Consider the following 114,109-nt stretch of genomic DNA (forward strand, 5'->3'; position numbering starts at 1 on the left):
GCGAGGCGCTCGACGCGTGGCGCGACGCGGGCGACCGCGGCGTGCTCGAACTCCCGACCGGCGCGGGAAAGACCGTGATTGCGATCCGCGCGATCGTCGACCTCGGCGTCCCGACGATGGTCGTGGTCCCCACCGTCGACCTCCTCGATCAGTGGCAGCGGGAACTGGAGGCGGAGTTCGACGTGCCGATCGGTCGATTTGGAGGCGGTGAACAGCGCCGCGAAGCCGTCACGGTGTCGACGTACGACTCCGCGTACCTGAAGGCGGACGACGTGGGCGACGCCTTCGAGTTCGTCGTCTTCGACGAGGTCCATCACCTCGGCGGCGAGGGGTACCGCGACGTCGCGCGCCTGCTCGCTGCGCCCGCTCGGCTCGGACTCACCGCGACGTTCGAACGCCCCGACGACGCCCACGAGGCCGTCGCGGAACTGATCGGCGACCGCGTGTACGGACTCGACGCCGACGACCTCGCCGGCGAGCACCTCGCCCCCTACGACATCCGCCGGATTGAAGTCGATCTGACGCCCGAGGAACGCGAGCGATACGACGAGAAACAGGGTACGTTCGTCGAGTACGTGCGCGACGCCGGCATCACGTTCACGAGCGGGAGCGACTACCAAGAACTCGTCAAACGGTCCGGGAACGACCCTGCCGCCCGCGAGGCGCTGTTGGCGAAGCAGGACGCCCGCGAGATTATGATGAACGCGACCCGGAAGGTAGAGCGGCTCGCGGCGATTCTCGACCGTCACCGCAACGACCGCGTGATCGTGTTCACCGCTCACACCGACCTCGTCTACCGACTCTCCGAGCGCTTCCTCCTCCCGGCGATCACCGCCGAGACGAGCGCGGCGGAGCGCCGAGAGACCCTAGAACGGTTCCGTGACGGGACGTACGGTCGCGTCGTCGCCGCCAACGTGCTCGACGAGGGCGTCGACGTGCCCGCCGCGAACGTCGCCGTCGTCCTCTCCGGGTCGGGCAGCGAGCGGGAGTTTACGCAGCGACTCGGGCGCGTCCTGCGGCCGAAAGACGACGGCGGACGGGCGATCCTCTACGAGGTCGTCAGCGCCGAGACCGCAGAAGAGCGGGTGGCGAGCCGGCGACGGTGACGGCAAAAGCGGCAGCGAGTGTGAATCCCCCCTTTTTGCGGTCCCAACCGGCCGGCTACGCGACGAACTCTGATAACGGTATCGGGGGCAGTTTTTAGCCACTCGGGAGAGTTCCACGTCGTATGCGAACAGACACCACGGTCCGAGACGTGATGCATCGCGAGTTCCTCGGCGCGAGCGAGTCGGATTCGCTCGCGGCGGCGGCCGAACTCATGGTCGCGGAGGAGACCGACTGTCTCGTTGTCGTGCGAGGCGGCGAGCCGGTCGGCCGGCTCGCGTGCCGCGACGCGCTCGGTGCGTTGCTCGAAGCGGGAGCGGCAGACGGCGATCGCGACGCGGCCGAAACCCGGACGGTCGGCTCCGTGATGGGGCCGCCGCTTCCGACCGTCGCGCCCGACGACGCGCTCTCGGCCGTCGAGGAGCGGCTCGTCACCGAGGGCGTCGACCGGGTCGTGGCGGTCGAGGGCGGCGAAGCGATCGGCGTCGTCACCGCCGCCGACGCTATCGCCGCGAGCGCGTCGCGAAACGGTGGTCCACAGGGGAGCACTGTCAGCGACCGACCGACGAACGGGTCACGGCAGACGGCCAGAGACGCGCGAGCACGGTCGCCGGACGCGGACGTCGGGACGGACAACGCCGTCGACAGACCGGCCGCGAACGCCGACGAATCCGCGACACAGGGCGTCTGCGAGGCCTGTGGCGCGCTCGTTCCGAATCTCGTCACCGCCAACGGGCAGGCGGTCTGTCCGGAGTGTCGCGAGGCGTGAACGGACCCGTCGCGACCGAACTGCGGTCCCACGGCCGGATCGGGCCTGTCGCGACCGAACTGCGCCCTCCCGCGGTTCGGCAGCGATAGCCTCAACACGCGCCGCGCCGAACCACGATCGGATGCCCGACAGCGACCGGGTCCGGATCGCTCCCGCGACCGCCGACGACATCGACGCGGTGACCGACCTCTGGGTCGCGCTCGCCGCGGGACAGCGTCGCTACGGAGCGACCCTGCGCTCGGAGGCGAACCGGAACGCGGTCCGAGAGTGGGTCGCGCGCTCCGCGGTCACGGGAGAGCTGCTCGTCGCGCGCGACGAGGACGAACTCGTCGGCTTCGTCGGGTTCAAACTCGCGAGCGACGGCTATGAGCGCGACCGGGCGCGAGGGACAGTGAGCAACCTGTTCGTCGTCTCCGGACGGCGCGGCGAAGGGATCGGATCCGAGCTGCTGGACGCGGCCGAGCGCGCGTTGCGCGAGGCGGGCGCGGATGCGGTCGCGCTGGAGGCGCTCGCGGACAACGACCGCGCCCGGGAGTTCTACGCCGACCGGGGGTACGAGCCGCACCGGATCGAGCTGACGAAGCCGCTCGCCGAAAGCGACACGCACTCATAGGTGGACCGAATACGCCAGCCTGCGCCAGGGGAGCATGGGTGGTTCATGCACTCGACTTGTAATCGAGACTTCCGGGGTTCAACTCCCTGCCCTGGCTTGCTGCCTTCTCGACACCGACCGGCGGCTCAAAGCGCCTGCAGGTCGGCCAGACACGCGTCGAGGTCCTTCGTCGACGTGGCGAGCGAGAACTGGTCGACTCGCGCGAGGTCGGATGCGTGCTCCCAGAGGTCGTCGGCTTCGATCCCGTGGAGGACGACCGCGTTGGGCGTGGGGCTCACGACCCGCATTGCGACGAGCGGCGACTCGCCGCGGGTGACCCCAGTAAACACCAGCGCGCGGTTCGTCGACTGGCCGTACAGGCGGTAGAACTCCTCGCTCGACAGCCGCGTGATCGCCTCGATGGAGTTGATGACCGTGTGCCCGTTCACGTGGTCTTTCTCGCCGCGCACCACCTCCGTCGCCCCCATCGCGTCGTAGAACGTGTCGAGCGACACGGCCGTCGAATACTCGCGGAGGTCGTGGACGATGTCGCTTTCGAACCCCGCCGAGAGCACTCGGGCATACTGGCGGAGTCGCCCGCCGCCGCGCCGCTCGTCGATGTCGAGGAGGCCGTCGACAGTGCGCCGGACGACGCCGATGCCGGGACTCTCGCGGCGGCCGCTCTCGTAGTCGGAGATAACCGACGAGGAAACGTCGAGCTGTTCAGCGAGTTCGGTCTGCGAGACATCGAAGTCAGTTCGCCACTTCCGGAGCGTCGCTCCGGGATCGTCGCTGAGCGTGATTTCGCCGGCTATCCGGCGGGAGAGTTCTTCGCGTGCATCGCTCATTAGTCCATCTGACGACCGAACGGCGCAAAAGGCTACCGAAAGGAGGGGTCTAGGTCTCCAGTCCGGCAGACAGAGACACCGAGCGGACGACGCCGAACTCACTCAACGTACAGCGAATAGATGATGACGGCGAATCCGACGGCGGTCAACAGGCTGTTGACCGCGATTCCAACGGCGAGGTCGGTCCCGATTATCTGGTGGGATACCCCGCCGACGAGCGCGCCGACGGTGACGATGCCGAACCCGATACCGAGCGCGCGTAGCGATCGGTCACCGGTCCGTCCGTACGCACGGAGCGCGTAGTAGGTGATGCTGCCACCGAGCACGAGGATGGCGGTCTTTGCGACGATGATGAGCAGGTCGATGTGCGTTGTCATGTTTCCTCGCGTAGCTCCGACCACAGGTCGGCCAAGCGTTCGTCCCGAGTGCGCTCCGGGCGCGTGAACGACACGTCGAACTCGCGCTCCCCGTCGCCGGTGTCGGTCTCGGCGTCGCTGTCCTCGCCGGCGTCCGAGACGGAGACTGTCACGCTCTCGAACGCGACCGAGTACCGCGTCGTGTGCTGCCCGTCGCGGCGAATGTCGGTCGACTCTTCGAGCAGCGACGCCTCCGTGAGCCGCTCTAGTTTGCGGTAGGTCGTCGACAGCGGAATATCGCACTCCTCGGAGAGTTCGCTCGCGGTCTTCGGCTCGGAAAGCGCCGTGACGATCCGCCGCGAGGGGTCGTCGGCCAGCGCGTCGAGCACCTCGTCGACCGACGGAGAGGCCCGCTCGCGCGGCGGGGTCCGCACCATGTGTCCCCTTCGACGCCCGCGAATCTTAAACCCTCGACGTTCGCCGTCGGGCGACCGCCGGGACACACACGCCCCGTTTTTGTGAGTGGGTGGCGTATCCCGATTCTATGGACTCGTGGAAGCGTCGCGTCGTCGGGTACGCCGTCTTCGTCTTCGCTGTCTTGTTCATCACCGCCTTCGCGTATCGGTGGGGAATGCGAGTGTACGAGAACGATCCGCGCACGCTCATCGAGGCGCTCCGATTCTCCGTCGAGATGTTCTCGACGACCGGGTTCGGGGGCGATGCTCCGTGGGAGAGCCAACAAATGAACGCGTTCATCGCCGTGATGGACCTCGTCGGGATGGTGCTCCTCATCGGCGCGCTACCCGTCGTCGTGACGCCGCTCCTCGAAGCGGCGTTCTCGACGACCGTCCCCCGCGAGATCGGCGACGATCTCGGAAACCACGTCATAGTCTGTGCGGACACCTCGCGGTCGGACGCGCTGCTCGACGAGTTCGCCTCCGAGTCGATCCCGTACGTCGTCGTCGAGCCCGACCCCGACCGCGCGGTGGCGCTGTACGAGGAAGACCACAACGTGATCCGCGCCGATCCGGAGTCCACCGAGGGACTCCGACGCGCGAACCTGACGACCGCGCGAGCGCTGGTCACCGACCTTTCCGATCAGGTCGACGCGAGCGTCGTTCTCGCCGCCAAAGAGATCTCGCCAGACATCCGCGTCATCAGCGTCGTCGAGAACCGTGACCGCGAGCGGTACCACCAACTCGCCGGCGCTGACGAGGTGCTTTCCCCCCGTGCGCTACTCGGCGAGAGCCTCGCCTCGAAGGTGACGACCGCGGTGCACACCGACCTCGACGAGGCGGTCCTGATCGGCGATTCGCTTCGGCTCGCGGAGGTGTCGATCCACCACGGAAGCGAACTCGCCGGGACGACGCTCACCAACAGCGGGATCGGGGCACGAACCGGCGTCAACGTGATCGGGGCGTGGTTCAACGGCGAGTTCGAAGCCGCGCCGCCGCCAGACGCGACACTATCTTCGGGAACCGTGCTATTGGTCTCCGGGCGAGAAGATCAACTCGAACGGCTCGTCGACCTGAGCAACTCACCGACCCGCCGATTTGGCGCTGGCGAGACCGTCATCATCGGCTACGGACAGGTGGGACGCACCGTCACGTCCACCCTAACTGATGCCTCCATTCCGGTAACGGTCGTCGACGAGGCGGACGCCGAGGGCGTCGACGTGGTCGGCGACGCGACCGATCCGGAGACGCTCGCGGCAGCCGGCATCGAAGATGCGCAGACGGTCGTGCTCGCGCTCCCCGACGACACGGTGGCGGAGTTCACGACGCTCGTGGCCCGCGATCTGGCACCCAACGTTGAGATTCTCGCGCGGGTCGAAGAGAGCGAGAGTGTCCCCAAGATGCACCGCGCGGGTGCCGATTACGTGCTCGCGCTCGCGACGGTAACCGGTCGGCTGTGCGCCTCGCACGTCCTCGAAGGACGCGACGTGCTCTCGCTCGACAAACACATCGAGGTGATCCAGAGCGCGGCACCGAGGTTGACCGGACGGACCGTCGCCGAGGCGAACGTCCGCGAGGCGACCGGCTGCACCGTCATCGCGATCGAGCGGGACGCCGAGACGATCACCGACATCGGCCCGGACACGCGAATCGAGCCCGGTGACGAGGTTGTCGTCGTCGGGACCGACGACGGGATTCGCGAGTTCGAGCGGCGGTTCGCGTGATCGCGTGTCCCGCGACGCTCGGACCCCGTCCCGCCCGGTTCGGTCCGGAGCGAGTCGAACGCTTCAAGTATTCGCTGGCTGTTCACCTCTGTATGAAAGACCAAGGACGCTCCACACGCAAGCGAACTGGCGGCCGACTCAAACACGCCGCGAACAAGAAGCGCCACCAGCTCGGCCGCGAGCCCGCCGAGACGACCGTCGGCGAGACCCGAGTCCAGTACATCGACTCCCGCGGCACTGAGAAGAAGGTCCGCGCGCTCTCGACAAACGTCGCGCAGGTTGCCGACGACGGCACGGTCAACGAAGCCGAAATCGAGAACGTCGTCGAGAATCCCTCGAACGTCAACTACGCCCGCCGGAACATCGTCACGAAGGGAGCGATCATCGAGACATCTGCCGGTCGCGCTCGCGTCACGTCGCGCCCCGGCCAGACCGGACAGGTCAACGCCGTCCTCATCGAGTAGCGATATCCGACGAACGCGCCGCCGTTTCTGAACGTATTTATTCGTGAACGACGACCACCGACGCGTGTATCTTGGCGTCGACGAAGCCGGCAAGGGACCCGTGCTCGGGCCGATGGTGGCCGCGGCGGTGCTCGCCGATCCCGGGGATCTGCCTGCGGACGTAGACGACTCGAAACGGCTCTCGCCCGAGCGGCGCGAGACGCTCGACACCGAGATCGCGGCACTCGACGAGGTCGCGATCGGCGTCGCCTTCGTCGACCCGGCCGAAATCGATCGTCCCGACACGGATATGAACACGCTCACTGTCAGGGGGCAGGCTCGGGCGGTACGGATCGCGCTGTCCGGATCTGTCGCGGCCGACTGCGACGAGCCGGTGCGAGTCGTCGCCGACGCGGGCGACACGAACGAAGGGCGATTCGAGCGGCGGCTCCGCGAGTTCGTCGACGCGGACGGCGGCGACGTGGACCCCGACGACGCGAATCCTATTCCGCCCGTGGACGTGACTGCTGCGCACGGAGCCGACGAAGACGACCCGATGGTCGCCGCCGCGAGCGTCGTCGCGAAGGTCGCCCGCGACGAACGAATGGCCGCGATCGACGCTGCGTACGACGAATACGGCGACCTCGGAAGCGGCTACCCGAGCGACCCAGCGACACGGGCGTTCCTGCGCGAGTACGTCGCGGACCACGGCGACGTGCCAGACTGCGCCCGGCGGTCGTGGGCGACGTGCGAGGACGCGTTGGCCGCCGCCGAACAGTCAGCGCTCGACGAGTTCTGAGGCGATCGGGGGTTCACACCAGCCCGGACGCCAACCCGCCGACCGCGCCGACGAACGTGTCCCAGACCGAGAATCCGGTGGCCATCGAGAGCACGGTGTCGGCTCCGAAAAAGGCGAAAAGCAGCGCGGATCCGAGATGCGCGAGCCGCATGTCGAACCTCCCGGCGAAGGTCGAAAACAGGTACGCGTTCGCGAGGCTCACCGGGATGATGGCGAACATCTCGCCGACCCAGATCGCGGAGGTCGCGCCGTACTGCACCGCGAGCCCGATGGTGACGAGTTGGGTCTTGTCGCCGAACTCGCCGGTCGCGGTCAGCAGGAAGATGGGGAAGAAGCCGCCGAACGACCCCGAGTAGCGGTCGAAACGTCCGGGAAGCGAGAGATCGTCGAACGCCGCGAGCCCCCCGTCGGTCCGCTCGGCGTCACCGAACCCCGAGCTGGGTGCGGGCGCGGACCGGTACAGCAGGAACGCGAAGGCGAAAAACAGAGTCGCGGTCACCGCGTCGAGCGCGAGCGGCGGCAGCGCGGCCTGGAGCGCCCGTCCGAACGCGATCTCGACGGCGGTCCACCCGGCGAACGCGGAGCCGGCAGCCGCGACGACGACCTTCGGGTCGTACCGCGTCGCGAGCCCGGCGATCATCAGCTGGACCTTCTCGCCCGGGAGCACCGCCAGTTGGGCCGCAAAGGCGATCACGACGATCTCCGCGTACCCCGTCATGCGCCTCCCGCCTCCACGCCGTCGTCGACGCCGCCGGTCTCCGTGGGCCGGGCGACGTGAACGCACTCGGCGACCGCCTCGGGCAGGTCGTGTTCGGTCTCGTCGTCGGTCCGGACCGTCACCATCCCGAACGACGTGACATCGACGACCTCGACGGTCGTCTCCGGCGTGATGCCGGCATCGAAGAGGAACTCCAGAACGTCCCGATCGCGGTCGCTCACGCGGGTGACCGCCACCCGCGACCCCGGTTCGAGCGACGCGAGCACCGCGGTCCCGGTCGTCTCCGGCGTCGACAGATCCTCGGGCGGGATCGGGTCGCCGTGGGGGTCGACCGACGGGTAATCGAGCGCGCGTTCCACGCGGCGGGTGAACTCCTCGCTGACGTGGTGTTCGAGCGCATCCGCCTCGTCGTGGACCTCGCTCGGCTCGTATCCCAACTGCTCGGAGAGGAACGCCTCGATGAGTCGGTGGCGGCGGACGACTTCGAGTGCGGCGACCTCGCCCGCCGGCGTCAGCTCCGAGCCCGCGTACTTCTCGCGGGTGAGGAGCCCACGGCCTTCGAGCGTTTCGAGCATGCTCGTCACGGTCGCCGGGGCCTTCCCGAGCGCCTCCGCGATCGCGGAGGTGGCGACCGGCGGCCCCGTCCGGGACTCGATCCGGTATATCGTCTTGAGATAATCTTCGACGGTGTCGGTGGGCATAGACGGTTTAGATTAGTCTAAAATAATAGTTTGTCGGATCGGCAGCCCATCCGTATCGGCACCGAAACCAACTCGGCGCGAACCCGACGCAGACGCTCGCGCTTGGATCAGTGCGACGAAGAGCGCGACGTGCGGATCGGTACGGCGGGACGTGCGGTACGCGAATCGGTCCGAACGAGGTGGTGCGCGGAACGACAGTGCGGACTGCCGCGCGCGAACGAACAGAAGAGTCTCGGCCGGCGTCAGCGGATGGTAAGTAGCCGGCGGAGGATATCGCCGTAGGCGGGGCGGGTGATCAACACGCCGATCAGCACGCCGAGGATGGTGAAGATCGCGAACCCGGAGAGGTCGCCGAGCGAGAGCACTATGAGCGGCGACATGGCGACGATGGTCGTCGCGGCGGCCGCGCCGATCACCCAGAACGCGCGACGGAACCGGGAGTCGAATACCGTCCGGGAGTTCACCTCGCCCTCGCTCATCACCTCGTCGGCGATGATGACGAGGTCGTCGACGCCGGTCCCAACCACGGCGATGAACCCGGCTATCACGGCGAGTTCAAGCGGGTAGCTCACCAGCGCGGCGAAGCCGAGAAGCGCGTACACTTCGGCGAGCGCGGTCACGATCATCGGCAACGCCACCGCGGGCTCGCGGTAGCGGAGGAACACCATACCCGCGACCGCCAAGACCGCAAGGATCCCAGTCACAAGCGAATAGTTCTTGTAGTTTTCACCCTGTGCGGCCGAGATGGTGCTCGAAGTCCCCTGTCCGCTGATGTCGAGTTCGGCGGGGAGGGCACCGGCCCGCAAGTTGACCGAGATGGTCTCCGCGGTGGCGAAGTCGCCGGTCGTCAGCTGAAAGCTCCCGGTGTCCGCCCACGCGCCGCTTGCCATGCTGTCCGCGAGATCCGGATCCATCCCGAAGGAGTTCACCACCTCACCGTCGACGGTGAGGAGGAGACACGGGTTGTCGTTCCCAATTTCGCCCGTCTCCGAGTTGTACTCACAGCGGTCCTGCTGTGACTGATACGCCGACTGGAATCCCCGGTCGGTAACCGCCTGCTGGAAGCCCTGTGCCGGCGACTGGTCGCCGTCGGCGGCGGTGTTTCGGACCGTGACCGGCACGTACGACTGCGTCGTCCCCTCGCGCTGCGTGGCCGTGCCGATGTTCTCGAAGTCGTCTTGGATCAGGACGGCCTCTTGGACGGCGGTACCGTTATCAGACGGGTACGCGATGTCTATCTGGACCGTTCCCCGCTCTTGGAGCAGCGAGACGACGTTCTCTCGACCCTCGCCGGGCACCTCGACGAGCATGAAGTACCGCCCGGAGATCGACTGGACCTGCTGAACGCTCCCGCCCGAGAGACCCGCCTCGTTGATCTTCCCTTGGATGATCTCTTGAGCGAGATCGCGCGTCTCGGGAGTCACGCCCGCTCTAACGTCCTCGTATCCGTATCCCGCCGCGTCCATCGCGGCGCGGAACTGCTCTTCGCTCACCGAGGAGTCGGTGACCTCGACCTGTCGGGCGTCGTCCTCGACGTACGTTCCCACGTTGCGAGCGCCGGTGTCATCAAGTTCGGCGGCAACTGCTTCCTCGACTTCTACGGGTGTGTCGCCTCCGAAGTCGACGCCGGTCGCCGTGTAGCCCACGAGCGGCGCTCGGACGCGTGTGCCGCCGGCTAGGTCGAGCCCGTACTGGAGGTTCGTGATTCCCTGTTGGGCCTCGCTTGCGTTCTCGCCCGGCGCGGTCTGCGGGCCGAACTGCGGCGCGAAAAGCGCAACCGTCGCCCCGAGTACGACGACGACCAGAAGCAGGATGCGCCAGTTCTTCTTGATCGGTTCGAGCATTAGCGGCTCACCCCCTCAAACTTGTACCAGCGGAGCAGCGAGACGTTGAGCAGGTACGTGTTCATGAGGTCGGCACAGAGCCCGACCGCGAGGATGATCCCGATGTTCCGGAGGAGGTCGACGCCGAAGGCGGCCGCGACGATCGCCATGACGATCATCGCGGCCATCGACGTGAGCGTCATCGTCACGCCGGTCCGCATCGCGCGGCTCACCGACTCGTAGAAGTCGCCGGTCCGGCGCAACACGGAGTTGTTCAACAGGATGTCCGAGTCGACGCTGTAACCGATGATCATCAAAAGCGCCGCGATCGTCCCGAGGGTCATCTGTATCCCGAGCAGGTTCATCACCGCGATCGGGATCACGAGGTCCGAGAACGCGGAGGCGACGACCGCGATCGACGGGACGAACGTCCGGAACAGCGCGAACACGAGCACGCTCATCCCGAGGAACGCCAGCCCGACACCGAAGATGGCGGTGCGCGCGGTGTCGCTGGCGAAGCTCGGCGATACCTGATCGACCGCCTCGGTCGTCAATCCCGCCTCGTCCGCCTGCGTCGACAGGTCGTTCGCGAGCCCCTCGGGGTCGTCGTCTGCCGCCCGGAAGGTGACGACGTACACGTCGTCCGCGGGGATCGACCGGACCGAGTCCGGCTGTCGCTCGAATGCGGTTTCGATTTGCTGTTCCACGTTATCGCCGTCGTCGGCGATGCGGAGCTCCACGCCGCCCGTGAACTCCAACCCGAGGTCCGCCGGCGCACCGGTGACGAGATACCACCCGCCGATGATCGCGAGGGCGAGAACGAGGACCGCGAGCGGGACCGCCACGAGCTGCCGGTTAGAGTACTCGGTGTAGTTTATTTCCGGTACCTCGATCGCTACCATAGTCACCGATTCCCGCGCGGGTTCGAATAAGCCTTCTCACTCGGGTGCGCGCGATCCGGGTCGCTCACGCAGGTGACGGGAGGTATGGGCTCATGGCAGGTATCGAACGCTCACGACGCCGGGCTCCGACCGGATCTCGACGCGGTTCACGCCCAGCCGGGCGGCGCGCGCGAGCGTTCCCTCGCGGTCCGCCAGCACGTCGTCGACGGCGTCTCGCGTGTCCTCCTCGGGCGGCGTCAGCACGTGGACTTCACCGACGCCGGCTCGGGGCTCGCGGGCCAGTTCGCCGGTCGACGTCTCCGCCGCCAGCTCGCGCTCGTGGACCGTCGGCGGCTCTTCGCTTTCCCTCATCGAGAGGCTCCGCCGCTCGGCCACCTCGATCACCTGATAGGTCACCTCCATCGGCGGGTCCGGCGCGACGGTCGCTTCGATCGCGTCGCCCTCGTCGAGCCCGGGATTCGAACTCAGCGTGTGGACTTGTCCATCGTGGACGTCTTTCAGCACCGCCGAGTCGGCCTCGACGTGCGTGACGAGGAACGTGCTCTCCTTGCCGGCGGCCTCGTCGGCGTCGTCGCTGCGATCCGACTCTCCTTCGCGTGCCGTCTCATCGGTCATCGCCCGTCCGTACGCCGCCGAGGCCCTTCGGGGTTTCGAGCCGCAGAAGCGGATCGATCGCTACTCCGAGTCTATATCAGTCCCGCCGGCCGCGTCTGGCCGCGACTCGCCGCGGAGCCGGAAGTGGAGCGCAAACACGAGGGCAGCGGCCGCGAGCGGCGGGATGACCGCGGCCGGCCGAGGCAGCGCGTATAGCGCGCCCAACACGGCCGACTCTGTCGGCTCGCGCAGATCGGCCGGTGCGGAGATGATCATCCCGACGTACAGCGAGGCTAAAAAACAGAACCCGCCGTAGGCAAGGTTGCGGTCGTAGTCGTCACGGACCGCGACGCCTCGCCGGTGTCGACGCGCGACGAAGAGCAGCGGAGCGAGAAGCGGCGCGACCGCGGCGAATCCGGCGACCACGAACAGCGACCGCGTGAACAGGAACGTCCCGCTCTCGACGCCGACGGTCTCGCCCATCCACACGACGAGCCCGAGCGTGACGACGAGCGCGATGAACCCGGCCGACAGCGCTCCGACGACCCCGTATAGACGCATGGTCCACGAGTCGGTGTGACGGATCGCGTAGGGGATCGCGCCGAACACGCCGCGGTAGCTGTCTGCCATCGCCCGCGCTACGGGCGACGACGAATTAAACCCCTCGTCGTCGCGCGCGGTCAATCGCCGCGGCACAGACGCGTCGCGTCCACAACGTGTCCACGTCGACGCCGACAATTTATACTCGACCGCGCAGAATCGATCCGACGTGGGACTGTACGACAGGTATCTCGCGGTCCGTCACCGCCTCCACGACGGCGATCCACCCTCGCACGTCGCGATCGTCATCACCGAGCGCGACCTGCTCGCCGACGGCGCGTTCGACACCCTCGCCGACGCGCTCCGGTGGGCCTTCGAGTACGGCGCGACGCGCGTCACCGTCTCGGTGTCCGTGCTCGACGAGTCCGTCGTGCCCGCGCTCACGCGTGAGCTTCGGCGACTCGACACCCCCGAGCCGCTCGTCGTTCGGGGGCCGACCGAGGCCGACCGCGACGGCTCGGGGGCAACGCACGCCGACGACGCCGACGACCGAGACACCGACGACGACCCCCCGATCCGGGCGACCGTGGGGCTCGGCGGAAAGGCCGAATTCGCCGGCGCGGTTCGCGAACTCGCCGAAGACGTCGCCGACGGCACCGTCGACCCGGACTCGATCGACGCCGACGACATCTCCGACCGGCTCGTGTTCCCCGAAGAGCCCGACCTCCTCATCAAGACCGGCGCGGAGCGGCTCTCCGACTTCGCGATCTGGCAGTCGGTGTACGCGGAGCTATACTTCACCGACGTGAACTGGCGGGACTTCAGGCGGCGCGACTACCTCCGGGCGGTCTTGGACTACCAAGACCGACAGCGGCGGTTCGGCCGGTGAGATCGTAGCGGTCCGGTCGCACACACTCTACTACGCCGGTCCGACCGCCGCGTTTCATCGGGAGATCGGCGTTACCACACGAACTGGAACAGCAGCGTGAACGTCACGAGCGCGCCGATCGTCGAGAGGAGCGGCACGACGTTCTGCATCAGCACGACACGCGCGCTGGTGCTCGGATTGAACAGATCCGACGCAGAGGGGATGTCTGACGGGTCGCCCTCGCCGATGTCCGTTGTCTCGTCGGCCGCGAGCGCGCCCACGGAGACGGTCGGTTCCTTCTCGCCGCTGATCCCCTGCCGGACCGTGACGGTCCGGGTCGCGCGCCCCCAGCCGAGGCCGACGATGGACATCGTCGCGATGATGACGAACGACGCCGGGATCCCCACCGCAGAGAGGGTGATGACGATCCCCGAGGAGACGCAGGCGACGACGATCGCGGCGGTCAAGGGCAGGTCGGTGATGTCGTTCCCGAGCGTGTCGAGCGTCCGCCGAGCGATCGTGAACGCGCCGACCGCGACCGCCGCGCTCCCGAGGAGAATCATCGGCCCCATCTCCACGCCGTCGAGCGCGACGAGCGGCGCGATGGCGTTGGCGATGTTCGACGTGCCCGACGAGAAGGCCATCAGGCAGCCGATAGCGATGACGACCGCGCCGCCGACGAGTTCGCGGCGGGTCGTGTTCGGTCCCGGTACGGGACGCGGAATCAGCCCGGATCGGTCGAACTCGAACAGCGCGCCCTCCGTGCTCTCGATCGCGACCCACTCGTCGATCGTCGGGTAGAAGTAGCGTCCGACGACGCCGGAGACCCAGAACCCAATTATCGGGGCGACGATCCACCAGATCGCGATCTCGCCCATCACCGCGAGATCGAGCGTCCCGGTCGCCAGCCCGAGCCCGGCGATCGCGCCCACCGCCGTCATCGACGTCGACGCCGGAACGCCGGCGAAGTTTCCGACGAACAGCGCGCCGCCGATGAAAAACAGGACGACGATGCTCGTTTCGAGCGTGAAGACGTTCGCGCCTGTCACGAGGTCCTCGCCAAGCGTCGTCACGACGCGCTGTCCGAGCGTCCCCGCGCCGACGAAAAAGAACACCGACATCAGCGCGGCCGCACCCGCCTTCGAGATCACGTTCGCGCCGACCGCCGGCCCGAACGCCGGTCCGGTCGTCGCCCCGCCGATGTTGTACCCGACGAACGCCGCGACCACCAACCCGATAAGAAGCAGAACCTCGACCATATACACGAACACACGATCCACGGTGGGTTAAGCGAACAGGTTCGCGCGTTCCGTTCGACGAGTACGACGCGAGCCCAGACGCGTCACGTTCGAGGTGTGGCACGACCCCGGACGCGACGTGCGGGCCAGTCAGGCGATCTTCATCATCCGCGTTTCAAATTTGCCGACGCGAACGCGGACCCACCCGGCCAGTTCGGCGTCGAGATCGGGATCGTCGGTGTCGACGCGGAGCGCGCGCACGTCGTCGAGCTTCGACCGGGAGGCGACGATCTGAACCTCACAGCGTTCGATGACGGCGGGCGACAGCTGCGGATTTCCCCGGCCGAAGACGAATCCCTGCCCGCCGATTGGCGAGACGACGATGACGTTCTCGTCGCCGAGCGCGGCAAGGATCTCGGACTCCGCCGCGTCACGCGAGACGACCTCGCCGTCGCGCCACACGTCGACGCCGATCGGCGACGGCTCAAACCCGAGCTCGGCCTTGATCGCGCCGACAGTCGACCCCGGGCCGAGGACAAAGGTGACCCCCTCGCCGTCGCGGGCGCGGATGTCGTCTGCGACGCCCTCGGCCAGCGATTCGACGGTCCCGCTCGCAGTCTGTTTCGACGACTGGAGGTCGTCTGCGACGGGGACGGATGCAACCGCTCGGAGTTCCGGGTGGACCTCGCCAGCGCGGTAGGCGTCCTCGTCGATATCCATCACCTCGCGGCGCTCCGTCCGTGAGAACGTCGCCGCGATCTCCGCGGCGTCCTCCGGCGAGACCGCGAACACCGACGAGTACACCTTCACCCCGGCCGGGACGCCGAGCATCGGGACCTCGGTGCCGTCGAGCGCGGTCGCCACGTCTGTCGCTGTGCCGTCACCGCCGACGAAGATGACGAGATCGACTGTGTTGGAACCTCCAGCGCTCGCGAACGCGCGCACGACTTGGGCGGTGTGGTCGGCGGTCGTCTCGGTCGGTTCCGGCGCGTCGCCGTCGAACGGATCGACGATCCGGACGGGCTCGAAGCCGGCCTCGCGGACCAGCGTTTCGCCCATCGGATCGGCGGCGGTCGAGACGCGTGCCTCGGGTGCAATCGCTGCGAGACGGTCGAGCGTCCGGCGCGCGCGGTCCGGCGCTCGCGGCGTCGCGCCGCGCTCGACCGCCTCCTCGACCTTCCCGTCGGTGCCCTTGAGCCCGACGCGACCGCCCATGCCGGCGATCGGGTTCATCACGAATCCGACGTGCATACCTGATTCTTCGACGGCGAGAACTTAAGCGGGGCGCGTCGGCCACGGCGATCGGAGTCTCCCACTACCGACGCCGGTGGGGGTGGCGGATAGCGAAGATCAATACTTAAGACGCCCCCAGAACAACCCCGACTCATGCTACTCGAAGCCGCCGTGACCGAACCGCTGCCGATCGACGCGACTGCGACCGCCGTGCTCGTCGCGAGTCTCGTCGTCACCGCCGCGTGGCTCGTGTACCTCTTCCGATAACCTCGTCGACGGCGTCACAGTCGGGCGATTCCCGACGATCGCCCCATCACGCCGAATCGACGAGCGTCGACCGCGTTCTGATCCACTCGGCTGCCCGCTCGGCCTCCTCGGCGCTCGCCGCCGTTATCTTCACGCGGACGCTCTCGCCGGGATACGACCCCACGCTCACGTCGAACTCCTCTTGCAGCGCCGTGAACCGCTCCAACAGCGCGCTCTCCGGCTCGTCGACGTCGACGACGACCGTGTGTGTGGGCGTCCCCTCAAACTCGTCGGCGACGGACTCGAACATCGCCTTCATCTCTCGGGGGACACCCGGGAGGACGTACACTGCCTCGACGACGGCACCGGGCGCGACGCCCGCCTCGTTTTCGAGCGGTCGGCAGTCAGCGGGAAGGTGCGTCGTCTCGGCGGTGAGGTCGCCAGCGCTGTATCCTTGCTCTTCGAGCCACGCAGCCGCCTCCTCGTTCTCGACCACGTCGCGACCGAAGGCGGCCGCGACAGCCTCCATGGTCACGTCGTCGTGCGTCGGCCCGAGGCCGCCGGTAACGATCACTGCGTCGTACTCGGCGTGATACTCGTTGACGACTCTCGCTATCTCGCCGATCTCGTCCGGGACGACGGTCACTCGGCGAACGCGCACGCCCCGAGCGTCGAGTCGGTCGCAGAGCCACGTCGCGTTCGTGTTTTCGGTGTCGCCGACGAGGAGTTCGTCCCCGACGGTGACGATTGCAGCGTCCATACCCGACCAAGACGGGCGGAATAGAAAAGCACACGGCCGGGAGCGACGCGCCGACGTGTACGGAGACAATAGGCGCGCGAGCGCGACGCGACCGCTCTTTCCCACCTACTTCTCGTCGTCGTACTCGCCGAGGCCCATCTCTCGGCGGCGCTCGCGGAGGGCTTCGAGCTGCCGGCGGAAGTAGACCGTTCCGACGATCGCGGCGAGGATCGCGACGGCGAGGATCACGCCGAAGACGAGCAGATCCGTCTCGCGGTACGACTGGACGACGACGGATCCGCTCGTCACGTCGTCCCAGACGACGCGGTCGCGGTCGCCCACCGTTTCGACCTCGTAGTCGCGCGGCGAGACGTGGCCCACGACCGGGAACTCTGTGCTGAAGCCCGGCGGCAGCGTCACCGCGTACGACCCCTCGACGTAGGTGAGCGTGGTGAACCGCCGCGGCGATCCAGTCGCCGAAAACGCCACCTGTCCGCCACCCAGCCCGTCGTCGAACCGGATCCACGTCTCGTCCGGCGTCCGCTCAACCTCGCCGCCCGCGGCGCGGAACTCTGTGCCGTTCAACACCTCGCCGTCGGTTGTTCGGTAGCGGAACGCCTCGAACTCCAGCGGCTGGTCGCCCGCGTAGGGCGTCTGCCGATACAGCCGAAGTTCCTCCACGCCGGAGACGTTGTAGACAGCCGTGTACTGTGTCCCCGTCGAGAGGTTGAACGCGGCGTCGCGATCGGTCGCGAACTCGTATTCGCTCGGCGGTTCGGTGTCGAGGGTCGCGTTCGCGACGTCGCCGCCGTCGTTGACGTAAGTGAGACAGCCGGCGCTGACAGCGAGAAGCGCGACGACGGCAACCGCGAGGGCGAAGCGTCGGTTCACGAGGTCAGGTCACCTCAGACGACACACCGCATCTCCGCCGGGAGGTACGAGCCGATGGCGGCGAGCAGTCCCGGCGGGTCCGTGTTCTCGGTGCAGACGATGCTCTGCTCTAAGAGGCCGAGCCGTTCGACCGTGACGATGTCCTGAGCGTGGCCCGCACGGTTCACCGTCGCGCGGACCTCGCCGCGGGTCGCCGAGTTGACGTTCACGCGGCCGTTCTCGCGCTGCCAGTCGTACAGGCGGTCGCGCTCGGCGTCGGCGAGTCGGTTCGGTTCCGCGTCCGGATCTCCGATGTCGCCGCCGTAGACGAACCGCATCGGGAGGTGCTGGACTAGCCCGAACCGCTCGACGACCTGCTCCGGCGACCCGACGCCGAGACCGAGTTCAGCGGCGGGAACGACGACCTCTTCGCCGGCGTCGAGCACGAACCCGTTTTCGTCCCACGATTCGAGGGTCCCCACGTACGTCTCGCCCGCGGTCAGTCCCTCGTCGTGGGCGACGATCTCTCCCCACGTCTCCGCGAGGACGTTGCGGGCGACCTCGGCGTCGTCGCCGGTGAGATCCACCTGCACGAACCCGTCGTCGCGGACGCCGATCTGCCAGTCGACGTGGAGATCTCCGACATCGTTGGCGACGAGCGACCCCATGCCGTCGAGCGCGCGGTCACGGGCGTCGCCCGCGACGTAGCACTTGGTTGCGAGGACGACCATCAGCCGGTCACGTCCACGTTGAGTTCCTCGCGGAGTTCTTCGAGGCGTCGGTCCATTGCCTCGCGGAGCCGATCGTTATCCATCGCCTCGACGGGGGAGCCGCACTCGGGACACTCGAAGCCGAAGTCCATCGCCTCGCCGAACTCGAAGCGGATCGAACACACCTCACAGAGGTAGAACTCGTGGGTGCGCTCGTACTCCTCGCGCTCCTCCAAGGCGTCGAGCAGCCGGTACATCTCTTCTTGGAGGTTCTCCGGGATATTGTCGTAGTGGAACGTCCAGAGGTACGTGAGCCAGCCGGAGTCCTCGTCGCGCACGCGGCGGTAGGTCGCGAGGTCGTTCTCGTACAGGATGAACAGCGCGCGGCGGACATCGTTGAGTTCGAGTCCCAACTCCTCGGCCAACTCCTCGTCGGTGACCTCGCCGTCGGGCGGCGCGGCCGCGACCGGCATCCCCGTCGGCCCCACCAGCTCGTGGAGGTACTTCTGGATGACGGGGTCGTTCAGTAGATCCTCAAAAGCCATTGCGATAAACTGGTGGCGGAACGGGATTAAAACCTCCGAAAGCCCCACGATCCGTCAGCGAGACCGTCGTCGCCGGCTCCGAATAGACATCTCCGAATCCACTGCGCTGTTCCGATTCCATCGCCCGCTCCGGCAAAGCTTTAGGTCGGGTGTGTCACCACTCGTGCATATGGCTTCGCGACGCGACGGAACGCGGGACCGACGTGGACGCCGAGCGGTCGGAACGCTCGCGTACCTCTCGCTACCCGTACTCCTCGTCGCGCTCCCGCTCGTCCCGCTCGCCGCCCTGATCGGACCCGGAGGGTTGGGGGTCGCCGGTCCGGGTGCTGTCGGCGGCCTCGTAGCGGCAATCGTCGTCGGCCTCGGCGGCTCCGCGCTCCTCGGACCGGTCCTCGTCGACCGCCGGATTGCGGGGCTGCCCGAGGCTGAACTCGACGACCGCCCCGCAGACTTCGTCGCCGACCGGGTGTCGGCGATCGCCGACGAGGTCGGCGTCGACGCTCCCGCGGTCACCGTCGTCCGCGCCGACGCCGCCAACGTCGCCGTCGCGGACGGCTACCGAGGTTCCCGGCTCGTCGTCTCCACGCGGCTGCTCTCGCTGCCGGAGGCCGACCGCGACGCCGCCCTCAGACACGCACTCGTCCGGCTCCGAACCCGGGACCCGCTGCTCGTGACCGCGGTCCTCCCCGCCGTGGCCGTCGTCGAGACGATCGCGCTGCTCGCGACGCTCCTCGTGGGCCGCCGCGACGAACGGACGACCGGCGACCGTCGAGTCAATCGGATCCACGGATACGAGCCTGACCGCGATCGGGTTCCGTCGTGGGCGTACACGGTCGCCGGGATCCTCTGCTGGGTGCTGCTTTTCCCCGCGTGGGTCCCCGCGACCGTCGGCGACAGGCTCACCGTCGCCGGTGGACGCCGGCACGCCGACGCCGCGGTGGCGCGCGCCGGCACCGACGAGCGGACCGGACTCGGCAATGCGGTCTCCTTCGCCAGCGACGCTGCGGGCGCGGCCGACTGGCCGCCCCTCCTCGACCGGCTCTCGTTCGTCTCGATGGCCGACAGCGAGACCGGTCGCGTCCGGGGGACGAGCCGACAGGAGGCCCGGATCAGGCTCGCACAACTCCGCTCGAAGCGGGCGCTCTGACCGGCGGTACCGAATCGGGTACTCTGACCGGCGGTGCCGTCGCGAGCACTCCGATCGACGGCGTCGAAGCGGCGATCGGATCAGGGACGTGTGGGGACGTCGAGTCGGAGGAGCGTCCCCGTCTCGTCGGTGTGCACGGTGAACCCGCCTCCCGCCTTGTTCACGACCCAGTACATCAGCCAGATCCCGAGTCGGTCGGCGTGGGTCAGTGAGGTCTCCCCCTGTTCGAGGACCCGCGTCTCGTGGTCGGGGATCCCCGGCCCGTCGTCTTCGATCTCGACGCGTATCCAACCGCTTCGCAGCCGCTCGACACGTACCTCCACCCACGGGGACGACGAGTCGTTGTGTTTGACGGCGTTCTCCGCGCCCTCTTCGATCGCGGTGAACAGTCCGACGACGGTCACGGTGATCGGATCGTCGTCGGGTAGCGACAACTCGACAGACGCGTCGGGATAGCGGCTGTGGATCCGGTTTCGGAGTTCGATCAGCCGCTCACGCAGATCCACGGGGGCTTTGTCCGTGTCCGCGAGCGTCTCGTCGATCTTCTGGACTGCGCGGGCGATCCCCATCAGGTCGGCCGACGTTTCGGAGATGATGTCGAGCGATTCGCGTTGTGACTCGTCGTCGATGTCCGTCCGCAAGAGGTCTGCGTACCCCTCGATCAGGTTCATCTTGTTCCGGAGGTTGTGGTTGAGCACCCGACCCATCACTTCGAGGCGGCGCTCGCGGATCTTCCGGTCGGTGATGTCCGACTGGAATCCCACGTAGTGTGTCACCGAACCGGACTCATCGCGGATCGGCGCGACAGAAAGCCGGTTCCAGAACTTCTGCCCGTTCGCGCGGTAGTTCAGGATGTCGACGGCGACCGGACGCTCGGCGTCGATCGCCTCCCGCAGCGTCGCTTGGGTTTCGACAGCGGTATCTTCTCCCTGCAGGAACCGACAGTCCTTCCCGAGCATCTCCGGGCCGTAGCCGGTGAGCTTCTCGAATCCGTCGTTACAGTACACGAGCGGGTTCGACTCCGGCTGTGCGGTCGTGAGGGTGATACCGACGGGGGCTTCGTCCATCGCCCGCTCTTTGACGTGAAGGGTCTCCACCGTCTCGGACAGCCGGCGTGAGGTGGTCCGTCGCTGGACCAGATTGCCGATCCGAGTGACGAGGGCGCGTCGGCGCACCGGCAGCTCGATCACGTCGTCGACGTGGTCCCAAGCGCCCGTCGGGACGGTTCCGGACCGCTCGCTCACGAGGAGCACGAACGGCACGAAGATAGGGTCTACGGCCGATCGGCGCGTCGCGATGGCGTCGCCGACGCGGTCGAATCCCGCACCGTCGAGGACGCAGCAGTCGAACTCGCGGCCGAGCGCTGCCGGCTCGGTAGCAGTGTCGATTCGGTACCGCTCGCCGAGCGCGTCGGCGACCAAGTCTCGGTCGCGGCCGGGGCGCATGAGCAACAGGACGCGCGGGGTGTCGTCCGGCTCCGAGAGATTCGAGTCGCCTGTCACCGCGTTGAATGCCGTGTCCCGAGAGCGCGAGGTTCTGTCTGGTTCGGACGATTCGTCTAGGTCTGTAGACCCGTCTGGTTCGGGCTCTTTGGCCGTGTCCGACGGATCGGTTGACACCCCGGAATCAGAGCCCATTTCCAATCGTCAGTGGGTCCGCGGTCACTAAGGGTTATGCATTTATATATCCCCTCGCGCTGTGTTGTGACAGTATGACACCGTCGCTATCCGACCGGCTGTCGACCGGAGTCACCGGTCTCGACGAGGTCCTCTCGGGCGGGCTGATACCGGAGCGGAGCTACATGGTGCGGGGGAGGGCGGGAAGCGGGAAGACTATCCTCAGCCTGCACTTCCTAGAGGCGGGACTCGACGCCGGGGAGACGGGGCTGTTCATCAACCTCGAAGAGGACGTGGACGACCTGAAGGCGAACGCGGAGTCGCTCGGGTTCGACACGGACGCGATCGAGTTTCTCGACTTGAGTCCGAGCGCCGACGTGTTCACGGACGACCAGTCGTACGAGGTGTTCGCGCCAGAGGAGGTCGAACGAGAGCCGCTCACCGAACAGATCGTCGAAGGCGTGAGAGAAATCGAGCCAGACCGGGTCGTGGTCGACCCGCTGACGCAGCTCCGTTTCCTGCTGTCCGACGACTACCAGTTCCGCAAGCAGGTCGTGGGCTTCATGCGCTTTCTGAAGGAACAAGCCGCCACGGTGGTGTTTACCGTGCAGAACACCGACGCGCTGCCGACCGACGACCTCGAGTTCATTACTGACGGAACGATCCACTTGGGCGCGGCGGAATACGGCAAGACGATCGACGTGCCAAAATTCCGCGGAGCGGCGACACAGAGTGGTGACCACGCCTACCGAATCACGGATGCGGGAATCGAGGTGTATCCGGCGCTCCAGCCCGGCGACCACACGGGCGAGTACGAGTTCGAACAGATCTCTTCCGGCGTCTCGGAGATCGACGAGCTGCTCAACGGCGGGATCGAACGGGGGACCGTCAGCATCGTCAGCGGTCCGACCGGCGTGGGCAAGACGACCCTGAGCACGCAGTTCATGAAGGAGGCGGCCGATCGCGGAGAGCGCTCCGTCATCTACCTGTTCGAGGAGACCGAAGAGACGTTTCTCAAACGATCGCGGGCGGTGAGCATCCCCGTCGATGAGATGATCGAGAAGGGGTCCCTACAGGTGAACGAAGTGGAGGCGTTAGAGCGGTCGCCGCAGGAGTTCGCGCGGATGGTCCGCGAAGAGGTCGAAGACCGCGGCGCGGACATCGTGATGGTCGATGGGATCGCTGGCTATCGGCTGACGCTGCGCGGCGCGGACGGGATAATGATCCAGCAGATGCACGCGCTGGGGCGCTATCTCAAGAACATGGGCGTGACGGCGATCTTCGTCGACGAGACGCGAAACATCACGGGCGAGTTTCAGGCGACAGTCGAGAACATCAGCTACCTCGCCGACAACATCGTCTTCCTCCGCCATCTGGAGGTGCAAGGCGAGATGCGGAAGGCGATCGGCGTGTTGAAAAAACGGACGAGCGACTTCGAACGGACGATCCGCGAGTTCCGGATCACGGAACACGGGGTCACGGTCGGCGAACCGATGTCGGGGATGAGAGGCATTTTGAGCGGCATGCCGGAACTCGTCGATACCCGACGGAACCGATCGGACGACGAGGGCGACGCCGACTGCGAGTAGGTCGGAACGGGCTACCTAGAGCCGCGAGTTTCGTCACCGGAATCGATCGTCTCGTCGGCCTCGCCCGCGTCACGCGTCTCGTCCGCGGCGCGCGTTTCATCGGTGCCGGCGTCGACGACCGTCTTCCCGGTCGCCTCGGGGACGACCCGGCGGTCGGCGTCCGTCCACTCGCGCTCCAACTCCGCCCCGTCGAACAGCCGATCGAGGAAGACGGCGAGGCCGGCGACCTCGGAGTGCGGCTGGTTCGTCACGCCGACGTTGTAGTCGGCACGCTCGTACAGCGCCCACGGAACCTTCTCGCCGCCGACGACGACGAGGAGATTCTGTGGTGCCGACGCGCCGTCCCCGGCCGATTCGATCGCGGTGTCGAGTCCGACCGACTCGCGGATCTCCGATTCCACGTCCTGCACGCGCTCGCCGTACATCGTGAGGTGGACGACGACCCCCTCGAAGTTCCGGACGATCGCCTTCTGGTCCCCGCGGAGTTCCACGTCGAACGGCCCGCCGAACCGGTCCGTGATGTCGCGTACGGTCTCCGCGGACTGGCCGGCATTATCGGGGAATACCACCCGTTCCGCGCCGAGCGCCCGGGCCGTGAGACCCACGTGCGTCGTCATGCGGTCGTCGCGCCCCGGCCGGTGACCGTACCGGAGGACGACGACATCACGCGCCTCGTGCATACCGGAGCGTGCGCAGCGATCGGTGTGGTCCTTTCGATGCGGTCGCGGGCGAACTCCTGTGCGCGATGCGCCAGAATACATCACGATCGTGGATCGTTCACCGGACCGAAGGCGGGAGGTGACCACGTAACTGAAAGATTCATGGGGGAGGCGGTCGCCCGGTGAGGTATGACGAGCGTCAAGGAGTTCCGCGTCGACGCGTCCGCGACCGCCGACGCCACCGGGCGGGGTCGGTTCGTCTTCACCGACGCCTACTCGGTGTTCGACTGGGGGCAGATGCCCGACGCGATCCCGGACAAGGGCGCGAGCCTCTGTGCGATGGGCGCGGACAACTTCGAGCGACTGGAAGACGAGGGGATCGCGACACACTACCGCGGAGTCGTCGATCCGTGCGAGATCGACGAGACCGCCGGCGACGGAACGGACGACGACGATCCGGTCAGCGGCGGAACGACCGACGAGGAGGCGACTGGCGACGCCGAGCCCCCGATCGTTCCGCTCGCGGAGGCGAGCGCACCGCCGACGCAGATGGCGATCGAGTTGACGCAGGTGCCGGACCTCCCCTACGAGGGGCCCGCGGCGGGCTACGACTACGACGCGTTCCACGCGGCGGGCGGCGACAACTACCTCGTGCCGCTCGAAGTGGTGTTTCGGAACCGCGTGCCGATCGGTTCCAGTCTGCGGACGCGCACGGAACCGGGCGACTTCGGGCTCGACGCGATCGCCGAGGACGGCGACTGGCCCGACGAGCCGGTCGACCTGCCGGAGCCCGTGGTCGAGTTCTCCACAAAGTACGAACAGCAGGACCGCTACTTGGCCCGCGCGGAGGCCGACCGGATCGCCGGTGCGGCCGACATCGAGGCCTTGGAGTCGCTCGCGCGCGACGTGAACCGCGTCGTCACCGAGCGCGCCGAGGCGGCCGGGTTCGTCCACGAGGACGGAAAGATCGAGTGTCTGTACGCGGACGGAGAACTTCGCGTCGCCGACGTGGTCGGCACGTTCGACGAGAACCGCTTTTCGTACGACGGGCGCGGCATCTCGAAGGAGGTCGTCCGCCAGTGGTACAAGGCGAACGATCCGGCGTGGGTCGACGCTGTAAAAGAGGCGAAGGCCGCGGTCGACGGCCGTGAGACAGATGACTGGCGTGAGATCTGCGAGGAGACGCCCGACCCGCTCCCCGACGAGGTTGTCGACGCGGTCTCGACGATGTACGCGGCCGGAACGAACGCCTACACCGACCGCGAGTGGTTCGACGTGCCCGACCTCGAGACAGCGCTCGACGCGGTCGACGGCTTATAAAAGCGCGATGTTGACATCGGGGAGAATCATTTATGACCAATTGCTGTCGCGGTGAAGACCTTCAAAGCCCCAGCCGCGACGGCTTGCGTCGCCAAGCGTCGCCCTCGCGGCTGCCCCTTTGAGTCCCACCCGCTCGCACAACGCGGCAGCCTCACGCCTCCCCAACCTCACGCCTCCCCAGCCTCGCGGCTCGCTGCTCGCGGTTTCACCGCTCGCAGTCGAGGTGTTCGCTTCGCTCACACCTCGCTCGCCGCGTCCCTCGCGCGGTGCTCCTCTCGGTCGCCAAAGGCGACCGCTCAGAGGCACGCGCCACCGCACCAATTTATAAATGATATGCGCTATCTCTCACCAGTGTGAGCGAATCGGGGCGATAACCGTGTCACCGACGCGCCCAGTCCAACAGCCGGGCGTAGAAGGGGTCTGAGGCGAGCGCGTCCGCGTCGCCGACGATCGTGAGCTGCTTTTTCGCCCGTGTGAGCGCGACGTTCACCCGGCGGTGGTCGTCGAATATCGGCCCGTCGAGGCCGCCGCTCGCGACGAGCGAGAGGACGATGACTTCTTTCGAAGAGCCCTGGAAGCGGTCGACGGTGTCGACGGTCACGTCGGTCCGACGACCGATCTCCGCGACCTGCGCGCGGAACGGGGCGATCACGCCGATGTCGTCCGGCTCGACGCCGGCGGCGACGTAGGCGTCGACGATTTCGGCGACGCGCTCCGCCTCACGGACGTTCCGGTTCCCGTCGCGCTCGCCGTCGGGGTCGACGAAGCTCACGCCGCCCGCGAGTCCTTCGGGGAGGTCGGCGGGATCGACGCCGAGGTCTGCGAGCGTCTGCGCGGCAACCTCGGGGGTCGCCGGACGAAGCGCACCGTCGTAGAACTCCGACGACGCGAACGCTTGGATGCGCTGGCTCATTCGGTACTGGCGGTCGAGCATGACGCTCGCGTCGGGGTACGTCTCGATGAGGCGCTGAAAGAGGGAGGTCTGGAGGTCGTTTTCCGCGCGTACAACGGGGGGAAGCTGTTCGTGGTCGCCCACGAGTACGAACCGGTCGGCGCGGTTGATCGCGGTGTGAGTGCCCGGTTCCGTGAGCTGCGAGGCCTCGTCGACGAGGGCCACGTCGAACTCGCACTCGCGCATGACGCGGGAGCCGCAGGCCGCGGTGGTGGCGGCGACGACCGGCGCGTTCCGAAGCTCGGCGGCCTTCGCGTTCGGGTCGCCGCGCTGGACGAGCCGCACGTCCTGCATGTCACCGCGGACGCCGGTCTCGGACCCCATCCGCAGCACGTCGTCGAACCCCTGATCCCGCAGGGCCTCCAGCGCGTTGTCGACGGCGCGGTTCGTGAACGCCGACAGCAACACGCGGTTCCCCTCGGCGACCAAGGCCCGGATCGTCCGGGCGATGGTATACGTCTTCCCGGTGCCGGGCGGCCCGTGGATCAGCGCCATATCCTCGGCGTCGACGGCGAGTTCGACTGCCTCGTTCTGTGCGTCGTTGTTGTCGATGTAGGCGTCGGGGGCGTCTGCCGGGCGGTCGGCGACGTCCCGAAACGCCGGCTCGCGCCGCCCGAACAGCACGTCCTTGCGCGCGTCGCTCCCTTTTAAGATCGCGTCGTGAAGCGCGGTGAGCGAGCGGTCGACGGAGATCTCGGAGGGGTAGACGTCGAGCCGCCGGAGCTCGACCGGCTCGTCGGTCTCAACGACGACCTCGTCGCCGTCGAGGACCGTGATCCGGCCGAGCTCGGCGTGCCCGCCGATCGGGTCGCCGTCGCTCGCGAGCGCCACGTCGCCCTCGCGGAGTTTGGAGACGGCGTCGTCGGGCTTGCGGGCGCGGAGCTCCCAGCGCGCGTCGTCGATCTCGGTCTGCGAGACCGGCTCCAGATCGATGAGGGCACGGTCGTCCGCGGCGCGCTCCGCGGGCGACTGCTCCCAGAGCTTCCGGTATTCGGCGTGGGTCTCGCGGCGCTCCTCTTCGAGGGCGACGTAGAAGCGATCGAAGTAGTCGCGCTCCTCGTCGGGGATCGCCGTTCCGATCTGGCCGGCCTTCGACTCCTGATCGAGCCGGCCGGAGACGACCATACAAGCGTCCTGCTCGAAGCAGTAGCTGCAGTTCGCGTCAGCCTCGTAGCCCGTCGGCACGGTGGGACGCTCCCCGGGGTCGTTGAGCGCGCGCCACTCCATCGCGGCGAGCGCGTTGCGCTCGCGGACGACGAATTCCAAGAATCCGCGGCCGACCGTGAACTCCTTGGCCGGCGCGAGGTCGCCGCTCTCTTCGTTGCGGTCGAGGGCGGTGTTTTTCGTGTACAGCAGGGTGCCGATGTCGGGGTCGACACCGCGTTCGTCCAGCATGAGCGCGTAACAGGCCGCCTGTACCTTGTCGTGGAACCGGGGCTCTCGCTTGGTGTTTTTCCCGGTCTTCAGTTCGACCGGTGTCCCGCGCCGGAGCGCGTCGGCCCTGCCCTTCAGGCCGAATGTGGGCGAGATGAGGGTGAACTCCGACCGCCACGAGTCCTCGTCGTCGAGGGTGCCCTGCGCGAGCCATTCCTCTATCGCGGCGGCGTTGCGCCGGACCTCGTCTTCGACTTCCGCGGGTTCGTATCCCAGTAGCCCGAGTTCGAGGCCGGCCTCCGCGACGCGCTCGTCGACCGACGCGTCGAGGTCCATCCCGCGCAGCAGGTCGCCGAACACTTCGTGGACGACGGTTCCCTTGACCACGGGGTAGTTGAGCGGGATTCCGGAGAGCTTGTTCAGGTAGTACATCCGCGGACACTGCACCCACGAGCGGATCCCGGTCACGTCGACGAGGAAGTCGGGTTCGAGCACGACCCACGAGTCCCCGGTGGTCGCGTACCCCGTCTCGCCGCCGAACTCGTCCTCTTCGGCGTCGGTGACCAGCAGGTCCATGCCCGGCTCGGCGTGTTCGGCCGTTTCCGTCCACTTCCCCCACAGCGTCACGTCGACGGGGTCGCCCGCGCCGCGGTCGGGGCGGATCCGGACCTCGCGGAGGTCGCGCTCGCCGTACGACGTCGACACCGTCCGCGTCTCTCCGACGGAGCCGATCGGTCCCCGAACGTTCACGCCCGTCATCCGCGGCGGCACCGAAAAACGCTGTCGGTGGGAACGATGCGACTGGCGCGGGTCGGGTACCGACGCCACCGACGCGGAGCCAACGACGCCACCGACGTGCGCCCTGCGGTGAGTGACGCAACGCCCTTAGTAGCGCCGGAACAGCGCCCTCAGTAGTGCCACGGGTAGTCGCGGAACGCGGGCTCACGCTTCTCTAAGAAGGCGTCTCTGCCCTCTTGGGCCTCGTCTGTCATGTACGCCAGCCGGGTCGCCTCGCCGGCGAACACCTGCTGGCCGACCATGCCGTCGTCGGTCATGTTGAACGAGTACTTTAACATTCGCATCGCGGTCGGCGACTTCTTCGTCATCTCGTCGGCCCACTCGATCGCGACTTCCTCCAGTTCCTCGTGGGGGATCACTTCGTTCACCATCCCCATCTCTTCGGCCTCCTCGGCCGAGTAAGTCTTCCCGCGGAAGAATACCTCGCGGGCCTTCTTCTGGCCGATCTGCTTCGCAAGATACGCCGAGCCGAACCCGCCGTCGAAGGAAGCCACGTCGGGGTCCGTCTGGAGGAACTTCGCGTGCTCGTCGCTCGCGAGTGTGAGGTCGCAGATCACATGCAGCGAGTGGCCGCCGCCGACCGCCCATCCGGGCACGACCGCAACGACAGGCTTCGGCATAAAGCGGATTAATCGCTGCACCTCCAGAATGTGGAGCCGACCGGCGCGGGCCTCCTTGACGAGCGGGTCGTCTTCGTCCCCAGCCTCGTCGCCGTCGCGGTACTCGTAGCCGGAGCCGCCCCGAACCGACTGGTCGCCGCCCGAACAGAACGCCCAGCCGCCGTCCTCAGAAGAGGGACCATTCCCGGTGAGCAGAACGCAGCCGATGTCCGCCTGCTTGCGCGCGTGATCGAGCGCGGCGTACAGCTCGTCGACGGTGCCGGGGCGGAAGGCGTTGCGGACCTCGGGACGGTCGAACGCGATCCGGACGACGGGCACGTCGACGCCGCGGTGGTAGGTGATGTCCTCGAACTCGTCCGTGACCTGTTCCCACGCGTCGGGATCGAATAGCTCTGAGACCATATCCTCCCGTCGGCCGCCGGTGTGATAAACGACGGCGGGTCGGCGCGCTCGCGCCACCGATCGTACAAGTATTGCAGTTACCAAAGACGAGTGTTCGAAAGTATTCAGTCTAGAAAACCGCAGAACAGAGCTTACTAACGCTTTTTTGACGAATTAGAGAATTTTAAATTCGTCACCGAAATCTGTGATTGTTGCTGGTGACGCGAGGGTGTTGACCGCGGAGTCGATACTGCATGTATGTACGACGAACACGCGTCGCCCTCTCGCCGGTCCGTGCTCGCGGCCGCGGGCGGGGCGGCAACTGTCGGCGTCGCCGGATGTCTCGGCGGCGGAGGCGGTAGCGGGTTAGACGATCTGACGGTCGCGCACATGCCGATCTATCCCGATCTCCAGTGGTACGTGATGGAGGGCGAGGGGTACTTTTCCGCGATCGACGCCGAGGTCACGGGCGAGGAGTTCACCGACGGCCCGGCGATCGTGCAGGCGTTCGGCAGCGGTGACATCGACATCGCGATGTTCGGGATCGTGCCGGCGATGATCGTCATCGACCGCGGCATCTCCGCGCAGGTGACCGCGGCGAACATCCGCGAACCGATGGGGATCATGGCCGAGTCGTCGTTCCACGAGACGTTCGAATCCGAGGGTGCAGACGCCTTCGCGACGTGGCGAGAAGAGCGGGGTCGCCCGTTCCGCTTCGGCACGTTCCCGCAAGGGAGCGTCCCCGACGTGTTGCTTCGGTACTGGCTGCAAGAGGTCGGAGTCGATCCGGCGTCGAACAGCGATGTCGAGATTATCGAGATCAACGGGGCAAGTGCGGTCTGGCAGGCGATCGCCAACGATGAGATCGACGGCACGTCGATCATGGAACCCGTGCCGACGATCGCCGAGGCAGAGGGCTCATCCGTCACGATGCTAAGGACCGCGGCGGAGATCCTCCCCGGCCAGCCGGCCGCGGTCACGTTGATGAGCGACGCGGTCCGCGACTCGCCGCTCGCCGCGCAGTTCCTCGAACAGCACGTCCGCGCCACGGAGTTCATCGACGCGAACCCCGACGCGACCGCTCAACACGTCGAGGAGGGGATCGGGATGCCCGCGGATCGAGCCAGACGCGCGCTCGACTCGCCGCTGTCGAACTTTATCACCGATCCCAACGAGATCACCGACGCGACGCAGGTATTCTCTGAGTTCGCGGCCGGTAACGGCCAGATAGACGAACAGCTCTCTACCGACCAAATATTCGATCTCGACATCTACGACTCGCTCTGATGGCGACAGACACCGGCGGAGAGTTCGACGGGACTCCGGACGACGTGAGCGGCACGGGACTGCGCGCCGATCTCGGCCTCGACGACACGCGGCGGCTCCGACGTGGTCTCGGCGGGGTCGTCGGATTCGTCCTGTTGTGGCACCTGGTCTCGCTCGCGACGTCGCCGATCGTGTTGCCGTCGCCGTCTGCGGTCGCGGCGGCGTTCGCCGAGGAACTCGCCTCCGGGACGATGACCACCGCATTGTTTTCGAGCGTCCGTCACTGGCTTCCCGGGACGATCGTCGGAACGGGACTCGGCGTGGGAGCCGGCGTTGCGTTCGGCTGGAGTCGCGTACTCGACGACGTGACGGCCCCGCTGGTCCGCGCGCTCAGACCCGTGCCGCCGCTCGCGCTCATCGGGTTCGCGATAGCGTGGTTCGGCCTCAACCACGCCGGCGCGGCCTTCATCATCGCCGTGGGGGCGTTCTGGATCAACTTCTACGCCGCGTACGGTGCCGTCGAGGGCGTCTCCGAGGACCTCCTCGACGTGGGGCGAACCCTCGGCGTGCGCGGCGACCTCGACATCATTCGGTCGATCGTCCTCCCGGCGTCGCTACCGGGGATCACGACCGGGATCCGCACCGGGCTCGGGCGCTGCTGGATGCTCGTTGTCGCCGCAGAGATATTCGGCGTTCCGGGCGTCGGTCGCGAGATACTGCGCGCGAGCAACAATCTCCTCGTCGACACGTCGATCGCGTACATCCTCGTGTTGAGCGTGATGTACCTCGTTGTCGACGTGGCGTTCCGCGCGGTCCAACGGCGGGTGTTAGCATGGCAGGCGTGAACGGCAGCAGGGACGCGGCCTCGAAAACGAAGGAGAGTCGCGGGAGGGAGACCGGAGTCGTCGTCGACGGCGTCGGCAAGACGTACGGCGGTTCCGGCTCCGGTGAATCCGCCTCGGTCCGCGCGCTCGACGATGTCTCGTTCGCCGTCGAGCGGGGCGAATTCGTCTGTCTCGTCGGTCCCTCTGGCTGTGGGAAGACGACGCTGTTCCGAATTATCGCCGGGCTCATCGACGCGACTGACGGGACGGTTCGACTCGGCGGGATGCCCGTCACGGGGCCGACGACCGACATGGGCGTGGTCTTCCAAGAGTATCACCTGTTTCCGTGGCTCACGGTCGAAGAGAACATCCGGTTCGGCCTCGACCGCACCGACCGCTCCATGGCCGACAAGGACGATCGGGTGACAGAGATGCTCGAACTCGTCGGGCTCACCGACTTCCGCGACGCCTACCCGAAGACGCTTTCCGGCGGGATGAAACAGCGCGTCGCCATCGCGCGAGCGCTCGCCGTCGATCCGGAGTTGTTGTTGATGGACGAGCCGTTCGGCGCGGTCGACGCGCAGACTCGGGAGATGCTTCAGCGCGAACTCCTCGACGTGTGGCAGTCGACCGGCAAGACCGTGCTCTTCGTTACTCACGACGTTTCCGAGGCGGTAACGCTAGCAGATCGGATCGTGGTGATGGCCGCCGAACCGGGACGCGTCCGTGACGTGGTCGATGTCGACGTCGACCGCCCCCGCGAACGCGGTGATCCGGCCTTCGGCAAGCACGTCGCCCACGTCAGAGACCTGATCGGGGCTGGCGAGTAGCCGTCGGTCGGTCGCTGGCCCCTACGTTCGTTTCGTCCGCTGTGCTTCTAGCCCGACACCTGTCCGCTCAGTCGTCGTCGGTGTCGCCTCTCATCGCGCGTTCCAATTCGTCCATTCGGGACCGGATCACCGACAGTGTCGCGTCAGCGTCGGCGTATCCCTCCTCGTAGTCGTCCAGCGCGGACGCGGCCTCGTCGAGGAACTGCTCGACCGCCGTCTCGATCGGTTCGTCGCTCATGATTCCGGTATCGGTCCCCGATGGGTTATACCTCCCGACCGAGAAAGCAGTCACTCGGTGTGATTGTATAGAACACACATTCCTATCAATGGATCCATGGACGGACCCGGAGGTGGTCGGTGATGGCGGCGCGGACCCTCATACAGACGACGGTCGTCCTGCTGCTCGTCGATCGGATCGGGCGAGAAGTCGACGGCCTCGAATCACGACTGTCGAAGCGAGGCTCAACGAGTGAGTGCTCGACGTTCAAACAGCGGTCCAGTGCGGCGATTCTGCCGCCGAGGGAACACCCAATCTGAGTACTCTATCTCCGATTCACGCGATCGAAGTCGTCGGTTCTCCGTGCGTCGGCTGAATCGGTTATTAGAACACGACATAATTGTGTTATCCACACACAAGCCTTTTAGGCACGCACTGCGTACTCGGTATAAGACAATGCCAGACTCCCTATCGGAACAGCTCCAGAGCGACATGCAGTGTGAAGGGCTTTTGGAGTGTTTTCACGGGCTCAAGCCGCTCGATCGGGAGTGTTTTTCCGTCCTCGTCGAGAGCGGCGAGCCCATGACTATCGACGCCGTCGCCGAGGAAGTCGACCGCGAGCGCTCGACCGCGTATCGATCGGTCCAGCGGCTCCTCCAGACCGGCTTCATCACCAAAGAACAGATCAACTACGACCAGGGCGGCTACTATCACGTCTACTCGCCGACCGACCCTGAAAAGATCACGAGCGAGATGCAGCGCATGCTCAACGACTGGTACGCGAAGATGGGCCAACTCATCCAGGAGTTCGAAGAGAAGTACGATCAAACCGAGTCGCCGCAGGCGACGAGCTAACGCGGAAAAACGGGCTCGTTCTGAAATTCCTCCACAAACGCGGGGGCCGAATGCAGGAGTTGGGACTGTCAGAGAGCGAAAATGCGGGAGAAGTGGGCCGGCACGAATTTGAATCGTGGTTACGGCCACCCGAAGGCCGAAGGATACCAAGCTACCCCACCGGCCCGCACTCGTGGGAAGGCCGTTGGACGGTTTAATCTTTCCGAAAGCCAAGACGAGCGACGGCCACACTCGAAGACACAAGTCGCGCGCGCTCGCTCAGATGTCGAAATACCGGTCCGCGTGTGCTCGACAGCCGGGATTGAACGCGACGCCACAGCGAGGGCAGGCGTCGTCCGTGTCGAGGTACGCTCGGACCGACAGCCTCGCTCGGCAGCGTCCGCACAACACTGCGGGCTCGTCGAACCGATCGCGAGGCCACGGTTCGGCCGTGTGGTCCGTCGCCGCGTCGTGACACGCGTCACAGGGGTAGTACGTCCCACAGCAACCGAACCGGAGCGCGACAACGTCGACGGCCGAGTTCCAGTGCGCACACCGCGTCTCGTGGTCGACCGCGACGCCTCGAAGGGGAACGGCGAACCGATCGTCCGTGTCGGGCGCGGTCGTCGTCCGGCGCTCTCGGTCGCCGTCGGCGACTGCGTCGCCGCCGTCACCTTCGCTATCAGTACGACTCGTATCCATCGGTGTCGAGCCAGTTGTGCGCGACGGCGATCGTATCGTCGGCGTGGAGCAGTTTCGGGCCGACCCGGACCCGACGCTCCGCGGCGGCCGCGATCGACTTGGATTCCTCGTCGGTGAAGTCTCGGTGATCAGAGAGCACGAACACGGGATCAGTCGGGGGCTCGACGTCGACGAGCGGATCGCCGTCCTCGTGGAGTTGGACGACCGTCACCTCGGCGTCGGATCCGTCACTCGCCGTCCCGCCGCCCGCGATCCGGTCGAGCGTGGCGTCGAGCCCCATCCGTCGAAGTTCGACGCCGGGAGAGACGTCGGCGGGCATGTGACCGATCGCGTCCGGCTTCGCGGCGAGCGCGTCCCGAACGCGAGCGGCGACGTTTCGCTCGTCGGGGTGGAGGTGCCGGAGCGTGTCGGCGTCGAAGGTGACAGTGAATTCGTCGGCGACAACGAGGTGGACTCGAACCGACTCCCGGATGTCGTGCGAGAGGAAGACGCCGGTCGAGACACACCGACACAACAGGTCGAGCCGTCCCGCGCCGGGGATATCGGACAGCGAGATCGCGTCCGGGTCGGTCGGGACCTCGTGGCCGACGACGACGAACTGGCGCATACGCGGGGGTCGACCCCGACGCTGATAAGCGGTCCGACCCGACTGCCCGCATGAGCCTCACCGGAGTATGTCAGATCTGCGAGGCAGAAGTCGCGAAACACGGTTGTCCGGGCTGCGGAAGCGCCGTCTGCGACGATCACTGGCGCGCCGATATCGGAGTCTGCACCGCATGTGCGGCGGGGCGACAGCAGTAGATCTACCGATACCGATTCAATCGCTTCTTGAGGCGCTTCGCCGAGTCGCCGGCGGCTCCGACGTACGTCGCCTCGTCGTCCGGGCGACTCGACTCCTCGCCGGCAAAGATGATCCCGCGAGACGAATTTACCAACCCGACATCGACGGGTGCGTCCGGTCGGGCGGCGAGGCCGTGGTCGACCGCGGCCTCCGCGTCGCCGCCCTGTGTCCCGACGCCGGGGACGAGAAACGGGATCTCGGGGACGATCTTGCGCACCTCCGCGAGTTCCTCGGGAGCAGTCGCGCCGACCACGAGCCCGACGTTGTCGTTCGCGTTCCACACGTCCGCGAGGGCCGCGACGCGCTCGTAGAGCGGCTCGCCGGAGGCGAGTTCGAGGTCCTGAAGGTCTTCGCCGCCGGGGTTCGACGTGCGGCAGAGCACGAATACGCCCTTGTCGGCGCGGTCGAGGAACGGCTGCAGCGAGTCGCGGCCGAGATACGGGTTCACCGTGATCGCGTCCGCGTCGTCGAGCGCCTCGGCGTAGCGCCGGGTCGTGTTGCCGATGTCGGCGCGCTTGGCGTCCAAGAGGACCGGAACGCCTTTTCCGTGGGCGTAGGCTATGGTCTCTTCGAGCGCACGCCAGCCGTCGGCGTCCTCGTAGAACGCCGCGTTCGGCTTGTAGCAGGCGGCGTGCTCGTGGGTCGCGTCGATGATCCGGCGGTTGAACGCCCACCGCGGGAGGTCGGCGTCGGCGACGAACTCGGGGAGTCGGTTCGGGTCGGGATCGAGCCCGACCGAAACGACGCTGTCGACGGCCGCGATCCGGTCCGCGAGCGACTCGAAGAAGCTCATGCCCGGTGGTGCGAGCGGGGAGCCGCTAAGCGTTGCGTTCCACGCGCCGCACGGTGGAGCAGGGTCGCGATCGGACTGGCAGCCGCAACGCCGAAACCGGTGGCCGACCACGACCGGATATGAGCTTCGCCGACTGCTTCGAGCGGGCCGCCGTCCGCGACGTGACCGCGGAGGCGATACGGGCGGCGGTCGCGGACCATCGAGCGAACAGAAGAGAAGGCGGCAACCAGACGGGACGCGGCGACGGAACCGAGGCCAACGGGGACTCTCCGTCGGACGAAACCGAGGCCAACGGGGACTCTCCGTCGGACGATCACGAGCCCGGTCCGGCGCGTGTAGTCGCCGACGCCGACGTGCTCGCGGCGGACCTCCTCGTCGGCGGGAGCGTGCGAGACGCGCTCGATCGGTTGCGGGCGCACTCGTGGACGACGCTCGTCGCGAGCGATCCACTGCTCGACGACGCGGCGGCGGTGATCGCCGACCTCGCGGATGCCGGCCTCGCGCGCGACTGGCGAGAGGCGGTCGAATCGTGGCGCGAGCCGGTCGCGCATCCCGCGGGCGACCACCCGGCGCTGGCGTCGGCCTATCACGGCGGGGCGATGCACGTCCTGAGCCTCGATTCGTCGCTCACGGGACCGCGCGCCGCGGCGGGGCTGCGCGACCGAATGCCGGTGAGCGTCAGGGAGCCGCGCGCGTTCGCGACCGTCTTCGCTCCCGATCGACTCTATCCCGAGGTCGTCGGCGGAGAGTATCCCGGCCCCGATCGCGACCCGCGGTCGCTCGAACCGGTAGGGTGAAACGAGCCCGCGCCCGAGCGTGCCCATGAGCGACACGGACTCCTCGTCGGCGCTCCGCGAGGGCGACGCCCCCGGACTGTCGGCCGACCTCGACGCGGTCCGCGAGGCCCTCGTGGAGTGGTACGAGGCAGACCACCGCGAGTTCCCGTGGCGGCGCACAGAGGACCCCTACGCGATCCTCGTCAGCGAGGTGATGAGCCAGCAGACGCAGCTCGACCGCGTCGTTCCGGCGTGGGAGGACTTCCTCGAACGGTGGCCGACGGCCGCCGACCTCGTCGACGCCGACCGCGCCGACGTGGTCGCGTTCTGGTCTGGCCACTCGCTCGGCTACAACAACCGCGCGACGTATCTCCACGAGGCCGCAGAGCAGGTCGAAACCGAGTACGACGGCTCGTTCCCCGAGTCGCCCGGGGAGCTACAGGAGCTGATGGGCGTCGGCCCGTACACCGCCAACGCGGTCGCCTCCTTCGCGTTCAACGCCGGCGACGCGGTCGTCGACACCAACGTGAAGCGGGTGCTTCACCGCGCGTTCGCCGTGCCGGACGACGACGCTGCGTTCGAGCGGGTCGCAGACGGGTTGATGCCCGCCGACGTATCTCGGGTGTGGAACAACGCGATCATGGAACTCGGCGGCGTCGCCTGCGGGAAGAAACCGCGGTGCGACGAGGAGGGATGCCCGTGGCGCGAGTGGTGTCACGCCTACCAGACCGGCGACTTCACCGCGCCCGACGTGCCCACGCAGCCGAGTTTCGACGGGAGCCGCCGGCAGTTCCGTGGTCGAATCGTTCGTGCTCTTTCGAACCACGATGAACTCACACTCGATGAGCTTGGGCCTAAGATTCGTGTAGACTATTCACCGGATGGGGAACACGGTCGAGAGTGGTTGGAAGGACTTCTGACTGATCTGGCCGAGGATGGCCTTCTCGATGTCGAAGGATCAGATGACAGGACGGTAGCGAAGCTCAGTGAGTAATAGAGTCTACTGGCTCTGTTGAAATCCTATTCTTCAGACATAAACTATTCTGAAACAGCCAGTCACTGAAGAGTGCGTATTGAGCGATATTGGTCAACGGACGTGTTGTGACCACACTCGTCGGGCGCGTCCATCGAATACTGCTATAACGAGCCCAAGAGAGCAAAAGAATCCGAGCCCTCCAACGGATAACCAGAGTCGGTAGAGTGTAGTGACGAGGAATAAATAGACGGCCAAACCGAGAGAGACGGATGTCAACAAGGCGAACGTCACTGCTTTCCAACTGGGAGATTCGTCACGGAAGTACCTGTACGCATTTGTCGTAAGCACAACGAGAGAGGCCCAGCCTGCCGCAAGCACGGTAAACCAAAGAAGACCGATGAGGATGAGAACTGAACCAACTGTCCCCTGAAACCCGAAACCTACAATGGTTCCGCAAAGCAGGAAAAGATAGAAACCTACTACGAATTCTTCAAGAGCACTGATTGACGATTCAGCCATACTGACTTCATTTAATCATTACTACATAATTGCTGGGGATGAAAGATTCATACTACTGTTTTCGAACTACCCCTCCTGAATCAATTAATAGGTGAATTCCCTGTACTGAGCGGTTGAGAGGGCAAAACCATCAACTGATGAGGAGTTCAACAAAGCTAGTCTACTGCAGTGGATCTCGCCTCCAAGCATCCCTACGTCGATAGCCTGCTGTCAAGGCCGGAACTGCGTGGATGTAGTGTGTTTTAATTCGGTCTGTCTCCTACGCTGCTGGGATGACTGCCCGCGTCTATTACCATCATCCCGAAGATACTCACTATTCTCTCGCGTACGTCACTCAAGACAGGGATGAGATAACGACGTCCGGGCAAGATGCGATCATTGAGCGCTACGATCTCGACGAGGAGTTCTTCGTGCTGTATACGAACCGAGGGGCGAGCGGTACGGTCGAGGACCTTGACTACGAGTTCGAAGACGTACTCGACGAGATGTCACCGCAGGACCGGACGATCACGGTGCGGTTGCTTCAGATATTCGAGGAGATCGTCGAGGAAAAAGAGCTGGAAGAGGAAGCGAAGCTCGAAATTTACAAGCAGATCGAATTAGAGCGGATTCCCGACGCTATCGCACGCGTCCATTGGACCGGTACCGCCGTCGATGTCGCAGGGCAGCTTATGTCTACGCTGATTCTGAAACACGCGCTACCCAACGCGAATCACCGGACATCGATCAGTATGGCTCAGTGGTACCTAGAGAGCATCGAAACCGGGTTCTCGTTTCCTGACTTTGCGACCGAAGCGTACGACTGGAAGACGTGGGTCAACGAGTACATTATCGAATCGAAGCGGCTTCTCACGGTTCGGCGGAACACGACGGCGTTCTCGTTACTCTCTGAGTGGGGGTGTGACACCGTCGTACGGAAGAACGGCATCGAGATCGTTCTTGCAGAGTACGATCTCGATTTTACTCGCTCAGAAGCGTACGCGCACTATGGGGCTGTGCACACTGAACTCTGTACGGACTTCCTCACCGAATCCGTCACCCGTGCTGGACACGACGAACTCCTCAGTACCGAAGGTATTGGCAATGCGGAGTTCGTCTCGTTCCTCGAAAAGGCAGAATAACCGCGTTAGTCCTGAAGGTCCGCGACGGTGCTCCCAAGCTCCCGGGCATATTCGCTCTCGCTTACGTCATACCGCTCTTCTAGAGAGCGGAGTTGTTCTTGGAAGGTCATCGTTGGAGCCTCCAGATGGGCCTATTCTAACTGAGGCGGTTCTCGCATAAGAACCTTTCCCGACTGCCGAGGATCGGGTTCAGAATATCAAAACGGCCGAATCGACAGTTCACGTTCACCTTGACTGGGAACCGTTCTTACCGAGCGTTTGCGGAAATCCATAATGCGGGCGATCCGGACTACGAAACCGTAGCGAACGCCCTCATGCCGGCTGGAGAGACCAGAATCTGGAACAACGCGATTATGGAACTAGGTGGCGCGCCTGTGGGAAACAACCACGGTGTGACGAGGCTAGTTGTCCCTTGCGCGAGTGGTGTCACGCCTACCAGACCGGTGACTTCACCGCGCCCGATGTGCCCACCCAGCCGGGCTTCAAGGGAAGCCGTCGGCAGTTCCGCGGGCGGATCGTTCGCGTCCTCGGTGAACATGACGATCTGGAACTGGACACCTCGGCCATCGGATCCGCATGGACTACGCTCCCGACGGTGAGCACGGGCGAGAGTGGCTTCGAGGACTACTCACGGATCTGGCCGACGTCGGACTGATCAAGGTCGAAGAACGCAGCGGAGAGACGGTCGTCCGGCTCCGATAGCGGTCGCGTACCGCACGGTCGCATTCGACGGCAGCGACACGAATAGGGCGTGACCGCGCGCGTGTCGATCCAGCGTACCTGAGGACTACATTTCGCTATTGTGACCTCTGATCTCATGGCTTCGTCTCCCGATTTTCGGGTCGCATTGATGCGATCGTCGGCGACGTGTTTTTGTACGTCGGGCGTGCGAACTACGCTAACACAATGCCACGCGAACAGTACCAGACGAAGTTGGAGGAACTCCGCGACGACGTGCTTTACATGAGCGAGGTCGTCGCCGAGCGGCTCCGGATGGGTCTCGACGCCCTCGAACAGCGGGACGACGAACTGGGGGACGAAGTCATCACGGGCGACGCCGAGATCAACGACCTCTATCTCGAACTCGAAGGGGCGTGTACGGACCTGATCGCGCTCCAGCAGCCGGTCGCGGGCGACCTGCGATTCATCGCCGCCTCGTTCAAGATCATCACGGATCTCGAACGGATCGCCGATCTGGCGACGAATCTCGGCGAGTACGCGAAGGCGGCCGAGCGAGAGGTGTTCCCGGACGTCGATGTCCAACGCATCGGTGACGACACGCTCGACATGCTTAACGAGGCGATGGCCGCGTACGCGGATTCGGATCCTGACCGCTGCTACGCGGTCGCCAACGCCGACGACGAACTCGACGCCGCCTGCGAAGCTGCAAGCGACCTAGTTGTCCGCGATCTCATCGAGCGCGACGACCTCCGAGCAGCCGGCGACGGTGACAGCGACGACGACACCGAGGCCACGATGCAGAACGTCTCTCGACTCCTGTTGACGATCCGTGATCTCGAACGCGTCGGCGACCACGCGGTCAACATCGCCGCGCGCTCGCTGTACATGATCGAGAACGACGACGAACTGCTGTACTGACTACTGACGGCGTAGACGAGCGCGCAGTGTTGTGATCGGCTCTCCCCGACGACACTCGGCTCCCTGTGCCCGACGGCCCGGCTCGACCCGACGGCTACATATTTCGCGCCGCGTTGGGTCGCGTATGACGGTTCACACCACGGAGATCGAGGTCCGTTTTCGCGACATCGACGCGCTCGGCCACGTCAACAACGCCGTGTACGCGACGTACATCGAGCAGGCCCGGACGGCGTACTTTCGCGACGTGCTCGACGCCGACCTCTCGCGGGCGTCGACGGTCCTTGCCTCGACATCGTTCGACTTTCGGCGGTCAGTCGAACTGACCGACAAGACGGTGACCGTGAAAAGCGTCGTCGACGAGATCGGCCGAACCAGCGTCTCGATGAGCTACGAGATTCGGATCGGGAGCGACGACGGCGACCTCGCCGCGGAAGCGGAGGCGACGATCGTCAGCCTCGATCCGGAGACCGGGGAGCCGACGCCCGTCCCCGAACCGATGCGGGCGAAAATGACGGCGTATCACGACCTCTGATACCACTTCACCATCACCAGCACGATTCGCTACCAGTTTTCTGTCACCCCCACGACACCCATCTTCTTGCCGTCGGACACCGATTAATCTCGTATGTCCATTCGACTGTACGCGCTCGACGGATGTCCGTGGTGTGAGAAGGCGGCCGACGCGCTCGACGCCGCGGGCGTCGAGTACGAGACCGAGTGGGTCGACGCGCTGCACTCCGACCGCGACGAGGTCAAGCGGGTCAGCGGCCAGCGCGGCGTCCCCGTCATCATCGACGAGGAGCGCGGCGTCACCATGTCTGAAAGCGCGAACATCGTCGAGTACGTCGAGAAGAGCCTCGCATGACGATCTACACCGGCCGCGGCGACGAAGGAGAGACGGACCTCAGAGATATGAGCCGCGTCTCGAAGGCTAGCCTCCGGATCGAGGCGTACGGAACCGTCGACGAGGCGAACGCGCTGATCGGTACGGTGCGCCCGACCGGCCACGACGACCTCGACGACCTGCTGGAGACGGTGCAAAACCACCTCCACGTGGTGCAAGCCGACCTCGCGAACCCCGATCCGGACCCCGACGACCCGGCAGTGACGAGCGACCTCGTCGAGACACTCGAAGACCGGATCGACGCGTTCGACGAGGAGTTGGAACCGCTGCGGTCGTTTATCCTCCCCGGCGGCGGCGAGGTCGGCGCTCGGCTCCACCACGCGCGGACCGTGACCCGGCGTGCCGAGCGCCGGACGGTCGAACTCGCCCGATCAGAGCCCATAAACGAGACGGTCGTCACCTACCTCAATCGTCTTTCAGATCTTCTGTTTACCCTCGGGCGGGTCGCCAACGCTCGCGACGGCGAGCCCGAGGAGTCGCCGTCGTACTGAGCGGCCGTTCGCCGGCTGAGCCGCCGCACGTCGATCATCACTGCGAGCGGACACCGTCCACGCGAGCGTCTCGCTCCCGTGTCGCTCGCCACAAGGGCTTTATCTGTCCTTCGCTAAAGGGCAGATATGAGCAAGCACTTCGAAGACGCACGATACTACCTCGGTCGCGCGGCCGAACACGCGAAGGCGGGCGTGAAAGAGGAGCTGGAGCCGGTCGAAGCGCGGGTGAAGGAGCTGGTGGGACGAGAGGAGGACGAACCGGAGCCCGAGCCGTCGCGGCTCGACCGGATCCAAGCCGACCTCAAGGAGTTGGAGGAGCGTGCAGAGGGTGAAGCCCGCGAAGCAGTGGCGTCGGCGCGCGAGCGCGTGAAAGAGTACCGCGGCCACGACGCGGCGGCAGACGAGTAGGCCTGTTTTCTGCGGGTGGGTCTCGGCGAGCCGTCCCGCTCACGAGGCGTGACTCCGGTATAAAGTAACCCTTAAGTCGCGAGGTCGGATACCTCGACACGAGCGGGTTGGTGGTCTAGCCAGGTTATGACGGCTCCTTCACACGGAGCAGGTCGGCGGTTCGAATCCGCCCCAACCCATACGTAGTACGCACGGACTGTAACCGTACGATTTCTTCCGCTTCAAGCTCGCTAGTGCCCGAATCGCAATTTCGGGCCGCGTTTTCGGGGGGTCGGAAACTTCCTAACTCAACCGGTCGTCGTATGCTGGTCGCCTCCGTCCGGGAATCCGGTTATATGACTCGGATCGATGCATAAGTATCTGGTGCCGTCGCGGACCTCCGCGCGCGCCGGTCAAGACGCTCACTCTGAAGAGATCTGACTGTTCGGCACCGGCTACCTCGAAAGCGAACGCGGCAGGGGAATCAGTCAGAGACCGCCGATACTGAGGAGCACCCCGAGCAAGACGAGGACGACGACGGAGATTGCTCCAGCGGCGAGCGGCGTGTTCTCCATCGCCTTCTCGTAGAACGGCATCGCTTCGTACTCCTCGTGGAACGCGTCTCGGTTCTCGTCGTCGTAGAAGTACTTCGTCTTGAACGCGAAGCGCTCGGTCACCGCGCACCCGGTACAGACGGGCGTTCCTTCCAGACGCTCTGTTCTGATGTGCGAGTCACAGTTGACGCTCCCGCAGTTCGCACAGTACGTGTAGTCGTTATCGGTGCCAGCTGTATCGCAGTGAACGCACCGGTGAATCCCGTCCTCACTCGTCACGCGTGACGGCCCCGCGATAAAGTACTCGTACGGGTACGTGTACTCTCCCAGGTCGGTCGTGTGCCGAACCTGCGGGAGGTACACCGGCTCGATCGATTGGACTGAGACGTCGGACCGCTTCGGCTCGCACGTCTTCGTGTACGTGACGTTGTTGTCTCCCGTGTAGGAGACCGTCACCGTGTGGCGTTTTCTGACCCGGTCGACGGCCCAGTCCTTGTACTCGGTCTGCGTCTGCCCGAACCGTCGCTCTTCGACCGCGTCGAACTGATCTTCGAACCGGTCCGCGTCGAGCTCGACGGTCGCGTGGAGGTTCTCTGTCACGAGGTTCGAGACGTCACCGGTCGCGGTCTCCGGGTGGCCGCGTTCGGCGTGGACGACGAACCGGGACCGGTCGTTGACGCGGTGAATCACGCCGACCGACGTCTCGAACACCGCGTTCGTGTCCGCGGTCACGGCGACGACCGGTCGGAACGTGACGCGAGAGTGCGGCGCGGGGAGGTCCGCCGACTCGATGTTGTCGATGTCTTGGAACGCTTCCTCGACGGGTGCCGTCACCGACGTCGCCGGGTCGAACGGTCGAAGCGTCTCGTCACACAGAATCTCAATCCGACCGTTGTACAGGTCCAGCCCGATGTCGTCCGCGATCTCGCGCAGGTCCTCGCCGTCGATCAGCTCGATCGGGTACGGGTCGTCGTTCCGCCGGAGCCGCTCGGCGTACTCGACGGCCGGGCCGGTGAACCGACCGGTTGTCGCCACCATCCCGCGCTTCGGCCCGTCGAACTCGAACGTCGCAATCGCCGAGTGTAGCTTCTGGACCACCGGCCGCCCGACCGTCTCCGTGTGCTTACACTCGACGACGACGCCGCGCCGCGTCCCGTCAACGACCTCTTCCATCAGGACATCGCGGCCCTCGTCGGCCGTGCGTTCCGCCTGCCGGACGTTCTCGTACCCGAGGTTCCGGAACACGTCCTCCATCACATCCTCGAACTCGAATCCGGAGAGGTCATCGAGGACAGGCATTACGCGTGTGCCAATTGTGTCAGTCGCGCGGCAATAGCTCTATTGAAACTCTCCAAGTAAGCAACGGCCCGACGAACACGCGCCGAAGGTCTATCACGAAATCCCTTGGTCGCCTTCTGATTGATATATCTCCGTAAATCGGGAGATCAGAGACTTCTTCGAACCATCGCCATCACGTCTCACCCGACCTCGTCATACCGCTTAGCAGAATATACAGTCAGGTTGCCTCCTTCGACAGGACCCTCCGTCTGGTACGTGAGGTGGCGAGTACCGATTCTCAAGGTCACGGGCATAGCGGAAGGAACACGCGGCGTAATATCTCGAAGTCGGGCGACGGGAATCGTGAGCGTCTCGACTGAGTTACCGACACTTTCCGGCTGACGAACAGCGTGAGAATAAGAGAACGCGTCTTGACTCTTCTTGCCTTCCGCAGCGAACTCAACGAACTGAGTTACCGGGTCGAACTGTACCTGTACTTCTGGCCCGATCAAGTCGGCGACTTTGATATCGCGGTCAAACACCCTATTCGGGAGCGAGCACTCACAACACTCTCCCGTCGAAAGACGGTTGTACACGCGGTGAGCCAACTGTTCTGCTAGTACAGGGAATCGGTACGTAAGTCCAGCAGATCGCATAGCGATCTTGGACTTCGGCGTCTCTGGGGGAAAGGAAACACTCACCTCCTCGGTAGCTCCCGCACGTATGAAGTAGTCAAGACCTTCGAGTTCCGCCCAGTACGACCCTGTTACCCCGTCGGTAGAACGTATTGCGGTATCCGTTGGGAGTGAGTAATCGAGATACGCGACCTTGTCCTCCGAACACGCTCGTAAACGAATCTTCTCTTCGTCAATATCGATGCGGCATTCACCGTCCTTCCTGATAGCCAATACGAGCCGAACGATCTCTCGAAGCGCGTCTGCGGAACATTCGAGCGGCATTACCGGGTCTCGATGGTAAGTTAACGCGTCGGGAATGGTCGGACCGTTCAATGCGAGATTGTGAACCACTTCTAACAGCTCGTTTTGCGTCGTGTCGATGTCGACCCCTGCTTTCGGCGACGGGACCGTGTCCACGATAGTATACAGGTTGTACAACAGCACCGACATTTGGACGTAAAACGCCTTCACCTGCGGTTTGTCGCTGTCCGTTGCGAGATCGAACCTGTTTTCCGCCATTCGAAAGACGGGTTCTATTTTCGCACGCTGATTGTACTGGAAATTGATCTTCGTGATCAGTTTATCCTGTTTTGTTTTTTCCTCCGGGATCTCCATGTCGGTGTAGAAAGCCCGGACGGGTTCAGGTGTCCGCCTGTTCGTCAGCGCCTGAGTACCCGATGAGCTTGACAGCCGGTGTCAAGTCAGCGTACCCGGCGTTCTTCTGAACAGTTGTGCCACCGGGTTCGAGGTCAGCGCGAAGGCGTGCGTAGTCAGAGTTCTCCCCCACAGAATCGCTATCATCTTGTGCGCAGATCACCCACTCGTTCGGAACGAACGCCCGGCAGGCCTTGACGTCTTCACGCCCGTCAAATCCGCGGTCAAGCATGAACCGCTTCACCTCAACCATCTCCGTGAGAGACCGTAGGAAATTCTTCAGAACTCGTGCGCGCTGTGATTCGGATTTGAGCAGTCGTAATCCGAACGAGAAATCGAGGTCCGGGTCGGTGAACGCGAGCGATGCGAATCGCCACCGACCGTCCTCCGTTTTGAATGCCTGATCGTCTGTCTCGATCCCGGGATTCTGAACATCAGTTAGATCGTACGACACCATGACTGGTTCAGACACCACGCCCGAACCGAGCACGTACTTCAGCAGCGCTTGGTTAACATCATCGAACATCTCACTCACTTTCCACCGGTGAAGCCCCTCTAGGTGCGTCCAGATCGTTGACCCGCTAAGCGCCGGATGAAGATCAAACGCATGGTGCGCGGTTCGTTCGTAATCGGTGATGCTCTCCCCGTGACGTGCGGCGTACGCGAACACCCCGAGCAAGCTCCGTAACTCACGCGACTTGTTCTCCTCGCGGTGAAGCGAGAGGTTCTCAACGACGATCTGGATCAAGTCTTCGACGAGGTTGTACAACGCCAATTGCCGCGCTCCGTCCGAGAAGTCAGTCGCTGCCGGCCCGGCATCGTAATCGAGCTGATACCGTTCCAGCACAGTCTGTGGGATTGGGACCCCATTCCAGAACAGCGCGTGTACCGCAACGAAGCACGCATCGCGCACCGTCTGGAATCCAGCAGTTGTCTTCAGGGTTTTCGCGGCTTTACGATACGTTGACTGTTCACGTGACCCGCGTAACCCGAACTGTTCGAGCTGTGCGGTCGAATACTGCCCGATGTAATCAGCGAGATCCTCGTACGTGTCGAGACCACGCGCCAGTTGAATCAGTAACGCGCGCAACTTGTAGAGTTCAACCCTCTCCGTCGGAGCTCCGACCGTTTGTAACGCAAGCTCGGTCACGTCACACAATGCTTCATCGAAAATCGCATCCACGGATCCTTCCCGATCTGACCAATCGCTGTTGGTGTCACCCCTGTTTTCTTTTGCGAGTACAACGAGCAACGGTTCCAGTAGCTCAACCTCTTTGCGGCCGTTTACGGTCGAAATCGAGACGTCTTTTGTCGCTTCTGAATTAAACGACGCAAACTCACTGACCACCTCTTGTCGTGAGTGCCGTGTTTCCTCGGCAAACTCATCTTGGTGTGTGCCCATTTCCCTACAATACTAAATCTCGAAACCACTCACGGATAAACCCTCGTCGTGAGAATTCATTCAATCCGATAATCAGTACTTCCCATGTACACGAACACACTGCCCCTAACATATCCCGCTTACAGGCCTGTAACTACCATTCACTCAATTTAAATACACGAAGTACCGGGCTTATCCCGAAAAATGAGTAGTTAAAGGCACTGAAAACTCCAATTCCGATTATATCCATGTGAGTTGGGAAACGACCTCGCTCAGGGAGTCGGGTCTGGAACCAGAGCAACCGGATCCCCGGGGATTGGCGGCTACGGCTCGAACGATACACCGACTCCGTCAGCGATCGCTTCAAGATCCGACTTCCGGAAGCTAGAGTCGTCAGCCGCTTCCGGTGACTCTGCGACACCGACGTGCGCCCGGATCAGTCGGCGCATCTGCGATTTTGACGGTCGCCCTGCCGCGCCGACATCGATTCCGAGTGCCTCGCAAATTGCTCGCAGCTCTTCCTTCGTGAACGACGCCTTGACTTCCCGTTCGAACCTCCCTGTCGCCGCTCGAATCTCGTTTCTAAGTTCCTGGACGGTCAGACTCATGACTCTCCACACTTCTCACACCCCCTCAAAGTTCCTACTCAGTTGCGATGGCCTCTACAAGGGGGTTGAAAGGGGCCTTACTACAGAGAGCTGAGGGGGCCCTACCGCAAGGAGGCCCCTACTACGGAAGAACTGCGTAAAACAGTCACCATCAAATTCTGTACAGGTGGTTACAGCGGAGTTTCGTCGACATCGCCATCGTCATCGTATGCGTCCGTCACACCCGCTGGTTCGTTTTCAAGGCGGTCGTGCGCCGTTTTCCACTCCTTCGTCGCTTCGGGGCTATCGGCACCGTGTTCGGTGTGGCGTTCCCGGACGTTCAACAGGACCGGCGTGTTCATCGCGTCTCCGGCCACGACGGCTTGCCCGGGCGTGAGGCCGGGGAGTTCATCGAGTACGTCTTCGCCGGCGCTCTCGACCGACGTGCGGATCGCCTGTTGGTCGTTCGGGTTCTGTATCTGCATGATGATCTGCGTGCCGCACTGTGACAACACGTCGGGGTCGATTTTTGACGGGCGTTGACTGATGATACCGACCCCGAACCCGAACTTCCGGCCTTCCGAGAGGATCCGGCGGAGGATCCCGAGACTCCGAGCGTCCCCGTCCGGGGCGAACCGGTGGCCCTCCTCGAACAGCGAGAAAACAGGGTGGTCGATCGCGTCGTCCTCACCGCGCGTCGCTGCTTCCCGTGCCTCGTACAGTTTCCGGAGCAACGCTGCGGCGAGCATCTGCTGGTCGGACTGAGACAGTCGATTGAGTTTGAGGACCGTTACTTGCCCGGGCGCGACGAGGTCTGTGAGTTCGTCACGCGCTGCCGGAACGAACAAATCCCGATTCAGCGACTTGTTCAACCGCCACGCGAGCGCATCGACCGTCCCGCTGCGCTCTCCTTCAACGTCCTCGCATTTGTTGATGATGTCCTGTGGCGTGATGTGGTTGCTCTCACCCGTGAGGTCTCGCCAGGCTTCGTTGAGTACGTACCGCATCCGGTCGCTCGGCCCGTCAAGCAACGCGAGCAAGTCGCTGTACGTGAGATCCGGGATCGGGATCGTGATCTCGTCTGGCGTGATGATCTCCACCTCGGGCCGGTACCCGTCGTCGCCTTCGAACACGTGGCTGTGTTCGTCGCGCCGCATCTCGGGGAGCGTGTCGTACTCCGCGTGCGGGTCGAACACCAGCATCGCGGCGCGCGACGCCGGCCGCATCATCTCCTCGATCAGAACGCTCGCAGTGTAGGATTTCCCGCTCCCGGTCGATGCGAGGATCGCCAGGTGCGTCGCCGCGAACTTATCGATCGGGATGTGTATGTTCGCGGCCCCGTGCGGTCGATTCAACAGCCATCCGAGGTGCGCCGTGCCGCTTCCGGAGTCCCAATCCGCGCTCGGCAGCACGGCCTCCAAGTACGCGTCGGCAGCGAGCTGGAGTCGCGTCCCCGGCTGCGGTTGGATACGCGGGTTCGTGAACGTCGAGATTTGCTCGTCGAAGTACCCGATCGTTCGCGCCGTGAACCGGCTGAGTTCCGTGTCCTCAGTCGGGACACCGAGGGCACCGGCGACCTCATCCGGATCCACGTCCGGGTTCGCTAGGAACTCGCCCGGTAACCCGCGTTCCTGTGTCGTGTTCGTCACCCGAGCGAGGATCGCTTCCTGCTCACCGGCGACCGTCGCGTTGTACGCGACGAATTCCCCGGTGCGAAGCCCTTTGTCACCGGGGGCGATGAACTCGAACTCCGACGGGTCGTCTCCGGGGCACGCGACCGTCCCGACAGGCGTCCCAGTGAGCGCTGGAACGTCACGCGTAGCCGGCGGACTCGGGAGGCCGTGTTCGTCGCTCGTCATCGAAGCACCCCGCGGCTCTCGCTGGACTGCCAGCGGACTTTCTTCTCGACGACATCTAACACGGCGTCGGCGTCCGTGAGCCGCCGCAGGCGGTCCACGATGGCTAACCCGACTTCCGGGCCGAACTGGTCGGCCGTGGCGATCAGTCGCTCGTAGTACTCCAAGTTCAGCGTCCCGTCGTGCGTATGGAACTGCCGGAACCCGTCGTCCGAAAGCGCGTACACGAAGTCGTCGATGTCCAGCGTCCACCGCGGCATCGACTGCGACACCGCGGTGAACGACTGCTGATCGCCGCCCACCTCGCCGTTCGAGTGCTGGTGCGGGTCGGCGTCGAGTTCGGCCGTGCCGAGGAGCGCGATCCCGAGCATCGTCTGCTTCTCGTTCACGTACCCCGGGACGAACATCTCCTGGTCCGGGGCGGAAAGCCGCGGCCCGTCCCGTCCCTGATCGGGGTCAACAAGTCGCGTGTCGTACACGACGCCGACCACGGCGTACGGAGTGCCGCGAACAGTTTCCGTGGCGTACACGGGCTGGCCGAACTCGTACTCGTCGCGTGACGGCGGGTCCTCCCGCTCGCCGTCTCGAAACGCCTGCGCGACGTAGTCCATCTGCGTGTTGGAGTGTACGATACTGCCTAACGCCGTGTCGGTCGGTGCGATCGCCGGCGTCGAATCGTCCGCGTTCGGTTGTTGTGTCATGAGTTGTGTGATGTGTTATCGGCGGCGACGTTCCTTCGAGAGGGCTTTCGCGTCCCACTCGATCGGTAAGTCGTGTTCCTCGGCGAACTCCTGTACGAGCGCCAGGAACCGGTTTTTCGCCCCGGTGTCAAGCACCGCGTTGGCGTCGGCCTGCTGGAGTATCTCTGGGTACCCGCGCCCGACGCCGGCTTCCGCGCGCACGACATCGAACACGTACTCCGCCCGGTCGTCCCGCAGCACCCACCCCGGAAGCTCGACGCGATCGAGGGCGTCCCCGCCCGGAACGTTGAGGTACGAGAACAACACGTCGTCCCAGAACTCGTAGTCCTCGCCGCGGTACTGCGTCGTTAACGCGTCAACCGCGCCGTCCTGCCGATTGCTGAATAACTGCGACCGGTCACCCCAGTGGTCGATGAACGGGTCCAAGATCCGGGAGTCCGCGACGAACGGCCGGTCGCCCAACGCGTCCGGATACCGCCGGCGCAGCAGTTTCGCCAGGTTCGTGCTGCCGCTCCCGGCCGTGTACCCGACGACTGGGACGCCGTGGTGTTCCGACGCCGCCAACACCATCGACATCGGCTCACGGTAATACTCGTCCCGGATGTCCGGCGCGAACGTGTTAGCGAACGACGGGACAAGCGGCCCGTCGTATAACACGACCGGCGGCGGCGTCACGTCAGCGAACCGCTCGATACAATCGATGATCGTCCGCGCCTCCTCGCGGTACCGTTCGTGCGCCGGTGCCTGCCCGTCCACGTACCGCCGCCCGTCATCGCGGTCCTCCGTCAAGTCCGCAGGAACGAGCAGTCTCATCGTGACGTCCTCCTCGTAATCGCGGGACGGTGAGTGTCCGTTCCGGCACCACGCGGTCTGTACCAGGCCGAGCGGGACGGTGAACTCGCGCGTCGGCCCGATCTCCGACCCGTCCGCCGCCACCGTCGACACGCCCGCTAACACGTCGGCCGCGAACTCGTTCACCGCTTCGTGATTATCCCACGGCACCGACGCGTCGAACGGCACGACCGGGCCCGACACCGCGTCCCATTCGCGTGTCGGGACCGCGCCCGGGTACGAGTCGCGGTCGTCACCGACCGCGTCACGAACCGCCGCTTGCGACTCCGTCACCGCGTCACGGAGCCGGTCACGGTACACTTCGACGACGCGCGTGTCGTCGTGCGTGAACCGGTGAATCTCCGCCTTGTTCGCTTCCAGTTGCTCGGCGACGCGTTCAGGGTACAACGGCATTACTGAGACACCACCCGCGTCACCTCGTCAGTCTCATCCTTTTCGAGCACGACCGCGCGTTCCGTCATCGCCTCAAACGTCCGGTCGTGACTCACCACAGTCAACTGCCCGAGCCCCTCCAACGACTCCAACTGATTCACGAGGTTCTGCTTCTTCTCCGTGTCCAGGTTCGCCGTCGGCTCGTCGAGGAACGCCATCCCGACGCTCGCCAACCGTTCGAGAATCGCTAACCGGACCGCGAGCGCAGCCGCCATCTTCTCCCCGCCGGACAGCGAATCGAACGGCTTGTCCTGCCCCTTCACGCGGACACGGAGGTTGTACGTCTTATCCCACACCAACGTCTCCGTCGGATTCCCGCGGAGCTGCTGAAACACCTCATTCGCGCGGTGCCCGATCTCCGTCGTGATCAACTCACGCAAATCCGCCGCCCCCTGCTGTAACGTGTTCCGCGACCACCCGGCAAACCGCTTGTCACGTTCCAGCTCAGTAATCTCCGCTTCGAGCGCTTCCTTTTCCGACTGCTTTTCGTACAGATCGTCCAGCTCGCTCCTGGCCTCACTCAAATTCCCTTCAACGGTCTCTCGCTTCCCTGTGAGCTGATTTTTCTCAGCCTCGAACGCATCAATATCGGTATCCAGGGCCTCGAACCGTTCCTCGTTGAACTCCGATTCCAACTCGTTGATCTCCTCTCGGACATCCCCTACGCTGGATCGGAGGTCTGCTAACTCGGACTCCGCTCGCTCGACCGACTCTTCTCGCTCGTCGCGTTTACTCGCCTCTTCCTCGTGAGCAATGTACGTTTCATACCCTTCCTTCGTCTCTGCCAACGTCTCCTTAACCGCGTCAAGCTCTGAATCAAGATCACCGTACGACGCAATCTCCTCATCGAGCTCCGCGACTTCAGCCTCTAACTCTTCGATACGCTCCTGAATCGACTCTAACTCAGATTCAGCGGACTTGTTATCCTCGTACCGTGTCTTCGCTGCCGTGTAGTCCGCCTCAACACCATCGAGTTCTTCGAGGCGACGCTGCTTCTCAGGAAGGTCTTCAGTGCGAACTTCGAGCTCGGACTGCTCGCTCCGCAGCTCCTTGATTGTCGATTCAAGATTACTGATTTCCTCATTCAAATCGTCAATCTCGGATTCGTGTTCAGGGATTTCCGATACCGCGTCGGCTGCGGCTTCAGCGTCATCGGTCTCGTCGGCGAGTTCGCTGAGCCGCGAGTTGATCCGCGGGAATTCCGATGACTCGATCTCCTCGATCCGCTCCGTGTTCTGCTCGATCATCGAATTGCGGTGATCCGCCGTGATCGGCCGATCGCACGTCGGACACGGCACGTCCGACGCGTCATCCACGTCGATTTCCCTCAACTCCTCGTTCTGCGCTTCCAGCTCCTCCACCTCCTTTTGTAGCGACTCCCGTTCAACGGACAACTCACGGCGCTCTTCGCGCAGAGTTTCGAGTTTCTCGGCCTCGTCACGCTGCGCCTCAGCAGCCACAATCTGATCTTCGACTTCCTCGATTTCGCCCTCGAGATCCGAGATCTCCGCTTCGAGCTCGCCGATCTCCTCATCGATTTCACCGACCCGCTCTGCGTCGTCCTCAAGCTCCTCGACCTCCGTCTCTAACTCTCGGTACTCCTCGACGTCCGGTTCGAGTTCTTCAAGCCGCTCTTTCGCCTGCTCTGCCGTTTCAACCGCCTTCTCTTTCTGCTCGGTCTCGGTGCGCTTCTGTTTAATCTCGCTTTTGAGCTCGTCGCGCTCATCGACCAACTCCTCGCGCTCGTCGATTTCCTCTTCCAATCGTTCTCGCTTCTTCTCTGCCTCGCGGTGCGCCTCGTACTCTTCTTCGACGTCGGACAGCGTTTCGACGGCAGCCTCGGCGTCCGCCAGCGCTTCTTCGGCTTGTTTGAGTTCTCGCTCTGCTACGGGGATCTTCGTGTCCTCAAGCGATTCCAACTCACCTCGCTTCTTATCGAGCGCATCTTCGACTTCCTTAACCGCCGAGTGTTCCACCTGTAGCACCGCCACGCGGTGTTCTATCGTCGCAATTTGGGTTTCATACCCTCGCAGCTCGTCCTCCAATTCTTCGACTTTCGATTCGACGTCCGGCAAGTCATTCAATTCCCCGCGGAGTTCACTGACTTGCTCTTCTTTCGCACTGATTTCCTCGTCGAATTCACCCTCTAAGCCGCTCAACGACTTATACGCCTCTCGGTACCGTTCAATGTCGAACAACGGGTCGAACGTGTCCACCCGGTCCGTCTCACTTTGCGTGAAATCAGCGAGGAAATTCGTCTGCGGTACCCCGACGCTCCGCTCCCACACTTCCGATAAATCGTCCGCGTCATCCACACCGAGTTTTTCCGCGACCCAGTCTTTGATCGCCGACCCGGTGTCCAGTCCGAGCGCGTCCCCGTTCGCATCGAGCACGTCGAACTTGTACCGCCCGGCCCAGCGCCGCACCGTGTACACCTCGCCCGTCTCAACGACCCGGAACGTCACTTCGACGTGCCCAGACGCCTCACCGTCCCGCACGAGGCGGTCCTGGTTATCGAACGGGTGCGTGTCGAACAACGCGAACCCGATCGCTTCCTGTACCGTGCTTTTCCCCGACCCGTTCACCCCGACGATCGCCGTGACGCCGTCGCCGAGCTCGATCGTCGTCCGGTCCGCGTAACTCTTGAAATCCTCCAACGTCACCGACTCGATAACGACCGTCACTCCGCTTCACCTCCGTCAACGGCGGCCACCTCATCCGTCTCCCCTGACTCGCCGACGCCGTCAGGGAACAACTCCCGACGGCGCTCTCGCAAGTACGACGCCGCTTCACCGACACCGGCGTCATCCTCGGTGACGAGTCCTTCCAGTTCGTCCAGCGTTGCCGCGACGTCGTCCCCGGCAGCGCTGTACCGCGACTCCTCAGCGAGCGTCGTGAACACGCGTTCCTGTAACGCGTCCGTGTTCACCGTCCCGTCAGCCGCGAACGCCTCGTCACGATCGATATCGCCGAGCAGCTCCTGAATCGCTTTCCGCTCCGTGTTATCCGTCGGCTGCACGTACAGCGCCTCCAGCTCTTCTCCCGCGACCTCTCGCAACGCATCGACGTCGAACGCGACGTGATCGAGCAACAGCGTCCCCGTCAACCGCAAGTTCACGATCGGATCACGACGCGACCCGTCACCCGCCTGGAACTCGGCGTTACTACACACCCGTTCGACCATTCCTTGCTCGTCACGCACCGTGTCCTCAAACGCCGCGCGGAGGTCGTCGAACGTCCGGTACCCCGACACGTCGAACTCGACCGTCACGTACGGCCGTCGCTTCGATACGCGGTGTTCCGCCGACCAGTCATCCCCGTCCACCACGTAGTACCCGTGCGCGTCGTCCCACCGCCCCTCCTGTACCGAGAACGCTTCCAAACTTCCCGGGTTATACACGTTCTCCACCTCGTACCGCTTGTGAATATGCCCGAGCGCCACGTAATCCACCGCGTCCATCAGCGGCGTCAACGACGCGACAGACACCGTCGCACCCAGGTCCGGCACCGCGTCATCGACACCGAAGTGCGCTAACACGACCGTCGCCGCCGGCTCACCCTCAGACGCGTTCACGGCTTCGATCCCATCCACGACCGCCGGAATCTGTCGTTCCATGTACGCACCACGGTACTGGACGCCGAACACGCGAACCGTCCCCTCGTCCGTCTCCAAATCGACGTACCCCCCGCCACCATGCCGTGGAGACTCCACGTCAGTCGGAACGAACGACGCGCGGTCATCGGCAAAATCAGCCGACAGCAACGTGATAAGTCCCTTGTTGTTCAAGTACTGTAACCACGTCAAGTCCCGTCGGCGACTCATGTTCTGATCGTGATTCCCCGGACTCACGATCACCGGTACCTCGACGTCCGCAAGAACGTCTTCCACCGATGCGAGCGTCTCCGGCCGCACATCCCGACTGTCGAACAAGTCGCCCGGGAGCAACACCGCGTCGGCATCCTCAGCCGAAACTTGCGACAGCGCGTACTGGAACGAGAGTTTCGCATCAGTCGCCCGTTGCGACACACCGTACTGCTGCTGACCGAGGTGAATATCCGCCAAATGGAGGAATCTCGTCACACACACATCACTTCCCGGCGGGGTTATAAACCTACACTCAGCACGGTGAAAGTAAAACAGGCACCTCAGTCAAGGTACATAGAAACTGACGAAGTCAAATCACAGACCACGCCCAGTCAGTATATATTGACTCTATCTGAGGTTCAGCATGGATAATTCGTTATTTGAGTTGTCCTGTCTTTACTATTCTCAAAGGGATCGGGTGAGTTCAGCTTTCATCTACAATCGTGGTGATCTCGTCCAATGCACCTTCGATGTCCAAACGTTTGGATGCGTAATTCGAATTCAGGAGTTCTTCTGGCAGGTATCGGTCGTGTTTATCGATGATTTTGTTTTCTACAGTTGCAGCTAGTTTACTTGGTTCAGGAGGCTGCGTTGTCGCAATCTCACAGAGAACATTGAACAGTTCTGATGGCAGACAGTCTCTGACCTGTAGCGTCATTCCAGACTTTGAGGCCTTGTAACCTTTCTCTGAGAGAAGTATATGTGTCGTATTCACGACACGATCTCCTGCCCACACGAATAGCACCGTGTGGTCTCCCTGTCGAATCAAATTTGCATCCTGGAGATCGAGCCGTTCAAAATGAACTCGGCCTTCTTCAAGCAGATCCACTCCCTTCGCGTCTAAATAACTTGGAACCTCCGTGCTGGTGTACGTAGTAAACATTTCCTCACGAATACGAGAATGAACGAGCGCTCCTTCACCTCCAAACTTCGGCACCTTTCCACCAGGAGCTGATTGCAAAAACGCTATTTGTTTCTTCTGATCAACTGATTCTACTTCCCAACGTTGTCCACCAAATATCAGCAGCTTACCTTCTACCAAGGGACTCGTGATTGGGAGTGTCCCGATCGTTTTCTCATTGGCGACAAGCCGGTACTCGTCCGGACTCCAGAACGCGGCGTAGAAATCATAGTGTCGGGTGAGTTTCTCGCCGGTCAGACCCATTATGAGATCCCCGTCCCCAGCTTGATTGAGTAGCTCCTCGTCTGCGAGACCTCGCAGTAATGATTTGAACTGAGGAACTGTGATCTTATCAAATGGCCCAGTTTGACATAAGAGACGGTAGGCCGTCTTCGTTTTGATTCCACCGTGTTCAGCGATCAGCGAGAGAAGTTGTTGAATCAGCGTTGAGAGTTCGAGCGCATCAAGATTCGGTGGCTCGTACCACTTCTCAAGTAGTAAATTAACCATCGCAATGGTTTGAACGAGTTCTGGGCGTAGCGTATCCTCAAGCGGTGTCGAGTCGCTAATTTCTGGCTCTTGAATGTACGCCCGTAGGACCGCTGGATTGTCTCCCCGCCCAGATCGCCCGAGTCGTTGCCGCAGACTCGAAACCGACGGGGGTGAACCGACCTGACCGATACTGTCCATCCATCCGATATCAATTCCTAATTCGAGCGTGCTGGTACAGATAACCGTTGCAGGAGCCTTCGAATTCTTCAACAGACGTTCGCTTTCCTCTCGGATCTCTTTCGATAGACTCCCATGGTGGGCAGCAAACTCGTTCGGAACGCCTCTGTCCTCTGAAATTCGCTTCAGCAGATCGGTGTAGAGTTCGACATCCATTCGGCGATTTGCGAAGACAAGATTGTCTTGTCCACGAATGGTTGTGAAAATGTGTTCAGCGATATCCACAACTGTCCCAGAGGGATCTTCCCCGTTTTCCTCGTTATTGCCGTTGTTCTTGTTCTCGTACCCTTTTACTAGAAGGCGGATCTCTTGGCGATCACCAACAGGGTCAATAACCTCAACTTCGGATCCTGATTTTGGACGAAGGAACTCCGCAGTCATCTCGTGATCCCCAATCGTAGCAGAAAGCGCAACACGCGGTGTCCACCCGCCTATCGCCCCCTCAATTCGGTGTAGAAGGGACTGTAACTGTTTGCCTCGTGGCGTCCCAATGAACGCGTGGACTTCATCTACAACGAGATAAGCGGTATTTTGTAACGCTTGGTGGAACACCGATGGTCGACGAAGAAACAACGCCTCCACCGACTCTGGAGTGATGAGCAGAATCCCGTCCGGTTCCTCTAACGCTTTGTTTTTTCTACTCGATGATACGTCACCATGCCACCGGTGAACGGGTAGATCACAAGCACCACACAGCTCTTCGAGACGGTCATACTGGTCATTGATGAGTGCCTTCAACGGGGAGAGGTACACGACATCGAACCCCGGTTCGGGATCTTCAGACGATTCTCGACGATCCGTAATGTGAGACAGAATCGGTAAGAACGCCGCTTCTGTTTTTCCTGATGCGGTTGGGGCCGACAGAATGACGTCCAAGCTGCCGTCTAAAACAACGGGGATCGCTTGTTCTTGGATTGGGCGAAGTGCCTCCCAGCCTTGCTTCCAAACCCATCGTTGTATCGACTCGTGAAGTAGCTCAAAAGACTGCGTCTGGCGGGAATCATCCTCATCGTCACTAGAGTTTGAACCCGGCAAGATCATCACCCTTGTCGTCCCCAGTGGACTCTGATTCCTCAGTTTGAGACGTGTCAATACCTTCTGATTCAACCTCGATTTCACCGATCAACTCATCCCACGAAACCGCAGGATTCTGCTCTAAGATAGCGAGGAAGCTGAGGAACTCTTTGATCGTATTGCGGGGTGTCTGGAAGTACGCAGCCCCGATCTGCTCATTACAATGCTGCATAAACGCTTCTAGTGCTTCGTCCGGGATAACGTAGTTCTCAGGATCCCCTCCTGCGTGGATGTGACGAAGCTTTTGGAGAAGCACGAACATATCCTCCTGTGTGAGGCTGGAAAGGCGGATAACTGGCCCACTCATATCCACTAGTTCATCCGAAGCGAACGTGCTTTCAGCCAGCCGCGTTTTCAATGCGTCATAACTGTACAGCCCTCGTTTGGTATCAGTGAGGAAGTCTGGCGTTCCCGCAAACAGAAAGCCAAGACCGACCGTTTGGCCTTGGAGCCCATCGTTCACGATAGATAGAAGCTTTTCGTAGTTGCTTTTCCGCGCCCCTGTGTGAGACAGTTTGTATAGATTCACCATCTCGTCGAGATTGATCAACAGTCCCTCATAACCCGCCAAGTCAACGAATCGCGCCAACAGCTTCGTCATCTCATACCAGTTCGAATCATCAATAATCGGAACGCGTTCATCCAGAACGTTTCGCGCTTCCGTTTTCGTGTCGTACTCACCACGCAACCACCGTAACGCAGCGTGTTGCAACTCATCATCATTCTCCTGATACCCTTCCCAGTACAGGGTGACGATGTCCGTGAACGCATACCCAGCAACAAGTTCTGAGAGTTCGTCTAACCGGTCCCGAATGACTTCCTCAGTCGGGACGTCTTGACTACTCGCGTCACGATTGGCCTCCGCAATAAAGCGTTCAACAATACTTCGAAGTGCACCACCGTCCGGTGTAGCACGAGTCGAAAGATTTCGAGCTAACTGTTGGTAAAGCGCACGCCCATGCCCTGACGTTGATCGGAAACGTCGATCCGGTGTTAGATCTGCGTGTGCCGTGACAAGCCGTTTCTCCAACGCGATTGACCGCATCAAGTTGAGGAAAAACGTCTTCCCCGACCCATATTCCCCAATGACGAACCGAACTGCGGACCCTCCGTCCGCAATCCGATCAAGGTCTTCAGTTACGGCCTTCACCTCTTTCGCACGGCCGACCTGAATGTGTTGCAGACCACGTCGAGGGACGAGACCCGCTTGGAGAGACTGAATGATTGCATCACGGTCACGTGGCCGGATCGTTGTCGCTTCCAAGTCTGACGTGTCTTCACTCATCCTAAGATCTCCTCGGAGACGTCTTTATTGACTGTTATTTCGTCTGTGCCTTCAATGACGGGTGTTTCGACCAGTTCGAATGCATAGTCGTTTATCACTTCTACTGCCGCCCCGAGGAATAACCCGTGTTCACGAGCCAGCTCTTCAACTTCCTCGCGCTCCCACTGCTGCTTCTGAGAAAGGCTGACGAGGAATCGGCGGTGATCCTCATCTAAGTCCTCATATTCGTCATCTGTAGTACTCGACTTTGGATCAGCAGGCTGATTCTCTACTGGCTGAGACTCCTGCTGCGCATCGTTTTTCTCTGTCTCGTCCTCATCATCCTCGAATATATCTGCAAGGAATGTGCTCACCTCTTGACTTTCTTCGAGAGTTTTCCTCACCCGATCCTGATCTAACTCGATCTCCGAACTCGGTGACTCCTCTTCGACCCTCGGTTCTGGAATTTCATAATCTTCACCGGTGGTCTCTGGCTGTTGAATGGTCACAGGCTCGTCATCTGCTTCCGATGAACTCGTCTGAAGCTGATGAACGTGCGTGTGAACTACGCCTTCATCTAATCCCAACATCGGATAGACCTTCGACAACTCCTGAATCTCGTCCGAGTCAATATTCCCGTCGGAGCACGCAAGAGCGGTTAGAAACTTCGCAATCCGCGGTTTTTGTTCATCTGGAAGATCCGCAGCACGCTGCCGGACACCGTGCAGAGTCGGAGAATCAAGAACGAGCCACCGCCTGTGAGCCTCCAGCCGTAATCGGTCAGATTCACTTAATTCGAGGAACGATCCAAGGTTTTCTGCGAGGTACGCCGTTTGCTCAGGTGCTACCTCATCATTAGCTAATACAACGTTGACTGCAAGCTTCTGAATCAGTCTGATATCGTCTGAAACCGCAGACGTCTCAGCGTGAGCCTCGGGTGGCAGTCGGTATATTACAGCGGGATCACCCCACCCGCGGGAGGGAGCAGAAAACCGGGTGTCAGGCTCCACACCAAACCCGATCTTCTCAAGCAAATTCGCCAGTCGACGCAGATCACGCTTCCGAACGTCTTCACCTGACTCGACAGGCCAATATTCAAGCAACAGATCGAGATTCGTCTCGACCATCTCAGATCCACCCAACTCGTTTTCAATCGCCCGGATACAGTTGGTCAGCGCCTCAGATTGCTGATCATCGAGAAGCGATTCGGGAAGGAATGATAGTGCCTCTAGGCTGTCTCGATCATCGTTTTTCCCGACGTGTCGAGAGTACGAGTCTAACTCATCACAACACTCGTTGGCTAACTCTTGCATGGCTTCTAGCGGCTCCGAAAGCGCAGAAATATCCGGCAAACCGTCGATCTCGACATCCCCCAAGCCCGGCAATGAACGACTGGCAGCTCGATAGCTAACAGCGAGTGGCGCACTATTGGCATCATCAATCAATCCTTGCTCAAAGCGTTCCTCATACTTTGCGAGGAAGAGCGACTTGAACTTCTTCTCGCACCGTTGACCTGGGGTCCGCAGATACGTGTCCGGGGATTGCTTGAACCACTCAAACGCAACCTCGGGATCAAGAGATCCTTCCTCGGCAATCTGCCGACCGATTTTCACTCGGACACCCAATGGAATCTCTCGTCCCCGGCTCGTTTGAGAATTCTTCGTAAGAGACTCAGGGTCGTATTTAGCTCGCACCGCATTCAAAAACCGCGTTGCGTACCCCGGGAAGGAACTCTCATCACCATATACTTCCAGCAATTCCTCCACCTCTGCGAGGATGCGTGGAATTTCAGAACGTGCCTGACTCGAATGCTGTGCATCAAAGAGCACCCGTCGTTCGAGACCATAAAAAAACAGGAACACATACCCGATATCAATGTCGGGATCACGCCGACCACTTGCCAACCACTCAAGATACGTCGCTCGACAACCCGAATCAATACCCGAATACGACGGCCAATACGACATTCGAATCCCTTCTGGATCTGACTCACTGGCATCAACATCAAGCGTCGGATCGATCAAACACGCATCCGTCCCGTGAAACCCATCAACCGAACTCAACTCAGTGCCGACGTACACCATCCCTCCCGGAATCTCGTACCCGTCAATTGAGACGTTTTCTCCTGGTGGGACCCATGCTTTCGAAGATTGATCGACCATCTCTTCTTCATTGAGTTGCGACCCAACCGAAACCTCTCCCTCATCACCAACCGAAAGTTCCATAGTGAAATCAGCTGAGGTATCTCCATGTCGACGTTCCGCCTCCGACGAATCATCACTCGCTATCTCATTCTTCTTTGAGGACACTTCAGTATATTTCGCTCTAAATTTCCTCTCGTCCATCAGTAAGTACCTCACCCCTTCGACAAATCCAATGAGACCCGGAATCAGCGTCCAACAGAACAAAAGATAGAGAACACCCAACCCGTATGACCGCAAGTAGAATCGATGAGCACCGAACGAACCAAAGAAAATAGCGAGCAGAGCCACTACTGTTTTCGACTTCGATGCCATCTTTCAGACCCTCCTCAAATCAAGAATCATCATACGCACCCAGCTTTTCCCATGATTAGTCATACCACAGTGATTACTATTACCATATAAACAGTTGGTTTCGTTCAATCAACTCATTCATCTATTAAAATACGTCAGAACTCTAGTTTGATCCCGTCATAAAACTTCAGCTTCGACTGATCACGTCCGCCACAGTCTCTGTCTCAATGGAGACAGCATCGGGCTCACCCTCATACAACCCAATTGCTTCAAGCTTCTCAACCACTTGTCGAATGAAATCGGTCGGATCCCCAGCTTGATTAGTGGGTACAATGATCACCCCAGTTCCAAGTAGAACCGCCGCGACATCCTCATCTGAAGAGATATACACGAGCCCTGGGAACTGTTCTGGCTCGTACCGGATATTCTCCAATCCAAGTCCAATAGCAATCGCATTGAGATTCAACTCCGCACCAAGCCGAGCCACGCATACCGTCTGCTCCTGATCAATCCCTTCCAACACCTCGGGCAACACACCAATATCGCCACTCGAATACCCCGTTTGGAGCGCTTCAAGCAACTCTCCCACGACTTCACGATCACTCATAAACTGATTCACAAATAGAGGACTATTGAAACTAATGGTACCTAAACATGTTCTCGGCGACGACGAAGACAGCCACAGTCTCGCTGACCTCACCTACCACTCAATGGCCACACCCTTGACGCGAATACCCACCCGCAAAGACAAGCGCGACCTCTTCATGATCACTCAAAACCCCGAAGATATCGACAGCGATATCCTCAAACAAACCAACACCAACATCTTCCTCGGCCTCCGTGAAGAAGTCATCACCAAAGTCCCTTCCATCCCTCGCGGCTACGAACAAGACCTCCAAAAATACGGCAAAGGCCAAGCCGTCATCAAAGCCCCCGACGTCGAAGCCGTTGAAGTCAAAGGACTCTCCTACTGCCTCACCCAACACAGTAGCTGAGAAGCCACCTACAGTATTCCACACAAGCATCCGTACTCGTTGCTACACACCGGTATTTCTCACAGAAGATTGGAAAGAGAAGCTAGTGCTACGGTATTCACTTATCGAGTCGTCTCATCGTCTCTCGCAGAGATTCTGAATCAAGACCGACTTGCGGCGGCGATTTTTTCTCCAACAGATCTCACGAGCGACTGATTGGAAGTCGTTCGCGTTTTCCTCCGTCTCAACGGTTGACGGCTTACAGTGGTCGTGTCACAAGCACCAAACGGAACGCTCAAGAAACAGCACAGAGTAGGTTTGAGTGATCTGTGCGTCCATTTCGTGCTGGCGAAGCTGCCTACGAACGATCCATCGCAATTGATGCGAGCACTATCGGTGACATCACGATCACCGTTGCTGTGAGTGCGGATCGTACCGCTGAGTTGGCGATTCTGGACAGCATTTACGCCGCGGCCGAGGGATATCCGTTCTTCCCGTTTCGAGACAAATCACATGATTTGACGTACGAAGATAGCGTTGGGTTCTTCGAGACGGTCGTTCAGAATAACAGTCAGTATCTGAACGCGACTGCTCATCTCGGCCGGGACGGGTCTGATCCGGAACGTATTGAAGCAGCCCAATCTGCTGTTCTCGCTGAACAGGTGGGAGTCGAAGATTCGCTCGTGATTCTTGACGGTAACGAGGACAAGGCAGAACGGTTTGGGCGTGCAATCACGGGGATCTCAGGCCGGTGCCCACCGATGGCGACCTGTATCCAGTCAGAACTGTATTACCCCACCTCCCTACTCGCCGACCTCTGTGCGAGTCATCTTGCATACCAGATCGACCATCCCCGCCATTGCTCTGAGGTGACGCCACCTGCCCCAGTAACCAAAGAGGAATTCAACCATCTTTGGGGACCCGCATACAATGAGATAGTGAATTCCTCGTCTCCTGTGTACACAGAGCCAATTGAGCAACGAAGGGCCGAAACCGTTCCAACTCGGATGAGTTGTTGGTTCGAGGGTGTGATGGGCGGCGGCGAACCAGTTCAGTTCGAGTCCTCTGTCCGGCCAATTGTGCAGTATGCCCGAAGAGAAGGCTATGAAGAACTCGCTACCCGTCTCTCTGAGGTATAGAAATCAGGTGCGTTTCCTGTGCCCACGTCCGTCTTCGACGCCTATTGGCTTGCGCCGCCAGGCTTGCGGGCCATGGTCACACAGGCTCCACGCAGCACCTCTGCGCTCATCTCTAGATACTATACGCCAGCATATAGAACTTTGGATGGCGACCGAGGACGTTCTTGGAGTGGATATCACCCTGGGAACTTTCTCTCTCCGCTGAACACACGACCGTATGGAATCGGGAAAGAAATCGTTAGAAGAACTAACGACAGCAGGGGTGTTCCACGTTCCGGAGTACCAGCGGTACTACTCGTGGACGGAACCGGAGTGGGACGACCTCTGGACTGACCTCTACACGCTTCCGCCGGACAAACAGCACTACTTCGGGACGATCATCATCCAGAAAACGGACGAAACGGAAAGCGGCGGGAGTACCGGAGGGTACGGCTCTTCCAGAGAGAAACCGATCAACCTCCTCATCGATGGCCAACAGCGCCTCACCTCACTTGCACTGCTGGTACGCTCAATGACGGAGTGTCTGGAAGAGATCGCACCGGAGACGGATCACGAGGCCGAGATACTCGGTGACGTCGAAGAAATGCGCGAGACGCTTCTCGTGGAGGACAACATCTACCAGCTCCAATTACTTGACGAGGAGGACAACAAGTATCTCGAATGGCTGATTACCGGGCACGACGTTCACGAACCGGAGCGCCCGTCCCAGCGGAAGATGATCGAGGCGAAGGAATACTTCGACGAGCAACTCGATGATCTCACTGCGTCCCCTGATGTTAATCCCGTAGACGTCGCCACCGAACTCAAGCAACTCTGGGAGACCATCCTCGAACTCGAACTGATGGTGTACGTCGTTGACGCAGCCAACCCCGAGAAGGCAACGCTCATCTTCGACAACGTCAACGACCGCGGCCGGTCCCTCTCAACGTTCGACAAGACGAAGTCATTCCTGATGCGGATGGCCTATCTCGCCGCGGCCGACGAAGGTGAGGCCCAAGCGACCATTCGCCGCATTCGGCAGTCCTTCGGGGAAATGTATAATGACCACCAGACAATGCTGGAGTCACCGTACGTCACCGACATCAGCGACGATGCGGTCCAGCGGTATCACTTCATCTCGTACTTCGACTGGTCAAACTCCGACGAGTACAGCGATCCGGCCTTCCTCACCGAACTGAAAGAACACGTCCGCACGCTCCGAAGGGAAAACCCTCAAGCGTGCTTGGAATACATCCGCGACTACACCAACAGCTTGGAGCGCGGATTCGACGCGTTAGCGAAAGTTCTTGACTGTACCGGCGACGACGAAGTTTCGACCCTCATTCATCGGATACATCGCCTGCGTCATGCGACGAAGTTCTACCCGTTGCTGCTTAAAGCGTGGCCGAACCTTGATGAAGACGAGAGACTGGAGCTCCTGAACGCGATTGAAACGTACATCTTCCGCGTCTACTCTATTGGGAACCATCGAAGCCACACTGGTGAGTCCAGCCTCTACGTCCGTACACGGAACCTCAGCAAGGACAGCCCTGCCGATGTCTGGGTAAGCAAAGTCGTCTCCCTGATGAACCGATACGAGGACGACTCGCAATTCCGACGATCATTGTCCGCTGCTGACCTCTACTCGAAAGCGAGCTCGCAAGATCTCCGGTATCTCTTCTACTTCTACAACGAACATCGAGCTGACGAGAAGGGTGAACGTGGGGGACCGACGCTCTCGGAAGCAATGAGCAACGAATACACGGTCGAACACATCTGGCCACAGAGTCCTGACGAACTCCCCATCCAGGATGCCGACGACTATCCGAGTCCCGAAGCGCGGTATGATGCATATGTTCACCGTCTCGGGAACCTCACGTTGGCGAGCAGACCATGGAACTCGAAGTGGGGAAATGCTGCGTTCGAGACAAAGCGCGACGACGGGTACGTAGAGTCGAAGCTCTGGGTGCAGTGGGACATCCAGGACAACTATGACGAGTGGTCCGTCGAAAATATCGAGGACCGCGAAGAGGCGATAATCGAGTTTGTTCTCAAAGAGTGGGCGACGCCTAAGACACGTCTTGGCGGTGTTGAAGAACCTGCAGACGCTATCGACCGGCTTACGACGGAAGAACAGTACGTCCTCAAGGCACTCCGCCAGAACACCGGCGGCGCGGTCCGTCGTGTCATCCACGGAGAAGTATGCGAAATCCCCGATTCACCGTTCACAGAACCAAATTCGAACGGTACAGAACGAAACGAGGTGGGTTCGATTCTGAGTCGCCTCCAGAACGTTGGCCTCGCTGAGCAGAACAAGCATACCTGGTCACCCACCGACGAGGCGCTTACCGTGGAGGCCCCTGACACGTGATACACGTCCAGCAACTGCTGCAAATAGAACATTGTTCCGACGGACCGTTAGGAGCCGTTTTGATTGGTTGATGTACTCGTTCACGGCTTTGTTGAAATCCTCCGAAGATGACATATTCGAACCAGCTTCCGGTCAGCACAGATAAGGTATTTACTGAGCAGGAGAGAGTTGTACCCGCTTAAACCAGAATTGGCAGACAGCCTCTACAAGTGACTCAAACTTGTCCGGGGTGGTTGACTTCGGCATGTATGCGTTGGCGTTGGCATCGTAACATCGTTTGATATCGTTTCTCTCCGCAGAACTCGTGAGTATAATCACTGGAAGACGCTTGATCTGTAGGGATGTTTGATTGTATCGGGGAAATTACATATTTTCCCAGGAGATTCAAATCTACGAGTGCGGGATCGGGGAGCAAGCTCGTTTCGTCGTGTGCTCGCTTGTGTAAGAAGTCAACCGCGTCATCTCCGTTGGTGATTATGTGGAGTGTTGTCTCGATATCGATGTTCACTGTCTTGAACGCTTCTTGTGTCAGACGAATGTCGCCGGGGTTGTCCCCTACAAGGAGGATTTTTAACTTCATCGTCAGATGATCGGTCGATAGAACGGTCTATCATAGAACAGTTCACAAGGTGATTGATTTCAAGACTGAAGAGCCGAATCACCTGCTCAGTATATCTGTAGAGTATGAGCGTAGGCCAATGGTTGTCTGAGTTTGCGTTGGGCCGATAGCCACTCTATCTTCGATGGCGAACCTTACTGTCTCACGACTCCCCGTGCGTCGATGAGATGGGATAATCCTTCGTTGAATCGAGTGTCCTGCGTGCTGGCGTCAATATCCGATTTGCAGGCGGCGATTAGCCGGTTAAGCCCTTGTCCACGCTTGGAGAAGTGGGTGCGATAGTCACGTAGCGTTGGACCGTCATGCGAGATCGCGTACGGTTGATCTGAGTTGAGTACGTCCTTGGGGATTGCCTCCTTAGCGGCGCGAAACTGATTCCTGGCTTGGTCTAATTTCCCTTGCTCGTGCTTTCGAGCTCCTGTTTCGATGAACTCACCCGTATCGAGATACGCTTGAACCGTGGTACTGAGTTGGTTCTGAATCTGTACTTGAGTGGTGATGTGGGCTGCTACCTGTTCTATTTCAGGGAGTAGAGATCCTGCAGATACCTCCTCCACTGCTCGTTCCCCGGCTTTTCTGGCTTCATCATTACTTGTCTCGATTACATCGGAATCAAGGACATCCGGTGGCGCTTGCTCCGGACGGGCGCCGTCATGCAGCGCAGGAAACTCGATTGTTGCGAGATCATGCTGTGTTGATGCGGCGTACTGGAGAACATCGTTGAGAGATTGGTAATACGTCAGTACTGCTTCAAGCCGAGCCACGCGTGTTGCGGGACGTGACTGGGATGGGGGAGAAGCAATCCCAGGAATAACGCTGAGTACGTTGGCGACATTTCGCTGTTTCTCGGCGATCCAGACACTCTGTGTTACTGTCGCATCATGAAGAACCTCAGTGATCGTCTCGATCGTGCCCTCCACCGTCAGCGTGAGGCCCGACATTAGAAGTGGGTCCCGCAGATCAGTCACCTCGATTCGCTCGGCAAGCGTTGTCGCGCTCTCCTCAGCATCTGTCAGGCGTGAATGAGCATTGCTTGACGTGGGAAGTTGGTTTCTAAATACGAAACCTGTCCCAGCAACTGGTAGAATTCCTTTTAGAACGTCTCTCCGGCCTAAATCACGCTCGTCAACCCACTCTTGGACGGTTTCTCGATCGGGGGTCTCGTCCATCCCTGTAAATTGTCAACCGCACGAGAAGGGTTTAAATTCATCGCTGATCGTGTATTGAATATGACTGAAGCCGACCCCGCTCGGCTCGCGGATTCGAAAGCTCGCATTCAGACTGGCCTCCGATCTCACGCAGTCGCTTCCACGCCCTCCCAGCGGACTGTCCAACTTGCTGACCGACTCGCCGTCGTTCACTCCGAACTTGGCGACACAGAACTGGCAGCAGTCATAGAGGACCAGCAGCTATCCGAAGCTGTCGGGGACATCAACACAGACAGACTCCACGGCATCCGGAAAGTTACGGAAGTGATCGAAGAAGACCTCGCAATCGATATTGGGCACAGCAAATTCGCACGGATCGCAGGCATCGCATCGACATTCACTTCCATGGGCTCATTTGCTCTTGCAGGTCACAGCCTTCTGCTCTCCGCCACTGCACTCGATACCGCCCACGAAGAAGCTGGTTCGGTTTCTGCCATTAAGACGCCGCAGTTCTTCGATTTTTATCGATCACTGGCCATTTTCATCGCAGAAGGAATGCTCTTCACGACCCCATTGAATTTCAAGACCGCATGGAGAGGAACACGATTTTTCAATAACCTAGTGCTCTACCGGTTCAGGGCCGTACACAATGGCCTCTATAAACTGCTGTTGAGCGAAGTCCATTACGCAATCCGCGGTATCGTCCCGGCAGCGCTACGGGATCCTGAAGCGTTCGCCACGTATCTCAGCTCCATGGTGATGCAGACTGTCGAGTTTATCCAGGAGGTCAAGGACATCAATCCCCTCACTTTCCTCGACACAGCGAAATCAATCGGACGTGAGTTCGAAACCTTCGTCGAGAACACGTACGATGTGACCACAAGCGATGTCGATATTACTGCGATAGCAGAGGAAGCTCTCTCCGAATTCACGACCACCTCCGATTCCAGAACCATGTACACCCCGACTCAGGGATTCTAACGATCAGCAGAATGCTGGCTCGGAAACATGGTACTGTGTGGATCCAACATTGCGGCAGTTCCCTCTCACAGTAGAGTACTGTGTGGTTAGTGTGAACTTTAGATACCACCAGCAAGGCTCTGTTGAATTCCTATTGTTCAGACATATTTTCGCCTAAAACAGCCGGTTGATGAGAGCTGCGTGTCTTGTTTCTCAACGGTCAAATTCGTTCGTCCCAACGAGATACGAACCGTACAATAAGAGGGCAACAGGCACTAAAAACCCAAATGATGTTGATCCTGCGTAGAAGTTAGCCACCGCCAAGCCTAGTATCGACACCTGAAGACCAATGATACTCTTGTTTGCGCTCATATCAATCATGTTCTGCTCACTACAAATAATCTCTCGGCATCCTAGCGGACCTAGTACTGTCTGGTGACCCGGAGATCTGATAATGAGTCCCCTGTACTAAGCGATCGAGGGCATGAAACTATCAACTTCTGAGGATTTCAACAAAGCCACCAGCAATGAATACAGTTTGATCTGGCTCTGTTGAAATCCTCAGAGATTGGTTGCTGAATACGGTCGCGTTGAGTTTGGCGTGAATTGTGGTAGACGGCGACGGCTTCGACCCAGTTTTCAGCTGTCTCTAGCGCGACATGGCTGAAACTATTCGAAAACGATGATGTTCGTCGTTCTATTTCTCAAAAGACACGTTCGATAGCATTCCGATTTCCATGTTGAATGATTTGAAATCGATACCCGTCTTCAGCAAGAACTGGTCCGGGATAGTCTACGTCATCGACGAGAAATTCGACGTTGTCAAGCTGATAACGGCGGTGAAGATCGGTGAGAAACCATCGCGTTGTCTGTCTATTTGCGGTCGGATAGAGGCTCACGTGGAGTATCTCGTTCGTATACGGATCAACCGCGCCGTACAGCCACAACTTTCGACCATGGAGCCGGATCATCTTTTCGTCAACCGCGAACTGATCCTCGGAGACGGTTGAGATCGGCTGTAGATCGGCTTTATGTACCCAGTTGTGAATAGCGACGTGACTCCGATCGATCCCATATTCATCGAGAGATTTACTTACCTCACGTAGTGACATACCAGCCAAATGACAGCGGATCCCTACTTCGATCGCTCAGCGCGGAGTTCGATCTCGCTCCACAAATGACAAGTCGATCCACGTGATACCATCGTTGAAGCGGTCGAATTCTGCCACAGACACTCAGAACTCGTCCGCCTTGCTGTGTTGAATAGATGCTGAGTCACGGTTACAGCGGTTCACACAGCGGTTCTATGTTGCTGATGGCGAACATGAGAACAATTTCACGGAACTGCCGATACCAGCTCAGCGCTCGCACGGCATCGCCGAGCGAGCGCTTTGTTGTCGAGTAGGATGTTTCGGCCATCCACCGCTGAGCGTAGCCATTTGCTCGATTGAGCACGTTATTCGCGGCTGCTTTCGCTGACGAACCGCGATAGTGAACAAGATACTCAACGCCGTGTGCGGCGATCTCGTACTCGGTATGCCAGTCTTGGAAGCCATTATCGGCGGCGACGGACTGCAGGTCGTCTGCGTTTCGGCGGACGACCTGCGGTCCGGTCTTCGTATCGTGCTTCCACCGTGCGTTGATGTGAACGTCGAGAACAGCAAGTGATTCCACATCGGTCAATGTCGTCGCTTTGAGCGTCTGTATCGTCCGTCCGGCCCGCTGGCGGAAGTACGATGACGCACGTCGGCGGTCGAAAAACGTGCTGTCGAGCGCAGCGTGACCAGACTGCGGGTGCTGCTGCGCAGAAATGCGCAGCAGCGCCCGCCACACCCACATTTTCAGCCGATCAAACGACTTGTAGATCGTCGTGTGATCGGGGAGATCGTCCCGATCTAAGCCGAGAGCGTCACGGACTTCGTCCATGTACTTCAGCCGATTCGGCGTTTCACGGTAGCTGTGGGTCTCTTCGACCCGAAAACAGTGAAGAACAACGTGGACCCAGCGGGCGAACCCGCCGCTGGCGGGCTCGCCCGCGTGCTTCCCCAACGCTTGTTTAGCTAGGTGACGACACTGCTCGATGAAGTCGAGGATGTCGATTTCCATGTCAGATTCGATTTCCTCGGCTTCATCCTTCTAAACCGATGATATCGGCTGATAAGATCGCTCTTCAACAGAGCAGTCCGCCTCATTCTCTAACTTTACGCGACCGAACATGACTGGAGAAGTCTTATTAACTACCTTCGACAGTTTTGATGCATGTCAATAGCTGGGCCGGAGGATGAGTACGATGAAGACCTATACTCAGAACTCGAACCCAGAGAGAAGTCCCTTCTTCACTACCTCGTCACTATCTTTGCGAACGAAGATGTGGAGAAGTCTGAATACACTCATGAGGGGTTCCGACGGGCGCTTGCTTCCACACTCTCTGAGGAAACACACGCTTGGTTTCGGACGTATCAGCGACTAACTGACGAAAGCGTCACCCTTGACCCGACGCTACGGTATATCGCTGACAAACATCAAGTCTCAGTTGAGAATAGACAGCCAGATTCACTGTTCGGCCTAGCAGCACTGGTTCATGATGCAGGTCTTAGCGATGAAATTGACCGGATTATCCTCGGCGGTCGGGTGAGGCAGGCTGCATCCAATAATACGTACGTATTCGACGAGAGGCTCTCGCTTGCAGATCTCTCGGATGACATAGCCGACTTCCACTCCTCTTGGAATAGAAGTGAACAGTCGAAGGCTGCACGAGTTGATCTTCAGATGCGAACCGACGAGAATGCAGCACTCTACGTTCAAGCGGAGAAGGGCAACGGACCGGATCGGTTTTCGACGTTCGGTTTTCGAACAGACGCCAACTCTGAGATCCCTGCGCGGCCCCAAGAAGAGGTCGTAGAGGTTCGAAGGCTCAAGAGCACTCGGGTGTATATCGAACAGCAGGACGGCGAGACCATTGTCGTGTTAACCGACGGGAAAGAGGGCTGGAAGCGGGTTCTCAATGCTCTCTTTGAGACGCTGTTCGAGATTGAAGGTCTGATAAATCAGCTAGAGGAGCGCCAAATTGAGAGCGCTAGTGAACTAGAACAGGAAGCTACGGAATCACTGGAATCAGCATCGGACCCAATCGAACAGACGAGACTGTTGATTGATGAACGAGCCGATAGTGCCAAAGAGGATGTCCGTAGTTCCTCGTTGTCCCCAAGTAAGAGAGATAACGTCGTCCAAGCGCTTGATTCGATTGGATATAACGGTTCCACAGTCCTCGACGACCCATCTGTTGCTGCCGAGGAGTTCTCACTGGTTGGGCGAGAGGGCTTACAGGAAATTTTCGACCGAGTCAACCTCATGCGAGACAGCTTCTTGGACTTCCTGACCACAGCAGATGACGAAAACGCTGGACTTGTCTTGTCGATTGGTGGGCGCAACGTGGCAGTCCGCAAAGGCGACTACTACCCTACAGACAACGCACCGCTGTCTGACGACGCAAAGGTCGCACTTCGGTTCTTCTTTGACCAGGAGACGGTCATATGAGCGAAGTTCCGATTCAGGCACTTCAAGAAGCAATTTCGACCCGGTTCAAGGAAGGGGACATCACTGCAGAAGATCTTCCCCCAGAGATGGAGGGAACTGAGTTTGTTAATAGGGACATCCGACTTCCGAAGAAATGCCCGGTGTCCAGGTGTAGAGCTCCAGTACGGGACTCAGAGATCGACCGTAGTGCAGAGCAGATACACACGCTTTGTGAAGGTAGGCGAAAAGGGACACACGAAGCGTCGGAAGACCTATCAAAGTGGACATACTACCCACTTGACTGGCAGAATGTCCTGCAGGTTGTTTCAGAGGCTCTGGACAGGACACTCCGTTCGGTAACTCAAGACTCGTTACCCCGTTTTGTGGAGGGGCGTACTGACGACGGCATTCGCATTGTCATTCTCGGTGGGGTAAGAGACGTTGAGCGCGTTACGATGGAAGTCTTTGCTGAGTCGCTCAAGAACGATACGAAAACTCTTCTTCTCGTTCTTGATGAGACTATTGAACCGTATTTAGAGGTTCAGTCTCTGTTCGCAACTGGATCACTCGTCTATACAGCTCCCTTTTCGATGCTGGAGGATTCTGCTGAATACATCTCTAAACCAGTTGAGACGATGTCCAGTATCCAAGAACTTGAAGAGAGAATTCTCGAAGACCATCTCGATTCGGAGACGCACCACGTCGTCAAGAAGGTAAACAGCAATCCTCGGTATATTTTAACGGAACTGAACCATATGCGATTACTACGAAAGAACAAGGAGCTGCCGCGTAGTTCCGGAACCAGACTCGAAGAGGTTGGGCACGCTGCGCTATCTACTATCGCATCGACGTACCCCGACGCCGGCGGGGAGAGTGATCGGGGAAAGAACCTTCCCGATATCTTGTTCAAACTCCCACAAATCTCTGACCCTGACGGAAAGTACGATCCGGTCCTAGGAATTGTTGACGCCAAATCAGGTGATGACGCGAACTTCGGGAGCGAGCCGATTGATGGCAAGCATGACGACTATCTTAGTCGAGCTCGGCGTCAAACCGATGCGACACAAATTGCGCATGTATTCATTGTGAATGAGATCGATGGTCAGCAGGAACTCGATTTCTACGATCGGATCAAGAAGGAATACGAAAAATCGGATAACGACGAGTGTATGGTTGTGTTCTATGCGGACGCACTCTCTCTGCTGCTTGATGCGCTACTGACTGTAACCACGCGGAATGAGATTCAATTGGTGGGTGGTGATTTCGGGCAAGTCCTTTATCCACTGTTTGTTTCGGAGCCGTTCAACGAGACAGACGTCAGTTCGGTCACCCGGGATGTTGCTCAGAACCAGCCAGTGTACGACCAAGAGTACGCGTCCAGAGATAGGCTCTTAGTAATCACTACGGATGTGGTGAAGCAACGAATCTGGAGATACGTGGAGGCTTCCGGTGAGATGGAATCTGATTTGGAAGCCTATTTTGAAGATCAAAGTATACTCTCTGGTGGGTACTGACTCAGGTAATCGGAGTATCGCATTCAGGGATAGACGGCTTCTCAGTTTTGACACAGTTTGGTGATCGATGCAGCACCACAGCGTTGACTTTCCTACACAGTCTGATTCAACACCATGCCATCACTCTCAGTGGGCAGCAGAGTCCGCGTTGACATCCCCGATGAGCGTGACCCGGAGTATGAACAGTTCCATGGAACCCACGGAGAGATCATGCACGTCCTCTCGGACGACCTCGGAGCGACCACCGGCAGCGATGAAGACTCACAGATCTACCAAATTGAACTCGATGGTGGTGAGCAAGCGAACTTTCGTGCCTGAGACCTCCGACCACCTATTGAGGAAGAGTAATGGGAGGTGCCGGCTGAAGAGACCTTACTTGCCCAAGTTTTCGAGATGAGACTTGTCGTTGAACCGTTCGCTGATGTAGATCGTAATAATCTCTTTCTCGACTGCAGTTTCTAAGGCGTCTGCCCACTGTCCGGAACCTCGGAATATATCGAAGTAGAACGCCCAATACTCTCGTTCGTTGTAGCCCCATATGGGATGGTCCCCATCATAGTCTGTTCGCCAGCGGAGGAATGAATTGAACTGCTCTGTCTCTTTCTCCTGTAGGAGCTGAAAGAGGTCGTAGAGCGTGATCACAACAAGCCTCTCATCGGTCGAAAGCATCTCATGGAGTTCCCCCACCCCCAGCCGACTGTCAGCTCGCTCATTGCCTGAGAACAGAGTTGGGATGAACCCATCGAGGACCACTATCCCACCAGAATCCATACTATTCGGGGTTTTCTGGCCGGTGAGATTGTATATCAACCCGAGGTCATCGACACTGCACAGATACTCGTTGGCTCTGCGTGTCTGGGTGAGCGCTTGGGTCACCTTATCCAAATAGCGCTTTTTGACGAGTTCTATCTGCCGAGGGACTTTTCGGAAGATCGGGTGCGATTTGACCTCTACCGTCCAGTAGGCATCATCGAAAAACAGCACACCATCTGCTTCTCCAGGGTGTGGGTCGTGTACGTACTGGAAATTCTTGATGAAGTTTCGATTCGGTATCTGCTGCAGAAGTGCCTGCGCTAGTTCCTCAACAACATCTCCCTTCTGTTGATCTTCCGTCGCTTGGATCTCATCGAATTGAGCGATGTACTCCTCAATTCGATACTGTGCTGTCGTTAGCAACATCTCGGGAAACGGAATGAGCACTTTGGAGCGGTCCTCTTTCTCCCTGTAGAGAGGATTTGAGAAGAAATCCATCTGCGCACGGTGGTCCGAAGAGTACGTTAGAAACCCGAGAATCTCTTGTCCAGTTGTTATGCGTTCATCGACACGCTCAGGGCCAAGGGTAGGGTCGTCTGGTAAGGTCCGTTCGACGAACTCATTCAGTATCTGCTGTGTATCAACCCGGATCTTGCTCTCCCATCTCTCACTGAACTGGTCGTTTGGTTCGTGGATGCTCGCAGAGTCGATGTACTCTTCTTTCGAAGTGAATCGGTGTACTTCTGAGGAGATTATGTCGGTCTCTCCGAGGGCAGTGTCAAGGAGTAGTGCTTCAAAAGACAAGAGATCGTAGATAGCGAACTGATTCTCCTCTTTCAATGGTTGCTCTAGGTGATCATAGCGAAAGAGGAGGTACTGCTGGAAGTCCTGTGGGTTGATGTCTTCCGGGAGCGTCAGTAGGGCTCGCTCGAAGGCTTTGTTGAATCCCAGATCATCATCTTGCTCGCTTGGAGTCTCTTCTTTCGCAAATTCTCGCACGTCCTCTATAGACACTGTCTCTTCGCTGAGATGGCCGCCTAGGAGTTGCTGGTTGAAATATTCCCGAATCAATGGTCGCCGCTCAGTGTTGTACCGGCCGAGGATGGAGAGATAGCTCAGGTTATCTTCGAAGGTATGGGAGTCCATCGTATGCAGAGGGAAACCTCTCCCGTATCTTAAATCATAACTGAGACCGTTCATCAGGATGTCCACAGACGACTTCTAGACCAATTGTCGCTCTGTCAATAGCAGAAGAATAACTTGGTGAGCAAGATTAGAGCGATAAGATGGAACTGGCAGAACTAATCGACGCCGAAGCAATGGAGAGTGAAGATCTAGAGTACAAGAGTGCGGATGACCACTCTGAGTCCATCCTCAGAGAACTGGTATCCTTGGCAAACAACGGTGGAGGCAGGTTAATTGTCGGAATTAAAGAAAACGACGGGGAGATCGTGAAGATAGAGGACGTAACAGAGAACGGCGATCCTAGTGGGTTGGAGGAGTCGTTACAGAATCAAATCCGGGATAAGGTGGAACCTCCTATCCGCCTAAACTACGAATTAGCTCATTACGATTCGAAGACGCTTGTAGAAATCTCTGTCAGCAACGAAGAGGAAATTCACTCGCTTGAGATAAATGGAAAGCCAGTATTCCCGATGCGGCACGGCTCTACAACCGGCTATCTAGGCTGTCATGACCTGTCTCGAATATTTCAGTCGAAAGGGCTGGGCCTTGCTCAGAACACCCGAGAAGAAAGCGATCAAGAATCTGTTGATGGGAGGTCTGACTACTGGGGAGACATCACACGTGAGCGTGACTGGAGTGGCGGAGTGTATCGGTCTGGAACAATTGACCAAATACCGGAGCCAGACCCACCAAGATACTCCGCACCACAGAATCGTCTCATAGTGGAGTCGGGGGGTCGAGATATCGTTATGTTTGGAAGCACCGGGATTGACCCCGCCAACACGGACCAATCAACGGTCCGAGTACGAGATCGGATTTCGTTAGCAGAGGTATCGGACATACAAAGCTGCTTAGAGAATATAGAGAAGTCCCTATCTTCCTCATCATATCTTTCCCATTCATACGCGATCAAATATGGACCAAGGCAACTTGTCGGGAGAGGCATAGAGAACTTCATAGAAGACACTCAACGCATCCGGCAGGTCTGTGCGCGTCTAACCCCTGGAGGAGATGCAGTTAGCAAATCGGTTCGACCAATCGGCGTGATCTCGTTCCCAGTAAGCGAAGGGATCGGGTTTCTGGAAATGCAGTGGAATGGAGATACATTGCGACGAGGGCGCAGTTCGCTCCATATCCTGCTCAGAAATATCCCTCTGGACCCCACCCCGTATCAAGAGTTATTCACTGAACTGGGTGGTGACCCTCAGTCATTCGAGAGACAGACTCGATTACAACTGCTCCGGATCAATGGAGACTCAACCCTCGATCAAACGAGTCGTATGACTTTCGAGCCCGATCACGAATTTGAGCATACCGATGTGGTAGCGAACAATCCCTTCTACGGGTCCGCTGAGCGAATCAATGATGCATTTGACATCGAGATCCCCAAACAAATCTGCGAAGGGCTCTCTAGAGTCAATCGACTTCCATTCGATGTCTCTGGTGGTGTGCACCCTAAGGATCGATCTTTCAGCTTCGATCATATCGAGGTCCTTCAGATGGATGGTCTCATTCAGACATTCATTATTGAACCATTCAGCCATTCGAGAAAGACCGACGCGGATATCCCCAGAATTGACCTCGGAATCCCCAGCGAAGAGTGAGACCGAACCGAGTTGTATGTGAGTATTGATGGGGCTTTCGACGCGAATTCCGACAGCAATCCTGGAACTCAAACGAAAGTGAGTACCAAATTACAGTGGCTGGTTGGAGAGGATATGATTCTTAATAAGGCCCTCTCGATGGTTGGTGAACACCCACAATCAGCGCCCTGTATCTTGTACAACTTATGAAACACATATCAAAATTGGCAGAATTCTCGGCGCTCAATTCGCAGGATTCAGTGACCGGTTGTTTCAGACAAAAATAAGCCTGAAGAACCGGATTTCAACGAAGGTGCGAGAGTGGACTTATCTCAGTTGACGAGTTACGAGAACTCCGGCCGCTCAGCATACGTGATCGGATCGCGTGACCCGGCATTCCGGAATGCCTCAAGCCGGAACGCACACGCGTCGCACGTCCCACACGCCGGTTCCTCGTCACGGTAACACGACCAGAGGCCGTGGCGAGAGGAACGCCGGACAAGACCCCGATACCGAACGTGCCGGATGACGAGGACGTGAACTACGAGAAGCCGACGGAGCAGGAGGTCGAAGCGGCGCTGGAGTACCTAGAGACGTGCGAACCGGTGTCTCGCCGCCACGTTGAGTACAAGATCATCGAAGAGATCGGCTGCCGTGTCGGCGCAGTCCGAGCGATCGATGTCGGTGATGTCGACCTCGAAGAGGGTGTGATCCGGTTCCGTCACCGTCCGGAAAAGGATCACCCGGAGGAGAAGGGCACTCCGCTGAAAAACGGGAGCGACGGGGAACGGCACGTCAACATTCCGACCGAACTGGCGGAACTGATCAACGACTACAAGGAAAATCCCGGCCGGTACGATGTCACTGATCGGTTCGGTCGGAAACCGCTGTTCACGACGGAAAACGGCCGACCGTTGACGGACACGATCCGTCGGGACCTGTACAAGCTGACTCGGCCGTGCGTCCACGCGGACAACTGCCCGCACGATCGGGACACGGACGCGTGTGACGCGTTCAAAAACGCGAACGCGAGCGAGTGCCCGTCGAGTCACAGTCCGCATCCGCTTCGCCGGTACTCGATAGAGTCGCAGATCGACGCCGGTGTCTCGAAGGAGATGCTGACCGACCGGGTGGACGTCTCGATTCCCGTGTTGAACAAACACTACGACACTCGCAGCGAGGAGCGGAAACGGAAGCATCGGCTCAAGGTGTTCGAGAAGCTGTACGACGGGTACGGTGACCCGGAAGAGACGCTGGACTTGGACCAGATGAGCGAGGTGTTGATCGACGAGGACGGGATGATCGACCCGCAGGCGCTACGCCGACTCCAATCGAACGGTGCGGCTTCGGAGACCGGTTCCGATTCCGCCGGTGCGACGGACGGCGAGGACGTCGGAGCGACGGCCACCGAAGACGGAACGGACGAGACGCCGAAGGCGACCGAGGAGACGGACGAGGAACAGCGGAGCATCGACGAGTTCGGACGGAGTCCGAAAACCGCCTTCGGCCCGGGAACGGCTGCCGTCGCGGGCACCATAGCACTCGGTTCGAAGACCGTCGATCGGCTTCACTCGGAACTCGAAGCGCTGACTCCCGGAGTGAGCGGTGTCACGCCTCCGGGGCCGGAACGCGCCGCTAAAGGGGCCGCCGGGTACGCAGTCTTCGTGGCGATGATCGCGGTGAACTTCGCGTTGCTCGGGATCGTTCCCGCCTGACCGGCTCACGAGTTCGGCTCTGTTGAAATACTCAAATGCTAACACAAATTCCGTGCTGAATACAGAGAGTAGAGGCAGCATACCGCATGAAGTTCTAATACGTTGTTAGGCATACTCTGGTTATGGGACTATTCAGCTCAGATGGTGACAAGCGAGACACTACGACCAAAAAGAATTGGCACAAGAGTCCGACAGTGTTTCACAAAGGCGGACACAAGCTCCACGTCACTGGAAGGAGTTACATTTTGCTGTTGAAACGCCTGACGGGGAGTTAGTGTTATTTGATGAGTGGGAAGAAGTGCTACCAAAGACATGGCAAATCATCCCCTACGGTAGGGACAATTTCAGGGCGTTGGAAGAGCAGGCTGACCGTCGTATGAGCGGCCTGCCCTCGTGCTATTTAGAGACAGATGGGTCTGAATACAGTACAGGCGAATTCACATCGAATATAGCAGTAATAGAGATGAAAAATAATGAGATAAAGCTTGAACCCACGGATACAGCCGCCAAAAAGCTGTTAGGTGCTATTGAGGGCATCACAATTACGGAACGGGTGATTGGTGACTACAGCAGTATTTAATATACCTAGTATTTTTGCCAAAACCAGACGCGCGCCCAGTATACAGCAACGCCGTTTCGAATTCCCTGCCGCCTGTCAGTAAGGGCGTAACCGATACAGAGGATGAACCTAGCGCTAGTGCGATCTGATGTTCAAGTGCTGAATCAACGGCTGAATCTCCGATAATTGTCGATGAGTCAGCGACGTCTCAAACAGTCTTGACAGACGATAGGCGAATCTGCTTCAGGCGGGAGATCGTGTGTCGTGAATACGTCGCTGGCAGGGAATGTATCGCCACAGAGACCACATGTCTCAGTCGGGGATATTTTGGCCTCCTTGGGAATCCACCACGGAGGATCCGCTACATCGACGGTGGTTGTGTCTAGTGTCCAGTTTGGAACGCCCCGTGTGTTCGTCGTGAGAAGGGCACCAATTTCTTCGACGCCGCCCTTGGTCACCTGTAATCGGCCGAACTCATATCCCCGGTAATCAAGCCGGTAGATATTCTCGGTGTCGGTCTCGATAACCGCGATGAAGTCGATGCCGTCGCTCATTACCGTGGGCTGAGTGTTGTTGTGCCGTAGATGGACACCCGGCGGGTTATCGTAGAGATCCCGCTCGTCAACGTCGATCCGTTCGACGATGTGGTCTTCTGAGACGAGCATGACTGTAATTGGAAATCCGGATAGAAAGAGATGCCCTTCACAGATTTCGCTCCTGACACCCTAGCTCCATTTTGTGCTTGTCCTCAGTCGTCTGTCATCGACCGGTCGGAGCTTCCAGCTATGTAGCGTGCGGCCTACTGAAACGGACTCGATTGCGAGATTTCTGGCTGCTACATTCGCGCGCTGTATTCGGCACGGCCTCAACGAACTATCAGCGACCGAAGATTTCAACAGATCCGTGAGCGCTTCTCTAGCGGATGGTACTCAAGTTACGGAAGGGGTTGATCATTATCTCGGTGTGAATTGTTCTTCGGAGCTCTCACACGATCCGCGGAGCGGACAGGAGGAACACGCGGGCGAGCCGGCGGTACAGACTTCGGCCGCGAAGTCGAGCATCGCGTGTTGGAAGTCAGCGCTCCGGGTCGAAGGAGTCAGCGCGTCGGCGAGGACGGCGATCCGGTTCCGGTCTGGGTTCACGTCGAAGAATCGGGACAGCAGTCGCTTGACGTTCGTGTCGACGGCCGCGATTCCGAGCCCTGTGACGTGTATCAGGACCGACCGGGCCGTGTACTCGCCGACCCCGTGGAGGTTCACTAGCTCCGGGTACTCCCGCGGCACGTCGCCCGAATGCCGCGCGAGGATTTCCGAGGCACACCGTCGAAGGTACGCGGCGCGTTTCACGAGCCCGAGCGGCGCGACGTGGGTCCTGATCTCGTCGGTCGTTGCGACCGCGACGGTTTCCGGAGTGGGATATCGAGCTGCGAACGGCCGGTACGCGCCCGCGACCGCCTCGGCGGTCGTCCGCTGTAACAGTATCTCCGCGAGCAGTAGCTCGAACGGCGTCCGCTCCGGCTCTCGCCACGGCAGATCGTGGCGGCCGTTCCGCTCGTACCAAGCGAGCAGGGGGTCAACGAAGGCGTGCTGCGGATCGAACACGAGAGGCTCTCGCCGCGTCTTCGTTGAAAAATACGAGTGGGGCCGCGGCCGGCCCGGTCGTCAGACGTTGTCGAGGTAGCCGCGGCGCTGCTCCATCTTCACCTCCTCGGACCGCTTGTCGTAGTGCTCATCGAGGACTTTCCGGCTCACGTTCATCCGGTCACTGACGACGTCAACCGGCACGTCGCTGGTGAGGAAGTGCGTGATGCTCCCCCGACGGATCGCGTGCGGGCTGACAGCTTCGGGGCACTTCTCCTCGCCGGCGGCGCAGTCCGGGCAGTCGGCTCCCCGGTAGCACGGGGCCGTCACCCGGTACGTGATTCGACGGATCGTGTTCCCGTGCATCCAGCCGTGCGGCGTGGTGAACAGCGGGTCGCGGCCGTAATCGTCGGTCACGTCCTTCCGGTGGTTCCGGATGTAGTCAGCGAGCACTTCGGAGACGGCGGGCGTGAGCGCGACGGGTCGCTGACCGCTCTTGGCGTTCTTCAGGGTCGTCCCCTCGTCCGGTCGGTGGATCAGCTGAACGTAGTTTTCGTCAGTGAAGACGTCGTCCACGTCGAGCGAGTGCGCGGATCCGACGCGGATCCCCGTCTGCCAGAGCAGCGCCATCACCGCGTGCTCCTTCGAGGCGTACTCGTATTTCGACAGGTAGTCCATGATCTCCTGTGCGTCCTCGGCGTCGAGCGTCTCGTCGCGCTTCCGCTCTTCGGGGTGGACGCGCGGGACCATCACCTTGTCGTACAGGTTCTGCGGCACCGCCTCGATTGACCCCGCCCACTTCAGAAGCACGCGGAGCGTGGACATCTGCATGCGGAGCGTGAGTTTATTCAGGTCGCCGTCTTCCTTCCGCCAGAGCCGGTACCGCTGTAGGTCCCGGCCGGAGAGCTCGTTGAGGTTGTCTATTCCGTTCTCACCGCACCACCGAACGAACGGGTTCAGACGGTACCGATGGTTCCGAACGGTCGAGTCGGTACAGTCGGTCGCCTTGTGATCCAAGAACAGCTCCTGCGCCGTCCCCGGTTCGATGGGTTCGAGATCGTCTTCGTCCGTGCTCATAGTTGTCACAGACCCCCGTTAGAAGACGTCTCGCGCGCGAAACCGAGAGGGAAGGGAAACCGCGTAGTCCGCGGATTATCCGCCCCAACCCATACGTTCTCCTGACGCTTTTGAAGGAGCGCGGAGCAGGTCGGCGTTCCCGCTTAGTGAAGCGAGGCGAAGAGTAGCGGACGACCCAAGGGAGTCGTCCGCGTTCGAATCCGCACCAGTCAATACGTTCTCTGATTGGTGATAAAAAGGCAGTTTCACGTGTTCGTCGATCAGATCCAGCCGTCCGGTCATGACGCCGACACCTGGCCCATCAGCCGCCATCCGCCACGATCCACGGCTTCTCGTCCGGATCGTACTCGCTCATCGCCCCGCTGTGGCTACGGGTCTCGGCCGCGAGGACGCCGACGTGTTTCAACTGCTGGACGAAGTTGAACAGGACGTTGTTGCGGATCACGTCTCGCCACACGGACGGATCGCGGTAGAGCCGCGCCGTTTCACCCCGCTCGATCAGCTTTCGAGCGCGCGAGGCCCCGCGAATCGTACAGAACGTGCTCAAGAAGACGTTCGGGTACTCGCGGACGAGTCGCTCGACGAGATCGAGGAAGTGGATCCGCGGCCCCTCCTCGCGGAGCGCGTCGAGCAGCAGCCCGAACTCGGGGTGTCTGGCGAAGGCGTTGCGCAGTAGCGTCGCGAGCGGTGGGTGAACCGCAGCCAGGGTCTGTCCCGTGACCTCGTCTTTCGTCAGGCGAAGGTCGTCGAGTTCTTCGATTCCGCACCCGCGGAGCACGGTCGACGACAGCGCTCCCTGCGACGTTAGCTCGTAAGGAGATCCGACCGTGAGGAGCCCGAGCGTCCGCGCGCTCGTGACCGTCTCGTCGCCCGCACCGAACCCGTACTCGTCGGCGATGACATCGACGAGTTCGGTGCGGGCGAGGGGGCCGTACCGGTCGAGCGCGACGACCGGCGCGAGGTAATTCAGCGGCTGCGCGAGGCTCAGCGTCGTGATGTCGCCGCCGAAGACATCGTCGCGCAGGCGGACAGACAGCTGTCCAGCGACATCGGCGACCTCCGCGGTCGACTCGGCGCTCGGGGGCGCGTCCCACGACGCCGATCCGTCCGGGTCGACGCCGATGACGCCGACGCCCTTCGACCGGAGTAGGTCGGCGTGCGGCGCGACGGCGTCACTGGTCCCCGCCAGGTACGCGACGTGCGACCCCTGCTGGTAGGTCAGCGCCTGCCCGATACCGCGGAGCAGGTTCCGCGAGCCCTTCACCTCGATCGCGAACACCCGGTCCGCCTCGGTGAATCCGAGCACGTCGGGGTACCGCCCGCGGATCGAGATCTCGTGGCGGCGACAGCGGTCGAGCACGTCGGCGTACGCGTCGCTGTGGGCCTCCGGCACGTGGACCAGCGGTTCGTAGTTCCGCTCGTCGAGCGCGGTCACGACGCGGTCGAAGACCGCAGGCTCGTCCATATCGTCCCCCTCGACGTGTCGGCACTAAACAATTCGCTCGACGGTTCCTCTCGCTACCAACCGCGTCGGACCGGTTCGTCGCTCGCGTTGACGTTCGCCAGCAGCCACTCGGCCGCGGCGTCGATCGCGGCCCCGTCGGTCCCGGTCACCTTCAGTCGGTTGTGGTCGGCCTCGCGGTCGGGGTAACAGCCGACGGCGACATCGAAGCGGTCCATGGCCGTCTCCAGAGCCGGCACGATGTTCGACTCGGGTTCGACCGTGTAGAGGAACCGCGACCGGCGGTCGCCGGCGAACTCGTCGGCGACGGCGTCGAACATGGCTTGCAGCTCGTCGGGGATGCCCGGCATGACGTAGACGCCCTCGACGACACAGCCCGGGGCGAGGCCGGCCTCGTTCAACAGCGGCCGGCTCCCGGTGGGAATCGCGGCCTCGGCGTCGACATCCACGTCGACGTCGCGGTCGGGGATCCGGTCGCGGACGGCCGCGAGTCGACGTTCGACGGCCTCGCGGGTGAGGTCCGTCGGAGCCAGTTCGCGGCCGAACGCGTCGGCGACGGCCTCCATCGTCACGTCGTCGGGGGTGCTCCCGAGCCCGCCGGTGACGATCACGGCGTCGAAGGCGTCGGAGTACGTGTGCGCCTGCTCGGCGATGACCGATCGGTCGTCGGGGACCGAGAGAATGCGCGGAACGCCGACGCCGCGGTCGCTCAACTCGCCGGCGAGCCAGTTCGCGTTCGTGTTCACCGTATCCCCCGAGAGCAACTCGTCGCCGACCGTGATCAACGCGACCTCCATCGGCCTCGCTACGGCGGCGAGACGGATGTGCGTTTCCCGTCAGCTCACGGAGCCGTTCTCGTCGCCGTCGAATCCCGCGTCGCTCGGCGGGCGCAACAGGAACGTCGCGAGCCCCGCAGCGATGGCGAGTGCGCCGCCGAGCGCGAACGTCGGCTCCCAGCCGAACCGCGCGACGAGGTAGCCGGCCACGGTTCCGGCGAAGACGCCGCCGCCGATCTTCGCCGTGTAGAGGGCGGCGTAGTTCCCCGAGGAGTTCCACGCGCCGTAGTAGTCCGCGACGATGGAGGGGAAGAATACGTACAGCGGCGACGAGAAGAACATCGCGCCCATCACGAGCGCGACGAACAGAATACCGGCCTCAGCGCGACCCGCGCCGATGAGCCCGAGCCTGAACACGCCGGCGAGAACGAACGAGATGGCCATGACCCACGTGCGATCGAACCGATCTGAGGCCTCGCCGAGGATCATCCGCGAGACGCCGGCGGCGACGGGCAACACCGTCGCCGCGGCGGTCGCCACGACCGCGGCCAGTCCGAAGTGGTCGGCGAATCGGACGACGTTAGCGGTGACGATGAGGTCGGCCCCGGCGGTCGCGATGAACATGGCGTACAGGAGCCAGAACTGCCACGTCGAGAACATCTCGCGGGTGCCGTAGTCGCGCCCGCGAAGCGATGTTGCCAGATCGCCGCCGTCGTCGGCCTCGGCGGACGGCTCGTCGGTAGATTCGTCGTGTTCGTCGCGTTCGTCGCTCTCGTCGTCGAGCCAGTCGTCGGGCGGGTCCTGCAGGAGGTACGCGCCGACGAGCGTCACGAGCAGGATCGCGACACCGAGGTTCCGGAGTACGTCGGCGTAGGCTCCCACGGTGGCGTTCGCACGGACGTACGGGACCACGAGAGCGCTCCCGCCCGCGAACGCCATCGTCCCGATGCCGGTGGTGAGTCCGGTGCGATCGGGAAACCACTTGACCGCGGTGTTGACCGCGACCGTGTAGACGATCCCGACGCCGACGGCCCCGAGCGAGTACAACAGGTACAGCTGCCAGACCGTGGTCGCGTACGCGAGTCCGAGGTACCCGCCGCCGGCGAGTATCGCGGCGAGGAACGTCAGCGCGCCCGGACCGTGTCGGTCGCGCCACTTCCCGGCGGGGAACTGCGAGAGCGACTGGAAGACGACGTAAAACGAGAACACCGCACCGAGCGCCGGCAGCGCGATGTCGAGGCTCGCCGCGAGCGGCTGCTCGATCGACGACCAGACGTACTGGTACGGGCTCACCGCGGCCATCATCCCCGCCGCGGCGAGGATCTGCCACCACCGCGAGAAGCCGAGCGTGTCGGCCGCGCGGCGCGCGTAGTCGACGCCGCCGTTTTCCCCGTCAGCCATCGGTTCGGTCCGTCGCGTCGGTGGTGTGTATCGATATCATGTGCCTTCTCGTGTGCCGGTCCGCTCTGTTCCGGTACTGACCGACTCGGCAGTTAAAACGCGTCGTTGCAGTCGTTCTTGCCGTCGCGGCCAAGACGCCACCGCTTCGATCTATATACCGCATTGGTAAACAGACGTTGAACATTTTCGGTGAGAAATCCAGTATCACTCACGGGATCGACATAGATAATGATAATCGTTTATCCTGTCGAAAACCGTTAAGAGGCGGCCGCTCCTACCCGCATACGAGAGAAGCCGGCGATCGCGGATCGATACGGCCGGCACCGAACACCATGTCAGCCAACTCAGACACGTCCGATTCGACGAACGACCCCTCGACCGTCACGCAGTCGTCCGCGACCGCAGCGCCCAGATCACTTTTCGAGCGCGTGCTCGTTGTCACCGCCGACACGGACGCCGGCCGCGCCGCGGTCGACGCCGGCGTCGAGATCGCGGCCGCCCACGGCGCGAGCGTCGACGCGCTGTACGTCGTCGACACCACCGAACACTGGGACATGGCGGTCGAGCGATCGGAGCGCGAGGGCGAGACGCTCGTCGAGGACGCCGAATCGCGCGGTGCGGTCGCCGGCGTCGACGTGGACAAGTGGTTCCGGTACGGGACGGCACACGAGGAGGTGCTCGGGTTCGCCGCCGCGCACGACGCCGACCTGATCGTCGTCGGCTCCGCTCGCCGGACGGGCCTCAACCGGCTCGTCCACCCGGAGACGCTCCCCGTTCGGGTCCAGCGTGGTGCCTCCGCGCCCGTGATGGTCGTCGGCGCGGACGACTGAGACGGCGCGGACGACAATCCGAAAACCGACCGTTTCAGGGATCCGGAACGGACGGCGGCACGGGTGCGCGCCGCGTCGACGCCACCGATTAAGTCGGTGTAGCACCTACACCGGTCGTGACGGAGATCGCCATCGCCGGTGCGGGGGCGGGTGCGGCGGCCGCGGCGTTCGTCCTCGCGGACGCGGCCCCGGACGCCGACGTGACGGTACTCGAAAAATCCGGCGGGCTCTGTGGCCGCGCGGCCACCCGCCGACGCGACGATCTGACCTACGACTACGGCGCGAACTATCTAAAAGCCGACGACGAGCGCGTCGTCGATCTGGTCACGGAGCGACTCGACGCCGAGGGGCTCGTCGAGGTCGCCGAGCCGGTGTACACCTTCGATTCCGACGGTGCGGTGTCGCCCGGACGCGACGCCGACGAGCGGAAGTGGAGCTATCGACAAGGGCTCACTCAGATCGCAAAGCGACTGTTCGTGCGGACGGACGCGACGGTCCACCGGCGCACCCCCGTGGAGACGGTTCGGCGGGTCGGCGACGACACCGCTCGCTGGGAACTCGTCGACGCGGCGGGAGAGTCGTGGGGGCCGTTCGACCGGCTCCTGTTGAATCCGCCCGCACCGCAGACCGCCGAACTCCTCCGGACTGCGGAGTGGGCGTCGCCACTCCGCGACCGGCTCGTCGAGGCAGCCAGTGCGGTGGAGTACCGAACGATATGGACCGCGGTGGCGCGTTACCTGTTCGAGGTCGACGTGCCGTACTACGGGCTGGTCAACGCCGACAAAGAACACGCTGTCGGGTGGATCTCCCGCGAGGAGTGCAAAGCGGGACACGTCCCCGACGACGAGACCCTGCTCGTCGTGCAGGCGAACGATGGCTGGTCCCGCGAGCACTACGACCGCGACCCCGCGGCGAACGCCGCCGCCCTCGCCGAGCACGCGGCCGATATCGTCGGCGACGACCGACTCGCCGATCCCGCGTGGGTCGACACGCAGGGGTGGCGCTACGCGCTGCCCGAGTCCGGGATCGACGGCGACGCGGTGGACGCGGCACGCGAGGCGGGCCTACACTTCCTCGGCGACTGGGTCGCCGGCGAGGGGCGACTGCACGCGGCCATCGCGAACGGACTGGATGTCGGCGAGCGCGTCGCCGCCGATCTGTAGCTCCTCTCGCGACGCCGCCCCCGCCTCTCGACGCGCGCGTCGGCTCGCCCGAGACGCTTATTTGTGCCCGCCGGAGAGTCCCGACATCGCATGGCCGAGCCGATCCTGAAGTGGGCGGGCGGCAAGCGGCAGCTGCTCGACGAGCTGTACGCCCGGTTCCCGGCCGACTACGGCCGCTATCACGAGCCGTTCCTCGGCGGCGGCGCGGTGTTCTTCGACCTCGAACCGGCGGACGCGACCGTCAACGACGCCAATCCGCGGCTCGTGAACTTCTACGAGCAGGTCCGCGACCGGCCGGACGCGCTCGTCGAGCGACTGCGGTCGTTAGACGACCCGGAGGCCGACCCGGACCCCGATCTCCCCTACGCTGAAGAGACCGCCCGGGGTCGGTCCGTGGAGAGCTACTACTACCAGCAGCGCGCGCGGTTCAACCGGCGGCCGTACGAGGGGGAGTTCGACCCGCTCGAGGAGGCCGCACTCCTGTTGTACCTCAATCGGACCTGCTACAACGGGCTCTACCGCGAGAACGCGGACGGCGGGTTCAACGTCCCCGTAGGACGGTACGCGAATCCGGACTGGGTGCAACGCGACCGGATTCGAGCCGCGAGCCGAGTCCTGTCCGACGCGTCGCTGCGGAACGGGGACTTCGCGTACGTCCTCGACGCCGCCGAACCGGGGGATCTGGTCTACTTCGACCCGCCGTACGAGCCGATGAGCGCGACGGCGAGCTTCACCGAGTACAGCGCCGAGGGGTTCGATCGGGCGGACCAGACGCGGCTGCTCGAGGTCGCGAGCGACCTCGATGCCGCCGGCGTGTCGGTCGTGGTGAGCAACAGCGGCGTGATGTACGAGCCCTACGCCGAGGCGGGATTCCACGTCGACGTCGAGGATGCGACGCGCGCCATCAACAGCGACGGAGACAACCGCGACGCGGTCGACGAGATAGTCGCGACAAACGTGCCCCCGAGCGACCGACGGGAGAGCGGCCAGTCAGAGCTTCCGGAGTTTTGATCCGCGAAATTGGCGACCGTATGGGGCGGGCTTTTTCACCGCCCGTGACGACCACCCGCGTATGACCGATCTCGACATCGACCTCGTCCTCGTGCCGGTGGACGGCAGCGAGGAGTCACACGAGGCGGTCGACTACGCCATCGCGGTCGCCGCCGAGTACGACGCGAGCGTTCACGCCCTGTACGTGCTCGACGAGGACGTGGTCCGCGCGATCGACCACGGCGTCGTCGACGAGGCTGACGTGGCCGACGACACCGAGGCGTTCACCGACTCCGTCTCCCGCCGAGCCGAGGCCGCGGGCGTGCCCCACAGCAACTCCATCGCGTACGGGTTCTCGATGAGCGTGAAGACTGTCCATCCCGGCAGCGTCGTCCTCGACACCGCAGAGGAGCTCGACTCAGACTTCATCGTCGTCCCGCGAGAGCCGGTCTCCGGCGACCCCGGCGAGGTGCTCGGGAAGGCGGCCGAGTACGTACTCCTGTACGCGAGCCAGCCCGTCCTCTCCGTCTGATGGGCGGATTTCCGTTCGTGCCAGCGGGGACGACGCTCCCGCCGCTGCCGCACCTGATCGCCGTCTCGATCGCGGTCGTCGCGGTCGTCGCAGGGCTCCGTCGACGCCGCCCCGCGGTCACGGATCGGCACGTCCTCGCGTGTACCCCGTGGATAGCGCTCGGCTCAACCGCACACGTGCTGTACGTCGTCGACGCGCTTCCGACGGTCCTCGCTCCGTTCGCCGGATCGCCGACCGTGTACCTCACCGTCGGCTCGCTCGCGGGCGCGACGTGGCTCGCGGGCGACGCGCTCCGGCCGACCCGCGTTCCGACCGTCCTCGTCGCCGGCGGCGCGTGCCTTCTCGCTCCGGTGGTCGCGCTCGCACTCGCGACCGGGATCTCGCCCGACGGCGCGTTCTGGTCTGTCGCGTCGCTGGTGCTGACCCTCCCGATCGCGGCCGCCGCGTGGGTCGGCCTCACCCGACTCCGACCCGAAGCGGCGGTCACCGGCGGCGTCGGCGCGCTCGCGGTGTTCGGCCACGCCCTCGACGGCGTCTCGACGGCGATCGGCACGACGCAACTCGGCTTCGGCGAGCGGACACCGGTTTCACGGATCCTCCTCGAACTCGGGGGGGTCCCGCCGGTTCCCGTCCTCGGCGAGGGGTGGCTGTTCCTGCTCGTCAAACTCGTCGTCGCGAGCGCCGTGACGTGGCTGTTCGCGGCATACATCCGGGAAACACCGGCGGAGGGCTATCTGCTGTTGGGATTCGTCGCGTCCGTCGGACTCGGTCCCGCGGCGCACAATCTATTGTTGTTCGCAATAGCTGGTTGACGTTGTGTAGATAACGATCGTAGAGCAACATTCTACAACATATTGAGTAGAATAATCGCGACAACCGCAATGAGGAATCCAACAATAAGAACAGCTTGGGCAAAAGCTGTTACTGCCTCTCCAGAATCCATAGGCCCGTCTCCTGTGAGAGATTGGTAGCCTTTCATACCGTCTTCAATCACATTCGCTATTTCAGCTAATTCAGCGCCTTGCTGACCCCCTCCGCCGGAATAGTCATAGTTTTCAGCAGTGTCACCTTCCCCGTAGTTTGATTTGTTTTTATGGATGAATCTTACCGGAGCGCTACTAGGATCCATTCCAATTCCCGTTTGATTCTCATAATCGTTCTTCAACTTCCGCCATCCGTCCATGTCGTCAATGCCACAAGCAACAGGAATGACATGGGTGTACTCTTTCTGGTACTCCTCAATTTGACCCCGTAGTTTCTTTGTCTGGCTATTGGTGAGGTTTCGTTTCATTTCTATCCCAATATCGCCATTAACCACAACATCGCCGTTCACGTTGCCGTGTTCTCTTTCAACAACAACATCTTGACTAGGACCGAGCATCATGTTGCCGCCAGAATTTAATCGCCTATCGAGATACTCCTGCAGTTCATTCTGAAACTTAGATTCGTGATCGTACGCTTCAGACGGCGTCCATTCTTCGATGGCAGATGCTACGTTTCTGGCCAACTGTTGGTTCCCATCTATCGACATTAGTTTTCACTCAGCAGATCGTTCAGGCAGACAAGACTTAATTTTGTGGTGACCGAAATGATGTAGCTCAGCTATTATTCGTCTTCTTCGACGACTTCCGGGTCTTCGATCGCCGACTGCAGCGAGTCGAGCCCGTTGACCCACTCGGAGACGAGTCCGTATTCGAGGTCCTCGACGAGATCGATGTCGAGCGATTCGCCGTCGACGATCCGGGTGCCGGCCTGCACGACGTAGCCGAGCGCGGCGTCGATGTCCTCTTCGGCCTCGGCGTCGGCGGCCGCGCGCACGAACTCGCTCACGTCGCCCTCGACGACGCCGCCGACGACGTACTCCTCGGCCGCGTAGAAGACGGGGACGAGTGAAGTCTGGACGCCGTCGATCAGCATGACCTTGTCCTCGTCGTCAAAGGAGACCTCGGCGAGGACAATCTCGCGGATGTCGTGGATCTCGGAGACCGCGCGGTCCTCGTCGATGCGGCCGTCGTCGTACGCCGAGAGCACCTTCACGACGGCGATCGCCGCGTCGTCTTGCAGGTTCAAGAGGAGTCGAGCCGAGTCCTCGTTTTCGGGGTCGAGATCCTCCTCTTCGAGCCTGTCGAGCCAGTTCTGCCAGCGTTCGTCGGTATAGAACGTTTCAACGGCGTCGTCGTCAGTCATACGCGGTAGGTCGCCCGGATTACTCAAATGCCTTTCCTATCGATCGTCCCGCGAGACCGGCTCACACCCGCTCGACAGCGGAATTTTGGCTATCACTCCAGCGTGGCCTCGGTGTCAATCCCGTACACTGCGGCGGGAGTCTGAACGTGCGCCCGCCGGACCGCCTCGTCGTATCCCTCTTCGAGGAGCCAGCGGACGCGCCGCGGAACGGTTTTCGGCCCGAGCACCATCCCGGGACGGTCGGGATCGTCGACGAAGTCCGTCTCCATCAGGAAGGATTCGCCCGACTCCGCGGCCCGTTCGAGGCGGTCCTTGTCGCTCATCACGCTTGGCGTCGGTCCCGCCAGTTCACCTGCCGCGTAGTGTTTCACGACGCGCGCCGGGTCCAGTCCCGCCTCTTCAGCCACGGCGGCCAGATCGGTCAAGTCCTCCGTGGCTTCAGTGTGGAGTTGTACGGCGCAGTCGCGTTCGGCCCCCAGCTCAAACGCGCGTCGCGTCACGGCGTTCGAGGCCTCCCAGATCGCGTCGCTCACGTCGTAGTGCGGTCGTCCGGACTTGAGAGCGAGCGCCTCGCCGTCGGCGACGAACTCGCTCGCGACCTCCATCCCCCCCTGCATGAGGTCGCGAGCCGCCGCGGGCGTGAACCCCCGCTCGTCGACGAGCCGGTCGATCAATCCGGGATGGACGCCGAGAACGGGCCACGCTCGGCCCGGGAGGGCCGCGGTCGCGCGCTCGACCACGTCGATCGTCTCTTCGAAGACGGGACGGAAGTCGGCGGGCTCGTCGGGCTCGACGCCGAGGAGCCACGACGGCTTGTTCACCACGAGCAGGTGGGTGCCACCGAGGCGAGCGAACTCCTCGACGGCGTCGATACCCTGACCGTGGCGCGGGTCGAGGTGGAGGTGGTTGTCGAGCACCGGCGTGTCCAGGTCGTCAATCATGTACGGGAGAGGGGCCGGCCGAGGGTTATAGACGACGACTCCACGGAGCCGAAGCTGGGGATCGGAACGCCGCCGATCTACGGCGTGGTCACTCGGTCGACGGCTCGTCGAAGGTGCCCGCGGAGAGGTACCGTTCACCGCTGTCCCAGAAGACGGTGACGACGAGCGGTTCCTCGCCCGCGAACGCGCCGGAGTCTCGGAGTTCGGCTGCAACGTCCTTGGCCGCGAGGTTCGAGGCCCCCGACGACTGACCGACGAGTATCCCCTCCTCGCGCGCGAGCCGACGGCACTCGGCTTCCGCATCTTCGATGTCGACCGTGTGAATCTCATCGAGGAGGTCAGTATCGAGATTCGGCGAGACGAAGCCGGGGCCCATGCCCTGGAAGTCGTCGACGCCGGGCTCGCCGCCGGAGAGGACGGCGTTGTCGCTCGGCTCGACCGCGTCGATCCGCACCTCGGGGAACGCCTCGCGGAGGCGGCGGCCGATGCCCGAAATCGTGCCGCCGGTGCCGACGCCGGCGACGAGCGCGTCGACGGTGCGGTCGCCGACCTGATCCAGTATCTCCGGGCCGGTCGTCTCGTAGTGCGCTCGGGGGTTAGCGGGGTTCTCGAACTGTCGGAGCTGGACCATCCCCTCCTCGCGCTCCAGTTCGTCGGCCCGGTCTTTCGCCGCGGAGATGTCGCCGTCGACGAGCTCGACGCTTGCGCCGTACGCGCGCATGAGCCGGCGGCGTTCGACCGACTTGCCCTCGGGGATGACGAGCGTCACGTCGTACCCTTTCACCGCGCCGACCACCGCGAGCCCGATTCCGGTGTTTCCCGACGTGGGCTCGACGAGGCCGTCGCCGGGCTCCAGCTCGCCCGCTTCCTCGGCCGCCTCCACCATGTAGAGGGCGGGTCGGTCCTTCGCCGAGCCGCCCGGGTTTCGCGATTCGAGCTTCGCGGCGACCGTCGTCTCAGGCGGGGAGTCCACCCGGACGAGCGGCGACCCGAGCCCGTCGAGAACGTCGTCGTTCATGCTCCGACAGAAGACGGGCGAGACTCAAATGCCCGGCGGACTCCGGCAAGGGACGCGGCGGTTGCCGCCGGTGGGTTGCCAGCGATGAGTTGCCAGCGATGAGTTGCCAGCGGCGCGTCGTTTACAAGCGACGGCGACGTAACGGGAGCTATGACGCTCGAAACGCTCTCGCCCGGCGACGCGGACGGTGACGATATCGACCCGGCGGTGATCGAGGCGCTCGCGGCCGACAACTACCGGTTCAAGGTGTGGGGCGGCGACTGGTGCGGCGACTGCCAGCGACAGCTGCCGGCGTTCGCGGCGGCGCTCGCCGCTGCCGGCGTCCCCGACGACCGGATCGAGGACTTCCCGGTCACGAAGGGACCTGACGGGAAGGAGGGACCGCAGGTGGAGGCGTACGGTATCGAGTTCATCCCGACGGTCGTCGTCGAAACGGCCGACGGTGAGGAGATCGCTCGGTTCGTCGAGGAGGCCGAGGGATCGATCGCCGAGGAGCTCGCGCGGCAGCTCGCAGACGTGCCCGTCTCGCGGTGAGCCACCGCGACAGCTCGCGGTAGGGTATCGCGGTCGCTTACCGGTCGCCGTCTCGCGTCGGGAGGTCCGGCTCGAAGGCGGCCGCCTCGACGGCCATGTCGAGGACGCCCTCGACGTTCTCGTCTTCCGTGACGCTCATCGTCGCGTCGACGGACTCGGCTTTGACCGCGTCGTACCGGTCGTGTTTGTTCGCCACGGTGAGGAACGGGACGGCCTCGCCGAACAGGTCGCGGACCTCCTCGCGCAGTTCGAGCTGCACGTCGAGCGGGTAGCCGCAGTCGCCGGACGGGTCGAGGACGAAGACGACCACATCGGCGAGGTGTTCCAAGGCGCTCACGGCCTGCCGCTCGATGTCGTTGCGCTCGTCAGCGGGGCGGTCGAGAAGCCCTGGAGTGTCGACGATCTGGTACCGGATGTGGTCTCGCTCGAAGTGGCCGATCTGAACGCCCTTTGTCGTGAACGGGTACTCCGCGATCTCGTTCGACGCGCGGGTGACGCGGTTGACGAACGACGACTTCCCGACGTTCGGGTAGCCGGCGATCACGATGGCGGGCTCGTCGGGTCGCACGTCCGGGAGCACCTTCAGCTGGTCGCGCGAGTCGCCGATGTACCGCAGGTCATTTTCGATCTGGTCCATCACGTCAGCCATGCGCGCGAACGCCTGCTTGCGGTGTTTCCGCGCGGTGTCCACGTCTGAGTTGCGGATCTTCGACGTGTACTCGTCGCGCAGGTCCTCGATCTGTCTGCTCGCCCACATCACTTGCGAGAGCGCTTGCCGGAGGCGGTCCACATCGACGATGGCGTCAGCCAGTTCGTAGTAGAAGGGATCGACATCGAACCCGAAGTCGGGCCACGAGACGACGACGTTTTCGAGATTGTCCGAGAGCACGTTACCGGCCGTCCGGAGCATCGACTCTTGCGCCTCGTGGGCGCGCTTGGCGCGGCCGGCGCGTGCGGCCCGCGAGAACGCCTTGTCGACGAGTTCCTCCGAGCGGGGAGTCGTCGGGAGGCCCTCAAATATCATGTTAGCTCTCTTTACCCACCGACGCGTATAAGACCGTCCGTTCGGCCACCGCCGCGACACGGCGGCACACGGTCGAACACGCCGCAAACGCGCTCGTGATCTCGTAGTGGCCTCCGCGTGTGATCGCGTGTGATCGCCGGCTGTGACGACTCACAGCGACGCCCGCACTCCGCCGCCCATGATCGATTGTTATACTTTTCACGCATATTTCGAGATATACTTATGCTTCAAAAGAATATATGTGTCCATGACGAACTCGTTTACGCCCACCACGTACGACGACCTCGATCCGGATCGACGACCGAGTCTCGCGGCGGCACTGGTCCCGATCGCCGCAGTCGTGGCCTTCCTCGGCCTCGGATCCGCTGTGCTGGGTCTCGATCCGCACGCGCCGCTGCTCTGGAGCATCGCGTTCGTCGGCGGGTTCGGGATCTGGCTCGGCTACGACTGGGACGACCTGTTCGACGGCATCGCGAACGGGCTCGTGATGGGGCTGCAGGCGCTTTTAATCATCTTCACCATCTACGGACTGATCGCCACGTGGGTCAGCGCCGGCACGATACCCGGACTGATGTACTACGGGCTCGAACTTCTCTCGCCGCAGACCTTCCTCCCCGCGGCGGCGGTCGTCGCCGCCGTCGTCGCTTTCGCCATCGGTTCCTCGTGGACGACCGTCGGCACGCTGGGCGTCGCCTTCGTCGGGATCGGTGCCGGGCTCGGCGTTCCCGCGCCGATGACGGTCGGAGCCGTGCTCTCCGGGGCGTACGCCGGCGACAAACAGTCGCCGCTCTCGGACACGACGAACCTCGCCGCCGGCGTGACGAACACCGATCTGTACGCGCACATCCGGCGGATGCGGACCGGGACGGTCGCGGCCTTCGGGCTCGCGGTGCTCGGTTTTCTCGCGCTCGGCCTCCGCGCCAGCGGCGAGATTCCGGCGGGTCGAATAGTGGAGATACAGGGCGCGCTCGGCGAGACGTACGCGATCACGCTGCTCGCGTTCGTCCCGCTCGCCGTCACCTTCGGGCTGGCGCTGCGCGGATACGCCGCGCTGCCGACGCTCGTCGCCGGCGTCTTCGCCGGCGTACTCGCGACCGTTCTCGTACAGGGGACCGGCTTCGTCGCGGCGTGGGACACGTTCATGTACGGGACCGCTCCGGAGTCCGGGTCGGACCTAGTGAACGACCTCCTCGCGACGGGCGGACTCACCGGCTCGGCGTGGACGATCACGGTCGTCGTGGCCGCGCTGTCGCTTGGGGGGATTCTGGAGCGGACCGGCGTGCTGGCGGTGGTCGCCCACGCGTTCACCTCGGCCGTCCGCAGCGCCGGCGTCCTCGTCGCCGGCACCGGCGTCTCGGCGATACTCATCAACGCGCTCACCGCCCAGCAGTACATGAGTATCGTTCTCCCGAGCGTCACGCTCCGGAACACTTACGACGAGTTCGGCCTCGACAGCGATCAGCTGTCCCGCGCGGTCGAGGCTGCCGGGACGCCGACCGGCGCGCTGTTCCCGTGGCACGCCGGCGCGGTCTACATGACCGGCGTCACCGGCGTCCCGACGCTCGAATACGCGCCGTACTTCCTGTTCGCGTTCCTCTCGCCGCTCGCGCTGTTCACGATGGCGGCGACCGGCTACACGATCGAATCGACGCCGGCGGCAGCAGCGTCGACCGCGGAGACGACCGGATCACCGGACGCGGCCGTCACCGACAGCAACGACGACTGACCGGATCCGTCCTCTCGCACTCCGTTTCGTACTGCGACCCGATCAACTATACTTCTCCGCTGACGCGTTCCGATCATGTCCGACGGCTGGCTGTACGTGTGGGGCTCGGGTCGGTCGCATTCGGCGGTGCCTTGCTCGTCCTCCCGCTGTACGTCGTCGACCTCGGCGGCGGCCCGTTCGTGCTCGGCGTGCTCGCGGCGGTCGCCGCCGTCGCGTTCGCGGTCGGTCGACGCGTCGACGGTTCCCTGCGAGCGATGGGGTGACTCTCCGCCGGGCGGGGACGACGAGCCGATCGCTCCCGTCCGACACGTTTACGCGCCCGCCGATCCCTCCCTCGCACATGAGCCTAGAGGTCGCCGTCGCCGCCCCATTCAAACACCGGGCCAAAGAGCGGCTGGGCGAGGGCGAGTTCGTCGTGGCGCTCTCGCTCGACCGCGACTGGTTCTCGCCGGATCAGGCGAAGCGGCTCGTCGATGTCGCCGTCGGTCGCGGCCTCCTCGACTCGGTCGACGGCGACTTGGTCGCGCAGTTCGACCCCGACGATGTGGTCGTCCCCGAGGGATTCACTCCCGACGAGGCGATCCTCCGCGAGCAGTCCACCTTCGAGACGGCCCTCGACGCGATCGTCTCCGCGGGCGTCGAGAAGCAGCGCGCGGTCGCCGGCATCAACGAACGCCAGCGGACGCTCGCCGTCACCATCGAGGCCGCTGCCGTGCTCTACGCGAAGGAACACGGTGCCGCGGTCGATCGCCTCGCGGCCGATGTCAGAAGCGATCTCGCGACCGCAGCCGAGGAGGGCGGCGACGGCGGAGCTTCTCGCGACGACAGCGACTCCCGCGACGCGGACGACTCCGCGGAGGCCGCGTGATGGACTCGGACCGACTGAGCGATGGCGTCCGAATCGCGCAGTTGCTCGCCTCCGAGATATCCGGAAACGAGGGGCGACTTCGAGACCTCGCGCTCGCCGACGCCGACCGCGACGTGGAGCCGACGACCGACGGCGCGCTCGCGTACCGGGTCGTCCGCGACGCCGGGGAGACATCCGACGGCGAAGACGCGGGAGACGATCGAGAGACGCGTGACGACGAAGCGACGCGCGATCCCGAGGCCGTCGCCGAGGTGTACGTACAACCCGACCGCGTCCGGATCGAGTTTCTCACGGCCGTCGACGCTGCCGCCGACGCGGCCGCGGACACCACCCTCCGCGTCAGGCCGAAGGCGGTCCGGCCGCCGCGAACGCTCGTGTTCGTCGAGGACGGCGCACACGTCAAGCGGGTGCTGCCGGTGTTCGCGGCCGTCGTCGATGAACCGTGATAGATGGTCGATGGCGATAAAAATCGAGTCCGTCGCGTCGAGTCGCCGCCTTACTCAGACTGACCGCCGTCGCCCATCGCAACGGTGCGCGCTCCCGCCGCCGCCCGGTCGTCGGGAGACTCCTCGCCGACGTCGAACTTCCGGAGTAGCGCCCGGAGCTGGTCGGCCTGCTCGGCGAGCGAGCCCGCCTCGGCAGTGGCCTGCGACATCGCGGCGAGCTGCTCGTCTGCCGCCTCGCTGACATCGTCGGCCTCGTCGGCGGTCGATCGGCTGATCCCTGCCACCTCCTCGACCATCGACACCGTCTCCTCGGTGCTCGCGGCCTGGTCGTCGGTCACCTTGCTGATCTCGCGGATCCCATCGTCGGTCTCCCCGGCGTTGTCAGCCACATCCGCGAACGCGTCGGCGGCGTCTCTGACCGCCTCCGCTCCCTCTTCCATGTGCTCTTCTGCGGTCCGGACCTCCTTGACGGTCGCTTGCGTCTGCGCCTGCGTGCCGGCGATCAGCTCCTCGATCTCCTGAGCCGCCTCCTGCGTCTCTTCGGCGAGCTGTTTGACTTCGTCAGCAACGACCGCGAATCCGTCGCTCCCGCCGCCGGCTCCCCCGGCGCGGGCGGCTTCGATGTTGGCGTTGAGCGCGAGCAAGTTCGTCTGCTCCGCGATGTCGCTTATCAAGTCGACGATCTCGCCGATGTCTTCCATCCGCTCGTTGAGGACCCTGACCTTCTCCGCGGTTTGGTCGATCGCGTTCCGCGATTCCTGAACGCTGTCGATCGCCTCGCCGGCGGTGTCCTGTCCCTCGTCGGCGATCGACGCCGTCTGCTGGGCCGCGTCCGCGACGGTCTCCGTCGAAGATGCGACCTCTTCGATCGTCGCGGAAAGGTTGTTCATCTCGCCGGAGACCTGTTCGAGCATCTCGCGCTGTTCGCCGGCTCCCTCGGCGATCTCGGCGACCGACCGGCTCACGTCTTCGCTGCGTGCCTCGGCCGTGTCAACGCCTTGGACCGTCTTCTCGCTCGCCGCGGACACCTCGCCGGCGAACGACTGCACGTCCTGCATCGTCGCCTCGATGCCGTCCATCATCTCGTTGAACGCGGCACCGATCTGCTCCATGGCTTCGCTCTCGCTTTCGGCGTCGAGACGAACCGTGAGGTCGCCGGCGGCGGCGCGGTCCATCATCGCGCTGTAGTCGTCGGCCGTCGTTTCGAGGTGTTGATTCAGCCACTCGACCTCCTCGCGGCGTTTCTCGACCTCCGCTTTCGCCTCCTCGACGTCCTGTATCTCCGCCTTCTGCGCTGCGACGAGGTCGAGCTGGCGTTGCGCCTCCTCGCGCGACTTCTCGATGGAGTACCAGTTGGCGATCAGCGCACCAACGAGCCCGAGGACGAAGAACGCGTGAATGCCGCCCCAGATTATCGGGTTCTCGATCGCCGCGGTATGGTTGTAGACGAGGCTCGAATCGATCAGACTGAACGCGCCGTGGCCGATCGCGACATAAGCGACGCCGACGGCGAACGGGACCCAGTCCTCGTACAGCGCGAGCACCGCGATGAACACGAAGAAGCTGAAGTGCGCCTCGATGTAGCCGCCCGACAGCTTCACAAGCGCCATCGAGACGGTCATGAGGCTGAGCGCCGTGAGCACCGTCCGCTGGCGGCGGCCGAGTCGGGAGACGTTTGCCAGCGCCGCAGTGCCGAGGATGATGGCGACGAAGCCACCGAGCATCCAGCCCGGCGTTGCGGGGATCTGCGCCCCGGTGATCGATTCGGTTCCGCTGTACAGCCCCAAGGCGATGAGGAACGGCACCTGCACCGCGATCGCGATCAAAATGTTCCGGTGGCGCGGCCGCCACATCTCCCCGGGCATCGAACTTCCGTCCGGGATGTACCTGACAATATCGCGTATTTTTTCGCCTGCCCCCTGCGGTTGGCCGGTCGTCGTTTCCGACGCGACCCCTGACTCTGTCATACGACGGTCACGACCGATTCCGGCAAAGAAGGTTCTCCTCTGAATATCTCATCTGATACAGCTAGAGCCGCTCTCTCGCCGACAGGCGGTCGAACCGCGGTCGCCGGATCGAACTCCCGTCCGAGGTGTTGACGTCCGTCGATCTCGCGTCGTCCTCGGCGAACGATTTTAAGACCGGTCGGGCCGGAGTACGCCCGTGACGCTCGATCCGATCCACGTCGAGAACATCGCGCGGCTCGCGTACGGGATCGCGAGCGACGTGGACACGACCGACCACGACGACCTCGCTGGGACGGTGTGGCGTGACTGGCTTCCCGACCTCAGCCGGGACGGCCGCACCGTGATCGAGCCCGTCGGCGACCACGAGCGGCGGCGCGCGCCGATCGACGACGCCGCCCTTGCGGCGCGGCCGTTCGAGACGGTCCACGGGCTCGACTCCGGGACGATCAACCCGACGACGTTCAAAAACGGACTCGTCGTCGACGTGGCGCACGCCGCGATGGCGAGCGAGCCGACGGATCTCGACCTTCACCGCGACCGGACCATCGTCGCGACCGTCCACGCGGGCGACTCCACCGCCGACTTCGACGGGGACTGGACGAACCGTGACGACGGCCACACTCGCCAACGCGTGCTCCACGCGCCGCGAGTGAATCGGTACGCCGAGGGCGTCGTTCACGCGCTCGCGCTGTACCTCGCCGAGGGCACGCACGCGCTCAATCACGCCGACCGCGTCGACGACCTCCTCGTGCTCGACGGCCCGATCTACCCGAAGGAACTGTTCACGTGGGACGACAGGAACCCCGAACTCGGCGCGCTCACGCGAGAGGCGAAACCGCGCGCGGTCGTCGAGAACTACGTTCGGCTCGTCGAGCGGTTCGTCGAGCGCGACGTGCCGCTCGTCGGCTTCGTGAAGAACCCCTCCAGCGGGACGATCGTCCGCTCGCTGGCGCGCAACGGCGTCGAACCGCCGTGGCCGGACGACACCGCGCTGTTCACCCGGCTGCTGGAGCGACGCGCCGCCGAGGACGAATTCGGTGACGACAGCAACGGATCTGACGGACGCGGCGAGCGTATCGACGACGAACTCACCTTCACCACGTGGTTTCACAGCCGCGGCGGAGCCGACGAGACGATGGCCGCCGACCGCGACGCGCTCGGCATCGACCGCGAGTTCGATCCCGAGTTGTACGAGCCGACGTTCATGGTGCTGTACGACCCGCGGACCGACGTGACCTACAAGCTCGAAGCCCCGTACGCGTTCACCCGCGATCGGGACACCCGAGAGCGGCTCACCCGACAGGTGCTCGCCGACGTGGCCGCGTCTCGCGGACCCCCGGAAGCCGTGGCGAAAGCCGACGAGCTGGCCCGGATCGCAGCGACCGAAAAAACCGCCCTCCGACGCGCATTCGAAGACCGGTTCGACAGCGAGCAGCAGTCGACCTACGACGATCACCGGTGGGGGAAGACGCGGCTGTGACCCGCAGTTGCTGCCGCCGCGAACGTTGCATCCCCCGTCAGAGTGCGCTCCAGAGGAGTCCCGCGAAGATGATCGCGTTGTACAGCCCGTGGGCGAGCCCGGGTACCAGCACGTTCTCGGTCCGCTCGTAGAGCACGCCGAGGATCGCGCCGAGAACGACCGTCACGCCCATGTACGCGACCTGTTCGACGATGGTCCCCTCGACGCTCCCGTGGAGCGCACCGAACATGACGGCCGCGATCAATATCGCTGGCGCGGCGTGGAACGACCGTCGGAGCCCGCCTTGGACGACCCCGCGGAGCAGCAGTTCCTCGGCCGGACCGACGAGGAGGATCGAGACGAGGATCATCGCAGCGTAGTACGCGACCGGGTCGCCGGCGGCCACCGTCGCTGGGTTCTGTCCGGTCCGGAGCCCGAACTCTCGAAGCCCGAACAACAGCCCGATCTGGAGGGCGTAGAGCAGCACGGCAGCGCCCGCGACGAGCCCGATCTCTCGAACCGACGGCCGCGAGACCGAGACGAGCGTTCGCTGGTCAGTGATCACGAGGTACCCGACCACGCCGGGGAGGAATCCCGCGAAGCTGACGGCGGTTTCGAGAAGCGCGAACGCGTTCGTGTCCGCGGCGACGACGCCGACCTGCAGCGCGACCGAGGTGGCCAACTGGGTGATCAGGCTGGTGAGGACGAGCGCGAACACGAGAGCGAACACCGCGCTCGCCACGTGGACCAGTCGGTCGACCGGAACCGGGAGGTCGTCCGTCATTGCCGGCCGTTGGACGCACGGCGTGTTAGGCGCTCCGGAACCGGTCTGGTTCGGAGGGGGTATACCGCATCGGGGGGATCAGGACTGCTCGATCCGCAGTTCCCGCTTGTCGGCCACGGCGTCGGCCTCCGGGAAGTCGCCGCCGCCGAGCAGTCCCCGCGCCGCCTTCTTCCCCCACTCGACAGCCGGCTGGGTGAACGTCGAGATACTCGCGAGTTCGCCGTAGAGCACACACGCGGCTTCCATTCCGTACAGTAACTCGCCGAGACTCCGCTCGTCGACCCGTTCGATTTCAACCCGAATGTTCGGCACGTCGGCGGCGGCGAGGCTCGCTTCCGTCGCCGCGAACTCGGCGTCGAGCAGATCCGCGAGCGACGAGCCGCCGAGGTACGCAAGCCCGTCGAGGTCGGTCTCCGGAATCGTCGTGTCCGCTCGCTCCGTGGGTCGGATCAGCGAGACGATCTTGTCCGGCGGGCCGGCGCGGTACAGCTGGAGCTGGGAGTGCTGGTCCGTCGCGCCGAGCGCGCGGGCCGGCGTCTGTCCGAGCCCGTCCTTCCCCAGACTCTCCGCCCACAGCTGGGCGAACCACTCCGCGAACGTCTCAAGCGACTCCGCGTACGGCATCACAGCATTCGTGAGCGCGCCGCGCTCGGCCAGCGCGTACGTCGCCGCGCCGTACGCGTACGCTGGCGATTCGTACAGCGACCCCGCGAGCGCGTCCATGCCGTCCCGCCCGCCGGCGAGCACCGCCTCGATGTCGTGGCCCTGTAGCGCCGGCACGACGAGCCCCACCGTCGAGAGCGCCGAGAACCGGCCCGGTACCCCGTCCGGAACATCGAGCGCCGGGAGGCCGTGCTCGTCGGCGAGCGACCGGAGGTTCCCCTCCTCTCCGGTCGTGACGATCGTCCGCTCGGTCCAGTCGACGCCAGCCTCGGCCATGGCCTCACGGACGACGAGGAAGTTCGCGAGCGTCTCCGCGGTCGTCCCCGACTTCGACACGACGTTGACGACGGTCTCCGCGAGCGGCAGGTCCGCGAGCAGCGCGTCGACCGCGTCCGGATCGACGTTGTCGAGGAAGTGCGCGTCCACGTCGCTCTCCAAGGCGTTCGAGATCGCCGCCGCACCGAGCGCGCTCCCGCCGATACCGACCGTGAGTACGGCCGCTGGCCGATCGAACTGATCCATCACCGCGCGGATCGCCTCGGGGTCCGTCGTCTCCGGGAGCGTCAGCGCCGCGTAGCCGAACTCGTCAGCCTCCATGCCGGCCACGATCCGGTCGTGTGCGGCCGCGACGCGGTCGTCGAGCCGATCGAGCGTCTCGTCCGTGAGTCCGGGCGTCGTCTCTATCGTGTTGCCGAGGTCGACGTTCATACCGTACGTGGCGGGCGACCGCGACTTAAGCGTGGGTTTCTGCGGAAAGAATGAGAAAACGGGACGGTCTAGACGTGCTACCGCATCGGCGGCGACCGAGTCAGCACTCCGACCAACCGCACGACTCGCACGTCTTGCAGCCCTCGGAGTAGTAGAGGTTCATCCCGCCGCAGTCGGGACATTCGGGTGACTCGCCCGCGGCGATAAGCTCCTGCATCGCGTCGTCGACTTCTTCGGCGCTGTCTGCGTTCGGCTCGTCGGGTGCGTCAGTTCTCGTCGGGACCGCGTCGTCGACCGTCCGCGCGTCGATTTCCCCGCCGTCGGTCTGACTCGGCGGTTCGGCCGCGGCGTCGACCTCGACGTCGTCGAGGCTCTGCTGTTGCGGAATCCCCTTGTCCACGTCGTCGTCGAGGTAGCGGCGGAGCGCGGTGCCGATCGCGTCCGGGATCGACTGGATCTGCTCGCCTTTGTCCCACGCCACCTTCGGGCTCCGCGTGCCCTGTAGCTCGTCGACTATCTCCTCGGGATCGACACCCGAGCGGAGCGCCGTCGAGATGACCTTCGCGAGCGCCTCGGTGAAGGAGTTGGTGTACCCGCCGGAGTGGCCGATGTTCGCGAACAGCTCGAACGGCCGGCCGTTCCCGTCCTCGTTGATGGTGACGTACATCTTCCCGTAGCCGGTCTCGACGCGCTGGGTGACGCCCGAAAGCGAGTCCGGCCGCGGGCTCCGCTCGCTGTAGTCGACCTGCGGCTGCTCGCTGGCCTCCAAGAGATCCGCGATCTCCGCGTCGATCGCCGCCTGCACGTCCTCGTTGTCGAGGAACGCCTCGACGCCGCCGAACACCTCGCCGATCTGCTCGACGATCGCCTCGGCCGCCTCGCTCTCGTCGGCGAACTCCGTGTTCTTCGCGCGGGTGGTGAGCACCTGCTTCGAGCGGGTCCCGTCGCGGTAGACGGTGACGCCTTTCCCGCCGTGGTCGTAGATGTAGCGGTACACCTCTTCCATCTCCTCGGCGGTGGCGTCGTTCGGGAAGTTACACGTCTTCGAAATAGCGGAGTCGACACCCTCCTGACAGGCGCACTGGACCGCCGCGTGCTGCTTGCCGGAGAGGTCGCCGGTGACGACGAACAGCTCGCCGATAGCGTTCGGAACCGTCTCCAGCCCGTCGACGCCGTCGAACTCGTTTTCCGCCATCTGCGCTTGGGCCTCCCGCTTGACCGCGTCGACATCGACGTCGTTCTCCTCTAGGGTGCGCAGGAAGTAGTCGTCGAACTCGACGAGCATCTCGTCGCCCTGCACGTCGTCGGAGACGTTCTTGTAGTACGCGACGTTGTAGATCGGCTCGCAGCCGCCGGTGGTGTTGCCGATCATCGAGGTCGTGCCCGTCGGCGCGATCGTCGTCGTGTTGTGGTTGCGGACGGGAAAGCCGTCTTCCCACTCCTCCGGATCGAGTCCGGTGTAGTGCTCGAACCAGTCGGGGTAGTCAGTGGGGTTCGCGTACTTCGAGTCCTCCCAGTCGTTGAACGTCCCGCGCTCCGTCGCGAGTGTATGGGAGGTCTGCTTCGACGCGTGGTTGATGTGCGTCATCAGCTGGCGGGCGACCTCGTTGCCCTCCTCGGTGCCGTACCGGATCCCGAGCTGGATGTACAGCTGGGCGAGCCCCATGATCCCCAGCCCGATCTTCCGCATGTCGCGGACCTTCTCCTCGATCTTCTCGACCGGGAAGTCCGACATCGTCACGACGTTCTCCAAGAATCGCGTGCCGTAGTCGATCCGCTCGTCGAACTCCTCGAAGTCGATCGCCTCCTCCAGGAACGCCGACATGGCCGCCTCCTTCGAGTCGTACTCGTCGGCGTGCGCCTCGGACCAGACGCGCCAGTCCGGCGCGTCCTGTGCCGCGAGCGTCGAGAGGTTGATGTGGCCGAGGTTACAGGCCTCGTACTCTTCGAGCGGCTGTTCTCCGCAGTTGTGAACCACGAGACCGTTCGCGACGAACGAACTCGTCTCGGGCTCCGTCAGGTCGTAGACCGCTTCGTGGCCGTCATTCTCGACTGCGGAAACAGTCGCTTCGAATCCCTCGCTGTACGGCCCGCGGTCGTAGTTCGCGAGACGCTCGTCGAGTGCGTCCTGTTTCGAGTCGAGAAGGAATCCGATCTCCTCCGCGAACCGAACGAGATTGTCCTTCGATATGACGAGATCGTGATCTGCCTGCCGCTCGTATTCCACAGTTCCGTCCTTTCCGTCGGGCATCTCCTGAACGCCCGCCTCGTGGCGTTCTTCGTAGATCTTGCTGAATATTCCGAAATTAAGCAGGAGCCGCTGAACCTGCTTCAACAGGTCAGTGCTGGTGCTTGTGAGCCGGACAGAAACGCCCTTCTCGACGTTCCCCTGAACGCCGCCGTCCGCGGAGAACAGCGCTCGGAGGTACCCGCGCGCCATCTCCTCGCTTCCGCGCAGTACCGCCTCAGGGACCTGATGCTTCTGATCGACTAAGCCGGCTTCCTCCGCGTACTCGTACAGCCGAGTCGAGCGGATTCGCTGCTCGACGGCCTGTGCACCACGGTAGTCGTCACCTCTGGTAATCTCGTTGATACCGACCTCGTAGTCGGCGTTGCCGACTGGGTCGCGAACGATCTCGTTCACGTCGGCCACGAACGACTCCGAGACCTCGGCGTCCTCGTCGTAGAAGTTGAGAACGGCTCTCTCCTCGCCGTTTTTGAGGTGTCCGTCACCGACCAACCAGCCGAGTACCCGACCTTCGGCGGCCGTCCCGTGCTGACCGAATGAGCCTTTTCGGTTCTGAATGTGTACGGTGTCGCCCGCATCGAGGTTGCCGGCTTCCGTCCATCCGTCATCGGTCATGACGCGGTGGTCGGCAGTCAGGCGGAGTTCGTACCCCTCCTCCGTGGTAAGTTTATAGACGTCTTTCTCACCTGTTTTGTATACGCTACTCGCTTCCTTGAGCGTCTCCTCGCTGAGCCGCCCGTCGACGACGACGTCTCGCGCGACGCCCTGTTCGTACAGCTCTTCGGCCTCGACGAGACCGTTTTCGGTACTGATCAGCGTATCTCCGGTGACACATGGATTCGTCGCGAGGATCCGGTGATCCGGGTGTTCTTCTACATCGAACGAGTGTTCCTTGTTCACGCGTTCGAGGTAGATGACTCCCGGCTCGCCGTTCTCGTGTGCGCCCTCGATCATGTCGTCCCACAGCTCCTGTGCCGGGATCGACAGGACCTCGCCGACCTCGACGTGCTCGCCGAGGCCGAACATGTCGTAGATCTCCTTCGTCTCGGGAGTCGCGACGTGGGGCTCCTCGGTGCGGGGATTGGTGAACGTGAACTCCTCGTCGTTGTACAGCGCCTCCATGAAGTCGTCCGTGACGCCGACGCTGATGTTGAAATTCGAGAGGTGACCCTCGACCGCGTTCCGGAGGTGTTCGGGCACCTTGCCGTCCTCGTCGATCAGCTCGCGGGCCTCTTCGAGGGCGTCCGCGAAGGAGTTGTGTGTGAAGTCGTCGGGGTCGTTGAGCCGCAACGAGTGCGCCAGCGAGACATCCTTGTTCTTCGAGTGGATGAACTGGATGACATCCGGGTGCGAGACGCGCATGACGCCCATCTGCGCGCCGCGTCGCGCTCCACCCTGTGCGATCGTCTCGCACATCTGGTCGAACGTCCGCATGAACGTGATCGGGCCGGAGGCGATACCACCCGTGGAGCCGACCGCGTCGCCGTAGGGGCGAAGATTCCAGAACGCGTATCCCATGCCGCCGCCGGACTGGAACACCTCGGCCGCCTCTTTCGCGGTCTGGTGGATGTCCGTGATGTCGTCTGCGGGAGAGTCGACGAAACACGCGGAGAGCTGCTGGAGCTCGTCGCCGGCGTTCATCAGCGTCGGGGAGTTCGGCATAAAGGAGAGCGACTCCATGCCGTCGCGGAACCGGTCCGCGGTCGCTTCGACGTGGTCGCGCACGCTCTCGGGGAGTTCGGGAACGACGGTATCGTACGCGAACTTGTTGACGTTGTGCGCGGTGAGCGTCGTCTCCGCATCGGCGTCGGCCGTGACACCCGCGCCGAACACGTCTTCGGCGAGTTCGTCGCGCCGGGGGTGGTCGGGCTTCAGCTGGTCCGGCGTGACGGTAACCTCGATACCCTGCTTTTCGGCCTCAAAGACCGCCTCCGCGAGCGCGACATTGCGCGCGACGCGGACGAAGAGTTCCTCTGGGTCCTCGATGGCCTCGCCGTCGGCGTTCTTTCGGAGGTAGCGGGCGGGCAGGATGTTTTGGTAGGCGTTGGCCGTGAGCCGCTCTTCCATCGTCTCGCCCGTGGTGCGTTTGATCGGCAGTTCGAGTTCGTCGGCGGCGACGCCGTCGCTGCTCATTCGACGGTCACCCCGCTCGGTCGGTGTGGAATATGAATCATCGTAGTGTTGGTGTACTCGCGAGGCGGGCCCTTGTAGGTTCGGATATCCGGACCCGTCGAGCGCGTATTTATCTGATGCGTTATGTAACGTCTGTTCTGCGCGTCTGACGCCGGCTTCGGGTACGTAGTCAGGTATTGGGTCCCGGATACATAAGACTAGCCAGACCGAGGTGAAACTGATCGAATTCGACCAGAATCGCTTGACTGTAGCCTCCTCCCACTAGAACAAGAGGGGGGTTGTTCCCGACCGCGTTTTGCGCCGCGGCGAGACACTGTCGCGTCTCTTCCGTTCGCCTCGGTGATCGTTTGTCGGATTTCGATCGGGTTCGTTCGGCAGAAGTATCAGAATCGAATAACAGATCGGTCGACCGCGCTCCCACAAGCTTATGCCTGCCCTCGCCGTGGCCCCGGACATGACCACATCACTCGCTGCGCTTGCGATGTCGGGACCGCTTCAGGCGGGAATCCTCGCCAGTCCGACGGGACAGCTCCTCGCCGCGCTCGTCGCCGCGGCGATCGTGATCGTCCTCGGGAAGTTCGTGTTGAAGCTCGCGTGGCGACTCATCACGATCGGTATCGTCGTCGTCGCCGCCGTCTACCTGTTGACGGTGCTCGGCGTCATGTAAACTACCCCACCCTACTCCCTCGGCGTGGTCCGAGAGAGCGAAGCTCTCTCGTCATCACGAGACGGCTTCGCCGTCTCGAACGACTACGCACCTCAGTCCTTGAGGTGGGGTTTTGATGTGGACTCCTGGCGATCAGTCGCCAGCAATCGGCTGGTAACTCTCACCGTTCAACGTCCCACCATTTATACGCAGGTCTACTTCTGCGTCTCCGCTCCCCGACGTGGGCGAGGAACGCAGGCTGTGTGTCCGCTTTCGGCCGTATCGTATCCCGATATTCTTCGCGGCGTTGTAATCCGCGTTCACCTCATAGCCGCACTTCTGGCACCGGAACTGTTCACCGTGGCGGTTGTCGCCGTGCGTAAACCCACAGTCAGTCCGCGAACAGCGTTGGGACGTGTGGCTCGACTCAACTTGTTCGACAGCGACACCACGTTCTGGTGCCTTGTATTCGACGTACTCGTGAAGTACCTCGGGGCTTGTCCCCGAGACACTCGGCCTGCTCCGCCTGTAGAGCGCGTCCCGCACCTGCCGTTTGTTGGTCTTGCACTCGGTGTACGATACGTCTGACCAACAGTAGTCGGCGGTTCGGTTGGCGCAGTACAGGTACTGCTCGGCGGTTCGGTGGAGTGCGTCGCGTTGCTCGTCGGAAACGGCGAGTTTCACGACGGCGGTTCGACGCACATCCATACTTCAGAGAAGGCTCGACGGTATTTATATAGTTGGGAGTCTGCTGGTCGCAGTACGCCGGTTGTATCGTAGCGTGTCGGCTTCCACCCGGCCTACTCGCGTCGTGCTTCCGACTCAGCGTCGGAAGCCCTTGCTCCTTGAGGCCGGGGGCTCCGTCTCGAAACTGCTGAAAAACCGTGTGAGCCGTCGCGGGTGGGCGTTCGCTTACTGGAACGCCGCGCCGGGCTCGGCTTCGGTCCGGTCGACATCCGACCGCTTGAACTGCTTTTCAATCTCCTCGTAGCGCTCCCGCGTCTCGGGAGTGACGCTGGGGTTCACCTCGCTCAGGGCGTCCTCGAAGTGCTGCATCGTCACGCGGACGTTGCCGACAGACTCGCCGACCTCCTCGCGCGAGACGCTGCCGATGAACTCCCGGGAGGCGTTCATCGATGCCTCGCGGGCGACTGCCTCGATGTCGGCCCCGACGTATCCCTCGGTTTTGCGGGCCAGCGCGTCAAGATCGACGTCGTCGGCCAGCGGCTTGTTCCGGGTGTGGACCTCTAGGATCTTCCGGCGCGCCTCCTCGTCGGGGACGGGCACGTGGACGTGTCGGTCCAGCCGACCGGGGCGCAACAGCGCGGAGTCGATCAGGTCCGGACGGTTCGTCGTCGCGATGACGACCACGTCCTCCAGCGATTCGAGCCCGTCGAGCTCCGTCAGCAGCTGGGAGACGACGCGCTCGCCGACGCCGGAGTCGCCGGAGTTCTTCCCGCGCTCGGTCGCGATCGAGTCGATCTCGTCGAAGAACACGATCGTCGGCGCGTTCTCGCGGGCCTTGCTGAACACCTCGCGGATGCCTTTCTCGGACTCACCCACGTACTTGTTCAGCAGCTCGGGCCCCTTGATCGAGATAAAGTTCGACTCGCTCTCGTTGGCGACGGCCTTCGCGAGCAGGGTCTTCCCCGTGCCCGGCGGCCCGTACATCAGTACGCCCTTGGCGGCCTGCATGTCGAGCTCCTCGAACACCTCGGGGTATTCGAGCGGCCACTGGATCGTCTCGCGAAGCCGATCTTTGGTGTCTTCGAGGCCGCCGACCTGATCCCAAGTGGTGTCGGGGACCTCCACGAACACCTCGCGGAGCGCGGAGGGTTCGATCCCCTTGATCGCCTCTTTGAAATCGCTCTCGGTGACCTGAATGGAGTTCAGCACCTCCGCGTCGATCTCGTCGCTTTCGAGGTCGAGTTCGGGGCGGATGCGTCGCAGCGCGTGCATCGCCGACTCCTTGGCTAGCGACTCGAGGTCGGCTCCGACGAAGCCGTGGGTGTTCTCGGCGTACTCGTCGAGGTCGATCCCCTCGACCAAGGGCATGTTCCGCGTGTGGACCTGCAGGATCTCCTTGCGTCCGTCGCGGTTGGGGACGCCAACCTCGATCTCGCGGTCGAAGCGACCGCCGCGCCGGAGCGCGGGGTCGATGGCGTCGACGCGGTTCGTCGCCCCGATGACGACGACCTCGCCGCGCTCTTCGAGCCCGTCCATCAGCGAGAGCAACTGGGCCACGACGCGGCGCTCCACGTCGCCCCCAGCCTCCTCGCGCTTGGGCGCGATGGAGTCCAGTTCGTCCATGAAGATAATCGACGGCGACTCCTCCGCGGCCTCCTCGAACACCTCACGGAGCTGTTCTTCCGACTCGCCGTAGTACTTCGACATGATCTCCGGGCCGGAGATCGTGTGGAAGTTCGCGTCGATCTCGTTGGCGACGGCCTTCGCGATCAGCGTCTTCCCCGTGCCCGGCGGGCCGTGCAGCAGGACGCCTTTCGGCGGATCGATACCGAGCCGCTTGAACAGCTCCGGGTGCCGCATCGGTAGTTCGATCATCTCGCGGACCTGCTCTAGCTCGTCGTCGAGCCCGCCGATGTCCTCGTAGGCCACGTCGGGGCCCTCACCGGTTCCCTCGGGGCCCTCGCCGCGCTCTGCGATCTCCTCTGCTGCGACCTCCGAGACCGTGATCTCGGTGTCGTCGGTGATGACGACGGTCCCGCCGGGACGCGTCTCGGCGATCTTCATCGGCACCGCCTGCGACTGTCCGCCCATCAGTCCGAAGCCCATCGAGGTGCGGATCGTCTGGCCTTCGGTCACCGGCTGTCCGGAGAGCTTGTCGCGAATGAACGGCGCGATCTGGCCGCGCACGCGGAGCTGGCTGGGGAAGGCGATAGTGACGGACTCCGCGCGGGAGACGTCGACGGACTCGATCGTCACGCGGTCGTCGATCCCGACGTTCGCTTCCTGACGGAGCCGCCCGTCGATGCGAACGACGCCGGTCCCGTCGTCCTCGGGGTAGCCGGGCCAGACGCGGGCGATCGCGGCCCCGTCTTGCCCCTCGACGCGGACGATGTCCCCGCCGGAGAGCCCCAGCTCGTCGGCCGCGACGCGGTCGATCGCCGCGAGGCGACGCCCGGCGTCCTTCTGCTTCAGCGGTCTGACGGTGAGCTTCATCGCTCACCCTCCACGGTGACAACGCCATTTGCGACCGAGGCCGACTCGGCCGTTCCGGGCAGTTCGAACTCGGATTCGACCGGCTCGCCGGATCCCTCGATCACGACGATCGCCGTCTCGCCGACGGTGTCGACAGAGACGTTTTCGGCGTCAGCGCCCAGATCGGCGGCGACGACCCACCCATCCTCGTACTCGTACCGACGAAGCAGCGCGCCGTCGCCGGTCGATTGGGTCTGTTGGTGATTCATCCTAACAACAAGTTAGGCGCTAAAGTATTTAAACCTGTCGGGTAAAATCGCATGACGTGGGCGCTCGACGAAATCATCGGTAGTGTTGCGGTTCGGCGCTGGAAGGGAAGGAAAGCGCGGGGGTACCAAAACGACGAGACACGGTGAAGATGGGTACGGTCTCGGACGGGATCGCCGAGCGTTCGGTGCCAGACGCTTAGTGCCGCCGCGGCGGAGTCGAGGCTATGGAGCGTGTCACACATCACGGTCGCGAGACGGCCTATCGGGTCTCCGACCGCGGCGGGGACGGTCCGACGGTCTGTTTCGTCCACGGCAGCGGTGGGACGAAAAGCGTCTGGGCGGCGCAAGCCCGCGAGAAGCCTCCGTTTCGAGCCGTCGCACTCGATCTGTCCGGGCACGGCGACAGCGACGACATCGACGCTCCGGCTGGGCCCGAGACGCTCGACGCGTACGCGAACGATGTCGTCGCCGTTGCAGCCGAGGCCGACGCGACCGTGCTCTGTGGTAACTCGCTCGGCGGAGCCGTGGCGCTGTGGGTCGCGCTCGACCGCGACTACGCGCTCGACGGACTGATCCTCGCAGGCACGGGCGCGAAGCTCTCCGTGAGCACGGATCTTCTCGATGCGCTGGCGACCGACTTCGAACGGGCGATCGACCGACTCCACCGGCCCGACCGGCTCTTTCACGACGTACCCCCGGAGTACGTCGAGCGGTCGCGAGCGAGCATGCGGGAGTGCGGCCGCGAGGTCACGAGACGCGACTTCCAGACCTGTCACGCGTTCGATGTTCGCAACCGCCTCGGCGATATCGCCGTCCCGTCGCTAGCGGTCGTCGGCGAACACGACGGACTCACGCCGCCGGCGTACCACGAGTATCTCGCCGACCGGATCGACGACTGCGAGTGCGCGGTGATCGACGACGCCGCCCATCTTGCGATGCTCGAACGCCCCGCGACGTTCACCGAGGTGTTGTCGACGTTCATGACGGCAATCGACCGCTCACGGTAGACCTTGCTTCGAAACGGGCACGACGGCGATAGGGCAACGGGATTCACGACTGTACAAGAGACTTGAGGAGCGAAAAACGCGGGTAAGGGCAGAAAACGCTCGGCGGAGCGCCGACAGCGGGTCGGCGCGCTCCGCGCCTCGAAGACGGTCCACACTGGACTCGATGCGGTGCCACTCGACAGCCGAATGTGGTTGATAGCCGTCGTCGATGTTCTCGGTACTCACCTCGTGGTGTGTGTTACCGCCCCACAGTATATAAATTGATCGACGACGCACGCGAGGCCGTCCGCGGCACCCGGTACGCTTTCCACGGTCGGCGGCGAGCAGTGGTCTATGGACACCGACGGGGACGAGGCGAATCGAGCCGCCAGCAGGGCGGCGAGAGCCGACGGTGGAAAAGCGGGACCAGACGACGGAGCCGCGGACGCGTCGCACGGGCCGAGCGACCCCGACATCAACGACCTGCTCGCGAAACTCGACGCCCTCAGCGACACCGTCGACGAGGGACACGAGCGCGAGAAGGTGCGACAGACCATCTCGCTCGTCGAACGGATGCCCGGGAGCACGGCGTTCACCACCCGGATCACGAAGTACACCTCGCGGGACATGGCGGAGGCGTTCGTGGGGGCTGTCCTCTTCGCGCTCCCGCTTCTCGTCGAGGGCGGCGTCTTCGAGATCGCGGCGTGGTTCGCGGCGAACACGCCGAGAGGCGTCCCAGTCTTTCTGATCGCTCACGTCGGGTTCGTGCTCGTCATGACTGCCGGACTTCTCTACTTCGCCGATTTCCGGCACATCGAAGTCAGACATCCGATTCTCGGTGTCATCCCGCGCCGGTACGCGGGC

106 protein-coding genes, 3 tRNA genes and 4 pseudogenes (2 of these 113 running past the window's edge) are annotated in these 114,109 nt (G+C 62.4%); 50 read left to right on the plus strand and 63 right to left on the minus strand.

Annotated elements, in window-relative coordinates:
• From NO887_RS03865 to NO887_RS03880, 4 genes are all read left to right on the plus strand, one after another.
• Positions 1–1,106: the 3' portion of a DEAD/DEAH box helicase gene (locus NO887_RS03865; protein WP_256417156.1), read on the plus strand. 274 nt of this gene lie to the left of the window's left edge; only the last 1,106 of its 1,380 coding nucleotides appear in the window; its start codon lies off the left edge, out of view; it ends in the stop codon at positions 1,104–1,106.
• 122 nt (positions 1,107–1,228) lie between these two features.
• A complete protein-coding gene (locus NO887_RS03870) occupies positions 1,229–1,873 on the plus strand; it encodes a CBS domain-containing protein (RefSeq protein WP_256417157.1) in 645 nt (214 codons plus the stop codon).
• A 121-nt stretch (positions 1,874–1,994) separates the two neighbouring features.
• Complete coding sequence (locus NO887_RS03875; protein ID WP_256417158.1) at positions 1,995–2,486, plus strand: GNAT family N-acetyltransferase; 492 nt, start codon at positions 1,995–1,997, stop codon at positions 2,484–2,486.
• Between the two features lie 23 nt (positions 2,487–2,509).
• A tRNA-Thr gene (locus NO887_RS03880) sits at positions 2,510–2,583 on the plus strand.
• Positions 2,584–2,611: 28 nt separating this feature from the next.
• On the opposite strand, the gene NO887_RS03885 is transcribed toward NO887_RS03880, so the two are convergent.
• From NO887_RS03885 to NO887_RS03895, 3 genes are all read right to left on the minus strand, one after another.
• A complete protein-coding gene (locus tag NO887_RS03885) occupies positions 2,612–3,313 on the minus strand; it encodes a helix-turn-helix domain-containing protein (protein WP_256417159.1) in 702 nt (233 codons plus the stop codon).
• Positions 3,314–3,411: 98 nt separating this feature from the next.
• The gene (locus tag NO887_RS03890) at positions 3,412–3,690 is read right to left on the minus strand and encodes a DUF7521 family protein (RefSeq protein ID WP_256417160.1); all 279 of its coding nucleotides are present in this window, start codon (positions 3,688–3,690) and stop codon (positions 3,412–3,414) included.
• Complete coding sequence (locus NO887_RS03895; protein ID WP_256417161.1) at positions 3,687–4,106, minus strand: ArsR/SmtB family transcription factor; 420 nt, start codon at positions 4,104–4,106, stop codon at positions 3,687–3,689. The genes NO887_RS03890 and NO887_RS03895 overlap by 4 nt, the downstream gene beginning before the upstream one ends.
• Before the next feature lie 107 nt (positions 4,107–4,213).
• On the opposite strand from NO887_RS03895, the gene NO887_RS03900 reads away from it, so the two are divergent.
• The 3 genes from NO887_RS03900 (at position 4,214) to rnhB (ending at position 7,090) form a co-directional block, all read left to right on the plus strand.
• Positions 4,214–5,848 carry a potassium channel family protein gene (locus NO887_RS03900; protein WP_256417162.1) on the plus strand — a complete coding sequence of 545 codons (1,635 nt, stop codon included), beginning with the start codon at positions 4,214–4,216 and terminating at the stop codon, positions 5,846–5,848.
• 92 nt (positions 5,849–5,940) lie between these two features.
• Positions 5,941–6,312, plus strand: coding sequence for a 30S ribosomal protein S8e (locus tag NO887_RS03905; RefSeq protein ID WP_256417163.1), 372 nt, complete (start codon positions 5,941–5,943; stop codon positions 6,310–6,312).
• Between the two features lie 64 nt (positions 6,313–6,376).
• On the plus strand, positions 6,377–7,090 hold the full coding sequence (gene rnhB / locus NO887_RS03910; protein ID WP_256417566.1) for a ribonuclease HII: 714 nt from the start codon (positions 6,377–6,379) through the stop codon (positions 7,088–7,090).
• Positions 7,091–7,103: 13 nt separating this feature from the next.
• Here the strand turns inward: rnhB and NO887_RS03915 are convergent, their stop codons facing one another.
• From NO887_RS03915 to NO887_RS03940, 6 genes are all read right to left on the minus strand, one after another.
• The gene (locus NO887_RS03915) at positions 7,104–7,808 is read right to left on the minus strand and encodes a TMEM165/GDT1 family protein (RefSeq protein WP_256417164.1); all 705 of its coding nucleotides are present in this window, start codon (positions 7,806–7,808) and stop codon (positions 7,104–7,106) included.
• Positions 7,805–8,509 (minus strand): metal-dependent transcriptional regulator, encoded by a 705-nt coding sequence (locus NO887_RS03920; RefSeq protein WP_256417165.1) that lies wholly within the window; start codon positions 8,507–8,509, stop codon positions 7,805–7,807. Before NO887_RS03920 ends, NO887_RS03915 begins: the two co-directional genes overlap by 4 nt.
• Positions 8,510–8,751: 242 nt before the next feature.
• Positions 8,752–10,353: a preprotein translocase subunit SecD gene (locus NO887_RS03925; protein WP_256417166.1), complete on the minus strand. Its 1,602-nt coding sequence runs from the start codon at positions 10,351–10,353 to the stop codon at positions 8,752–8,754.
• Positions 10,353–11,234: a protein translocase subunit SecF gene (gene secF, locus NO887_RS03930; protein WP_256417167.1), complete on the minus strand. Its 882-nt coding sequence runs from the start codon at positions 11,232–11,234 to the stop codon at positions 10,353–10,355. Before secF ends, NO887_RS03925 begins: the two co-directional genes overlap by 1 nt.
• Before the next feature lie 90 nt (positions 11,235–11,324).
• Positions 11,325–11,849 (minus strand): DUF5812 family protein, encoded by a 525-nt coding sequence (locus tag NO887_RS03935; protein ID WP_256417168.1) that lies wholly within the window; start codon positions 11,847–11,849, stop codon positions 11,325–11,327.
• Positions 11,850–11,909: 60 nt separating this feature from the next.
• Positions 11,910–12,458, minus strand: a complete 549-nt coding sequence (locus tag NO887_RS03940) for a DUF8056 family protein (RefSeq protein ID WP_256417169.1) — start codon at positions 12,456–12,458, stop codon at positions 11,910–11,912.
• A 139-nt stretch (positions 12,459–12,597) separates the two neighbouring features.
• Here NO887_RS03940 and NO887_RS03945 point away from each other — a divergent pair, with 139 nt between their 5' ends.
• On the plus strand, positions 12,598–13,257 hold the full coding sequence (locus NO887_RS03945; protein ID WP_256417170.1) for an undecaprenyl diphosphate synthase family protein: 660 nt from the start codon (positions 12,598–12,600) through the stop codon (positions 13,255–13,257).
• A gap of 71 nt (positions 13,258–13,328) precedes the next feature.
• On the opposite strand, the gene NO887_RS03950 is transcribed toward NO887_RS03945, so the two are convergent.
• The 6 genes from NO887_RS03950 to NO887_RS03975 all read right to left on the minus strand — a co-directional run bounded on the left by NO887_RS03950 (position 13,329) and on the right by NO887_RS03975 (position 18,817).
• Positions 13,329–14,495, minus strand: coding sequence for an inorganic phosphate transporter (locus NO887_RS03950; protein ID WP_256417171.1), 1,167 nt, complete (start codon positions 14,493–14,495; stop codon positions 13,329–13,331).
• A 129-nt stretch (positions 14,496–14,624) separates the two neighbouring features.
• Positions 14,625–15,725, minus strand: a complete 1,101-nt coding sequence (locus NO887_RS03955; protein WP_256417172.1) for an ATP-NAD kinase family protein — start codon at positions 15,723–15,725, stop codon at positions 14,625–14,627.
• Positions 15,726–16,020: 295 nt separating this feature from the next.
• A complete protein-coding gene (locus tag NO887_RS03960; RefSeq protein ID WP_256417173.1) occupies positions 16,021–16,713 on the minus strand; it encodes a competence/damage-inducible protein A in 693 nt (230 codons plus the stop codon).
• 105 nt (positions 16,714–16,818) lie between these two features.
• On the minus strand, positions 16,819–17,583 hold the full coding sequence (locus NO887_RS03965) for a DUF5803 family protein (protein WP_256417174.1): 765 nt from the start codon (positions 17,581–17,583) through the stop codon (positions 16,819–16,821).
• A gap of 14 nt (positions 17,584–17,597) precedes the next feature.
• Positions 17,598–18,293: a DUF2110 family protein gene (locus tag NO887_RS03970; protein ID WP_256417175.1), complete on the minus strand. Its 696-nt coding sequence runs from the start codon at positions 18,291–18,293 to the stop codon at positions 17,598–17,600.
• Positions 18,293–18,817, minus strand: coding sequence for a transcription factor (locus tag NO887_RS03975; RefSeq protein WP_256417176.1), 525 nt, complete (start codon positions 18,815–18,817; stop codon positions 18,293–18,295). Before NO887_RS03975 ends, NO887_RS03970 begins: the two co-directional genes overlap by 1 nt.
• Positions 18,818–18,986: 169 nt before the next feature.
• Here NO887_RS03975 and NO887_RS03980 point away from each other — a divergent pair, with 169 nt between their 5' ends.
• The gene (locus NO887_RS03980; RefSeq protein WP_256417177.1) at positions 18,987–19,964 is read left to right on the plus strand and encodes a hypothetical protein; all 978 of its coding nucleotides are present in this window, start codon (positions 18,987–18,989) and stop codon (positions 19,962–19,964) included.
• Between the two features lie 80 nt (positions 19,965–20,044).
• Here the strand turns inward: NO887_RS03980 and NO887_RS03985 are convergent, their stop codons facing one another.
• The gene (locus NO887_RS03985) at positions 20,045–21,601 is read right to left on the minus strand and encodes a PAS domain-containing protein (protein WP_379811579.1); all 1,557 of its coding nucleotides are present in this window, start codon (positions 21,599–21,601) and stop codon (positions 20,045–20,047) included.
• 74 nt (positions 21,602–21,675) lie between these two features.
• Between NO887_RS03985 and NO887_RS03990 the strand changes: the two genes are divergently transcribed.
• A complete protein-coding gene (locus NO887_RS03990) occupies positions 21,676–23,169 on the plus strand; it encodes an ATPase domain-containing protein (protein ID WP_256417178.1) in 1,494 nt (497 codons plus the stop codon).
• A gap of 11 nt (positions 23,170–23,180) precedes the next feature.
• Here NO887_RS03990 and NO887_RS03995 read toward each other — a convergent pair whose 3' ends face one another.
• Positions 23,181–23,849, minus strand: coding sequence for a tRNA (cytidine(56)-2'-O)-methyltransferase (locus tag NO887_RS03995; RefSeq protein WP_256417179.1), 669 nt, complete (start codon positions 23,847–23,849; stop codon positions 23,181–23,183).
• A 168-nt stretch (positions 23,850–24,017) separates the two neighbouring features.
• Here NO887_RS03995 and NO887_RS04000 point away from each other — a divergent pair, with 168 nt between their 5' ends.
• Positions 24,018–25,148 (plus strand): phosphoribosylaminoimidazolesuccinocarboxamide synthase, encoded by a 1,131-nt coding sequence (locus NO887_RS04000; RefSeq protein ID WP_256417180.1) that lies wholly within the window; start codon positions 24,018–24,020, stop codon positions 25,146–25,148.
• Between the two features lie 379 nt (positions 25,149–25,527).
• Here the strand turns inward: NO887_RS04000 and NO887_RS04005 are convergent, their stop codons facing one another.
• Both NO887_RS04005 and NO887_RS04010 read right to left on the minus strand, forming a co-directional pair.
• Positions 25,528–28,224 carry an AAA domain-containing protein gene (locus NO887_RS04005; protein WP_256417181.1) on the minus strand — a complete coding sequence of 899 codons (2,697 nt, stop codon included), beginning with the start codon at positions 28,222–28,224 and terminating at the stop codon, positions 25,528–25,530.
• Between the two features lie 158 nt (positions 28,225–28,382).
• Positions 28,383–29,294 (minus strand): 1,4-dihydroxy-2-naphthoyl-CoA synthase, encoded by a 912-nt coding sequence (locus NO887_RS04010; protein ID WP_256417182.1) that lies wholly within the window; start codon positions 29,292–29,294, stop codon positions 28,383–28,385.
• A gap of 237 nt (positions 29,295–29,531) precedes the next feature.
• On the opposite strand from NO887_RS04010, the gene NO887_RS04015 reads away from it, so the two are divergent.
• Genes NO887_RS04015 through NO887_RS04025 form a run of 3 tightly spaced genes read left to right on the plus strand, consistent with a single transcriptional unit; the run spans position 29,532 to position 32,193 of the window.
• Positions 29,532–30,560 carry an ABC transporter substrate-binding protein gene (locus NO887_RS04015; RefSeq protein WP_256417183.1) on the plus strand — a complete coding sequence of 343 codons (1,029 nt, stop codon included), beginning with the start codon at positions 29,532–29,534 and terminating at the stop codon, positions 30,558–30,560.
• Complete coding sequence (locus NO887_RS04020; protein WP_256417184.1) at positions 30,560–31,384, plus strand: ABC transporter permease; 825 nt, start codon at positions 30,560–30,562, stop codon at positions 31,382–31,384. Before NO887_RS04015 ends, NO887_RS04020 begins: the two co-directional genes overlap by 1 nt.
• Entirely contained in the window at positions 31,372–32,193 is an 822-nt protein-coding gene (locus NO887_RS04025; protein ID WP_256417185.1) for an ABC transporter ATP-binding protein, read from the plus strand. The genes NO887_RS04020 and NO887_RS04025 overlap by 13 nt, the downstream gene beginning before the upstream one ends.
• A 67-nt stretch (positions 32,194–32,260) precedes the next feature.
• Here the strand turns inward: NO887_RS04025 and NO887_RS04030 are convergent, their stop codons facing one another.
• Entirely contained in the window at positions 32,261–32,431 is a 171-nt protein-coding gene (locus NO887_RS04030; protein WP_256417186.1) for a hypothetical protein, read from the minus strand.
• 122 nt (positions 32,432–32,553) lie between these two features.
• Here NO887_RS04030 and NO887_RS04035 point away from each other — a divergent pair, with 122 nt between their 5' ends.
• Complete coding sequence (locus NO887_RS04035; RefSeq protein WP_256417187.1) at positions 32,554–32,730, plus strand: hypothetical protein; 177 nt, start codon at positions 32,554–32,556, stop codon at positions 32,728–32,730.
• A gap of 136 nt (positions 32,731–32,866) precedes the next feature.
• Positions 32,867–33,265, plus strand: coding sequence for a helix-turn-helix domain-containing protein (locus NO887_RS04040; protein ID WP_256417188.1), 399 nt, complete (start codon positions 32,867–32,869; stop codon positions 33,263–33,265).
• 93 nt (positions 33,266–33,358) lie between these two features.
• On the opposite strand, the gene NO887_RS04045 is transcribed toward NO887_RS04040, so the two are convergent.
• The 4 genes from NO887_RS04045 to pyrF form a co-directional block, all read right to left on the minus strand.
• Positions 33,359–33,431 (minus strand) — tRNA-Pro (locus tag NO887_RS04045).
• 92 nt (positions 33,432–33,523) lie between these two features.
• A complete protein-coding gene (locus tag NO887_RS04050) occupies positions 33,524–33,946 on the minus strand; it encodes a CHY zinc finger protein (protein ID WP_256417189.1) in 423 nt (140 codons plus the stop codon).
• Complete coding sequence (gene trmY, locus NO887_RS04055; protein ID WP_256417190.1) at positions 33,927–34,553, minus strand: tRNA (pseudouridine(54)-N(1))-methyltransferase TrmY; 627 nt, start codon at positions 34,551–34,553, stop codon at positions 33,927–33,929. The genes NO887_RS04050 and trmY overlap by 20 nt, the downstream gene beginning before the upstream one ends.
• Positions 34,554–34,749: 196 nt before the next feature.
• Entirely contained in the window at positions 34,750–35,580 is an 831-nt protein-coding gene (pyrF, locus tag NO887_RS04060; RefSeq protein ID WP_256417191.1) for an orotidine-5'-phosphate decarboxylase, read from the minus strand.
• Between the two features lie 119 nt (positions 35,581–35,699).
• Between pyrF and NO887_RS04065 the strand changes: the two genes are divergently transcribed.
• Both NO887_RS04065 and NO887_RS04070 read left to right on the plus strand, forming a co-directional pair.
• Positions 35,700–36,377 carry a DUF7384 family protein gene (locus tag NO887_RS04065; protein ID WP_256417192.1) on the plus strand — a complete coding sequence of 226 codons (678 nt, stop codon included), beginning with the start codon at positions 35,700–35,702 and terminating at the stop codon, positions 36,375–36,377.
• A gap of 25 nt (positions 36,378–36,402) precedes the next feature.
• Entirely contained in the window at positions 36,403–37,350 is a 948-nt protein-coding gene (locus NO887_RS04070) for an HhH-GPD family protein (RefSeq protein ID WP_256417193.1), read from the plus strand.
• Positions 37,351–37,443: 93 nt separating this feature from the next.
• Here the strand turns inward: NO887_RS04070 and NO887_RS04075 are convergent, their stop codons facing one another.
• Positions 37,444–37,851, minus strand: coding sequence for a hypothetical protein (locus NO887_RS04075; RefSeq protein WP_256417194.1), 408 nt, complete (start codon positions 37,849–37,851; stop codon positions 37,444–37,446).
• Positions 37,852–38,123: 272 nt separating this feature from the next.
• Here NO887_RS04075 and NO887_RS04080 point away from each other — a divergent pair, with 272 nt between their 5' ends.
• From NO887_RS04080 to NO887_RS04115, 8 genes and pseudogenes are all read left to right on the plus strand, one after another.
• Positions 38,124–38,972 (plus strand): DUF8172 family protein, encoded by an 849-nt coding sequence (locus NO887_RS04080; protein ID WP_256417195.1) that lies wholly within the window; start codon positions 38,124–38,126, stop codon positions 38,970–38,972.
• A 248-nt stretch (positions 38,973–39,220) separates the two neighbouring features.
• Positions 39,221–39,674: pseudogene (locus NO887_RS04085) on the plus strand (HhH-GPD family protein); the annotation flags it as partial.
• A gap of 204 nt (positions 39,675–39,878) precedes the next feature.
• Positions 39,879–40,571 (plus strand): phosphate signaling complex protein PhoU, encoded by a 693-nt coding sequence (gene phoU, locus NO887_RS04090; RefSeq protein ID WP_256417196.1) that lies wholly within the window; start codon positions 39,879–39,881, stop codon positions 40,569–40,571.
• 124 nt (positions 40,572–40,695) lie between these two features.
• Positions 40,696–41,103, plus strand: coding sequence for an acyl-CoA thioesterase (locus NO887_RS04095; RefSeq protein ID WP_256417197.1), 408 nt, complete (start codon positions 40,696–40,698; stop codon positions 41,101–41,103).
• A gap of 93 nt (positions 41,104–41,196) precedes the next feature.
• A complete protein-coding gene (locus NO887_RS04100; RefSeq protein ID WP_256417198.1) occupies positions 41,197–41,436 on the plus strand; it encodes a glutaredoxin family protein in 240 nt (79 codons plus the stop codon).
• Positions 41,433–41,966, plus strand: a complete 534-nt coding sequence (locus NO887_RS04105; protein ID WP_256417199.1) for a cob(I)yrinic acid a,c-diamide adenosyltransferase — start codon at positions 41,433–41,435, stop codon at positions 41,964–41,966. The genes NO887_RS04100 and NO887_RS04105 overlap by 4 nt, the downstream gene beginning before the upstream one ends.
• A 126-nt stretch (positions 41,967–42,092) precedes the next feature.
• On the plus strand, positions 42,093–42,374 hold the full coding sequence (locus NO887_RS04110) for a DUF7553 family protein (RefSeq protein WP_256417200.1): 282 nt from the start codon (positions 42,093–42,095) through the stop codon (positions 42,372–42,374).
• 104 nt (positions 42,375–42,478) lie between these two features.
• A tRNA-Val gene (locus NO887_RS04115) sits at positions 42,479–42,553 on the plus strand.
• 288 nt (positions 42,554–42,841) lie between these two features.
• On the opposite strand, the gene NO887_RS04120 is transcribed toward NO887_RS04115, so the two are convergent.
• From NO887_RS04120 to NO887_RS04180, 13 genes are all read right to left on the minus strand, one after another.
• Positions 42,842–44,206, minus strand: coding sequence for a restriction endonuclease (locus tag NO887_RS04120; protein ID WP_256417201.1), 1,365 nt, complete (start codon positions 44,204–44,206; stop codon positions 42,842–42,844).
• Between the two features lie 179 nt (positions 44,207–44,385).
• Entirely contained in the window at positions 44,386–45,477 is a 1,092-nt protein-coding gene (locus tag NO887_RS04125; RefSeq protein WP_256417202.1) for a beta clamp domain-containing protein, read from the minus strand.
• 25 nt (positions 45,478–45,502) lie between these two features.
• Positions 45,503–46,666: a hypothetical protein gene (locus NO887_RS04130; RefSeq protein WP_256417203.1), complete on the minus strand. Its 1,164-nt coding sequence runs from the start codon at positions 46,664–46,666 to the stop codon at positions 45,503–45,505.
• 554 nt (positions 46,667–47,220) lie between these two features.
• Positions 47,221–47,505, minus strand: coding sequence for a hypothetical protein (locus NO887_RS04135; RefSeq protein WP_256417204.1), 285 nt, complete (start codon positions 47,503–47,505; stop codon positions 47,221–47,223).
• 170 nt (positions 47,506–47,675) lie between these two features.
• Complete coding sequence (locus NO887_RS04140) at positions 47,676–49,343, minus strand: ATP-binding protein (protein ID WP_256417205.1); 1,668 nt, start codon at positions 49,341–49,343, stop codon at positions 47,676–47,678.
• Positions 49,340–50,041 (minus strand): DUF8166 family protein, encoded by a 702-nt coding sequence (locus NO887_RS04145; RefSeq protein WP_256417206.1) that lies wholly within the window; start codon positions 50,039–50,041, stop codon positions 49,340–49,342. Before NO887_RS04145 ends, NO887_RS04140 begins: the two co-directional genes overlap by 4 nt.
• A gap of 15 nt (positions 50,042–50,056) precedes the next feature.
• Positions 50,057–51,286, minus strand: a complete 1,230-nt coding sequence (locus tag NO887_RS04150; protein WP_256417207.1) for a DNA double-strand break repair nuclease NurA — start codon at positions 51,284–51,286, stop codon at positions 50,057–50,059.
• Positions 51,286–54,009: an AAA family ATPase gene (locus NO887_RS04155; RefSeq protein ID WP_256417208.1), complete on the minus strand. Its 2,724-nt coding sequence runs from the start codon at positions 54,007–54,009 to the stop codon at positions 51,286–51,288. The genes NO887_RS04150 and NO887_RS04155 overlap by 1 nt, the downstream gene beginning before the upstream one ends.
• Positions 54,006–55,406 (minus strand): metallophosphoesterase family protein, encoded by a 1,401-nt coding sequence (locus NO887_RS04160; RefSeq protein WP_256417209.1) that lies wholly within the window; start codon positions 55,404–55,406, stop codon positions 54,006–54,008. The genes NO887_RS04155 and NO887_RS04160 overlap by 4 nt, the downstream gene beginning before the upstream one ends.
• Positions 55,407–55,614: 208 nt before the next feature.
• Positions 55,615–57,861, minus strand: coding sequence for a DEAD/DEAH box helicase (locus NO887_RS04165; RefSeq protein ID WP_256417210.1), 2,247 nt, complete (start codon positions 57,859–57,861; stop codon positions 55,615–55,617).
• Complete coding sequence (locus NO887_RS04170) at positions 57,836–59,179, minus strand: ATP-binding protein (RefSeq protein WP_256417211.1); 1,344 nt, start codon at positions 59,177–59,179, stop codon at positions 57,836–57,838. Before NO887_RS04170 ends, NO887_RS04165 begins: the two co-directional genes overlap by 26 nt.
• Positions 59,176–61,674 (minus strand): TerB N-terminal domain-containing protein, encoded by a 2,499-nt coding sequence (locus NO887_RS04175; protein WP_256417212.1) that lies wholly within the window; start codon positions 61,672–61,674, stop codon positions 59,176–59,178. The genes NO887_RS04170 and NO887_RS04175 overlap by 4 nt, the downstream gene beginning before the upstream one ends.
• A 166-nt stretch (positions 61,675–61,840) precedes the next feature.
• The gene (locus NO887_RS04180; RefSeq protein WP_256417213.1) at positions 61,841–62,260 is read right to left on the minus strand and encodes a TATA-box-binding protein; all 420 of its coding nucleotides are present in this window, start codon (positions 62,258–62,260) and stop codon (positions 61,841–61,843) included.
• A 34-nt stretch (positions 62,261–62,294) separates the two neighbouring features.
• On the opposite strand from NO887_RS04180, the gene NO887_RS04185 reads away from it, so the two are divergent.
• The 3 genes from NO887_RS04185 (at position 62,295) to NO887_RS04195 (ending at position 66,116) form a co-directional block, all read left to right on the plus strand.
• The gene (locus NO887_RS04185) at positions 62,295–62,648 is read left to right on the plus strand and encodes a hypothetical protein (RefSeq protein WP_256417214.1); all 354 of its coding nucleotides are present in this window, start codon (positions 62,295–62,297) and stop codon (positions 62,646–62,648) included.
• Between the two features lie 308 nt (positions 62,649–62,956).
• A complete protein-coding gene (locus NO887_RS04190) occupies positions 62,957–63,766 on the plus strand; it encodes a hypothetical protein (RefSeq protein ID WP_256417215.1) in 810 nt (269 codons plus the stop codon).
• A gap of 217 nt (positions 63,767–63,983) precedes the next feature.
• On the plus strand, positions 63,984–66,116 hold the full coding sequence (locus NO887_RS04195) for a DUF262 domain-containing protein (RefSeq protein ID WP_256417216.1): 2,133 nt from the start codon (positions 63,984–63,986) through the stop codon (positions 66,114–66,116).
• Here the strand turns inward: NO887_RS04195 and NO887_RS18785 are convergent.
• Positions 66,072–66,230, minus strand: coding sequence for a DUF8172 family protein (locus NO887_RS18785; protein ID WP_465261982.1), 159 nt, complete (start codon positions 66,228–66,230; stop codon positions 66,072–66,074). The genes NO887_RS04195 and NO887_RS18785 overlap by 45 nt on opposite strands.
• A gap of 639 nt (positions 66,231–66,869) precedes the next feature.
• Complete coding sequence (locus tag NO887_RS04200; protein ID WP_256417217.1) at positions 66,870–67,904, minus strand: hypothetical protein; 1,035 nt, start codon at positions 67,902–67,904, stop codon at positions 66,870–66,872.
• A gap of 60 nt (positions 67,905–67,964) precedes the next feature.
• Here NO887_RS04200 and NO887_RS04205 point away from each other — a divergent pair, with 60 nt between their 5' ends.
• Positions 67,965–68,864, plus strand: a complete 900-nt coding sequence (locus NO887_RS04205; protein ID WP_256417218.1) for a hypothetical protein — start codon at positions 67,965–67,967, stop codon at positions 68,862–68,864.
• Positions 68,865–69,056: 192 nt separating this feature from the next.
• Here the strand turns inward: NO887_RS04205 and NO887_RS04210 are convergent, their stop codons facing one another.
• From NO887_RS04210 to NO887_RS04220, 3 genes and pseudogenes are all read right to left on the minus strand, one after another.
• A complete protein-coding gene (locus tag NO887_RS04210) occupies positions 69,057–69,215 on the minus strand; it encodes a hypothetical protein (RefSeq protein WP_256417219.1) in 159 nt (52 codons plus the stop codon).
• A gap of 227 nt (positions 69,216–69,442) precedes the next feature.
• Positions 69,443–70,072 (minus strand): annotated as a pseudogene (locus NO887_RS04215) (IS6 family transposase); the annotation flags it as partial.
• 52 nt (positions 70,073–70,124) lie between these two features.
• Entirely contained in the window at positions 70,125–70,949 is an 825-nt protein-coding gene (locus NO887_RS04220; RefSeq protein ID WP_256417220.1) for an IS5 family transposase, read from the minus strand.
• 153 nt (positions 70,950–71,102) lie between these two features.
• On the opposite strand from NO887_RS04220, the gene NO887_RS04225 reads away from it, so the two are divergent.
• From NO887_RS04225 to NO887_RS04235, 3 genes are all read left to right on the plus strand, one after another.
• Positions 71,103–72,380, plus strand: a complete 1,278-nt coding sequence (locus tag NO887_RS04225) for a hypothetical protein (RefSeq protein WP_256417221.1) — start codon at positions 71,103–71,105, stop codon at positions 72,378–72,380.
• Positions 72,377–73,873, plus strand: coding sequence for a hypothetical protein (locus NO887_RS04230; protein WP_256417222.1), 1,497 nt, complete (start codon positions 72,377–72,379; stop codon positions 73,871–73,873). Before NO887_RS04225 ends, NO887_RS04230 begins: the two co-directional genes overlap by 4 nt.
• A gap of 114 nt (positions 73,874–73,987) precedes the next feature.
• On the plus strand, positions 73,988–74,191 hold the full coding sequence (locus NO887_RS04235) for a DUF8139 family protein (RefSeq protein WP_256417223.1): 204 nt from the start codon (positions 73,988–73,990) through the stop codon (positions 74,189–74,191).
• A gap of 54 nt (positions 74,192–74,245) precedes the next feature.
• On the opposite strand, the gene NO887_RS04240 is transcribed toward NO887_RS04235, so the two are convergent.
• Complete coding sequence (locus NO887_RS04240) at positions 74,246–75,772, minus strand: hypothetical protein (RefSeq protein ID WP_256417224.1); 1,527 nt, start codon at positions 75,770–75,772, stop codon at positions 74,246–74,248.
• Between the two features lie 140 nt (positions 75,773–75,912).
• Between NO887_RS04240 and NO887_RS04245 the strand changes: the two genes are divergently transcribed.
• On the plus strand, positions 75,913–77,415 hold the full coding sequence (locus NO887_RS04245) for an AlbA family DNA-binding domain-containing protein (RefSeq protein ID WP_256417225.1): 1,503 nt from the start codon (positions 75,913–75,915) through the stop codon (positions 77,413–77,415).
• Between the two features lie 323 nt (positions 77,416–77,738).
• On the opposite strand, the pseudogene NO887_RS04250 reads toward NO887_RS04245, so the two are convergent.
• Positions 77,739–77,867: pseudogene (locus NO887_RS04250) on the minus strand (7-cyano-7-deazaguanine synthase); the annotation flags it as partial.
• A gap of 6 nt (positions 77,868–77,873) precedes the next feature.
• On the opposite strand from NO887_RS04250, the gene NO887_RS04255 reads away from it, so the two are divergent.
• Positions 77,874–79,109 carry a site-specific integrase gene (locus NO887_RS04255; RefSeq protein WP_256417226.1) on the plus strand — a complete coding sequence of 412 codons (1,236 nt, stop codon included), beginning with the start codon at positions 77,874–77,876 and terminating at the stop codon, positions 79,107–79,109.
• 175 nt (positions 79,110–79,284) lie between these two features.
• On the plus strand, positions 79,285–79,689 hold the full coding sequence (locus NO887_RS04260) for a hypothetical protein (protein WP_256417227.1): 405 nt from the start codon (positions 79,285–79,287) through the stop codon (positions 79,687–79,689).
• Between the two features lie 176 nt (positions 79,690–79,865).
• Here NO887_RS04260 and NO887_RS04265 read toward each other — a convergent pair whose 3' ends face one another.
• From NO887_RS04265 to NO887_RS04290, 6 genes are all read right to left on the minus strand, one after another.
• Positions 79,866–80,333 carry a hypothetical protein gene (locus tag NO887_RS04265; protein ID WP_256417228.1) on the minus strand — a complete coding sequence of 156 codons (468 nt, stop codon included), beginning with the start codon at positions 80,331–80,333 and terminating at the stop codon, positions 79,866–79,868.
• A 288-nt stretch (positions 80,334–80,621) separates the two neighbouring features.
• On the minus strand, positions 80,622–81,269 hold the full coding sequence (locus NO887_RS04270) for an A/G-specific adenine glycosylase (RefSeq protein ID WP_256417229.1): 648 nt from the start codon (positions 81,267–81,269) through the stop codon (positions 80,622–80,624).
• Positions 81,270–81,329: 60 nt separating this feature from the next.
• On the minus strand, positions 81,330–82,325 hold the full coding sequence (locus tag NO887_RS04275) for a tyrosine-type recombinase/integrase (RefSeq protein ID WP_256417230.1): 996 nt from the start codon (positions 82,323–82,325) through the stop codon (positions 81,330–81,332).
• 301 nt (positions 82,326–82,626) lie between these two features.
• Complete coding sequence (locus NO887_RS04280; RefSeq protein WP_256417231.1) at positions 82,627–83,790, minus strand: hypothetical protein; 1,164 nt, start codon at positions 83,788–83,790, stop codon at positions 82,627–82,629.
• Positions 83,791–83,843: 53 nt separating this feature from the next.
• Positions 83,844–84,584 carry a competence/damage-inducible protein A gene (locus NO887_RS04285; RefSeq protein WP_256417232.1) on the minus strand — a complete coding sequence of 247 codons (741 nt, stop codon included), beginning with the start codon at positions 84,582–84,584 and terminating at the stop codon, positions 83,844–83,846.
• 39 nt (positions 84,585–84,623) lie between these two features.
• Complete coding sequence (locus NO887_RS04290; RefSeq protein WP_256417233.1) at positions 84,624–85,964, minus strand: OFA family MFS transporter; 1,341 nt, start codon at positions 85,962–85,964, stop codon at positions 84,624–84,626.
• A 332-nt stretch (positions 85,965–86,296) separates the two neighbouring features.
• Here NO887_RS04290 and NO887_RS04295 point away from each other — a divergent pair, with 332 nt between their 5' ends.
• From NO887_RS04295 to NO887_RS04315, 5 genes are all read left to right on the plus strand, one after another.
• Entirely contained in the window at positions 86,297–86,794 is a 498-nt protein-coding gene (locus NO887_RS04295; RefSeq protein ID WP_256417234.1) for a universal stress protein, read from the plus strand.
• A gap of 116 nt (positions 86,795–86,910) precedes the next feature.
• On the plus strand, positions 86,911–87,957 hold the full coding sequence (locus tag NO887_RS04300) for an NAD(P)/FAD-dependent oxidoreductase (protein WP_256417235.1): 1,047 nt from the start codon (positions 86,911–86,913) through the stop codon (positions 87,955–87,957).
• 90 nt (positions 87,958–88,047) lie between these two features.
• The gene (locus NO887_RS04305) at positions 88,048–88,968 is read left to right on the plus strand and encodes a DNA adenine methylase (RefSeq protein ID WP_256417236.1); all 921 of its coding nucleotides are present in this window, start codon (positions 88,048–88,050) and stop codon (positions 88,966–88,968) included.
• Positions 88,969–89,029: 61 nt separating this feature from the next.
• A complete protein-coding gene (locus NO887_RS04310) occupies positions 89,030–89,479 on the plus strand; it encodes a universal stress protein (RefSeq protein WP_256417237.1) in 450 nt (149 codons plus the stop codon).
• Entirely contained in the window at positions 89,479–90,291 is an 813-nt protein-coding gene (locus NO887_RS04315) for a DUF63 family protein (RefSeq protein ID WP_379811598.1), read from the plus strand. The genes NO887_RS04310 and NO887_RS04315 overlap by 1 nt, the downstream gene beginning before the upstream one ends.
• 32 nt (positions 90,292–90,323) lie before the next feature.
• Here the strand turns inward: NO887_RS04315 and NO887_RS04320 are convergent, their stop codons facing one another.
• The 4 genes from NO887_RS04320 to NO887_RS04335 form a co-directional block, all read right to left on the minus strand.
• Complete coding sequence (locus NO887_RS04320) at positions 90,324–91,010, minus strand: hypothetical protein (protein WP_256417238.1); 687 nt, start codon at positions 91,008–91,010, stop codon at positions 90,324–90,326.
• 74 nt (positions 91,011–91,084) lie between these two features.
• Entirely contained in the window at positions 91,085–91,666 is a 582-nt protein-coding gene (locus NO887_RS04325; protein ID WP_256417239.1) for a DUF2150 family protein, read from the minus strand.
• A 92-nt stretch (positions 91,667–91,758) separates the two neighbouring features.
• Positions 91,759–92,607, minus strand: a complete 849-nt coding sequence (locus NO887_RS04330; protein WP_256417240.1) for a TatD family hydrolase — start codon at positions 92,605–92,607, stop codon at positions 91,759–91,761.
• 88 nt (positions 92,608–92,695) lie between these two features.
• On the minus strand, positions 92,696–93,625 hold the full coding sequence (locus NO887_RS04335; protein ID WP_256417241.1) for a PLP-dependent cysteine synthase family protein: 930 nt from the start codon (positions 93,623–93,625) through the stop codon (positions 92,696–92,698).
• A 150-nt stretch (positions 93,626–93,775) separates the two neighbouring features.
• On the opposite strand from NO887_RS04335, the gene NO887_RS04340 reads away from it, so the two are divergent.
• Entirely contained in the window at positions 93,776–94,159 is a 384-nt protein-coding gene (locus tag NO887_RS04340) for a TlpA family protein disulfide reductase (protein ID WP_256417242.1), read from the plus strand.
• 37 nt (positions 94,160–94,196) lie between these two features.
• Here NO887_RS04340 and NO887_RS04345 read toward each other — a convergent pair whose 3' ends face one another.
• A complete protein-coding gene (locus tag NO887_RS04345; protein WP_256417243.1) occupies positions 94,197–95,183 on the minus strand; it encodes an NOG1 family protein in 987 nt (328 codons plus the stop codon).
• Between the two features lie 247 nt (positions 95,184–95,430).
• On the opposite strand from NO887_RS04345, the gene arcD reads away from it, so the two are divergent.
• The 4 genes from arcD (at position 95,431) to NO887_RS04365 (ending at position 98,223) form a co-directional block, all read left to right on the plus strand.
• Complete coding sequence (gene arcD / locus NO887_RS04350; protein ID WP_256417244.1) at positions 95,431–96,909, plus strand: arginine/ornithine antiporter ArcD; 1,479 nt, start codon at positions 95,431–95,433, stop codon at positions 96,907–96,909.
• 98 nt (positions 96,910–97,007) lie between these two features.
• Positions 97,008–97,172, plus strand: coding sequence for a hypothetical protein (locus NO887_RS04355; RefSeq protein ID WP_256417245.1), 165 nt, complete (start codon positions 97,008–97,010; stop codon positions 97,170–97,172).
• A gap of 77 nt (positions 97,173–97,249) precedes the next feature.
• A complete protein-coding gene (locus NO887_RS04360; RefSeq protein WP_256417246.1) occupies positions 97,250–97,777 on the plus strand; it encodes a DUF2240 family protein in 528 nt (175 codons plus the stop codon).
• Entirely contained in the window at positions 97,777–98,223 is a 447-nt protein-coding gene (locus NO887_RS04365; RefSeq protein WP_256417247.1) for a DUF7993 family protein, read from the plus strand. Before NO887_RS04360 ends, NO887_RS04365 begins: the two co-directional genes overlap by 1 nt.
• 50 nt (positions 98,224–98,273) lie before the next feature.
• Here NO887_RS04365 and NO887_RS04370 read toward each other — a convergent pair whose 3' ends face one another.
• Positions 98,274–100,190, minus strand: a complete 1,917-nt coding sequence (locus tag NO887_RS04370; RefSeq protein ID WP_379811603.1) for a methyl-accepting chemotaxis protein — start codon at positions 100,188–100,190, stop codon at positions 98,274–98,276.
• Positions 100,191–100,386: 196 nt separating this feature from the next.
• On the opposite strand from NO887_RS04370, the gene NO887_RS04375 reads away from it, so the two are divergent.
• Positions 100,387–101,670: a DNA double-strand break repair nuclease NurA gene (locus NO887_RS04375; RefSeq protein ID WP_256417248.1), complete on the plus strand. Its 1,284-nt coding sequence runs from the start codon at positions 100,387–100,389 to the stop codon at positions 101,668–101,670.
• Between the two features lie 37 nt (positions 101,671–101,707).
• Here the strand turns inward: NO887_RS04375 and NO887_RS04380 are convergent, their stop codons facing one another.
• The 3 genes from NO887_RS04380 to NO887_RS04390 form a co-directional block, all read right to left on the minus strand.
• On the minus strand, positions 101,708–102,433 hold the full coding sequence (locus NO887_RS04380) for a CPBP family intramembrane glutamic endopeptidase (RefSeq protein ID WP_256417249.1): 726 nt from the start codon (positions 102,431–102,433) through the stop codon (positions 101,708–101,710).
• Between the two features lie 78 nt (positions 102,434–102,511).
• Positions 102,512–103,804: a glucose-6-phosphate isomerase gene (locus NO887_RS04385; RefSeq protein ID WP_256417250.1), complete on the minus strand. Its 1,293-nt coding sequence runs from the start codon at positions 103,802–103,804 to the stop codon at positions 102,512–102,514.
• Between the two features lie 100 nt (positions 103,805–103,904).
• Entirely contained in the window at positions 103,905–108,185 is a 4,281-nt protein-coding gene (locus NO887_RS04390) for a TSCPD domain-containing protein (protein ID WP_256417251.1), read from the minus strand.
• A 427-nt stretch (positions 108,186–108,612) separates the two neighbouring features.
• Here NO887_RS04390 and NO887_RS04395 point away from each other — a divergent pair, with 427 nt between their 5' ends.
• Positions 108,613–108,852: a DUF8029 family protein gene (locus tag NO887_RS04395; RefSeq protein WP_256417252.1), complete on the plus strand. Its 240-nt coding sequence runs from the start codon at positions 108,613–108,615 to the stop codon at positions 108,850–108,852.
• Between the two features lie 132 nt (positions 108,853–108,984).
• On the opposite strand, the pseudogene NO887_RS18625 reads toward NO887_RS04395, so the two are convergent.
• The 3 genes and pseudogenes from NO887_RS18625 to NO887_RS04410 form a co-directional block, all read right to left on the minus strand.
• Positions 108,985–109,317, minus strand: a pseudogene (locus NO887_RS18625) (zinc ribbon domain-containing protein); the annotation flags it as partial.
• Between the two features lie 426 nt (positions 109,318–109,743).
• Positions 109,744–112,011, minus strand: coding sequence for a CDC48 family AAA ATPase (locus NO887_RS04405; RefSeq protein WP_256417254.1), 2,268 nt, complete (start codon positions 112,009–112,011; stop codon positions 109,744–109,746).
• Positions 112,008–112,259 carry a DUF7127 family protein gene (locus NO887_RS04410; RefSeq protein WP_256417255.1) on the minus strand — a complete coding sequence of 84 codons (252 nt, stop codon included), beginning with the start codon at positions 112,257–112,259 and terminating at the stop codon, positions 112,008–112,010. Before NO887_RS04410 ends, NO887_RS04405 begins: the two co-directional genes overlap by 4 nt.
• Before the next feature lie 224 nt (positions 112,260–112,483).
• Between NO887_RS04410 and NO887_RS04415 the strand changes: the two genes are divergently transcribed.
• Both NO887_RS04415 and NO887_RS04420 read left to right on the plus strand, forming a co-directional pair.
• Complete coding sequence (locus NO887_RS04415; RefSeq protein WP_256417256.1) at positions 112,484–113,266, plus strand: alpha/beta fold hydrolase; 783 nt, start codon at positions 112,484–112,486, stop codon at positions 113,264–113,266.
• A 333-nt stretch (positions 113,267–113,599) separates the two neighbouring features.
• Positions 113,600–114,109, plus strand: the 5' portion of a protein-coding gene (locus NO887_RS04420; protein WP_256417257.1) for a DUF2391 family protein. It continues 219 nt past the right edge of the window; only the first 510 of its 729 coding nucleotides appear in the window; it begins with the start codon at positions 113,600–113,602; its stop codon lies off the right edge, out of view.

The sequence above is a fragment of the Halorubrum laminariae genome, assembly GCF_024494655.1.
Lineage (GTDB): Archaea > Halobacteriota > Halobacteria > Halobacteriales > Haloferacaceae > Halorubrum > Halorubrum laminariae.

Bases quoted from the DNA above. Each gene is read 5' to 3' on its own strand.
- NO887_RS03870 (WP_256417157.1), top strand. From the start codon at position 1,229: ATGCGAACAGACACCACGGTCCGAGACGTGATGCATCGCGAGTTCCTC.
- NO887_RS03875 (WP_256417158.1), top strand. From the start codon at position 1,995: ATGCCCGACAGCGACCGGGTCCGGATCGCTCCCGCGACCGCCGACGAC.
- NO887_RS03885 (WP_256417159.1), bottom strand. From the start codon at position 3,313: ATGAGCGATGCACGCGAAGAACTCTCCCGCCGGATAGCCGGCGAAATC.
- NO887_RS03890 (WP_256417160.1), bottom strand. From the start codon at position 3,690: ATGACAACGCACATCGACCTGCTCATCATCGTCGCAAAGACCGCCATC.
- NO887_RS03895 (WP_256417161.1), bottom strand. From the start codon at position 4,106: ATGGTGCGGACCCCGCCGCGCGAGCGGGCCTCTCCGTCGGTCGACGAG.
- NO887_RS03900 (WP_256417162.1), top strand. From the start codon at position 4,214: ATGGACTCGTGGAAGCGTCGCGTCGTCGGGTACGCCGTCTTCGTCTTC.
- NO887_RS03905 (WP_256417163.1), top strand. From the start codon at position 5,941: ATGAAAGACCAAGGACGCTCCACACGCAAGCGAACTGGCGGCCGACTC.
- NO887_RS03915 (WP_256417164.1), bottom strand. From the start codon at position 7,808: ATGACGGGGTACGCGGAGATCGTCGTGATCGCCTTTGCGGCCCAACTG.
- NO887_RS03920 (WP_256417165.1), bottom strand. From the start codon at position 8,509: ATGCCCACCGACACCGTCGAAGATTATCTCAAGACGATATACCGGATC.
- NO887_RS03925 (WP_256417166.1), bottom strand. From the start codon at position 10,353: ATGCTCGAACCGATCAAGAAGAACTGGCGCATCCTGCTTCTGGTCGTC.
- secF (WP_256417167.1), bottom strand. From the start codon at position 11,234: ATGGTAGCGATCGAGGTACCGGAAATAAACTACACCGAGTACTCTAAC.
- NO887_RS03935 (WP_256417168.1), bottom strand. From the start codon at position 11,849: ATGACCGATGAGACGGCACGCGAAGGAGAGTCGGATCGCAGCGACGAC.
- NO887_RS03940 (WP_256417169.1), bottom strand. From the start codon at position 12,458: ATGGCAGACAGCTACCGCGGCGTGTTCGGCGCGATCCCCTACGCGATC.
- NO887_RS03950 (WP_256417171.1), bottom strand. From the start codon at position 14,495: ATGGTCGAGGTTCTGCTTCTTATCGGGTTGGTGGTCGCGGCGTTCGTC.
- NO887_RS03955 (WP_256417172.1), bottom strand. From the start codon at position 15,725: ATGCACGTCGGATTCGTGATGAACCCGATCGCCGGCATGGGCGGTCGC.
- NO887_RS03960 (WP_256417173.1), bottom strand. From the start codon at position 16,713: ATGGACGCTGCAATCGTCACCGTCGGGGACGAACTCCTCGTCGGCGAC.
- NO887_RS03970 (WP_256417175.1), bottom strand. From the start codon at position 18,293: ATGGTCGTCCTCGCAACCAAGTGCTACGTCGCGGGCGACGCCCGTGAC.
- NO887_RS03975 (WP_256417176.1), bottom strand. From the start codon at position 18,817: ATGGCTTTTGAGGATCTACTGAACGACCCCGTCATCCAGAAGTACCTC.
- NO887_RS03980 (WP_256417177.1), top strand. From the start codon at position 18,987: ATGGCTTCGCGACGCGACGGAACGCGGGACCGACGTGGACGCCGAGCG.
- NO887_RS03985 (WP_379811579.1), bottom strand. From the start codon at position 21,601: ATGGGCTCTGATTCCGGGGTGTCAACCGATCCGTCGGACACGGCCAAA.
- NO887_RS03990 (WP_256417178.1), top strand. From the start codon at position 21,676: ATGACACCGTCGCTATCCGACCGGCTGTCGACCGGAGTCACCGGTCTC.
- NO887_RS03995 (WP_256417179.1), bottom strand. From the start codon at position 23,849: ATGCACGAGGCGCGTGATGTCGTCGTCCTCCGGTACGGTCACCGGCCG.
- NO887_RS04000 (WP_256417180.1), top strand. From the start codon at position 24,018: ATGACGAGCGTCAAGGAGTTCCGCGTCGACGCGTCCGCGACCGCCGAC.
- NO887_RS04010 (WP_256417182.1), bottom strand. From the start codon at position 29,294: ATGGTCTCAGAGCTATTCGATCCCGACGCGTGGGAACAGGTCACGGAC.
- NO887_RS04015 (WP_256417183.1), top strand. From the start codon at position 29,532: ATGTACGACGAACACGCGTCGCCCTCTCGCCGGTCCGTGCTCGCGGCC.
- NO887_RS04020 (WP_256417184.1), top strand. From the start codon at position 30,560: ATGGCGACAGACACCGGCGGAGAGTTCGACGGGACTCCGGACGACGTG.
- NO887_RS04025 (WP_256417185.1), top strand. From the start codon at position 31,372: ATGGCAGGCGTGAACGGCAGCAGGGACGCGGCCTCGAAAACGAAGGAG.
- NO887_RS04030 (WP_256417186.1), bottom strand. From the start codon at position 32,431: ATGAGCGACGAACCGATCGAGACGGCGGTCGAGCAGTTCCTCGACGAG.
- NO887_RS04035 (WP_256417187.1), top strand. From the start codon at position 32,554: ATGGCGGCGCGGACCCTCATACAGACGACGGTCGTCCTGCTGCTCGTC.
- NO887_RS04040 (WP_256417188.1), top strand. From the start codon at position 32,867: ATGCCAGACTCCCTATCGGAACAGCTCCAGAGCGACATGCAGTGTGAA.
- NO887_RS04050 (WP_256417189.1), bottom strand. From the start codon at position 33,946: ATGGATACGAGTCGTACTGATAGCGAAGGTGACGGCGGCGACGCAGTC.
- trmY (WP_256417190.1), bottom strand. From the start codon at position 34,553: ATGCGCCAGTTCGTCGTCGTCGGCCACGAGGTCCCGACCGACCCGGAC.
- pyrF (WP_256417191.1), bottom strand. From the start codon at position 35,580: ATGAGCTTCTTCGAGTCGCTCGCGGACCGGATCGCGGCCGTCGACAGC.
- NO887_RS04065 (WP_256417192.1), top strand. From the start codon at position 35,700: ATGAGCTTCGCCGACTGCTTCGAGCGGGCCGCCGTCCGCGACGTGACC.
- NO887_RS04070 (WP_256417193.1), top strand. From the start codon at position 36,403: ATGAGCGACACGGACTCCTCGTCGGCGCTCCGCGAGGGCGACGCCCCC.
- NO887_RS04075 (WP_256417194.1), bottom strand. From the start codon at position 37,851: ATGGCTGAATCGTCAATCAGTGCTCTTGAAGAATTCGTAGTAGGTTTC.
- NO887_RS04080 (WP_256417195.1), top strand. From the start codon at position 38,124: ATGACTGCCCGCGTCTATTACCATCATCCCGAAGATACTCACTATTCT.
- phoU (WP_256417196.1), top strand. From the start codon at position 39,879: ATGCCACGCGAACAGTACCAGACGAAGTTGGAGGAACTCCGCGACGAC.
- NO887_RS04095 (WP_256417197.1), top strand. From the start codon at position 40,696: ATGACGGTTCACACCACGGAGATCGAGGTCCGTTTTCGCGACATCGAC.
- NO887_RS04100 (WP_256417198.1), top strand. From the start codon at position 41,197: ATGTCCATTCGACTGTACGCGCTCGACGGATGTCCGTGGTGTGAGAAG.
- NO887_RS04105 (WP_256417199.1), top strand. From the start codon at position 41,433: ATGACGATCTACACCGGCCGCGGCGACGAAGGAGAGACGGACCTCAGA.
- NO887_RS04110 (WP_256417200.1), top strand. From the start codon at position 42,093: ATGAGCAAGCACTTCGAAGACGCACGATACTACCTCGGTCGCGCGGCC.
- NO887_RS04120 (WP_256417201.1), bottom strand. From the start codon at position 44,206: ATGCCTGTCCTCGATGACCTCTCCGGATTCGAGTTCGAGGATGTGATG.
- NO887_RS04125 (WP_256417202.1), bottom strand. From the start codon at position 45,477: ATGGAGATCCCGGAGGAAAAAACAAAACAGGATAAACTGATCACGAAG.
- NO887_RS04135 (WP_256417204.1), bottom strand. From the start codon at position 47,505: ATGAGTCTGACCGTCCAGGAACTTAGAAACGAGATTCGAGCGGCGACA.
- NO887_RS04140 (WP_256417205.1), bottom strand. From the start codon at position 49,343: ATGACGAGCGACGAACACGGCCTCCCGAGTCCGCCGGCTACGCGTGAC.
- NO887_RS04145 (WP_256417206.1), bottom strand. From the start codon at position 50,041: ATGACACAACAACCGAACGCGGACGATTCGACGCCGGCGATCGCACCG.
- NO887_RS04150 (WP_256417207.1), bottom strand. From the start codon at position 51,286: ATGCCGTTGTACCCTGAACGCGTCGCCGAGCAACTGGAAGCGAACAAG.
- NO887_RS04165 (WP_256417210.1), bottom strand. From the start codon at position 57,861: ATGATCTTGCCGGGTTCAAACTCTAGTGACGATGAGGATGATTCCCGC.
- NO887_RS04170 (WP_256417211.1), bottom strand. From the start codon at position 59,179: ATGAGTGAAGACACGTCAGACTTGGAAGCGACAACGATCCGGCCACGT.
- NO887_RS04175 (WP_256417212.1), bottom strand. From the start codon at position 61,674: ATGGCATCGAAGTCGAAAACAGTAGTGGCTCTGCTCGCTATTTTCTTT.
- NO887_RS04180 (WP_256417213.1), bottom strand. From the start codon at position 62,260: ATGAGTGATCGTGAAGTCGTGGGAGAGTTGCTTGAAGCGCTCCAAACG.
- NO887_RS04185 (WP_256417214.1), top strand. From the start codon at position 62,295: ATGGTACCTAAACATGTTCTCGGCGACGACGAAGACAGCCACAGTCTC.
- NO887_RS04195 (WP_256417216.1), top strand. From the start codon at position 63,984: ATGGAATCGGGAAAGAAATCGTTAGAAGAACTAACGACAGCAGGGGTG.
- NO887_RS18785 (WP_465261982.1), bottom strand. From the start codon at position 66,230: ATGTCATCTTCGGAGGATTTCAACAAAGCCGTGAACGAGTACATCAAC.
- NO887_RS04200 (WP_256417217.1), bottom strand. From the start codon at position 67,904: ATGGACGAGACCCCCGATCGAGAAACCGTCCAAGAGTGGGTTGACGAG.
- NO887_RS04205 (WP_256417218.1), top strand. From the start codon at position 67,965: ATGACTGAAGCCGACCCCGCTCGGCTCGCGGATTCGAAAGCTCGCATT.
- NO887_RS04210 (WP_256417219.1), bottom strand. From the start codon at position 69,215: ATGAGCGCAAACAAGAGTATCATTGGTCTTCAGGTGTCGATACTAGGC.
- NO887_RS04220 (WP_256417220.1), bottom strand. From the start codon at position 70,949: ATGGAAATCGACATCCTCGACTTCATCGAGCAGTGTCGTCACCTAGCT.
- NO887_RS04225 (WP_256417221.1), top strand. From the start codon at position 71,103: ATGTCAATAGCTGGGCCGGAGGATGAGTACGATGAAGACCTATACTCA.
- NO887_RS04230 (WP_256417222.1), top strand. From the start codon at position 72,377: ATGAGCGAAGTTCCGATTCAGGCACTTCAAGAAGCAATTTCGACCCGG.
- NO887_RS04235 (WP_256417223.1), top strand. From the start codon at position 73,988: ATGCCATCACTCTCAGTGGGCAGCAGAGTCCGCGTTGACATCCCCGAT.
- NO887_RS04240 (WP_256417224.1), bottom strand. From the start codon at position 75,772: ATGGACTCCCATACCTTCGAAGATAACCTGAGCTATCTCTCCATCCTC.
- NO887_RS04245 (WP_256417225.1), top strand. From the start codon at position 75,913: ATGGAACTGGCAGAACTAATCGACGCCGAAGCAATGGAGAGTGAAGAT.
- NO887_RS04265 (WP_256417228.1), bottom strand. From the start codon at position 80,333: ATGCTCGTCTCAGAAGACCACATCGTCGAACGGATCGACGTTGACGAG.
- NO887_RS04275 (WP_256417230.1), bottom strand. From the start codon at position 82,325: ATGAGCACGGACGAAGACGATCTCGAACCCATCGAACCGGGGACGGCG.
- NO887_RS04280 (WP_256417231.1), bottom strand. From the start codon at position 83,790: ATGGACGAGCCTGCGGTCTTCGACCGCGTCGTGACCGCGCTCGACGAG.
- NO887_RS04285 (WP_256417232.1), bottom strand. From the start codon at position 84,584: ATGGAGGTCGCGTTGATCACGGTCGGCGACGAGTTGCTCTCGGGGGAT.
- NO887_RS04290 (WP_256417233.1), bottom strand. From the start codon at position 85,964: ATGGCTGACGGGGAAAACGGCGGCGTCGACTACGCGCGCCGCGCGGCC.
- NO887_RS04295 (WP_256417234.1), top strand. From the start codon at position 86,297: ATGTCAGCCAACTCAGACACGTCCGATTCGACGAACGACCCCTCGACC.
- NO887_RS04305 (WP_256417236.1), top strand. From the start codon at position 88,048: ATGGCCGAGCCGATCCTGAAGTGGGCGGGCGGCAAGCGGCAGCTGCTC.
- NO887_RS04310 (WP_256417237.1), top strand. From the start codon at position 89,030: ATGACCGATCTCGACATCGACCTCGTCCTCGTGCCGGTGGACGGCAGC.
- NO887_RS04315 (WP_379811598.1), top strand. From the start codon at position 89,479: ATGGGCGGATTTCCGTTCGTGCCAGCGGGGACGACGCTCCCGCCGCTG.
- NO887_RS04320 (WP_256417238.1), bottom strand. From the start codon at position 91,010: ATGTCGATAGATGGGAACCAACAGTTGGCCAGAAACGTAGCATCTGCC.
- NO887_RS04325 (WP_256417239.1), bottom strand. From the start codon at position 91,666: ATGACTGACGACGACGCCGTTGAAACGTTCTATACCGACGAACGCTGG.
- NO887_RS04330 (WP_256417240.1), bottom strand. From the start codon at position 92,607: ATGATTGACGACCTGGACACGCCGGTGCTCGACAACCACCTCCACCTC.
- NO887_RS04335 (WP_256417241.1), bottom strand. From the start codon at position 93,625: ATGAACGACGACGTTCTCGACGGGCTCGGGTCGCCGCTCGTCCGGGTG.
- NO887_RS04340 (WP_256417242.1), top strand. From the start codon at position 93,776: ATGACGCTCGAAACGCTCTCGCCCGGCGACGCGGACGGTGACGATATC.
- NO887_RS04345 (WP_256417243.1), bottom strand. From the start codon at position 95,183: ATGATATTTGAGGGCCTCCCGACGACTCCCCGCTCGGAGGAACTCGTC.
- arcD (WP_256417244.1), top strand. From the start codon at position 95,431: ATGACGAACTCGTTTACGCCCACCACGTACGACGACCTCGATCCGGAT.
- NO887_RS04360 (WP_256417246.1), top strand. From the start codon at position 97,250: ATGAGCCTAGAGGTCGCCGTCGCCGCCCCATTCAAACACCGGGCCAAA.
- NO887_RS04365 (WP_256417247.1), top strand. From the start codon at position 97,777: ATGGACTCGGACCGACTGAGCGATGGCGTCCGAATCGCGCAGTTGCTC.
- NO887_RS04370 (WP_379811603.1), bottom strand. From the start codon at position 100,190: ATGACAGAGTCAGGGGTCGCGTCGGAAACGACGACCGGCCAACCGCAG.
- NO887_RS04380 (WP_256417249.1), bottom strand. From the start codon at position 102,433: ATGACGGACGACCTCCCGGTTCCGGTCGACCGACTGGTCCACGTGGCG.
- NO887_RS04385 (WP_256417250.1), bottom strand. From the start codon at position 103,804: ATGAACGTCGACCTCGGCAACACGATAGAGACGACGCCCGGACTCACG.
- NO887_RS04390 (WP_256417251.1), bottom strand. From the start codon at position 108,185: ATGAGCAGCGACGGCGTCGCCGCCGACGAACTCGAACTGCCGATCAAA.
- NO887_RS04395 (WP_256417252.1), top strand. From the start codon at position 108,613: ATGCCTGCCCTCGCCGTGGCCCCGGACATGACCACATCACTCGCTGCG.
- NO887_RS04405 (WP_256417254.1), bottom strand. From the start codon at position 112,011: ATGAAGCTCACCGTCAGACCGCTGAAGCAGAAGGACGCCGGGCGTCGC.
- NO887_RS04410 (WP_256417255.1), bottom strand. From the start codon at position 112,259: ATGAATCACCAACAGACCCAATCGACCGGCGACGGCGCGCTGCTTCGT.
- NO887_RS04415 (WP_256417256.1), top strand. From the start codon at position 112,484: ATGGAGCGTGTCACACATCACGGTCGCGAGACGGCCTATCGGGTCTCC.